The sequence below is a fragment of the Caulobacter sp. 05T431 genome (assembly GCF_056665975.1).
The window spans coordinates 273,553-386,554 of the sequence record NZ_JBFTKU010000002.1; the positions used below are offsets into that span (position 1 = coordinate 273,553).

A 113,002-nucleotide genomic window follows, 5' to 3' on the forward strand; every position below is an offset into this window, starting at 1 on the left:
TGTTAAGTGCGTTGGCTCCGGCTTTGCTACTCGTGCGTTGAACCCTTGCCGGACGTCCCGGTGTGGGACGTTCCGTGTGCGGAGTGCGCAGCGATGTTTGATTTCGGTCGTGATCTGAAGAAGCTCTTTGGAGTCGACGCCGGGGCGCCCGCCAGGGCGGCGGCGCATCGCGACGGACTGACGGGCGGCGACACCTCGCTGCTGGAGCTGCTGGACCTGCGGCTACTGGTCAACGAGGCCCGCTCGGCCGACGTGGCCGCCGGCCGGATCGGCGCCAAGGATCGCGGCCACCGCCTGCTGGAAGCCGCTGTGGTCTGGCGCGAACTGGCCCGCCGCTCGGGCGACGCCGCCGCCCTGCGCAAGGGCGCGGCCCAGGCCGAGGCCGCCGCCAAGATCTTCGAAGCCGAGCACAAGACCGACAGCCTGGCCGCCGCCCGCTGCGAGCAGGCGACCCTGGCGGTGCTGGGCGCCGACCTGTTCGGCGACGAGGGGCTGCACGCCGCCGCCGGCGCCACCCTGACCCTGGCCAAGACCGCGCCGGGCCACCGCTGCGCCATGGCCGAGGCCCTGCTGGCCGGGCTGGAGGGCCGCGTGGCCCTGGGCGAGAACGACATCGACCGCGCCCTGGCCGCCGCCGAGGCCTTCGAGGCGCCGCTGCGGGGCCTGTCGGCCGCGCGCCGGGTCAAGGGCGGCGCCTCGCGTCTGCTGCTGGCCGACCAGCGCGCCGCCCGCGTCGAACTGCTGCTGGCCTGCGCCGCCCGCCTGAAGGACCGCGCCCTCACCGAGGTGGCGCTGAATGAGGCCAAGGAGGCGGAGGCCGGCCTGGATTCTGATTTCGAACCTTTGGCCTGGTCGCGTCTGGAGTCCCTGCGCGGGGCGGCCCTGGTGCAGCTGGGCGAGCTGGACGGCGAGATCAATCATATCGCCGACGGCGTCGAGGCCCTGGCCGCGGCGCTGGAGCCGGTCACCGCCGACCACAGCCCGATGGACTGGGCGCGCGGCCAGGCCGCCCTGGGCGCCGGCCTGCAGGCGATGGGCGAGGCCACCACCTCGGACCGCTGCTTCGAACGGGCCGTCACCTGCTACGACCGCGCCTCGCACATCCTCAAGACCCAGCCGGCCCTGGCCCTGCGCGCCGTGGTCGCCAACAACCGCGCCCTCAGCCTGGCCCGCTGCGCCGAGCTGACCGCCGACCTGGCCGTGCTGGACGCCGCCGAGATGGCCTTCAAGGCCGAGTTGGCCTCGACCCCGGGCGCCCGCGACCCGGCCGCCTGGGCCGTGACCCAGATGAACCTGGCCCGCCTCTACGAGGCCCGGGTCGAGATCACCGGCCGCGACGACGGCCGCTTGGACCGGGCCGCCATGGCCCTGGCCAGCGCCTTCGACATCTTCGCCGAGCTGGGCCTGCGGTCTCTGACCGACCTGGCGGCTCAGGGGTTGCAGAGGGTGAAGCAGGCGCACGCCGCCTGACCCAAAATGAAACCGGACGGCCTCGAACGGGCCGGACCCAAAGACCAGTAGGGAAGACCCAGTGATCGCTTCGTTGCTCGCCGCCGCCGCTGTCTCGATCGTTCCGACCCCCATCGCCGACCAACCGGCCGTGACCCAGGTCAAGGACGTCCAGCCCCAGATCGCCGAAGCCATGCTCAGCTGCATGGTCAAGCGCGACGGCGGCCTGACGGCCTGCTCGGTGCAGAGCGAATTCCCCGCCGACATGGGCGTGGGCAAGGCCGCGGTGTCGATGGCCTCGCAGTTCCAGGTCGACCTGATGGGTCCCGACGGCAAGAGCCGCGCCGGCTCGTTCATCGACGTCCCGGTCCGCATCCGCATCCGCTAAGGCGCCTTCCCTCGGCTCGACCCGAAGCGCGACACGGCCTAGCTTGGCGGCGTAGCGTTTCGGGGGGACGACATGCACGAGGCTTTCAGGGACGTGGATGTCTCGCGGGCGATCTATCTCGTCCTCTATCTCTTCATCGTCATCGTGGGCATGCGCGGGATGTCGCCCCGGGTGCGCCGCCGCGCCGAGCCGCCGCGCTGCCAGGCGTGCGACAAGCCGCTGGGTCCCGACGCCGCGCCGCAAGGGCCCTGGGGCGGTTGGATTTGCGGGTCGTGCGGCGGTCCCGTCGAGCCGGCCGTCGAGCCGCCGCCTCGGACCGGCCTTCGTGGCTGGATGGACCAGTATCCCTGGGCGATCTACGGCGCCGTCTGGGGCCTGGTCGGCTGGGGCCTGCTGGCCGGTCGTGACCTTTGGATCCACGAGCCCACGCCCGATATCCTGACCTTGCCGCTGACGGTCATGGGCGGCCTGGGCGTCGGCTGGCTGCTGACCCTGATGCACGCGCGGCGGGGCTAGGCCTCACCAGTCCGGCGGCGGTCGGTCGTCCGCCCGGGGCGGCGGCGCATAGCGGTCCTCGTCGCGCCGATCATCCTCCCAGCGTTCCCGATCCCGTTGGGCCTGCTCCCAGGCGGCGCGCGCTTCGCGATCGCGGCGCGCCCAGCGCTGCTCCTCCTCCCAGCGCCGGCGTTGGGCTTCCTCGTAGCGATCCCGCCGCCAGGCGTCGCGTTCCCAGCGGTCGTCGACCGGCTGGGGCGGCGGCGCGAGGTCTTCGTCCTCATCGTCGACCTGCGCGACCTGGATCGGCATGGGCCGGGCGGGCTTCGGCTCAGGACGCACGGGCGGCGTCCTGACGAACAACGCCTCGCGGCCCTTGGCCATGGCCTGGGCGACTTCCGAGAGGCCGACGTCGAGCGGTCCCGCCGAAGAGCCGGCGCTCGCGACCAGTGCTTTCGGCGGCTGGACCAGGCGGATGCGCAGGCCGTCGTCGCCGCTGGCCTCGGCGGGCGGATCGGGCCGTGTCAGGGCGGGCCAGACGGCCATCGCCACGGCGGCGGTCGTCACGGCCGCGGCCACGGCGACGCCGGCGACCAGGGCCGTCTTCTGTTTGGGTTCCACTAGGGCGCTCCGGAGACGGAAGGCCCCTCGACGGGAAGGGAAACGGCGGCGGAGGGCGCCAGTTCCGTGCAGACGCCCCTAAGCCGCTGCGACGTCGCCCGTCGTGCGGCGCATGCGCCAGAAGCGGAGGGTGCGCAGGGCCGTGTCGCGGGGCAGGGCGGCGTAGAGCTCGCCATACGCCTTGGCCTTGCCCATGGCGTTGTCGTTCGGGTCCAGGATCAGCAGGGCGAAGGTCAGGAACAGGGCGCGGTCGAAGTCCGCCGCCTTGCAGACCACCGACAGGGCGTCCAGCTCGCGGCGCTCGATGATCTTGCGGGCGGTGTGGAAGTCGATGTCGGCCAGCTCGGCCAGGGCCACCAGGAACTGGCTGGTGCGGTTGGCGCGCAACATGGCGACCAGGGCCTGGGGCGTGATGGCGCCACGGTGCTTGAGGGCGACGATCTCGTCGACCGCCGCCTGGTAGTCGTCGGGCAGAGCGCCGTCGCCGGCGGCGACGCGGTTGCGACCGGCCTTCAGAGCGGCTTCCAGGATGGCCGGATCGACATTGGCGTTGCGCTCCATGATCCGGTCGCGCAGGCGCGCCTCGGCCACGAAGTACATCTCGTTGAGCAGGTCCATCGGCATGGCCTTGCGGTCGATGACCGCCTCGTGCAGCTCGGGATTGGCCGCCGCGCGGTCGACCGCCGCCTCGTGGGCCTCGCGCGACAGCACCGCGCCCTCGTTTCGCAGCAGCACGCCCAGGGTGGTGTCGTCGCCGCGCTCGACGATGGCGTCCGACACCAGGCTGGGCACGACCGGGCGCTGCGAGATGGCCCGCAGGTGGTCCTGGCCCTGGGTGCGGGCCACGTGCAGCAGGTCGGCCTCGCTGAGCTGGGGCGCGCCTTCCAGGATAGGGCGGGCGATGGCGATGCTGTCGCTGGCCAGGGCCCGGGTCAGGGACGGCGGCGGGGCGGCGGTCTGGCCCAGGCGCTCGGCCAGCTCGATCCGCACGGCCTCTTCCATCTCGCCGGCCAGCTGGCCCATCACGTCGTCGAACAGGCCCATTTCGACGTCGCCGTGGCTGTCGCCCGTGAAGAACAGGTCGGTGACACCACGCAGCAGTTCGCGGCGGCGCGCGCTGGAGGGCTCGTCGGCCAGGGCGATGAGGTCGTGGAGGCGCGACTGGATCACAGGCCTTCGTTCCGGGTCTTGGCGCGGCGGGCCGCGCTGTCGTCGTCGTTGTCGTCGTCGCCGCGCGCGCCGGCCGCCAGCCAGTCGGCCGAGCCGTGCATCGGCACGGCGTCCTTGGGCTCGGGCGGCGGTTCGGTCGCGGCGACCAGGACGCGGTTGTCGGGGCCCGGGCGCGGCGCGGCGTCGGGCGTCAGGCCGTAGTCGCGGTCCACCGAGTAGAAGCGCGCGCCGGCGGCGCCGCCGGAGGCCGTGGCGACCGGCTGGGGCGGCGGCGGGGCGGGCGCGACGCGGGCGCTGCGATAGGTGGACCAGTCCTTGGTCGGGGCGGGCGCCTGGGCGGGCGCGGCGGCGGCCGGCGCGGGACGGGGCGGGGCGTAGAGGCTGGTCGGCGTCGCCTGGGGCGCGACGGAGGGTGGCATGGACGCGGGTTGCGGCTGGTAACCGGCCCAGGCGGCCACGGGCGCGGGTTGGGCCGGCGCCGAGGTCGCGGGGGCCGGCGCGACGGCCTGGGGCTGGCGCTTGTTGGCCCAGCCCAGCATCGGGCCGTCGTAGCGGGCGGCGGCGGCCGCGGAGGCCTGGCGGGGCGTGGTCGGGCCGTAGCGGCTCTCGCGCGCGCCCTCGGCGTACGCCGGGGCGGCGACACAGAACAGCACGGGCAGGAGCAGGGCGAGACGCATGAACCGGTCCGACAGAGGCGCGGGATCGGCTGGATTGATAGGCGCTCGGGCTTAATCTTGGCCTAACGCGCCCGGATTCCGTGGCCCTTGTGTCACTTATGCGACTCTTGGCGCCTTGTGGCGCGCCGGGGTCAGCGGCCGCGCCACCAGGCCAGCAGCCGTCGTTCGACCAGGCTCAGCACGCCGTGCAGCGCCACGCCCAGCACGGCCAGGACCGCCAGAGCGGCGAACACCCGCGCGGTCTGCAGCCGGTTGGACGCCTCAAGCAGCCGCCAGGCCAGGCCTTGATTACCACCTGAGCCGGCCACGAACTCGGCGACCACGGCCCCGACCACGGCCAGGCCCGCCGCCACCTTGTGGCCCTCCAGCAGGGCGGGCACGGCCGAGGGCAGTCGCAGCCGCCACAGGCGCTGGGTCCGCCGCGCGCCATAGAGGTCGAACAGGCGCGACAGGTCCGGATCGACGGCCTTCAGGCCGGTCAGGGCGCCCGAGAAGATCGGGAAGAAGGCCGCCACCGCCGCCAGGGCGACGACGGCGCGCTGCGGATGCTCGATCCCGGCCCAGATGGTCATCAGCGGTCCGATGGCCACCAGGGGCGTGACCTGCAGGGTGACCGCCACCGGCCGCACGGCGTCCTCGACCGTGGGATTCAGGCTGACCAGCAGGGCCAGGCCGCAGGCCAGCAGGCTGGCCAGGGCCAGGCCGACCAGGGCGGTCGACAGGGTGGTCCAGGCGCTAGCCAGCAGCAGCGGCCAGCCTTCGGCCAGGGCCGTCCCGATCGCCGACGGCGCGGGCAGCAGATAGACCGGCACGCTCAGGACGCGGCAGGCGGCCTCCCAGGCGGCGAGGAGGATGAGGATCAGGATCGCGGGGGCGAGGAGCTTCATGCCGCCGCTCCCACGCCCGTGGCCAGCAGCCGCGACACCGCCTCGGCCGTCTCGCGAAAGGCGGCCGTGGTCCGGAAGCCGGGCGGACGCACCACCGGTCCGTCGACCGCCACCTCGCCGGCGATCCGGCCAGGACCGGCGCTCATGACGACGACGCGCCCCGCCATGTAGACGGCCTCCTCGACATTGTGGGTGACGAAGACCACAGCCGGGGCCAACTCGGCCGCCAGGGCCAGGACGTCGTCGGCCAGCGCCCGGCGGGTGATCTCGTCCAGGGCCGCGAACGGCTCGTCCAGCAGCAGCAGGCGCGGGCGGGTGACCAGGGCGCGGGCCAGGGACGCGCGCATGGCCATGCCGCCCGACAACTGGGCGGGGCGAGCGGCCTCGGCGTCCTTCAGCCCGACCTTGGCCAGGGCCTCGATCGCCTGGGCGCGGGCCTGAGGCTTGGGCGTTCCGGCTAGCTCCAACGGCAGGGCGACATTGGCCGCCGCGCTCATCCACGGGGCCAGGGTGGGGGCCTGGAAGACGACCGAGGTTTCGCCCTTGCCGGCGGCCCGCTTGACGGTCCCGCGCGTGGGCGGCTCCAGCCCGGCCAGCAGCCGCAGGGCCGTGGACTTGCCGCAGCCGGACGGCCCCACCAGGGCGACGATCTCGCCGGCGTTCAGCGTCAGGTCGACGGGCCCCAGGGCGCGGCCGCGTCCGGGATAGTCGACCTCGACGGCGGAGAGGGCGGCGATCACTTCGGGATGAAGTCCAGGCTGTAGGCGCTCTTGTAGTCCATGTCCTTGGGGTAGACGCCCTGCTCGGAGGCGACCTTGAAGAACTCGGCCCAGCGGGCGTCGTCCATCCTGCCCACACCCTGGCGCGGCACGATGCCGTAGCTGCGCATCTTCTCGCGGGCCTGGTCCAGGACGTCCTGGGTCATTTCCGGATTGTCCTTGAGGATCAGGGCGTCGCCCGGCTTGGCGTCGCCGTACAGGTATGACGTCCAGCCGGCCGCGGTGGCCTCGACGAAGGCCTTCACGGCCGCCGGGTTCTTGTCGATCAGGGCGGTCGGGACCAGGGCGAATGAGGCGTAGGCGGGATAGCCGTCGTCGGCCAGCAGGAAGACCTTCGGGGTGATCTTGCCCTCCTTCTGGATCAGGTAGGGCTCGGATGTGGCGTAGCCCTGCTGGACTACGCTCTTGTCGGCCAGGAACGGGGCGGCCGAGTAGTTGTACTTGCGCACCTGGGCGTCGGTGAAGCCGTGCTTGGCCTTCAGCCACACCCAGAAGGCGGTGATCGAGGCGTCCGACAGCAGGATCGGGTGGCCCTTCATGTCGGCGATCGAATTGATGCCCACGCCGTCGTGGGCGATCAGCACCTGCGGGTCCTTGTCCATGAAGGCGGCCACGGCTTTGACCGGCACCTTCTCCTTGGCCAGGTTCAGCACGATGAAGCTGTTGGAGCCGACGCCCACGTCGACCGCGCCGGTGGCCAGCAGCTGGGGCACGTTCACGCCCGGGCCGCCCTGGATCAGGGTCACGTCCAGGCCGCGCTTGGCGTATTCGCCGGTGGCCACGGCTTGGTAGTAGCCGCCCAGCTCGGCCTCGCCTTTCCAGTCGGTGGCCAGCTTCAGCGCCGTGCGGCCGGGGGCCTCTTGGGATGACTGTTGCTTGGCGGGAGAACAGGCCGCCAGGGCGGCGCAGACGGCCAGCACGGCCAGGCGCAGGATCTTCATCGTCGTGTCCCCGAATAGAGCGGGGAGGTTAGTGGGGCGGGGCGGTGGAGGGAAGAACCTACTTCCTGGCCAGCCAGCGATTCACCTTGGCGTACAGGACCTCGCGCTGCACCGGCTTGGCGACGTGGTCGACCATGCCGGCGGCGTAGCAGCGCTCGACCTGCTGGGGCAGGGCGTCGGCGCTCATGGCGATGATCGGGACGTCGCCGGCCCCGCCGTCCAGCGCCTTGATGGCCCGGGTGGCGGCCAGGCCGTCCATCTCGGGCATGTGGATGTCCATCAGGATGATGTCGAAGCCGCCGCGCGCGGCCTTGGCCACGGCCTGCTCGCCGTTGTCGGCCGTCTCGACCTCGCACCCGACCAGGGTCAGCAGGGCCGCGCCGATCTCGCGGTTCATCGGGTGGTCGTCGACCAGCAGGATACGGGCCGCGCCGGGAGCGGCGGCGGGCTCGGGCTGGCCGGCGTCGTAGGCCTCGACCTGGGGCGCCTGGAGTTCCACCCAGAAGGCCGAGCCGTGGCCCAGGGCGCTGTCGACGCCGATCCGGCCGCCCATCAGCTCGACCAGCGCCTTGCTGATCGCCAGCCCCAGGCCCGCGCCGCCGTAGGGGCGGCTGGCCGAGCTGTCGACCTGGCTGAAGCGCTGGAACAGCCGGCCCTGATGTTCGATGGGGATGCCGACACCGGTGTCGATGACCTCGAACTTCAGCCGGTCCTCCAGCTCGCCGGGCTCCACCGTCAGGCAGGCGCGGATGCGCCCGGCCTCGGTGAACTTCACGGCGTTGTTCAGCAGGTTCAGCAGCACCTGGCGCAGGCGCAGGCCGTCCAGGTCGTGCAGGCCGCCCACCGGGTCGTTGACCTCGACCTCCAGGGTCAGCCGCTTGTTCTCGGCCTCGGGACGGATGATGCCGACCGCGTCGTGCAGCACCGCCGCCGCCGAGGTCGGCTGGAACAGCAACTCCACCTGGCCCGCCTCGACCCGCGAGAAGTCGAGGATGTCGTTGACGACGGTCAGCAGGGCGGTGCCGGCGCTGTCGATCAGGCCCAGCTGGCGGCGGACGTCGGGCGGCAGGTCCTGGCGTTCGACCAGCAGCTGCGAGAAGCCCAGCATGCTGTTCAGCGGCGTGCGGATCTCGTGGCTCATGGTGGCCAGGAACTCGGTCTTGGCCTCGTTGGCGGCCAGGGCCCGGGCGCGGGCGGCGCGGGTCAGCTGCTCGCGGCGCACCAGCAGGCGGCGCAGGCGCTCCTGCTGGGCCAGGGCCAGGCCGGTGGCCAGGCTGGTGACGAACAGCACGCCGACGAAGATCTGCACCAGGCGGTTCTGGTGGGCCTGGGACCAGTCGGTCGAGATCTGCGAGCTCCACAGGCCGTGGACCGTCAGAGGGATGGCGACGCAGGCGACGATCAGCGAGGCCTGGGCGGCGCCGCGCGGACCCAGGCGGAACGCGGTCAGCAGGGCGACGGGGAACAGCAGGAACGGCGCGGGGATCCCCCGGGCGTGGAAGACGACCGCGGTCAGGCCGGCCATCAGCAGGCCCAGGCCCCACGGTTCCAGCGGCGCGCGCTGGAAGGTGCGGCGGTGCTCGCTGTCCAGCAGGACCAGCACGGCCGGCAGCACGATCGACATGCCCAGCACCCCGCACAGGAACCAGTCAGTCAGGACGGACACGAACGGCATGCCGTAGCCCAGGGCCAGCACGGCGGCGGCGACCACGGCCATCAGCAGGGTCACGGGCGCGGTCAGGGTGGTCAGCAGGGCTAGCTGCCGCATGGTCCGCACGCGCGGCGGGCCGCCGAAGAAGCGCCGGGTCACGCGCCAGACCAGCACGGCCTCGCCGACGTCGACCACGGTGGAGAGGATCGAGCGGCCCAGGCCGTCGCCGACCAGCAGGTCGATGATCATGTGGCCGACCACGGCGATGACCGTCAGGAGGGTGCGCCGTCGCGGATTCAGCACCAGCAGGCCGCCGGCCAGCAGGGCGTTGGTCGGCCAGAGGGTGGCGATGCCGAGCGCGTTGCGGGTCAGGAAGTCGCTGAAGGCCTGGCTGGCCAGCAACGCCACGGCCAGGACGAACAGGATCCGGTCCTGCCGCCGCTGTTCCTGATGGGCGACGTTAGCCTGCATGGTTTTCCCGTTCCCCGGACGGGAGGAATACGCGAACAGGGCCTTTGCGTTTCCTCGATACGGGGCGCTGTGACGCTTTGCCGCATCCTAAGGTGAAGTTCAATCACGCTCAGGTTGCGGGTCGTCCTGATGCAAGACTTCGCGCCGCCGCCAGGCGTCGATCCGGGTCATCAGCGGGGTGGCCGTGACGCCGTGGACCAGGATCGAACACAGCACCACGAAGCCGGTGATCGCCCAGAGCCGGTCCCAGCCGTGGAAGTCGCCGTGGTTGAGGCCGTAGGCCAGGTAGTAGAACGATCCGATCCCCCGGATGCCGAAGAAGGCCACGACCGCGCGCTCGCGCATCGAGTGGGGCGCGCCGATCAGGCCGATCCAGCCGGCCAGCGGCCGGACCACGAACACCAGCGCCAGGCCGAAGGCCGCCTCCTTCCAGGTCAGGGAGTCCAGCAGGCCGCCCGCCACCGCCCCGCCCAACAGCACCAGGACCAGCATCATCAAGAGGCGCTCCACCTGCTCGGCGAAGTCGTGCATGGCCTCGTGGAATTGGTGGTCGCGCTCGGTCGCCCGCAGGGCCAGGGCGGCGACGAACACGGCCAGGAAGCCGTAGCCGTGGGCGGCCTCGGCGACGCCATAGGCCACCAGGGTCGCGCCCAGGGCCACCAGCCCGTCGCCGGTGCCGGAGATCCGGGCGTGCGGGGCCTTGAAGGTGGCCCAGCCCAGGACCTTGCCGACCGCCCAGCCGACGCCGGCGCCGGCGACCACGCGCCACAGCACGTCGACCGCCAGCCAGTGGGTCAGCAGGGAGCCGCCGACCGCGCCGCCGGCCCCTCCTCCTTGAGCAAGGGCGAGGGCCACGGCCAGGTGCACGAATGGGAAAGCGAAGCCGTCGTTGAGGCCGGCTTCCGAGGTCAGGGCGAAGCGGGCCTCGCCGTCCTCGCCCGAGCGCGGCGGCCCCACCTGGACGTCGGAGGCCAGCACCGGATCGGTGGGCGCAAGGGCCCCGCCCAGCAGCAGGGCCGAGGCCAGACCGAGGCCCAGGCCGTGCACGCCCATCAGGGTCACCGCCACGATGCTGAGCGGCATGGTGATGGCGATCAGCCGCCAGGACGAGCCCCAGCGCCGCCAGCCGATCCGCCGGTCGATCTTCAGCCCCGCGCCCATCAGCGAGACGATGACCACCACCTCGGTCAGCCGCTGGGTCAGGGTCGAGAAGCGCACGGGATCGGAGCGGAAGGGCAGGACGCCGCCGTGGAACACCGCCACCCCGATCAGCACGCAGAGGATGGCCAGGGACAGCGGCAGGCGGCTCAGGGCCATCGGGAGCCAGGCGACCAGCAGGATGACGACGCCCAGGCCCAGCAGGAACAGCAGATACGGATCGAACATCCGTTCCTAACGCGCGGGGCCGGGAACCGGGGCCGCCGCCGCCGTCCGAACCCGGCGGCGCCGTCGGGCGTTATGACCCCGGGCCTTCAGGTCCGAGGGCTGGAAACGTCATGGACAAGCTGTTCGCCAAATTCGCCAACGCCACCGCGCGGGTCACCGGCAGCCCGCCGGCCTTCATCGTCTGCGTGCTGCTGGTCGTCGTCTGGGCCGCCAGCGGACCGATCTTCAAGTTCTCCGAGACCTGGCAGCTGGTGATCAACACCGGCACCACGATCATCACCTTCCTGATGGTGTTCCTGATCCAGAACACCCAGAACCGCGACGGCGCGGCCGTTCAGACCAAACTGGACGAGCTGATCCTGACCTCGGCCGCCGAGAACGACTTCATGGGCATCGAGAAGCTGACCGAGAAGGAGCTGGCGGCCATGCACGCCCGCTGCACCGAGCACGCCCAGATCGCCCAGGACCGGCTGGACAAGATCGAAGCCGAACGCGAGGCCCGCAAGGGCGCCAAGGCCTCGCCCAAGGGCAAGCGCGCCCGGACCCGACGCCCGCCCGCCAAGAACGCCCCGGCGCGGCGGGTGAAGGCTTAAGCCTCAAACCGCTCATCCCGGCGAATGCCGGGACCCAGATGGAATGGCTCTGAGGGTGACGCCAAAAGCGCTGAGCCTATCCCGCCAGCCTCTCAGCCTTAGGATCTGGGTCCCGGCATTCGCCGGGATGAGCGGGTGTTGGGGATTACTTCTTCTCCAGCAGCAGCTGGCCCTGCTTCTTCACCTGACCGGTGATCTTGCCGGCGATCATGCCCAGCAGGCCGGGCAGGACGATCTCCATCCGCACCGAGTCGGCGAACACCGTCAGCACGCCCGAGATCGGCTGGCCCATGGCCTGGGCCGAGAAGGTCAGGGCGTCGCCGGCCCAGCTCTTGTTGACGTCCTTGACCATGCCGCCGGTCTGGCTGAGCAACTGGCCGAACCCTTCGTCGATCCGGCGGCGCGCCTCGGCGACGCCCAGCTGGTGGGGCAGGGTGATGGTGACCGGCTTGCTCATGCGCGGGACGCTCCTTGGCTACGGGTCTAACGCCCGTCGGCGACATATGGTGGCGAGCGGCCTTGGATCATACGTCCGGATTTGACGCATCGCCCGGCGAAGGTCTCCTCATCCAAGGAGGACGCCATGACCGACATCGCCATGCCCAGCCTGTTCCTGCCTCAGCCGCGCTCGGTCCGTTACACGCGTCCGGGCCGTCCCGGCGGCGTCATCGGCGCGCTGAACTACGCCGGCGTGCTGCTGGTGTGGGCGGCCTTGTTCGTGTGGGACCCGCGGCTGGCCATGCAGGTGCTCCGCGAGCGCCGCGCCGACTCCCCGATCCGTCGTCGCGACTAGAGCCTTCGGCTCTAGATCAAAGACTTGGAGCGTGGCGGGCGCCGAAACCGGCATCCACTTTCGGCCCCCACGCTCTGGCCAAATCCCCTGATCGGTGGGATGGCAGGGACATGCAGCGCACCGTCTCGATCGCCCATGTCAGCCACCGCCTGAAGGCCCCGTTCCGCATCTCGCGCGGGGTCAAGACCGCCGCCGAGGTGGTGGTGGTCGAGGTCGTCGAGGGCGAACTGATCGGGCGGGGCGAGAGCGTGCCCTACGCCCGCTACGACGAGACGGTCGACAGCGTGATCGCTCAGCTCCAGCCCGCCGTCCAGGCCCTGCGCGACGGCGCTCGGCCGCACGACGCCCTGGCGCTGCTGACGCCCGGCGCGGCCCGCAACGCCCTGGACTGCGCCCTGTGGGACCTGCGGGCCAAGCGCGAGGGGCTCAGCGTCGAGGCCCTGACCGCCCTGCGCGTCCCCGACAGCCTGGTCACCGCCGTCACCGTCAGCCTGGACAGCCCCGAGGCCATGGGCCTGGCCGCCCAAGCCGTGGCCACCGCCCCCCTGATCAAGGTCAAGCTGTCGGCCGACGACCCCGCCGCCCGCCTGCTGGCCGTGGCCAAGGCCGCGCCTCGCGCTCGCCTGATCGTCGACCCCAACGAGGGCTGGGACTTCGCCATCCTCGATGGCCTGAAGCCGATCCTGTCGGACCTCAACATCGCCCTGGTCGAGCAGCCCCTGCCGGCGGGCGCGGACCACGCGTTGGAGGGCTACGATCCGCCGTATCCGATCTGCGCCGACGAGTCGGTGCATACGGCGCAGGACCTGGCCGGGCTGAAGGGCCGCTACCGCGCCGTGAACCTCAAGCTCGACAAGGCCGGCGGCCTGTCCGAGGCCCTGCTGATGCTGGAGGAGGCCCGCAACCACGGCTTTACGCTGATGGTCGGCTGCATGGTCGCCTCGTCCCTGGCCATCGCCCCGGCCCTGCACCTGGCGGGCTCGTGCGCCTTCGCCGACCTGGACGGGCCGTGGTGGCTGGCTCAGGACCATCCCGGCGGCTGCCGGGTGGCGGATGGGCGGATGACGCGTCCGGCCGAGGGGTTCTGGGGCGACGGCGTGACGGCGACGGGCCTGTGGCTCTAGGCGGGAAGCCGCGTCGACTTCACGTCCACGGCCCCGTGGCACGCCCCGCAGCGCACCTTCGTCTCCAGCACCGACCCGCACGGCTTGTGGATCAGCACCTCCGGCGGCCCGGCCTGGCCTGACAGCCAGCGGTCGCCCCAGGTCATCAGGGCCGCGATCAGCGGGAAGAGGTCGCGGGCCTCGTCGGTCAGCCGGTATTCCCAGCGCTCGGGCCGCGCCTGGTAGAGCCGCTTCTCCAGCATGCCCAGGGCCGTCAGCCGCGCCAGCCGGTCGGCCAGGATGTTGGTCGCGGCGCCCAACTCGGCCTGCAGGTCGTTGAACCGTCGCCGGCCGTAGAAGCACGCCGCCAGCAGGTGGGCCGTCCAGCGATCGCCCAGCACGGCGATCGAGCGCTCCAGCATCGGCGTCAGCGGCTGGGCGGTCTCGGCGGTGGAACGGCGCTGCAGGCGGGCGCGGGGCGCGGGCTCCAGCCCGGCGCCCGGACCCGGGACCAGCTCGACGTCGCGCGCCTCGACCGGCCGCTCGCAGGCCTTGCAGACCAGTTCGGCGACCAACGGCTTGCCGCAGGTGGCGTGTTCGATGCGATGCGAGGGGCTGGTCTCGTCGTAATGCCAGCGGGTCTCCCAGCGCAGGATCATCAGGGCCGCGTCGTAGAGGTCCTTGCCCATGGCCGTCAGATGGTAGCCGTGGCGGACGGGGCGGTCCTGGTAGGGCCGCTTCTCCAGCACCCCCGCCGCCTCCAGCCGACCCAGCCGGTCGACCAGCAGCGAGCGGGCCATGCCGGTCAGCTTCACGAAGCCGTCGAACCGGGTCTGGCCCATGAAGGCGGCGTAGAGGGTCAGCAGGGTCCAGCGGTCGCCGATCAGGTTCAGGGCCCGCGCGGCCGAGCTGGCGCGGACCATCTGGGTCGCGGCGGCGGCTTGGTCGGGAGCCTCTGGGATCATGACCTCTGGTTCGGATGTTTCGCGGCGGGCTGTCAACGCGGAGCATTGCCTCGCGACCAGTCACTTGTATAGTCGGACTGACTAAGCCGGGGCACATCGGCGCGTGAGCGAGTGGGAGGGAAAGGCCATGGTCTACATCCTGGGCGGCTGGCAGAGCGACTATTCGGCCAACTGGGCGCGGCAGGGCATGGACCTGGCGGACGCCTTCGCCGAGGCGGTGGGCCAGGGCCTGGCCGCCGTCGACCTGGACCCCGCGGACATCGAGACCGGCCATGTCGGCAATTTCGCCGGCGAGCTGTTCGCCGGGCAGGGCCTCTTGGGCGGCTTCTTCGGCCAGGTGCATCCGGCCCTGGACGGCCTGCCGACCGCGCGACACGAGGCGGCCTGCGCCTCGGGCAGCGTGGCGATCCTGGCGGCGACCGCCGAGATCGAGGCCGGCCGCTACGACCTGGCCTGCGTGGTCGGGATCGAGCAGATGCGCAACGTCGCCGGCCAGGTCGCCGCCGAGAACCTGGGCTCGGCCGCGTGGGTCGGCCACGAGTTCCAGGACGCTCGCTTCCTGTGGCCGCGCGCCTTCTCCGACCTGGCCGACGAGTACGACCGCCGCCACGGCCTGAAGTACGAGCACCTGATGGCGATCGCCGAGAACAACTTCACCAATGCTCGCCGCAACCCCGACGCCCAGACCCGCGACTGGCGGTTCGGGCCCGGGGCCTTCACCGCCGACGACGTGGCCAATCCCGTGGTCGAGGGCCGCACGCGCAAGCAGGACTGCGGCCAGGTCACCGACGGCACGGCGGTGGTGTTCCTGGCCTCGGAGCGCCGGGCCAAGGCCTACGCCTTCCTGCGCGGCGTGCCGCTGGAGAGCCTGCCGCGCATCAAGGGCTGGGGCCATCGCTCGGCCCCGATCAGTTACGCGCGCAAGGTCGAGGCCAGCCGCGACCAGCCCTACGTCTTCCCGCAGGTGCGCCGCGCGATCGAGGACGCCCGGGCGCGAGCCGGAATCACCGACGTCGCCCAGATCGACGCCGCCGAGGTCCACGACTGCTTCACCGCCACCGAATACATGGCCATTGACCATCTGGGCCTGACCGCGCCGGGCGAGAGCTGGAAGGCGGTCGAGGACGGCTCGATCGCGATCGGCGGCCGCCTGCCGGTCAACCCCTCCGGCGGCCTGATCGGCGCCGGCCATCCGGTGGGCGCCACCGGCGTGCGCATGGCCCTGGACGCCTTCAAGCAGGTGACCGGCGCGGCCGGCGACTGCCAGGTCGAGGGGGCCAGGACGGTGCAGACCCTGAACATCGGCGGCTCGACCACCACGACGGTGAGCCTGGTGGTGGGTCTTTGATGCCCCTCGTGACGCTGCTCCTGGTCAACGCCGCCGTTTCCGCCGTCGCTTTCGTCGCCCTGTGGCTGATCGGGCTTCGCCTGAAGGACGTCAGCTTCGTCGACGCCTGGTGGGGCGTGGGCATGGCGCTGATCGCCTGGACGACGCTGGCCCAGTCCGGGCCCACGCCGCACGGCGTGCTGCTGACCGCCCTCTGCACCGTCTGGGCCGCGCGGCTGGGCGGCTACCTGCTGTGGCGCTGGCGCCGGCAGGGTCCGGACCGGCGCTATGTCACGATGATGCACTACGCCGAGACCCAGCGCGGCTGGGGCTTCGCCAAGGCCTCGGCCCTGCTGGTGTTCGCCCTGCAATACGCGCTGCAGTTCGTGGTGGCCCTGCCGGTGCAGCTGGGCCAGCCGATCGCCGCGCCGCTGGGCGGGCTGGCGATCGCCGGGACGGTGCTGGCCCTGGTCGGGATCGGCTTCGAAACCGTGGGCGACTGGCAGCTGGTCCGCTTCAAGGCCGACCCCGCCAACGCCGGCAAGGTGCTGGACACGGGCCTGTGGCGCTACACCCGCCATCCGAACTATTTCGGCGACGCCTGCGTCTGGTGGGGTCTCTACCTGATCGCCGCCGAGACGGGCCTGGGCGCCTGGGCCCTGCCGGGGCCGGTGCTGATCACCGTGCTGCTGACCCGCTGGAGCGGCGTGCCGACGGTGGAGGGGCGCATGCGCCGCAAGCGGCCGGACTACGAGGCCTATGTCGCCCGCACCTCGGGCTTCGTCCCGTGGTTCCCTAAGGCCTGAACCGCCGCTGTACTTTGGCGCGCGTCCGCGTAACCTTCGATTGAAAAATCAGGGAGATCGCGTCATGCGTAAGCGTCCAGTCGTCTTGGCGGTCGTCGCCGCGTCGATCCTGTTCGCGCCCCAGGCGCTGGTCCCCCAGGCCCAGGCCTTCGGCACCATCCGCGCCTTCGGCCAGAACGCCGAGCACGAGCGGATCACCCGCAGCGGCCTGGGCGGTTTCGGCTTCGGTCCGGACTCGATGAGCGAGATCGCCGGCAAGAACGGCACCTGGGGCGCGGTCGGGGCGCCCGACAATCCGACGCGAGGCCTGGGCGGCAGCAAGGCCGCCCACTGCGACGGCGGCGACTTCTTCAGCCCCGGTTCCTACGCCCAGAGCGCGGCCACGGCGCGCGGCATCCTCACCTCGTGCCGGACCTACATCTACAACAACATCGAGGCCGCGGTGGCCGACGCCGCCGGCCTGGTGAAGCCGAACCTGGCGCTGGACAGCACCAGCATCTCCGGCGGCTGCAACTACAACGGCGTCAAGGGCCGGGCCAAGTGCAACGTGTTCGAGGACCTGGGCATGGCTTTCCACGCCGGCCAGGACTTCTATTCGCACACCAACTGGATCGACGCGCCGCGCGCCACGCCCACGATCGCCAACCCCCAGGGGCTGAACAACACCGCGCCCGCGCCCTGGCTGTCGCCGGGCGGGGCCGCGTTCCCGGCCGGCCTGATCAGCGGCTGCTACGACGGCTTCCCGGAGTGGCTGCACTGCGGCGGGCGCATCAAGCACGCGGTGCTGAACAAGGACACCGCCGGCGCCGAGCGCGGCGCGGGCGGCGCCTACACCCGCGCCATGAACGTCGCCGCCCAGGACACGCGGAACAAGTGGGCCTATTTCGAAAGCCGCCTGATCGCGGTTTACGGCGCCCCGCGCGGGAACAAGATGATCTGCGTGCTGAAGCGGGACAATCCGGGAAGCTGCTAGCGGCCCAGGGCGGCGCGCCCCGCCCAGACCGCGTGCGTGCCGCTGCTGATCTTGTGGGGCAGGGCGATGCGGCAGGTCGGCTGCATGGTCTTGGCGTCGACCACCAGGCACTCCGAGGTCCCGCGGTTCTCGTCGATGATGAAGCTGACCAGGTAGCCGTCGTCTTCGTCGACCGCGCCCACGCGCGGCGCGAACGGGGCCTCGCTGGCGTAGCGGCCGGGCTCCAGCGGCAGGGTCCAGCTGACGCCGGTCTCCAGGTCGTGCTTGACGAAGCCGTTGAACAGGAACCAGCCCGGCTTGGCGGTGGTGGAATAGGCGTAGCGATAGGGCCGCCCGGCATAGGCCTGGTTGAACATGCCGAACTCCAGGACGCGGTCGTCCAGCCGCTGCTCGACGGTCTCGCCGGTGACCAGGTTGAAGCGCCAGCGGTGCAGCTTGGGCCGGAAGCTGTGCTCGTCCAGATAGGCCATCAGGTGGCCGTGGCCCTCGGGCGCGTCCTCCAGCGGGCGCGGGGTGGGGTTCTCCTGGAAGTAGCCGTCCAGCACGATCTCGTCGCCGTCCTCGTAGGCGTTGAGCCAGTGCAGGACGTAGGTCGGCGCGGCCTCGAACCAGCGGACCTCGCCGCCGTGGCGCGGCACGATGCCGAACCGCGACGGCACGCCCTTGTGCAGGCGCACGGCGTGGATGTCGCGCTCCAGCAGGGCCTGGTCCCAGAACACCGGCAGGTCGTTGAGGATCGAATAGTTCGCCGTGAACGCCATGTCGTGCGGCAGGCGCGGGCCGGGCAGATCGATGGCCTGGTAGACCGTGCGCCGGCCCGAGGCGTCGACCACGCCGTAGTGCATGTAGGGCGCGTGCTTGGAGTAGTTGAAGAACATCAGCTCGCCGGTCGCCTCGTCCACCTTGGGGTGGGCCGAGACGCCGTCCAGCGGCGCCCAGGCGGCCACGCCCAGGTTCTCCAGGGTCAGGGGATCCAGGCGATAGGCCTCGCCGCACTGGTAGAAGGTGGCGATCGCCTCGCCGCGATGGACCAGGATGTCGGTGCTGGCGGTGTCCTTCAGGCTTCCGTGTGCGCCGAAGCCGGGGCGCTTGGACGTGCCGGGGCCGTCGGCGAGACCGCCCCACAGGCTCTCCCCCGCCTCCTGCTCAGCCTCGAAGCCGCGGGTGCGGATGAAGCGGTTGCGGTAGCTGGCGGTCCCGTCCTTGAACTCAATCTGGTGCACCATGCCGTCGCCGTCGAACGGGTGGTAGCGGCCCAGCGGCTGGTGGACGGGGTTCTCGGTGTTGCGCAGATAGACACCGTCCAGGTCGGTCGGGATCGCGCCCTCCAGCACCTCCAGGTCGACCGCGTCGACCTCTTCGTGCAGCGGCGTCCAGGCCCCGGTCATGTAGGGGTGGTTGGTCGGCTGGAGCGAGGTGCGGACCGGCGGCAGGCGATCAATCTTCATGGCGGGCTCTCGGCCTTCCCTGGGGGCGTCTGGGCGCGAGCTTAGGAATGTAAGTCTCGTTGTGCAAGCGACTGAAAAGGGATTGCGCCGACGCGAGGCGCCGTTCTTTCGTCACGCCGGCGGTCCAGCTGATACAAGACGCCGCCGAGTGAGATTGACCATGCCCCTGGACGCCCCGCCCGCCGCCGAAGCGCCTTACGTCGAACAGGTGATCGTCACCGCCGCCCGCTTGCCGCCGGCCGCCGCCGAGGCGGCCTTCTCATCGGTGCATCTTTCGGAGCGCGACCTGGCCCGGACCCAGCGGGTGGACGAGGCGGTCATGCAGACGCCCGGCGTCTCGCTGTTCCGCCGCACCTCCAGCCTGTCGGCTAATCCGACCACCCAGGGGATCAGCCTGCGGGCCATCGCCCCGTCGGGCGCGGGACGGGCCCTGGTCACCCTGGACGGCGTGCCGCTGAACGACCCGTTCGGCGGCTGGGTGATCTGGTCGCAGCTGGCGCCGGAGTCGCTGGGCGGCGTGGACATCGTGCGCGGGGCCGGGGCAGGGCCCTACGGGGCCGGCGCCCTGACCGGCGTCATCGACCTGAAGGAGCGCGACGCGGGCATCGCCGGCGACGTCTCGATCGGCGAGCTGGGCAGCCAGCGCGCCTCGGCCGCCGCCACCTCGACCTTCGGGCGGTTCGAGTTCACGGGCGCGGCGCTCTACGACAAGTCCGACGGCTACGTGCCGGCGCGCGGACCCCAGGGGGGCGCGGCCGACACCAAGGCCGACCTGGAGGCCAAGAGCATCGCCGGCCGCATCGACATGGCCACGGGCCTGGGCCTGCTGTCGCTGCGCGGCGGCTTCTTCGAGGAGGACCGTGGGGCGGGCCTGGCCGGAGCGCGGGCCAACGCCTCGGGCAACGTGTTCAGCGCCACCCTGGTGAGGGCCCCGCGCGGCGAGGCCTTGGGCTGGAAGCTGCAGGCCTGGCGGCGGACCAGCGACCTGTTCAACAGCTCGGTGTCGGTGGCCGCCGACCGCTCGTCCACCACGCCCGCCAACAGCCAGGACAAGACCCCGGCCACCGGCTGGGGCCTGAACGGCGCCCTGCGCAAGAAGGTCGGCGGGCTTGAATGGGAGCTGGGCGCCGACGCCCGCCTGAACGACGGCGAGGAGCGCGAGCGCTACAGCTATTCAGGCGGGACCTACACCCGCAGCCGCGTGGCGGGCGGCAAGACCTCGGTGGTCGGGGCCTATGCCGACGGCTCGTGGACGACCGGTCCGTGGCTGGTGGCCGGCGGCCTGCGGCTGGACCACTGGGAGACCACCGACGGCTTCCGCGTCGAGCGCAACGCCCTGACCGGGGCGGTGCTGCTGGATCAGCGTCCAGCCGACCGCGACGGCGAGGTGGTCAGCGGCCGCCTGGGCGTGACGCGCGACCTGGGCCACGACGTGACGGCGCGCGTGGCCGGCTACACCGGCTTCCGCCCGGCCAGCCTGAACGAGCTCTATCGCCCGTTCCGGGTGGGCAACGACGTCACCGAGGCCAATGCGGGCCTCAAGCCCGAGCGGCTGGAGGGCCTGGAGGCCGGCCTCTCGCGCAAGGGCGCCAAGAGCCTGATCGAGGCCACGGCCTTCTGGAACCGGATCGACGACCCGATCGTCAACGTCACCCTGGGCGTGGGGCCGGGGACCTTCCCGATCGGCGGCTTCATCCCGGCCGGCGGCGTGCTGCGCCAGCGCCAGAACGCCGGGACCATCGACGCCTTCGGACTGGAGGGGCGGGCCCAGCGCAAGGTCGGTGTCGTGACCCTGAGCTCGGCCCTGTCGGTCACCGACGCGCGGCTGGACGGCGGCTCGGCGGCGCCTCAGCTGACCGGCAAGCGCCCGGCCCAGGCCCCGATCTGGAGCGCCACGGCGGGCCTGTCGGCCGACCTGACCGAGACCCTGGTCCTGGCCACGGACCTGACCTGGGAGGGCAAGCGGTTCGAGGATGACCTTAACAGCCGCGTGCTCGATCCGGCCTGGCGCCTGGACGCGCGGCTGGACTGGCGGGTGAAGCCGCTGGTGACGGCGTATGTGGCGGGCGACAATCTGCTGGACGCGGATATCCAGACGTCGCGGACGGCCGATGGGGTGCCGGGTTATGCGGCGCCGAGGATTGTTCGCGTGGGGTTGAGGGTGGCGATCTGACTTGGGGAAACCTTCTCCCATAGGGAGAAGGAGGGGCCCGCGCCGCAGGCGTGGGAGGATGAGGGGTTACACCCTCGACCGGCGTGCCGGCACGCCGTCAGCCGTCCCTAACCCCTCACCCTCCCACCGCTTCGCGACGGGCCCCTCCCTCTCCCTCTGGGAGAGGGTTCAAATCACCGCACCGGCTTGCCGTGGAACGTCACCTTCGCCCCCTTCTGCACCGCCGCCCCCAACTCCGCAGCGTCCCAGTTGGTCAGCCGCACGCAGCCGTGCGACGCCCGCTTGTTGACCAGGCGGGGATCGGGCGTGCCGTGGATGCCGTAGGTGTCCTTCGTCAGGTCGATCCAGGTGGAGCCCACCGGATTGTTCGGCCCGGCCTTGATGGTCAGCTTGCCCGTCGGCTTGCCGAAGGTCAGGCGGGTGGGGTCGTAGGTGTAGGTCGGGCGCGGGGCCACGGTGTTGACCGCCCATTCGCCGACCGGGGCCGGGCGCTCGGTGCTGCCCACCGTGGCCGGATAGACCGCCAGCAGCCTGTCGCCGTCGGCATAGGCCTTCAGCGTGCCCTTGGCGTTGTCGATCTCGATGCGGGTGACCTTGCCGTCCAGACCGTCGGGACCCAGGGCGGCGACGACGATCGTGGTCCCGGCCTTGGTGAAGTCGACGCCCGGATTGAGGGCCTGCAGCAGCGGCTCGTCCATGTGGAACTTTTCGGCCAGCAGCTCCAGCGGCGAGCCGTAGCCGAGGGCCGGCAGCTTGGCCATCGCCTCGTAGTCGTCCTTGGGGATGTCGGTCGTGAACGGGCCGGCCACGTCCTCGGCGGTGATCACATAGTCGGTCAGGGCGGGGTTGGCGTCGGCGACCAGGGCGTCCCAGACCGCCGGGCTCAGCTTGCCGTCGACAGTCAGGCGATGGGCCTCCTGGAAGGCGCTGAGGGCGAGGGTCAGGTTGCCGCCTTCCTGCCCGTCGATGACGCCGGGCGAGAAGTGGGCGCGGTCCAGCAGCACCTGGGCGCGGGTCAGATAGGCCTTCTTGGCCTCCGGCGTCGTGGCGGCGGGATCGAAGGCGGCGGCGTTCACGGCCTGGGCCAGGGGCGAGGGGGCGGCCGGGGCCGGGGCGGGCGGGGCGGCGACCAGCGGCGGCGGGGTCTGCGGCGCGGGCGCGGGTGCGGCGGGCTTCGACGCGGCCGGCTTCTGCTGTTGCGGCGCGGGATCGGAACAGGCGGTGGTGGCCGCCAGGCAGCCGAGCAACAGGACGACGGGACGCAGGGTCGAGGGCATGCAAAAACTCCGAGGCGGGAACGCCTTGCCCCTCTCAAGCCTTGAGCCATGGCGAAGTTCCACTGCGGCCCCGTTGGGGGCGGGAGCCCCGATTGAAGATTCTGCGTCGGCTGATCTGGGTGTTGGGCGGACTGGCCGTGCTGGTCGCGCTCTTCGTCGCGTGGGTGATGTGGCCCAGCCATCGTCCGGCGCCGGCCATGCCGCCGCCGTCGGTCTCGGCCGCGCGCGAGCCCCTGCAATACGAGCCGCCGACCTACCTGCCGTCCAACGATCCGCCCGCCGGCCCGAGCTTCGCGCCGATCGGCGGGACGCCCGAGGCCTGCGACGTCGGCGGCGTCTCGGCCAGCGCCGCCCCGGTCAACGCCGCCTCGCTGACCACCCTGACCTGGACGCCGTTCGGCCGTCCCGAGACCGGCTGGGAGATCTACGCCCCGCGCGTCGCCCACGAAATCCAGACGACCTGCGCGCCCGGTTCGCCCCGCTTCGCCGACGCCCTGGCGCGCTGGCAGGGCGGCCATGGCCTGAAGTCGACCGGGACCTTCGATCCGGAGACCTTCCAGGCGATGCTGGTGCGCTGGCACCGGGCCCGGCCGTTCGTGAAGGTCAACGGCGAGGGGATCTGCCCCGGCGCGCCGGCCGTGAGCCTGCTGTCCACGGCCAGCCCTCAGGAAAGCTACGGCGGCAAGACCGTCCAGCTGCGGCCGGGCGCCCTGGACGCCTATCGCCGGATGGTGGCCGAGGCCAAGGCGGCGGGCGTGGCCCGCGACCCGCGCGCCCTGACTATCTTCTCCGGCTTCCGCGATCCGCTGGCCGACGCCGCCCGCTGCGCCCGCGACAACAACTGCCAGGGCGTGTCGCGCACCATCTGCTCGGCCCACCGGACGGGCCTGGCCCTGGACATGTTCATCGCCGCCGCGCCGGGCTTCGGGCCGGACTCCAGCGCCGACGCCAACCGCCTGGCGATGGCCCGGTCGGACCTCTATCGCTGGCTGGTGGCCAACGCCGCGCGGTTCGGCTTCGTCAACTACGCCTTCGAGCCCTGGCACTGGGAGTGGACGGGCGAGCCGATGCTGCCGGGCGTGCCGATCAACAGCCTGCCGCTGGCGGGCTCGGGCCGTCCAGGCGACCCGCTGCTGACGCCGCCTCCCGCGCCGGCCCCGCCGGCCCCCGCGGCCGCGGCGCCCAAGCCGCCGCCGAAAGCGCCTTCGCCGTCCAAGACCCCCAAACAGGGCGCGGCGAAACCCCGGTCATGAAACCTCCCGAATTCGTGGACATTGTCTGGACGACAGCCAGCGTACACAGGGAGTCATGAGCTTCACCGCACCGCGTTTGCCCGATCGCCGCGCGTTCCTGGCCGGCCTGCTGCTGGCTGGCCCGGCCGTCGCCGCGCCCCGGACCCAGCTCAGGCCGCCGCCCAGGCCGCCCGTCGTGACGGTGCTGGGCGACTCCATCACCTCGGGATTGGGCGTTCCGGCCCAGGCCGCCATGCCGGCCCAACTGCAGGCGGCCCTGACCCGCATGGGCGTGGTCGCCCAGGTGCGGGCCGCGGGCGTGGCGGGCGACACCAGCGGCGGCGGCCTGGCGCGGGTCAACCGCAGCGTCCCGTCGGACACCGCCCTGTGCGTCGTGGCCCTGGGCGGCAACGACCTGCTGCAGGGGATCGAGCCCCGGGTGACCAAGGCCAATCTGCGCGCCATCCTGCAGAGCCTGCGGGATCGGCGGATCGGGGTGGTGCTGGTCGGGGTCGGCGCCCCGACCCTGTTCGGCCAGGCCTATGCGCGCGAGTTCAACGCCGTCTATCCGGCCCTGGCGCGGGAGTTCTCGGCGCCGCTCTATCCCAACATCCTGGCCGGGGTGGGCGGCTCGCGGCAGCTGATGCAGGGCGACGGCATCCATCCCAACGCGGCGGGGGCGCGGGTCATCGGCGACAAGCTGGCGGTGGTGGTGGCCCAGGCGCTGTGGTCCATGCGGACGCAGACCGTGGCTAGGTGAAGAACTCCACCGCCACCAGCACCACGCCGGCGATCCACACCGTCTCGAACACCATCAGGGCCACGGGCCGCCAGCCGGCGGTCATCAGGTCCTTGAACGAGGTCTTCATGCCCAGGCCCGCGATGGCCGTGACCAGGCACCAGCGCGAGACCTCGTTGGCCGCGTCGGTGACGGGCTTGGCCAGCCAGCCCAGGCTGTTGATGACCACCAGGGCCGCGAAGCCGATCAGGAACAGCGGCACGGTCGGCTTGGCGCCGCCGGCCGCGCCTGGACCCATGCGCGAAACCACGAACGCGATGGTGAAGACCACCGGCAGCAGCATGGTCACCCGCAAGAGCTTCACATAGGTGGCCACGTCGCCGGTGTGGGGCGAGATCATGTAGCCGGCCCCGACCACCTGGGCGACGTCGTGGATCGTGCCGCCCAGGAAAACGCCCGCCCGGGTGTGGTCCAGGTGCAGGGCCGCCGTCAGCAGCGGGTAGGTGATCATCGCGATGGTCGACAGGGCCGTGACCGTGACGACCGCCAGGATGGTGTCGCGCTCGGCGTCCTTGCCGCGCGGCAGGACCGAGGCGATCGCCAGGGCCGCCGAGGCGCCGCAGATGCCGACCGCCCCGCCCGACAGCACGCCGAAGCTGGAACGCAGGCCCATGCGCTTGGCCAGGAAGGCGCCCAGGGCGATGGTCGAGCCGATGCCGACGATGACCATGACGATCGGGGTCAGGCCCAGGCCCAGGATCTGGCTGGCGGTGATCCGCGCGCCCAGCAGGGCGACGCCGAAACGCAGGACGGCCTTGGACGAGAACTCGATGCCGGGGATGCAGCGGCCTTCCTGGTGCAGGAAGTGGAAGGTCATGCCGAACAGCAGGGCGAACAGCATGACCGGCGCGCCGTAGTGCTGGGCCAGCCATTGCGAGGCCAGGGCGATGGTCACCGCCACCAGCACGCCGGGATAGAGTTTCAGCAGGGCCGCCTGGCCGGGGAAGCCGGCTTTGGCCTTCGCCGCGACGGTCGGTTCGTGGCCGGTCAGGCCCTCCATGCCCTCGAGCGACTGGAAGAGCGCGTGGGCGGCGGCCGTGTCGGTTTCGAGATCGGAATTCATCGTCTGGCCCTGGGCCGGTGAGTCGCGCCGGCTGCCTGGATCGAGACCCGATGGGGGCGGTGCTGGCAAGAAAAAACCCCCTCGCCACGAACGACGAGGGGGTTGGTTTCAGCGCGGCCGCGCCGGCGGGGTCTAAAGTTCCCGCCCGCCGCCGCCGAAGACCGGGTCCTGGTGGGCCGAAGGCTGGCCGGCGTGGTCGGGCGCCCGCTTCTGGTGCCGGAACAGGTGACCGGTGACGCCGCTCGCCCAGTTCTTGATCTTGTCCATGAAGATGAAGACCACGGGGATGTAGAGCAGCGACAGGAAGGTCGAGGTGATCAGGCCGCCGATCACGGCGATCGCCATCGGGGCTCGGAACTCCACGTCGGCCCCGAACCCCACGGCCACGGGCATCATGCCCGCGCCCATCGCGACCGTGGTCATGATGATCGGCCGGGCCCGCTTGTGGGCCGCGTCCAGCAGGGCCTCGCGCCGGCTCATGCCGCCCTTGATCGCCATGATCGCGTACTCGACCAGCAGGATCGAGTTCTTCGCGGCGATGCCCATCAGCATCAGGATGCCGATCAGGGTCGACAGCGAGAAGCTGGAATGGACCAGCAGCAGCAGGGCGAAGGCGCCGCCGATGGCCAGGGGCAGAGCGGCCATGATGGTCACCGGGTGGGCGAAGCTGCGGAACAGCAGCACCAGCACCACGTACATCAGCAGGATGCCGGTCACGAGGGCGGCGACGAAGCCGGCGACCATCTCCTGGATGAACTCGATGTCGCCGGCCGGAGCTTCGCCGACGCCGGTGGGCAGGTTCTTGACCGACGGCAGGGCGTGCACCCGCTTGGCGGCCTCGCCCACGACGATGCCGTTCAGCTCGGCGGTGATGGTGGCGATGCGCGAGCGGTCCTGGCGATCGATCTGCGAGGGGCCGGCGCCGTAGCGGATGTCGGCCACCGCGTTCAGGGGCACGGCCGTGCCGCCGGCGGTCGGCACCTTCAGCGTCTCCAGCACCGCCTGGTCCTCACGGGCGTCCTGCGCCAGGCGCAGTCGGATCGGCACCTGGCGGTCGCCCAGATTGTACTTGGGCAGGGACTGGTCGATGTCGCCGATGGTGGCCACGCGCACGGCCTGGGAGATCGCCCCGGCCGAGACGCCGGCGCGGGCGGCCTGGTCGGGCTTGGGCGTCACCACGATCTCCGGGCGGGCGATCGAGGCGGTGTTGACGACGTGGGACAGGCCCGGGACGCCGCGCATCTCGGCCTCGACCTTGCGGGCGGCGGCCTCGAGCAGGGGACCGTTGTCGCTGATCAGGCTGAGCGAATAGACGCCGCCGGCGCTGGGGCCGTTGTTGTTCGATCCGGCCCCGATCCGCGCGCCGGGGATGGCGGCGAACTGATCGACCATCTGCCGGCTGAAATCCTTCTGGCTGATGCGCTTGTGCTTGTCGATCAGGTTGGCGGTGATGCTGGCCTTGTTGACGCCGCCGTCGCCGCCGGTGTCGGCGTAGACGCTGGTGACCTCGGGTCGGGCCAGTAGTTCGCGCGTGACCTGCTGGGCCACCGCGTCGGTGTCGTCCAGCGTCGAGCCGGGCGGCAGCTCGATGGAGAAGGGCGCGCGGCCCTGATCCATCTGAGGCTGGAACTCGAGCGGCAGCTTGGTGGCCAGGAAGATCGAGACCGCGAACACCGGGATGCCCATCAGCAGCACCAGCCACTTGTGGTTCAGCGCCCAGTTCAGGCTCTTCAGATAGGGACCCATCCACGGCGGATCCTGGTCGGGCTTGTGGTGCGCCTTGAGCAGGTAGGCGCCCATCAGCGGCGTCAGCATCCGCGCCACCAGCAGCGAGAACAGCACCGAGACGCAGGCGGCCAGGGCGAAGGCCTTGAAGAACTGGCCGATGATGCCGGGCATGAAGCCCACGGGCGCGAACACCGCCACGATGGTGAAGGTGGTGGCCACCACGGCCAGGCCGATCTCGTCGGCGGCTTCTATGGCCGCGTCGTAGGGGGATTTCCCGCCGCGCATGTGGCGGACGATATTCTCGATCTCGACGATGGCGTCGTCGACCAGGATGCCGACGGTCAGCGACAGGGCCAGCAGGGTGATGCCGTTCAGCGACTCGCCCATCGGCGCCAGCAGCGCGAAGGTCGGCAGCAGCGACAGCGGGATGGCGATGGCCGCCAGCAGGGTGGCGCGCAGGTCGCGCAGGAACAGCAGCACCACCAGCACCGCCAGCACCGCGCCCACGATCAGCGCTTCCATCGAGGCCACGTAGCTGTGCTCGATGTAGCGGACGTTCGAGGTGATCTCCTCGATCTGGACGTCCGGATGGGCCTTCTGCAGGGTGGCGATGGCCTTGCGGACCTTTTCGGCGGTCTGCACCTCGCTGGCGCCGCGCGAACGGACCATGCCGAAGGTCACGACCTCCTGGTCGTTGAAGCGGGCGCGGGTGCGCGGTTCGTCCCAGTGGTCCTCGACCGTGCCCAGGTCGCCCAGCCGCACCGTGCCGCCGCTCGACAGCGGGATGCGGGTCTCGCGCAGCTTGTCCAGGCTGTCGGCGGCGCCCAGGGTGCGTATGGCGCGTTCGGAGCCGCCCAGGGTGACGCGGCCGCCGGGTAGGTCGGCGTTGACCCCCACCAGCGACTGGCTCACCTGAGCGGCGGTGACGCCGCGAGCCGCCAGTCGATCGGGGTCGAGGGCGACCTGGATTTCGCGGCTGACCCCGCCGCTGCGATTGACCTTGCCCACGCCCTTGATGGCCAGCAGGGCGCGCGCGACATCGTTGTCGACGAACCAGCTCAGCTCCTCGGGCGTCTTGGTCGCGCCGCGCACGACGTAGGTGATCAGCGAGCCGCCGGACACGTCGATGCGGGTGACGATCGGCTCCTGCATGTCCTGCGGCAGGGCCGAACGGAGGTTGGACATGGCGTTGCGGACGTCGTTGGTGACCCGCTCGTGGTCGACCCCCAGCTCGAACTCGATGAAGGTGGTCGAGGCGCCGTCGACGACGGTCGAGTTGATGTGGCGCACGCTGCCCAGGCCCGCGATCTGGTCCTCGATCAGGCGCGTGACCTGGGTCTCGAGCTCGCTGGGCGCGGCGCCGGGGCGCACGGCCGTGACCACCACGAAGGGCAGGTCGACGTCCGGGTTGTTGTTGATCCGCATGTTCTTGAAACCGATGACCCCGAACAGGGTCAGCAGCAGGAACAGCAGGATGACGGGGATCGGGTTCTTGATCGCCCAGCGTGAGATGTTGTTCATCGCGGCACCCTAGCGCTTGGCCGGGGCGGCGACACGGACGCGGTCGCCTTCGCCCAGGAAGCCGGCGCCCTGCACGACCACGCGCTCGCCCTCGGCCAGGCCGGTGGTGGCCGTGCTGCCGGCGGTGCGGGCCACGATCTGGACGCGGCGGAAGTGGGCGCGGTTCTGGGCGTCGACCACGAACACGCCGGCGTTGTTCTCGCGATACAGCAGGGCGGCGGTCGGCACGGTCGCCGCCGGCTGGGCGCCGGCGTTGATCTGCGTGCGGGCGAACATGCCGGGGCGGAACCCGCCCATCGACGACAGGGCCACCCGGGCCACGCCCAGGCGGCTGGCCGGATCGACCTCGGAATTGACCAGTCGCACGCTGCCGCTGACCGTGCCCACCTGTTCGGAGGTGATCTGGGCGGGCATGCCCGCGCGGACCAGGGCCAGGTCGGTCTCGGGGATCTCGGCGTTCAGCTCCAGGCGGCCGTCCCGGACGATGCGGAACAGCTCGCTGCCCATCGAGACGATCTGGCCCTTGGTGACGCTGCGCTTGCTGATCAGGCCCGAGACCGGGGCGCGGATCGAGGCCTGGGCGACGCGGGCGGCGATCTCGCCGCGGGCGGCGACGGCCGACGACACCTGAGCGGCGGCCGTCTGCTGGCGGGCCGTGGCGGTGTCCAGGGCGGAGGCGGAGAGGTAGCCCTTCTGCTGCAGCTCGCGCGAGCGGCGCAGGGCGGCCTCGGCCTCAGCCAGGGTGGCTTTGGCGCTGGTGACCGAGGCTTCGGCCTGACCCAGCTGGGCGCGCAGGACTGTGTCGTTCAGCTGGACCAGGACCTGGCCCTGCCGGACCATCTGGCCTTCCTCGACATTGACGGCCACGGCGGTGAGGCCGCCGGTCTCGGCGCCGACGGGCACCTCTTCCCAGGCCGACACGGTGCCCGAGGCGTTGATCGTGCGCGGCAGGGCCTGGGTGACGACCGGGGCGACGCCGACGGTCTGGCTGGCCGCCTGGGAGGGCTTGGACGTCGTCTTGGCCTTGGCCTTGTCGCCATGGTCGCACGCGGACAGCCCCAGGGCGCCGATGCAGAGCACCACGGGTAACGCAGTCGAACGCAGGCCGCGTTGTTTGATCCGTTGATGCACGACCACCTCAGCTCCGATTGTTTGAACAGCCAGGAGCCTTCTAACCGAGAAACGCCGTTCACCGGATTAAATGATCGTAAGGCGACGCCTGGAGGTCAGGCCAGGCCGTCCGGGCGCGGCTTTTCCCGTCGGCCGGCGTTCCAGGCGCCGACGAGAAGGGCGCCCATCACCAGATAACTGAGCAGGCTGCCGGCCACGTAGTAGGCGCGGGGGATGATCTGCTTGTCGATCGCGGCGGCCAGATGGACCAGGGCGGCGACGCCCTGGAAGGCCGCGGCGGCCATGGTCCACCAGCGGTCGGCGGTGAGGGCCAGGTACAGCAGGACCAGCAGCAGCAGGACGTCGACCGCCAGCACGCCGCCCTGGGCGCCGAGGGTCTGGGTGTCGTCCTGGACGAGGGGGCTGGCGAACCAGGCGGCGGCCATCGCCGCGGCGGCGACCCGCTCGACCCAGCGTCCGCGCCAGACGGCGAGCCCGCAACAGGTCAGCAGCACGGCGAGGCTGAACAGCTGGTCGAGGGTCTGGACGTACATCTGGGGCGTTTCTTGGCGAGGTCCGGCGGCGCGTCGGACCGCCAGCTTAACCTGATCCGGGATCGAAGCCGATCCGGCTAGAACGATCCCGCAGTTCGCGGGCCCGATCACATGTGGGGGTGCATGATCGGGCCCGCGGCGCGAGGCCTGAGGGGGGAGGGTTCAGGCGACTTCGCGCGCGGTCGGCACCGCCCGCAGGCTGCCGATCAGGCTGGGGGGCGGCTTCTTGCCGCCGCCGCCGAAGGAAACGGCCGAGAGGCCGATGTCGTGCTGGGCCTTGCTGAGGCCCTGGTGGGTTTCGAGGATGTTCTGGCGGGCCACGCCCAGGGCGCGCATCGTCTCGATCGCGCTGATCAGGGCGTCCTGGCCGACCATCACCGACAGGTTCGCGGCTTCCCGCGAGGCCGGCATCAGGGTGGTCAGGGCGGCGGTGCTGGCGATGGCCGCGTCGATCGCCTTCTCGGCGGCGAACAGGGCTTCGGCCACGGCTTCGGCGGCGTGACGGCGTTCCTTGAGCATGACGGTTCTCCTCGCGCCGCCGCAGGACGGCGCGTCATCTGGGGTGGAGGTGTGGAGAGCGCTCGGGAGCGGAGGGCTAGAACAGACCCCGAAGGGCGTGCAGGCCAGCCAGCAGGGAACCGAACGCGAAGGCGGTCGCGAGCATCATGGCGGCGATCAGGGCCAGCCGTTGGCCGATGGTCAGGTCATTGGGGCCTCCCCAATTTCCGAACGGCCGAAGCTCTCGTCCATCAGGGCGCCGGCCACGCAGAGGATCTCCCTCAGCACCATTTCCGGCGGCTTGAAATTGGCCTGCTTCCGCGTCGCGCTGACCAGGTCCGACGCCATCAGGGCGCTCTGGGCGGTCGCCGCCAGGCTGGCGAGCTGACGTTCCAGCTCGGACCAGGTGAAGGCCGGCACCCGCTCGTCCTGCGAGTTCAGGGTCGGCCACGCCTTGTGGAAGTTCAGGGCGTCGCGGCGCAGGCTCAGCGCCTGGTCGATCGCGTCCTTCTGGGAGTCCGTGAGTGGCGGCACGTGCTGTTCCTTCCTCGGTGTCGCGGTCCGCGGCGGGGAGCCGCGCGGCCTCGACGGGAGATGTGTAGGAAGGATGAGCAGGGGGCGGGGGAGGGGCTAGTCCCGTCGCGTCGGACCCCGACGCGATCGGAGGGGGGGCGGCCCCCGCCGAAGCCTGGTTCCGGGGCGAGAGCAGCCGCGCCGCCTCGTAGCGGTCGGCGGCGCCCAGGCGGCGGCGCGCCTTGTCCAGGTGCCAGTCGACGGTGTGCTTGGACAGGCCGAGACGACGGGCGATCTCCTTGGAGCTGAGATGCTCGTCCACGAGGCGCAGGCAATCGCGCTCACGCGGCGTCAGTCGGTCCATACCGCTCACTGTCCGGTCCAAGCCGTCGGCCCCCGAGTTCATGGGCTGATTGTATTCCGAAACCACTCTACCGCAAGGTGCGGTCAGCCCTTGGGCAGGTCCGCGGCCGCGAGGTTAGACGAAATCTTCCACAGATCGATGGCGCCCTCGGTGGCGTGGCGGTCGATTTCCGCCAGCTCCTCGGCCGTGAAGCCCAGGGTGTCCAGCGCGGCCAGCGAGTCCTCCAGCTGGGCCACGGTGCGTGCGCCGATCAGGGCCGAGGTGACGCGCGGGTCGCGCAGCACCCAGGCCAGGGCCATCTGGGCCAGGCTCTGGCCGCGGGCCTTGGCGATCTCGTTCAGGGCCTGGATGCGGGCGATGTTGTCGTCGCTCAGCAGATGGCCGCCCAGCGAGCCGGCCTTGGCCGCGCGGGAGTCTTGCGGCACGCCGCCCAGGTACTTGTTGGTCAGCATGCCCTGGGCCAGGGGCGAGAAGGCGATGCAGCCCACGCCCAGGTCCTCCAGGGTGTCCAGCAGGCTGTCCTCGATCCAGCGGTTCAGCATCGAATAGGACGGCTGGTGGATCAGCAGGGGCACGCCCTCGCTCTTGAGGATGGCGTGGGCCTGGCGGGTCAGCTCGGGCGAGTAGGACGAGATCCCGACGTACAGCGCCTTGCCCTGCCGGTGCAGGTGGGCCAGGGCGCCCATGGTCTCCTCCAGCGGCGTCGTGGGGTCGACCCGGTGCGAGTAGAAGATGTCGACATAGTCCAGGCCCATGCGCTTGAGGCTCTGGTCGCAGCTGGCGATCAGGTACTTGCGCGAGCCGCCGATCCCGCCGTACGGCCCCGGCCACATGTCCCAGCCGGCCTTGGTCGAGATCACCAGCTCGTCGCGGTGGGCGGCGAAGTCGGTCGCCATGACCTTGCCGAAGTTCTCCTCGGCCGAGCCGTAGGGCGGGCCGTAGTTGTTGGCCAGGTCGAAGTGGGTGACGCCCAGGTCGAAGGCGCGGCGCAGGATGGCGCGGCCGGTCTCGAACACGTCGGCGCCGCCGAAGTTCTGCCACAGCCCCAGCGAGATCGCCGGCAGGTCCAGGCCGCTGCGGCCGGTGCGGCGATAGGGCATGGCGTCATAGCGGGTGTCGGCGGCGACGTAGGGCTTCTGCACGGGGAGGGTCCTGGGGAGGGGATACGGAAGCGGGATGGATGGCGCGAAACGGGGTTCTTGTCATCCGTCACGACCGTTGTCGCGCCCCGCGCTTTCCGGGATGACAACGTTAGTGGTTATTTCGGAACCAGCGCGTCGTGGATCGGCGCCACCCAGGCGTCGGCCTTGATGTCGTAGGCGATGAAGTCGCTGTCGAACTGCCAGTAGGCCCAGGCCCAGCCGCGCGCTTCGGCCTCGCGGGCGGCGGCGGCGGTGTAGGCGGCGCGCGAGGCCATGTCGCCCTTGTCGTAGGCGCCGAACTCGCCCATCAGCATCGGTCGGCGGTTGGCCTTGGCCCAGGCCTGGACGCCGTCGAAGTCGGCCTTCATCCGCGCGCGCTCTGCCGGCGTCCCCCAGGTGACGCCGGTCTTGGGCGTGTCGGGATTCCACGACGCGCCCTGGTGGGTGAACTCCATGGGCAGGTAGTAGTGGACGGTGGCGATCAGGTGCCGGTCGCCCTCCGGCAGCTTCAGCTGGGGCAGGTGGCTGATGTTGTTCCAGAAGGCCGGGCCGACGATCACGTTGCGGGTCGGGTTGGAGGCGCGGACCACCGGCAGCAGCTCGGCGATCCAGCTGTTCCAGAGGTCGTCGGTCAGGCCCTTGTTCGGCTCGTTCAGCAGCTCGAACACCACCTTGTCGGGCGCGTCCTTGTAGCGTTCGCCGACCTGTTTCCAGAAGGCGATCAGCTTGGGCTTGCAGGTGGCCGGATCATTGCCGCAGTCGCCGAAATTGTGCTCGTCCAGGATGACGGTCAGCTTCTGGTCCAGGGCGGCCTTGACCGCCTGGTCCAGGGTGGCCAGCCAGGCCGGGTCCAGCCGGTTGTCGGCGTCCATGTGCGAGAAGGCGTGCAGGTTCAGCCGCACCGCGTCGAAGCCGCCGTCCTTGATGACCTTGAAGTGGCGCATCTGGAAGCGGGCCTTGGCCGGGTCCTTCCAGATCGGGTCGTAGCCCAGGACGTTGATCCCGCGAGTCATCGCCTTGACCTGGTCCTGGGCCGAGATCTCGCGCGCATTGGCCGGCGTCGCGGCCAGGGCGGACAGGAGGGCGCAGGCGGTCAGGGCGCCCACGGTCAGGGCTTGGGCTCGGGCCTTGAGGGACTTGGACATGACGTTTCCTCGAGCCTCTGCGGGCTTTCACGTGACAACGCTGTCAGCATTGCCCGGAAACGGCCGGCGCGCAACGCCCCATCAGGCGTCGCGGCGGGCTTCCACCGACTCGGTGTCCGGCGAGGCGGCGCGGATCAGCTCCAGCACGTCGACGATGATCACCTGCATGGCCTTCTGGGCCGCCACGGCGTCGCGGGCCATGATCGCGTCGGCCACGTCCTCGTGCGATGGGATCGAGGCGGTGCGGCCCTTGATGCGGTTGGTGAAGCGGATCGAGATCCGCAGGGCGGTGTTCACCAGCTCGTGCAGGTCGCGATAGAACGGGTTCTTGGTGGCGTTGAGGATGGCCACGTGGAAGGCGATGTCGGCCGACAGCGGGTCGTCCTCGCCCCCGGCGGCGGCCTTCATGCGGTTCAGCGCCTTGCGGATGCCTTCCAGCCCGGTCTCGTCGGCGTTGCGGGCGGCCAGGGCGGCGGCGGCGGGCTCGATCCCCAAGCGCATCTCGGTGAACTCGGCCAGCAGGCGCAGGCTGAACTTGCGCTCCAGCATCCAGCGCAGGACGTCGGGGTCCAGCAGGTTCCACTCGTTCTCGGGCTCGACCACGGTGCCGTGGCGGGGGCGGGCGCTGAGCAGGCCCTTGGCCGTCAGCATCTTGACCGCTTCGCGCGTGACGGTGCGGCTGGCGCCGAACTGCTTGGACAGTTCGCCTTCGGTGGGGAAGCCGACCGCGGCGTATTCGCCGGTGACGATGGCCTGGCCCAGGGACTCGACGAGTCCATAGGTCAGACTGAGGCCCGGCTGCGTACGGATCACCAAGTTGTCGCCCCCAAAACGCTTCTTGAAATCGGTCGTCGTCTAAATAGGTCTGACCTTGTGTAGCGTGCTTCGTTCACGCCCGGAACAATCATGTCAAAGACGAAAGCCCCGCCACACTCGCGTGACGGGGCTTTGCGCTTCAGACATGCGTGGACACCGGTGGACACGCCGTCCGCGACGTCACCACCAGGTGGCGTAGAGCGCGATCAGGATCAGGATCACGCCCAGGCCGGCGATGTTGAAGCCGGTGGTGGTCTTGTAGCTGACCCCCTCCAGCGACACGACGTTGACCTCCTTCTTCTGGGGCGCGACCAGCGAGACCAGGACGGCGGCGACCAGCGAGGCGAGGAACACCACGCCGACCCGGTTCATGAAGGGCATGGTGTAGATGCCCAGGTCCTGGAGCTTCCAGAACACCGCCGACAGTACGGCCGAGCCGACGGCGGCGGTCAGGGCGCCGGCGGTGGAGGCGCGCTTCCAGAACAGGCCCAGGATGAAGATCACCACGATGCCCGGAGTGAAGAAGCCCGTGAACTCCTGGATGAACTGGAAGGCCTGCTCGGCGCCGCCCAGCAGCGGCCGGGCGGTGAGGATGCCGATGACCACCGCCACGACGGCGGTGACGCGGCCCACGGTGACCAGATGGCGCTCGGTCGAGTCCTTCTTGACCTTGGCGTAGACGTCCAGGGTGAAGATGGTGGCGATCGAGTTGATCTTGGCGGCCAGCGACGCGACGATCGCGGCCACCAGGGCGGCGAACACCAGGCCCAGCACGCCGGGCGGCAGCAGCTTCATCATCTCCGGATAGGCCTGGTCGGGCTTGGCCAGGCCCGGGACCAGCACCAGGGCGGCGATGCCCGGCAGCACCACGATCACCGGCATCAGCAGCTTCAGATAGGCGGCCAGGGCGATGCCCTTCTGGGCTTCGGCGATGTCCTTGGCGCCCAGGGCGCGCTGGATGATGTACTGGTTGAAGCCCCAGTAGCTGACGTTCATGACCCACAGGCCGCCGAACAGGACGCTGAGGCCAGGCAAGTCCTTGTAGTGCGGGTTGTCCTTCGAGAGGATCATGTCGAACTTCTCGGGGAACTGGGTCGTCAGGTGGTTGAAGCCGGCCAGGACGTCGCCGTGGCCGATCTTGGTCAGCGACAGGTAGACGATGATCAGGCCGCCGGTGATCAGCAGGGCCACCTGGACGATGTCGGTCAGGGCCACGGCCTTCAGGCCGCCCCACATCTGATAGGCCAGGGCGAAGACCCCGATGATGATCAGGGCGGTCATCTGGTCGACGCCCGTCACCGTGTGCACGGCGATCGAGCCCAGCCACAGGATCGAGGTCAGGTTCACGAACACGTAGAGGCCCAGCCAGAACCAGGCCATCAGGTTGCGCACGCTGGGTCCGTACCGCTGCTCCAGGAACTGCGGCATGGTCGAGATGTTGTTCTTCAGGAAGATCGGCAGGAAGAACTTCCCGACGATCAGCAGGGTCAGGGCCGCCATCCATTCGTAGGAGGCGATGGCCAGGCCCAGGGCGTAGCCCGAGCCGCTCATGCCGATGATCTGCTCGGCCGAGATGTTGGCGGCGATCAGCGAGGCGCCGATCGCCCACCAGGGCAGGGCCTTGCCGGCCAGGAAGTAGTCGGTGGAGTCCTTCTGGTGGCCGCCCTTGTCGCGGCTGACCCACTGGGCCAGTCCGAAGATGGCGACGGCGTAGATCGCCAGGATGACGAAATCGATGGTTCTCACTGGGGTCCCCCCTTTGGGCCGTGTTCTTGTTCCGACGCGGACGCTTGTTACTGGGTGGTCTGTTCGGCCCAGGCCGCCACCAGGGCCTTGGCCCGGGCGCCGACCTCGTCGGCCGTGTAGCCCGGACGATAGAGCTCGCCGCCCACGCCGATGCCGGCGACCCCGGCCTTGATCCAGGGCTCCAGATTGGCCGCGCCGACGCCGCCCACGGCGTAGACGCTGACGTCCTTGGGCAGCACGTCGCGCACGGCCTTGATGTGGCCGGGGCCGAAGGTGCCGGCCGGGAACAGCTTCAGCGAGCGGGCGCCGGCCTTGACGGCGGCGAAGGCCTCGCTGGGCGTGGCGAAACCGGGCATGACGGTCAGGCCCAGGCCCACGGCGTGGCGGATGACGTCGGTGTCGATGTTGGGCGTGACGATCAGCTTGCCGCCGACGCCGGCCACCTGGTCGACCACCTCGGGCGACAGCACCGTGCCGGCCCCGCACAGGGCCTTGTCGCCGAACGCGGCGCACAGCTTGCCGATGCTGACCAGCGGCTCGGGCGAGTTCATCGGCACCTCGATGGCCTCGATCCCGGCTTCGACCAGGGCGGCGGCGATGTCGAGGACCTCGTCGGGCTTCACGCCGCGCAGGATGGCGACGATGGGGGGCGTGTTAGGCAACGACGTGAACTCCACTAGTGGTCGGCGACAGGACCGAAAGGCCGGCCAGGACGGCGGAATCGCCGTCGACCGCCACGCTGGTCCCGCCGAAGGCGGTGATGGCCTGGGCGTAGAGGGCGCTCAGCGTCGGGGCCCCGATCAGCGAGACCTGGCCCAGCGCGCCGAACCAGTCGACCGTGGCCGCCACGTCGGCGGCCAGCAGCAGGCCCGACAGGAAGCCCATGGCGTCGGCCTTGGGCAGGCCGTCGATCAGCTGGCGGCTGCGGGTCTCGAAGATCAGGTGCGGCAGGCGCGCGGCGCCCTGCTCGGCGATGCGGGCCACGCCCAGGGCGAAGCCTTCGGCGGACTCCGGATCATCACCGGGCGCGGCCTTGGCCAGGATCGAGTGCTCGCGCAGCAGGGCGTAGAGCTCGCCGACCGGGGCGGTGACGAAACCGGCGATGCGGCCGTCCTCGACCGCGACCCACTTGGTGTGGGTGCCGGGCAGGGCCAGCAGGTGGCGACCGCGCTTGAGGGCGGGGTCCAGTTCGAGGGCGCCCAGGATCTGGGTCTCCTCGCCGCGCATCACGTCCGGACCGCCCAAGGCGTTGCGGCATGACAGGCCCGGCACGATGGCCACCGGCAGGCCGTCGGCGTCGATGTGCAGCAGGCGCTCGCGGATGTCGCCGGCGCCGGCCGGGCAGGGCGCGTAGGCCGCCTCTTGCCAGCCGTTGCGCGAGCCGACCATACCGCACAGCAGGACCAGCGATGGACCGGCTTCACGCCAGTCGCCGACCAGGTCCAGGAACGCCTCGCGCGGCGAAGCGCCGTTCAGCGCCCCGATGCCCGGTCCGTCGCGGCGGTCCAGCACGCTCTTGCCCTGGCGCAGATAGAGTCGCAGGCGCGAGGTGCCCCAGTCGCCGAAGATCGTGACCGAGGAATCCATCGGGTTCATCTAGTGCGACTCGCGCGTCACGACCGAGCCGCTGGCGCCGACCAGGAAGTCCAGGTCCGCGCCCTTGTCGGCCCCCAGCACGTGGTCGATGTACAGCTTGGCGTAGCCGCGCGTCGCCTTGGGCGCGGGCGGATTGGCCTTCCACGCGGCCAGGCGGCCGGCCAGTTCCTCGTCGGAGATCAGCAGGTTCAGCGAGCGGGCAGGGCCGTTCAGCTCGATCTCGTCGCCGCTGCGGACCACGGCCAGCGGTCCGCCGGCGTCGGACTCGGGCGAGACGTGCAGGATCACCGTGCCGAAGGCCGTGCCGCTCATCCGGGCGTCGCTGATACGGACCATGTCCTTGACGCCCTTCTCCAGCAGCTTGGTCGGCAGGGGCATGTTGCCCACTTCCGGCATGCCGGGATAGCCCTTGGGACCACAGCCCTTGAGCACCAGGATCGAGGTCTCGTCGACCTCCAGCTCGGGCGAGTCGATGCGGGCCTTGAAGTCCTCGATGGTCTCGAACACCACGGCCTTGCCCTTGTGGCTCAAGAGTTCCGGGCTGGCCGCGCTGGGCTTCATCACCGCGCCGCCGGGGGCGAGGTTGCCGCGCAGCACCCAGATGCCGCTGTCGGGCTTCACCGGGGCTTCCAGGCTGCGGATGACCTCGGCGTTGAACACCTCGGCCTTCTCGTACTGCTCGCCGATCCGCTGGCCCGAGATGGTCAGGGCCTCGGGGTTCAGGAACGGCGACATCTGCTTCATCACCGCTGGCAGGCCGCCGGCGTAGTGCAGGTCTTCCATCAGGAAGCGGCCCGACGGCTGCAGGTCGACCAGCAGGGGCACGTCGCGCGACAGGTTGTCGAAATCCTCGAGCGCCAGCTCGACGCCCAGGCGGCCGGCCAGGGCCAGCAGGTGGACCACCGCGTTGGTCGAGCCGCCGATCGCGGCGTGGACGCGCAGGGCGTTCTCGAAGGCGGCGCGGGTGGCCACCTGCGACATGGTCAGGCCGTCATGCACCATGCGCACGATGGTCCGGCCGGTGTGGTGGGCCATGGCCGCGCGGCGGGCGTCCACGGCGGGAATCGAGGCGTTGTAGGGCAGGCTCATGCCCATGGCCTCGACGATGGCGGCCATGGTCGAGGCGGTGCCCATGGTCATGCAGGTGCCGGGCGAGCGGCTCATGCCGCTCTCGGCCGACATGAATTCCGGCAGGGTCATCTCGCCGGCCCGCACGGCCTCGGAGAACTTCCACACGTCGGTGCCCGAGCCGATGTCCTTGCCGCGGAACTTGCCGTTCAGCATGGGGCCGGTGGAGACGACGATGGTGGGCAGGTCGACGCTGGCCGCGCCCATCATCTGGCCCGGCGTGGTCTTGTCGCAGCCGCCCAGCAGCACGACGCCGTCGATCGGGTTGCCGCGGATCGATTCCTCGACGTCCATGGCCAGCAGGTTGCGGAACAGCATGGCGGTGGGCCGCATCTGGGTCTCGCCCAGCGACATGGCGGGGAATTCCAGGGGCAGGCCGCCGGCCTCCCACACGCCGCGCTTCACGTGCTCGGCGATGTCGCGCAGGCCCGCGTTGCAGGGGGTGATCTCCGACCACGTGTTGCAGATGCCGATCACCGGCCGCCCGTCGAACACGTCGTCCGGCAGGCCCTGGCTCTTCATCCAGCTGCGATGGATAAAGCCGTCACGATCCAGCTTCCCGTAGCTGTGACCGCTGCGGAACCTGCCGCCCCCGTTTCCCTGACCCATGTTCTTCCCTGACGCCACGGACAGCGCAACTCGCGTCCGATGGGGCTTCATTTATAGTATAATAATGATGGTTGCAAACGTCGTGGATTCACAGGGGTTTGGGTCCGGCGTGGCCCAAAAGTCGCGCCCGGCCCGTCAAATTGATAGCGCTATCAATTTGGTCTTGTAAGTAGCACTTATATGACTAAAGGTCCCCTCAGATCGTGTGACCGCCGTGCGCGGCGCACGTCACCGGCGCCCTTAGAGCGCTGGGACGGATCTCATCTGGGGGAAGGAAACCGGAATGCCGCTTTGTAATTCTCGTCGCAACGTCATGTTCATGGGCGCCTCGGCGCTTGTCCTCTGCGGCGCCTTGCCCGCGGTCGCCTTCGCCCAGGCGGCTCCCGCCCCGGCGGCCGACACGGTCGAGGAAGTGGTCGTCACCGGCCAGCGCGCCGCCCTGCAATCGGCCCAGAAGCTGAAGCAGAACGCCGAGCAGCTGGTCGACTCGATCACCGCCACCGACATCGGCGCCCTCCCGGACCGTTCGGTCACCGAAGCCCTGCAGCGTGTCTCGGGCGTCACCATCGGCCGCACCGCCGACGGTCGCGACGCCGACCGCATCTCGGTCGAAGGCAGCGGCGTGCAGGTTCGCGGCCTGAGCTGGGTCCGCGGCGAACTGAACGGCCGCGACAGCTTCTCGGCAAAGGCCGGCCGCACCCTGAGCTTCGAGGACGTGCCGCCCGAACTGATGTCCGGCGTCGACGTCTACAAGAACCCCTCGGCCGACATCATCGAAGGCGGCGTCGGCGGCACCGTCAACCTGCGCACCCGCCTGCCGTTCGACAGCGGCAAGCGCATCCTGGCCTATTCGCTCGACAGCAGCTGGGGCGACCTGTCCAAGAAGTGGGAGCCCAGCGGCTCGGTCCTGTACAGCGATCGTTGGGACACCAGCATCGGCGAGGTCGGCTTCCTGGTCGACCTGTCCGACTCCAAGCTGTCCAGCCGCACCGACACCATCTCGGTCGACCCGTACTTCGCCCGCACCAACCTGGTGGCCGGCAAGACGGTCTACGTCCCCGGCGGCTTCGGCTACCGCACCCTGGACTACGAGCGCGAGCGCAAGGGCATCGCGGCCGCCCTGCAATGGCGCCCGAACGACCAGTGGGACGCCAGCCTGCAGTTCCTGCGCTCGTCGGCCTCGCAAGCTTCGACCGAGCACGCGGTCGGCTTCAACCCCGGCTCGTCCAACGGCGAAGCCCTGGGCACCGACTTCACCTACGACTCCAACGGCCACTTCCTGAAGGGTACCCTGGCCTCCAGCCAGGATGGCACCAGCCTGGGGTCGTCGACCATCGACACCCGCTACGCCGACCGCAGCTCGGTCACGTCCGACTACGCCTTGAACGTGAAGTTCACGCCCAACGACAAGTGGACGTTCAGCGGCGACATCCAGTACGTCTACGCCAAGACCAAGACCGTCGATAACACCGCGTTCAACGCGCTGAGCGGCGACGCCGCCCCGGCCAGCCTGGATGTCACCGGCAAGCTGCCGGTGATCACCATGAACAACGACAAGGCCTACACGTCCAACCCGGCCAGCTACTACCTGATCGCGGCGATGGACCACCACGACCGCAACGAGGCGGCCGAGTGGGCCGAGCGTTTCGACGGCGACTACCGCTTCGACGACGGCGGCTGGCTGAAGTCGTTCCGCTTCGGCGTGCGCCACACCTTCCGTCAGGCCACCACCCGCGAAACCTCGTATCGCTGGGACACCGTGGCTCCCAGCTGGTCGGCCCCGTCGATCGACAAGCTGGACGGCTATCAGGCCTATTACGGCCTCTATCCGTTCGACAACTACTTCCGCGGCAAGGCCCACCTGCCGGCGACGTTCGTCATGCCGAGCGCGGCCTTCGTGAACAACTACGGCGACACCTCCAAGCTGCTGTACCGGATCGCCCAGGCGAACGGCGGCAGCTGGTGCCCCTTCAACGGCGACTTCGAGGACCAGAGCTCGTGCGGCGGCAAGGGCAGCACCAACCACCAGAAGGAAGAGACCCTGGCGGGCTTCGGCCTGCTGCGGTTCGGCCATGACGTCACGCTGTGGGGCGACCAGCGCGAGATCGACGGCAACTTCGGCATCCGCATCGTCAAGACCGAGAGCGCCAGCCAGGGCCTGCAGGTCTTCACGGCCAACAACGCCTCCAGCAGCGCCAGCAACGCCAACATCCCGGCCGCCGACCAGGCGTTCGCGAACGGCGCCAAGAGCCCGAACAAGGGCGGCCAGGACTATGTGAACGTCCTGCCCAGCCTGAACGTGCGCCTGAAGATCACGCCGGACATGTTCGTCCGCTTCGCGGCGGCCAAGGCCATCGTCCGTCCGGACTTCCAGCAGCTGCAGCCGAACTACACGATCTCGGCCACCAACGGCTTCGTGACCGGCGGGACCTGCTCGACCACCATCCCGACGGGCCAACTGGCGAACTGCGTCTACCAGTACGCGGCCAACGCCGGTAACCCGGACCTGAAGCCCACCCGCTCGACCCAGTTCGACCTGTCGTACGAGTGGTACTTCAACTCGACCGGCAGCCTGACGGCGACGCTGTTCTACAAGGACATCTACAACTTCATCACCAACGGCTCGACCGTCATCAACTTCACCAACAACGGGGTGACCCGTCCGGTGCAGGTGATCCAGCCGTACAACGCCGGCCACGGCACCATCAAAGGCTTCGAAGTCGCCTACCAGCAGTACTTCGACTTCCTGCCGGGCGCCCTGCGCGGCCTGGGCGTGCAGGCCAACTACACCCACGTCGACAGCAAGGGCACGCGCAACGCGGCGTCCAACCCGTACGACACCAACCAGACCGGCAACATCTCGGCGCACGACGACGAGCTGCCGCTCGAGGGGCTGTCGCCGAACAGCTACAACGTCGCCGGCCTGTACGACCTGGGCAAGGTTTCGGCCCGCCTGGCCTACAACTGGCGTGAACGCTACCTGCTGACGACCACGGCCGCGAACATCAACATCCCGGCCTGGTACGACGACTACGGCCAGCTGGACGGCTCGGTCTTCTACACCGTCAACGACGCGCTGAAGATCGGCTTCCAGGCGGCCAACCTGACGAACTCCGAGACCCGGATCCTGGTCAGCTATCCCGGCCGTCCCGAGGAAGGCCTGACCAAGCACAACTGGGTCGTCGCCGATCGTCGCTACTCGATCGTCCTGCGCGGCACCTTCTAAGGTCCCGATCGCGAGACCCTAAGCGGCCCCCGTTCCGGCCCGGTCATCCGGGACGGGGCGGGGGCCTTTTTATACGTCGCGCCGGCTGCGGAACCCGCTAGCCTGGGCGAGCACGCAACGACGGAAAATCCGCGCCATGACCGAGCAGCCGTTCAAGTTCGTCATCGTCGGGGGAGGCACGGCCGGCTGGATGGCGGCCGCCGCCCTGGCCCACGCCCTCAAGGGGCGGGTGGGCGAGATCGAGCTGGTCGAGTCCGACGAGATCGGCACGGTCGGCGTCGGCGAGGCCACCATCCCGCCGATCCAGTTCCTCAACAGCCTGCTGGGCATCGACGAGATCGACTTCGTCAAGAAGACCCAGGCCACCTTCAAGCTGGGCATCGAGTTCCGCGACTGGAAGCGGCTTGGGCACAGCTACATCCACCCGTTCGGCCCCATCGGCATGGCGATCGAGGGCGTGGGCTTCCATCACTACTGGGGGCGGCTGCGCCGCCACGGCGACACCAGCGACATCTGCGACTACGCCATGTCGGCGGTCGCGGCGCGCAAGGGCAAGTTCGTCATCGCGCCCAGCGAGCTGCCGCCGGGCGTGCCGCCGCTGGCCTACGCCTATCATTTCGACGCCGGCCTCTACGCCCGCTTCCTGCGCGACTACGCCGAGAAGCGCGGCGTCCGGCGGACCGAGGGCAAGATCGTCGAGGTCAAGCAGCGCCAGTCCGACGGCTTCATCGAGGCGGTAGAGCTGGAGGGCGGCAAGCGGATCGAGGGCGACTTCTTCATCGACTGCTCGGGCTTCCGCGGGCTGCTGATCGAGCAGACGCTGAAGACCGGCTACGAGGACTGGACGCACTGGCTGCCCTGCGACCGCGCCCTGGCCGTGCCTTGCGACAGCGTCACGCCGCTGACGCCCTACACGCGCTCGACCGCTCGGACGGCCGGCTGGCAGTGGCGCATCCCGCTGCAGCACCGCACCGGCAACGGCTACGTCTATTCCAGCCCATTCATCAGCGACGACGAGGCCGCCGCCACCCTGATGGCCAACCTCGACGGCGCGCCGCGCGCCGAGCCCCGGCTGCTGCGCTTCGTCACCGGCCGGCGCAAGCAGGCCTGGAACCGGAACGTAGTGGCCCTGGGCCTGGCCAGCGGCTTCATGGAGCCGTTGGAGTCGACCAGCATCCACCTGATCCAGACGGGCGTGATGCGGCTGATCTCGCTGCTGCCCACCCGCACCTACGACGCGGCGGCGGTGGACGAGTACAATCGCCTGTCGAAGATCGAATACGAGCAGATCCGCGACTTCATCGTCCTGCACTACCGGGCCACGGAGCGGGACGACACCGAGCTGTGGCGCTACTGCCGGCGGATGGCGCTGCCCGACAGTCTGACCCACAAGATCGAGCTGTTCCGCGAGCGCGGCAAGGTGGCCCGCTTCGACGACCAGCTGTTCGCCGAGCCCAGCTGGGTGGCGGTGTTCCTGGGGCAGGGCGTCGAACCCCGCGACTACGACCGCCTGGCCGACGTGCCGCCGCTGGCCGACGTCCAGCGGGCCCTGGCCAATGTGCGGGACAAGATGAACCACATCGCCGACCGGCTGCTGACCCACGACGAGTTCATCGCCCGGCACTGCAAGGCCGATCCGATCTAGGCAGGCCTGGGAGGCTTGCCAGTCAATTATCATACTTATACTTCTGATAACGGTAACAGCGCTGTCACGCCGAGGTTCGCCCGGCGCAAGACGGCCCAGAGGGAGGCGACACTTGCGGATCCAGCATCGAGTCCGGACCGGGCGCACCCGCCCTCGGCCTTTCCTGTCGGCCCTGGTCGCGGCCACGGCCCTGTGCGGCGTCCTGGCCGCCACGCCGGGCGCCGCCGCCGACCTGCCCAAGCTGGTCGCCAAGGACGGCCGCCACGCCCTGATGGTGGACGGCGCGCCGTTCCTGATGCTGGGCGTCCAGGCCAACAACGCGGCCAACTACCCATCGCAGCTGCCCAAGGTGTGGCCGGCGGTGAAGGCGATGCACGCCAACACCCTGGAGATCCCGGTCGCCTGGGAGCAGATCGAACCGGTCGAGGGCCAGTTCGACTTCTCGTATGTCGACGAACTGCTGAAGCAGGCCCGTGAGAACGACACCAAGCTGGTGATCCTGTGGTTCGCCACCTGGAAGAACAACGGCCCGCAGTACGCGCCCGAATGGGTCAAGCTGGACAACAAGCGCTTCCCGCGGGTGATCACCGCCAAGGGCGAGACGCGCAACTCGCTGTCGCCGCACTTCCCCGCCACGCTGGAAGCCGACAAGAAGGCCTTCGTGGCCCTGATGCGCCACCTGAAGACGGCCGATCCTGACCACACCGTGATCATGGTCCAGCCCGAGAACGAGACCGGCACCTACAGCGCCGTCCGCGACTATTCGCCGACCGCCCAGAAGCTGTTCGAAGGCCCCGTGCCGGCGACGCTGGTGAAGGCGATGGGCAAGAAGCCGGGGACCTGGAGCCAGGTGTTCGGCAAGGACGCCGACGAGTTCTTCCACGCCTGGTCGATCGGCCGGTTCGTCGACGAGGTGGCCGCCGCCGGCAAGCGCGAACTGCCGCTGCCGATGTACGTCAACGCCGCCCTGCGCGACCCCTTCAATTACCAGGATCCCTACACCTACTCGTCGGGCGGCCCGACCTGGAACGTGCTGGACGTCTGGAAGGCCGCCGCGCCCTCGATCGACGCCATCGCGCCCGACATCTACCAGCGCGAAAGCGCCAATGTCCGCAAGACGCTGGAGCAGTACGGCCGCCCCGACAACGCCCTGTTCGTGCCCGAGATCGGCAGCGACAAGGGCTTCGCCCGCCACGTCTACGACGTGCTGGGCCGCCATGGGATCGGCTTCTCGCCGTTCGGCCTGGATTACACCGGCTATTCCAACTATCCGCTGGGCGCCAAGCAGGTCGACGCCGAGGCGCTGGAGAACTTCGGCGTCCACTACCGTCTGCTGGCCCCGATGGCCCGCGAGTGGGCCAAGCTGTCGTTCACCGGTGACGTCTGGGGCGCGGGCGAGGCGGACGACCGCAAGGCCGAGACCCTGAAGCTGGGCGACCGCTGGACCGCCACCGTCTCGTACGGCGAATGGCAGTTCGGCTCGATCGAGGCCCCCTGGATGTCCAAGGCCGAGAAGCAGCCCAACCGCGCGGTCCCCGACGGCGGCGCCCTGATCGCCCGGCTGTCGGCGAACGAGTTCCTGGTCACCGGCTATCGCGCCCGCGTCACCTTCGGCTCGGCCAAGGGCGAGCGCTTCATGATGTCCCGGGTCGAGGAAGGCCACTTCGACGAGAAGGGCCAGTGGGTGTTCGACCGCCTGTGGAACGGCGACCAGGTCGACTACGGCCTGAACCTGACCACCCTGCCGCAGGTGCTCAAAGTGAAACTCGCAACCTACTGAACCGACCCTTTCAACCGCTCATCCCGGCGAATGCCGGGACCCAGATGGAATGGCTGTGGGCCCGACGCCAAAAGCTCTGAGCTCTTCCAACCCGACACACCGCCATGGGATCTGGGTCCCGGCATTCGCCGGGATGAGCGGAAACAAAAATAGAAATCATAGGGAAGACCTGATGCGCATCCTGTCGAAGACCTTCGCCGCCGGCTTCGCCCTGGCCCTGCTGGCCTCGACCAGCGCGTTCGCCCTGGACGGCGCCTTCGAGAAGACCGCCGACGGGGTGATCGTCACCCCGGCCTCGGGCCCGGCCATGAAGGTGCGGCTGCAGGTGATGGGCCAGCGCGTGATCCATGTCACCGCCACCCCGACCGACAGCCTGGACGTCCCGGCCAGCCTGATGGTCACCGCCAAGCCCACCGGCGCCTTCACCGTCGAGGAAGCAGCCGGCAAGGTCGTGGTCAAGGCCGGCAAGGCGAGCGCGGAAGTGTCGCTGGCCAGCGGCGCGGTCAGCTTCCGTGACGAGACCGGCAAGCTGGTGCTCGCCGAGAACGGCCGCCGTCCGTTCAAGACCGAGACCATCGACGGCAAGACCTTCTACGGCGTCAGCCAGCAGTTCAATCCAGGCACGGACGAGGCCTTCTACGGCCTGGGCCAGCACCAGAACGGCCAGATGAACTACAATGGCCAGGACGTCGAACTGGCCCAGTACAACCGCGACATCGCCATCCCGTTCGTGCTGTCCACCCGCAACTACGGCCTGCTGTGGGAGAACAACGGCATCACCCGCTTCGGCGACCCCACGCCCTACGACCTGGCCTCGCGCGACCTGAAGATCTTCGACGCGGCCGGCAAGCCGGGCGGCTTCACGGCCAGGTACTATGTTGGGAACGAGCTGAAGTTCACCCGCACCGAAGCCGACATCAACTACCGCTACCTGAAGGACCTGCCCAACTGGCCGGCCGAGCTGACTGGTCCGGACAAGAAGCCGCTCAAGGGCGCGCGCGTGGTTTGGGAGGGCTCGGTCGAGGCCTCGGTCGCCGGCGTCCAGAAGTTCAAGCTGTATTCCAGCAGCTACGCCAAGCTCTCCGTCGACGGCAAGCTGGCGATCGACCGCTGGCGGCAGAACTGGAACCCGTGGTTCCACAACTTCACCGCCCCGATGAAGCCGGGGACCCGCCACAAGATCCGCGTCGAGTGGGAGCCCAACGACGGCTACATCGCCCTGCTGCACAACAATCCGATCCCGGCGGCGGACCAGCATTCGCTGACCTTCACCTCCGAGGTCGCCCACGCCGTCGACTACTACTACGTGGGCGGCGCGAACCTGGACCAGGTGGTGGCCGGCTATCGCGACCTGACGGGTGACGCGGTGCTGATGCCGCGCTGGGCCTACGGCCTGTGGCAGAGCCGCCAGCGCTACGAGACCGCCGACCAACTGCTGGACGTGGTCAAGCAGTACCGGGCCCGCAAGCTTCCGCTCGATAACATCGTCGAGGACTGGCGCTACTGGAAGGACGACAGCTGGGGCAGCCACAAGTTCGACGAGACGCGCTTCCCCGACCCCAAGGGCATGATCGACCAGGTCCACGACCTGAACGCCCACTTCATGATCTCGATCTGGCCGAAGTTCTATCCGACCACGGAGCACTTCAAGGAGCTGGACGCCAAGGGCCACATGTATCACCGCAACCTAGAGCAGGGCGCGGTGGACTGGGTGGGACCGGGCTACGCCAACTCGTTCTACGACCCCTATTCCAAGGAGGCCCGCGACATCTACTGGCGCCAGGTCAAGGACAGCCTGAAGGGCTTCGGCGTCGACGCCTGGTGGATGGACAGCGACGAGCCGGACATGCACTCCAACCTCGACATCCCCGAGCGCACGCTACGCATGGGACCGACGGCGATCGGGCCGGGCGCGGAGTTCTTCAACTCCTACCCGCTGATCCACACCACCGGCGTGTTCGAGGGCGAGCGCGCGCTGAACCCCGACAAGCGCAGCTTCATCCTGTCGCGCTCGGGCTTCGGCGGCATCCAGCGCAACGGCGTGGCCCTGTGGAGCGGCGACGTGGTGGCCCGCTGGGACGACCTGAAGGACCAGATCTCGGCCGGGGTGAACCTGTCGATGTCGGGCGTGCCCAACTGGACCACCGACATCGGCGGCTTCTCGGTGGAGGACCGCTACACCAACAAGGACCCGGCCCACTGGGCCGAGTGGCAGGAGCTGAACCTGCGCTGGTTCCAGTTCGGCGCCTTCAGCCCGCTGTTCCGCAGCCACGGCGAGTTCCCGTACCGCGAGATCTACAACCTCGCCGACGAGGGGACCGAGGTCTACAAGGCCCTGGCCTGGTACGACGAGCTCCGCTACCGGCTGATGCCCTACGTCTACACCCTGGCCGCCGACACCTATCAGCGCGACGGCAGCATCATGCGCGGCCTGGTCATGGACTTCCCGTCCGACCTGAAGGCGCGCGACGTCAACGACGAGTACCTGTTCGGCAAGGCGTTCCTGGTCGCGCCGGTGACCGAGTTCAAGGCGCGCTCGCGGCAGGTCTACCTACCGGCCGGCGCGTCCTGGTACGACTTCGAGACCGGCAAGGCCTTCAAGGGCGGCCAGACGATCAATGCCGACGCGCCCCTGGCGCGCATGCCGCTGTTCGTGCGGGCCGGCTCGATCGTGCCGACCACCGTGGTCCAGCAGTATGTGGGCGAGAAGCCCGACGCCCCGATCACCGTGGTGGTCTACACGGGCGCGGACGGGACGTTCGAGCTCTACGAGGACGACGGGCTCAGCAACGGCTACGCCCGCGGGGCGTGGAGCCGGATTCCGATGAGCTTCGACAACGCCTCGGGAAGGCTGACGATCGGCGCGCGGTCGGGGAGCTTCAAGGGGATGGTCGAGAACCGGACGATCAAGGTGCGGTTCATCGGGGGCGGGGCCAAGCCGGTGGACTTCGAGGCGGTGGATCAGACGGTGGCGTACTCGGGGCAGCCGGTGGTGGTCGTGAGGAAGTAGGGGGGCTCACTGACTTGCCCCCACCTGACGGCTACGCCGTCTGTCCGCCCCCATAGGGGGCGGAGGTTCGCGCGGCGCGGCGGCAGGCCTCTTCCCCCTCTGGGGGAAGACGACCGCGAAGCGGTCCGTAGGGGGCAAGTGTTAGCCGCCGAGACCTAAGCCTGAACCACCAGCTTGCGGGTGATCAACTCCGCCGCATTCACCCGCTCGCCGCCCGGCTCCATCACTTCCAGGTGCACGTGGTTGGTGATGCCCGGATAGTGCTTCTGCAGGCTCTGGTCGGTGCCGATCACCTCGCCCAGGCGGACGGCCTGGCCGACCTCGACGCCGGGGGTCACGTAGAAGGCGCGGGCGACATAGCCGAGGGCCGGGTTGCTGATCTCGACGAACTTCAGGTCGCTGGAGCCGGCGTAGGCGTAGCCGATCTTGGTCACGTAGCCCGAGATCGGGGCCAGAACGTCCTGGCCGGCCTTGGCCACGTAGTCGACACCCTCGTGGTCGCGCGAGCCGCCGTCGCGGCGGGCGCCGAACCGGCCGTCACCGAACTCGTCGTGGCCGCGCGGGGCGCCGCCGGTCGGGTTGGCGAAGTCGGGCGCGCCGTCGCCGTCGATGTCGGACCCGCTCCAGACCAGTTCCTTGCGGACCGGCTTCTGCGGCTTGGCGGCCATGTCGGCCAGCAGGCGCTGCACGGCCGGCGTGGCGTGCGGGGCGTTGTGCGGATTCTCCATCGCCGCCACCACCATCGGAGCGAAGACCAGGGCCAGACCCAGCGCGCCGCGCGCCAGAGGGGCGAGTTTCTTCGCTGTCGATGCGTGCATGAAATCTTCCTGGATTTGTTTCGGGGATCGTTTCGGAGCGTTGAGCGTTGGCTCGGTTAACGATCAGATAAGGCAAAGACGTGGCGAACTCAGTGCGGCGCGAGGTCGCGCGCGCATTCGCCTATGCCGAGATCTATTCAAAGCTTTACTGTGGGATGTGCTCGGGATCGGCCGTGATCTCGCAGATCAATGTTCGGCCTCGACCTTCCAGGCTCAGGCGCGAGTGGCCGTGCTCGAGTATGACCGCATCCAGTGGGGCCAGGTCGATCGCGCCGCCGGGCCGCACGATGCGCAGCGGGTCCAGGGCCAGGACCAGGGTCACCCGGGCCTTGGCCGCCACGTCGCTGGCGCCGGTCACGGTCAGCCGACGGGTCCGCGCCCGCCAGGCGCCTCGCCGGACCATCACGTTCAGGTCGCTGATCGGGCCGTGGGTCAGGCGGGCGGCGACCCGCGCCTCGCCGGGGAAGTCCAGGGGCGGGGAGGCGGCGTCCAGGGCCAGCATGCGGTCGTCGACCGTCAGCAGCAGGCCCTCGCCCTGGATCACCGTCAGCACCCGGTCCACGCCCGGGAAGATCGAGAACGGTCCGTCGGCGGCGATCTCGGCCAGGCTGATCCGCCAGTCGAAGGCGTCCAAGTCGGCGCCCGGCGGCCAGGCGGTCACCTCGCGCGTGACGCCGCCGCCGTTCTTCCACGGCGTGGCGACACGGTCGGCGGCTCTCAGGACGCGCATCTATCTAGCCCGCTCATCCCGGCGAATGCCGGGACCCAGATGGAATGGCTTTGAGGCTGACGCCATGGACGCAGAGCACCTCCAATCAGCGCTCCGCCATGGGATCTGGGTCCCGGCGTTCGCCGGGATGAGCGGAGGAAGGGGGAGTATGGCTTACAAAATCCCCGGCAGGTCCAGCCCGTGCTCCCGCGCGCAGTCCTTGGCGATCTCGTAGCCCGCGTCGGCGTGGCGCATGACGCCGCTGGCCGGGTCGTTCCACAGCACCCGCTCGATCCGCCTGGCCGCCGCCTCGGTGCCGTCGCAGACGATGACCATGCCCGCGTGCTGCGAGAAGCCCATGCCCACCCCGCCGCCGTGGTGCAGCGACACCCAGGTGGCGCCCGAGGCGGTGTTGAGCAGGGCGTTCAGCAGCGGCCAGTCCGACACCGCGTCCGAGCCGTCGATCATCCCCTCGGTCTCGCGGTTGGGCGAGGCGACCGAGCCGCTGTCCAGGTGGTCGCGGCCGATCACGACGGGGGCCTTCAGCTCGCCCGAGGCGACCATCTCATTGAAGGCCAGGCCCAGGCGGTGACGGTCGCCCAGGCCCACCCAGCAGATGCGCGCCGGCAGGCCCTGGAACTTGATCTTCTCGGCGGCCATGTCCAGCCAGTGGTGCAGGTGGGGATTATCGGGGATCAGTTCCTTGACCTTGGCGTCGGTCTTCCTGATGTCCTCCGGATCGCCCGACAGCGCCGCCCAGCGGAACGGTCCGATCCCCCGGCAGAACAGCGGGCGGATGTAGGCGGGCACGAAGCCGGGAAAGTCGAAGGCGTTGGCCACGCCTTCCTCCAGCGCCATCTGGCGGATGTTGTTGCCGTAGTCGACCGTGGGCACGCCGGCGGCCTGAAAGTCGAGCATGGCCTTCACATGCACCGCCATCGAGGCGCGGGCGGCCTTGTTGACCGAGGCCGGGTCGCGTTCCTTGGCGGTCGCCCACTGCTCCAGCGTCCAGCCGGCGGGCATGTAGCCGTTGATCGGGTCGTGGGCGCTGGTCTGGTCGGTCAGCAGGTCGGGGCGGACGCCGCGCTTGAACAGCTGCGGCAGCAACTCGGCGGCGTTGCCCAGCAGGCCGACCGAGATCGGGGTCTTGGCGGCGCAGGACTCCGCGATCCAGGCCAGGGCCTCGTCAACGCTGTCGGTGGACTTGTCGAGGTAGCCGGTGCGCAGGCGCATCTCGATCCGCGAAGGCTGGCACTCGATGGCCAGGCACGAGGCCCCGGCCATCACCGCCGCCAGCGGCTGGGCCCCGCCCATGCCGCCCAGGCCGGCGGTCAGCAGCCACTTGCCCGACAGGTCGCCCGCATAGTGCTGGCGGCCCATCTCGACGAAGGTCTCGTAGGTGCCCTGCACGATGCCCTGGGCCCCGATATAGATCCACGAGCCGGCGGTCATCTGGCCGTACATGGCCAGGCCCTTGCGATCGAGCTCGTTGAAGTGCTCCCAGTTGGCCCAGCGCGGAACGAGATTGGAGTTGGCGATCAGCACCCGGGGCGCGTCGGGGTGGGTGCGGAACACGCCCACCGGCTTGCCGGATTGAACCAAGAGCGTCTGGTCGTCGTCCAGGCGACGCAGGGTCTCGACGATCTTGTCGTAGCTCTCCCAGTCGCGGGCGGCGCGGCCGATGCCGCCGTAGACCACCAGCTCCTCGGGCCGCTCGGCGACATCGGGGTGCAGGTTGTTCATCAGCATCCGCAGCGGGGCTTCGGTCAGCCAGGACTTGGCGGAAAGCTCGGTCCCGGTGGCGGGGCGGATGACGCGGGTGTTGTCGAGACGGGTCATGCGGGGGCTCAGGCTTGGGCGAAGGCGAAGCAGGCCTTCAGCACGTCGGTGAGGGCGGCGCGCAGCGAGGCGGCGCGGGCAGGGGCGTAGGGCGTGGGCCAGGCGTCGGGCGTCAGGACCGCCGGCTCGTCGATGTAGCCGCGGCAGGCCAGCTCCATCTGGACGGCGTGGACGCCCTGGTCCGGCTGTCCGTAACGGCGGGTGATCCAGCCGCCCTTGAAGCGGCCGTTGGTCACGCGGGGCAGGTCGGTGGCGTCGCAGGCGGCCTCCACCCGAGCGGTCAGGCCAGGATCGCAGGCCGCGCCGCTGTTGGTGCCGATGTTGAACTGCGGCAGCTCGCCGTCGAACAGCCGGGGCGCGCGCGAGCGGATCGAGTGGGCGTCGTACAGCACCACCTTGCCGTGGCGCGCGAGCAGACGGTCCAGCTCGGCCTCCAGCGCGTCGTGATAGGGATCGAAGAAGGTCACGCGCCGCCGGGCGATCTCGGCCGCGTCGGGCTCCTGGCCGGACTGGTACAGGGGTTCGCCGTCGAAAGTGTCGACCGGGCAGAGGCTGGTGCTCGCCTGGCCGGGATATAGCGACACGCCCGACGGGTCGCGGTTGACGTCGATCACCGTGCGCGAGACGCCGGTGCGCACCACCGTGGCGTCCAGCCCGTCGGCGAAGCCGTAGAGCTCGCCCAGCCACCAGTCGGCGTCCTTGCGCGCCAGCCAGGGCGAGACGAGGCGGGCCTCGATGTCGGACGGGATGATCGTCCCGGCGTGCGGGATGCTGACCACCAACGGGGCGTCGCCGCGGGTGACGTGCAGCCAGTCCTTCTGGCTCATGCCTCCACCCCCGGCAGGGCGACGCCCGACGCCGCCGCGACCAGGGCCCCCGAGCGCACCAGGGCGTTGGCGGCCTCCATGTCCGGATGGAGGTGGCGGTCGTCGCTCAGGTGCGGAACCTGGTCGCGCAGGACCTTGCGGGCGGCTTCCAGCGACGGGCTGGACGTGAGGGGCGCGTGGAAGTCGCAACCCTGCACTGCCGCCAGCAGCTCGATGCCGATCACCGCCTCGGCCGCCTCGACCATGGCCAGCAGGCGTCGCGCGCCGTGGGCGGCCATCGAGACGTGGTCCTCCTGGTTGGCCGAGGTCGGGATGGAGTCGACACTGGCCGGATAGGCCTTCTGCTTGTTCTCCGACACCAGGGCGGCGGCGGTGACCTGTGGGATCATGAAGCCCGAGTTCAGGCCCGGCTTCGGCGTCAGGAAGGCCGGCAGGCCCGAGCAGGCGGGGTCGACCAGCATGGCGATCCGGCGCTCGGCGATCGAGCCGATCTCGCAGACGGCCAGGGCGATCATGTCGGCGGCGAAGGCCACCGGCTCGGCGTGGAAGTTGCCGCCCGACAGGGCCTCGTCGGTCTCGGGGAAGATCAGCGGATTGTCGGAAACGCCGTTGGCCTCGGTCGACAGGGTGACGGCCGCCTGGCGCAGCACGTCCAGGGCCGCGCCCATCACCTGGGGCTGGCAGCGCAGGCAGTAGGGGTCCTGCACCCGGGCGTCGCCCTCGCGGTGGGAGTCGCGGATCGCCGAGTTCGCCATCAGGGCGCGCAAGGCGGCGGCGGTCTCGATCTGGCCGGGCTGACGGCGCAGGACGTGGATGCGCGGATCGAACGGGGTGTCGGACCCCTTGGCCGCCTCGGTCGCCAGGGCGCCGGTGACCAGGGCCGACTGGAACAGCCGCTCGGCGTCGAACAGGGCGGCCAGGGCGTTGGCGGTCGAGAACTGGGTGCCGTTCAGCAGGGCCAGGCCTTCCTTCGGGCCCAGGGTCAGGGGCTTCAGACCCGCTTCCATCAGCGCCTGGACGGCGGGCAGGCGTTGGCCGTCGACGAAGATCTCGCCGACCCCGATCATGGTCGCGGCCATGTGCGACAGCGGGGCGAGATCCCCCGAGGCCCCGACCGAGCCCTGGCAGGGGACGACCGGCGTCAGGCCGTTGACCAGCATGGCCTCCAGCAGGTCGGTCGTCGCCGGCTTCACGCCCGAGGCGCCCTGGGCCAGGCTGGCCAGCTTCAGGGCCATCATCAGCCGGATCACCGGGACCGGCGACGGCGCGCCCGTGCCGGCGGCGTGGGACAGCACGATGTTGCGCTGGAGCGTCTCCAGGTCGGCGTCGCCGATCCGCACGCTGGCCAGCTTCCCGAAGCCGGTGTTGATCCCGTAGACGGGCGCGCCCTTGGCCAGGATGCGCTCGACCGCCGCCGCGCTCTCGGCGATCACCGGGGCGGCGCTTTCGTGCAGCCGCGCCGGCGCGCCGCGATAGACGGCCTTCCAGTCGGCCAGGCTGACTTCACCGGGATTGAGAACGACTTCGGTCACGCGATTTCACCCTTCCAGACGCGCGCGTGGAGCGGGTTCAGCCCCATGCGGTACACAAGTTCGGCGGGACGCTCGATGTCCCAGACGGCCAGGTCGCAGGCCTTGCCGGGTTCCAGCGTGCCGACGCTGGCCAGGCGGCCGATCGCCCGCGCGGCCTCGCGCGTGACGCCGGCCAGGCATTCGTCGACGGTCATGCGGAACAGGGTGGCGGCCATGTTCATCGTCAGCAGCAGGCTGGTCAGGGGCGAGGTGCCGGGGTTGCAGTCGGTGGCCAGGGCCATCGGCACGCCGGCGTCGCGCAGGGCCTGGATCGGCGGCAATTTGGTCTCGCGCACGAAGTAGAAGGCCCCGGGAAGCAGGGTGGCGACCGTCCCGGCCTTGGCCATGGCGGCGATTCCGGCCTCGTCCAGATGCTCAAGGTGATCGGCCGACAGCGCCCCGAATTCGGCGGCCAGGGCCGCGCCGTTCAGGTTCGACAGCTGCTCGGCGTGCAGCTTGACCGGCAGGCCGTGGGCGTGGGCCGCCTCGAACACCCGGCGGGTCTGGGCGGGCGTGAAGCCGATGCCCTCGCAGAAGGCGTCCACCGCGTCGGCCAGGCCCTCGGCGGCGACGGCGGGGATCATCTCGCGGCAGACCAGGTCGACATAGCCGTCGGGATCGCCGGCATATTCCGGCGGCAGGGCGTGGGCGCCCAGGAAGGTGGTGGTCACCGAGACGTTTCGGACGTCGGCCAGGGCGCGGGCGGCGCGCAGGCTTTTGAGCTCATCGTCCAGCGACAGGCCGTAGCCGGACTTGATCTCGATGGTGGTCAGGCCCTCGGCGATCAGGGCGTCCAGGCGGTGCAGGGCGGCGGCCACCAGCTCGGCGCGCGAGGCGACGCGGGTGGCCTTCATGGTCGAGACGATGCCGCCACCCGCCCGGGCGATCTCCTCGTACGACGCGCCGGCCAGCCGCAGCTCGAATTCGTGGGCGCGGTCGCCGCCGAACACCAGATGGGTGTGGGGGTCGATCAGGCCGGGCGTGATCCAGCGACCTTCGCAGTCGATGGTCTCGGCGGCCTCGAAGGCGGGCGCGTCGGCGGCGGGGCCGGCGTAGACGATGCGGCCCCGCGAGGCGGCCACGACGCCGTCCTCGACCGCGCCGATTCCGGGGCGATCAGCGGCGAAAGTGGCCAGGCGGGCCTTGCTCCACACCCGATCGCAGCGCATGGCCTGGGATCTCCCGAACGCCGGTCCGGTCTCTTGCCGTCGGCTTCAATATGTATAGACATATTCGCTCGACACGAGGATTGTCCAGTGACCGACGACGCGTTTCCGCCGGAAGCCGACCAGGACGACGACGCTCCCATCTATACGCCACCTAAAGAGGTGGCGGCGGCGCCTGAGCCTGAGCCTGCGCCTGAGCCGACGCCCGAGCGCCCGCCCCAGGCGGCGCCGCCCGCTGGTCCCCAGACCCTATGGTTCGAGCAGGCCCTGCTGGCCGACGGCTGGGCCAGGGACGTGCGGTTCACGATCGCCGAGGGCATGATCAGCCGGGTCGACACCGACGTGGCCCGCCAGTCCGGCGAGACCGCCCACGGCCCGTGCCTGCCCGGCCTGCCCAACCTGCACAGCCACGCTTTCCAGCGCGCCATGGCTGGTCTCACCGAAACCCGAGGCCCGACCGGTGACAGCTTCTGGACCTGGCGCGAGCTGATGTACCGCTTCGTCGACCGGCTGGGTCCCGACGAGGTCCAGGCGATCGCCGCCCTGGCCTATCTGGAGATGCTGGAGACCGGCTCGACCCGGGTGGGCGAGTTCCACTACCTGCACCACGACAAGGACGGCGGCGCCTACGCCGACCCCGCCGAGATGGCGGCGCGGATCGCGGCGGCGGCCGACGAGACGGGCATCGGCCTGACCCTGCTGCCGGTGTTCTACGCCCATGCCGGCTTCGGCGGCGTGGCGCCGGGCCAGGGCCAGCGGCGGTTCATCCACGACGTCGACGGCTACGGCCGGCTGATCGAGGCCAGCCGCGCGGCCGTGGCCGGCCTGCCCGACGCGGTGGTCGGGATCGCCCCGCACAGCCTGCGGGCGGTGACCGGCCAGGAGTTGACGGCGATCCTGCCCCTGGCGGGCGCCAACCCGATCCACATCCACATCGCCGAACAGACCCAGGAGGTGGACGACTGCCTCGCGGCCACCGGCGCGCGGCCGGTGCGCTGGCTGATGAACAACGCGCCCGTCGACAAGCGCTGGTGCCTGGTCCACGCCACCCACCTGAACGCCATGGAGACCGAGCGCCTGGCCAAGAGCGGCGCGGTGGCCGGCCTGTGCCCGATCACCGAGGCCAATCTTGGCGACGGCGTCTTCCCGGCCCACGACTACCTGGCGGCCGGCGGGGCGTTCGGGATCGGCTCGGACAGCAACGTGCTGATCGACGCGGCCGAGGAGCTGCGCACCCTGGAATACGCCCAGCGCCTTACACGTCGCGCTCGCAACGTGCTGGCCAAGGCGCCGGGGAGCTCGACCGGCGGCGAGCTGTTCCGCGCGGCGGTGAGCGGCGGGGCCCAGGCCCTGGGCGTGGTCGGCGGCCTGCGGCGCGGGCGGCCGGCCGACTTCGTGACCCTGGACCGCGCCCATCCGGCCATGGTCGGCCGCGACGGCGACGCCCTGCTGGACAGCTGGGTGTTCGCCGGGCGACACGGGACCATCGACGGCGTCTGGCGCGGCGGCTGGCAGGTCGTCAGCGGCGGCCGCCACCACGCGCGCGAGGCGATCCTGGCGCGCTACGCGACGGCGTTGAGGAGCGTGCTGGCTTGAGTGATCCGGGCGTGGAAGGGGGGACGCTGTATCGGCGCATCCGGGGCGAGATCGAGGATCTGATCCGCTCGGGCGCCTGGGCGCCGGGCCGCAAGATCCCCTCCGAGATCGAGCTGATGAGCCAGTTCGGCTGTTCGCGGATGACGGTCAACAAGGCGATGTCGGCCCTGGCCAAGGAGGGGCTGATCGTCCGCCGCCGCCGCGCCGGCTCGTTCGTGGCCCGGCCGCGCGTGCATTCCACCGTGCTGGACATCCCCGACATCCAGGCCGAGATCGTGGCGCGGGGCGAGACCTATCGCTTCGACCTGCTGGAGCGGAAGCGGCGCAAGCCCCGGGCGGGCGACGTCGAGGAGGTGGCCCTGGCGGCGGGCGGCGAGTTGCTGGTCCTGCGCGGCCTGCACGTGGCCGGCGACCGTCCCTTCGCCCTGGAGGACCGGCTGATCAGCCTGGTCGCCGTGCCCGAGGCGGCCGACCAGGACTTCGCCGAGGAGGCGCCCGGGGCCTGGCTGCTGCACCACGTGCCGTGGACCGAGGCCGAGAACCGCATCAGCGCCGTCGGCGCCGAGCCGGCGGACGCCGACCTGCTGGCCCTGGACGCCGGCGCGGCCCTGCTGGCGGTCGAGCGCCGTACCTGGCGGGCCGGCGAGCCGGTGACCTGGGTGCGCCAGCTGTTCCCCGGCGAGGCGTACGACCTGGTGGCGCGGTTCGGGCCGGCGCGGAGCTGAACGCCGCTCATCCCGGCGAATGCCGGGACCCAGATCCCAAAGCGGTGTGGATGACTGGATGAACTCTGAGTTCTTGGCATCAGCCTCAAGGCCATTCCATCTGGGTCCCGGCATTCGCCGGGATGAGCGGTGTTTATAACGACTGCCCGTCGTCCACCGTGAACACCGACCCCGTCACCGCCCGGGCCTCGTCGGAGCTCAGGTACAGCGCCATCGCCTCCAGGTCGCGGGTCTCCATCAGCCGCTTCCTCGGGAAGCCCGCCACCAGCTTGGCACCGCCTTCGCTGTCGAACCAGTCGTCGTTGATCTCGGTTCGGATGTAGCCGGGGCACAGGACGTTGACGTTGATCCCCTTGCGGGCCCATTCGCGGGCCAGGCTCTTGCCCATGTGGGCGGTGGCGGCCTTGGAGGCGACATAGGCGGTCAGGCCGGGCAGCACCTTGTGGGCGCCGATCGAGGCCACCAGCACGATGCGGCCGCGCTCGCTGGCCGGGCTGCCGGCCTTGATCATCCGCCGCGCGCCTTCGCGGGCGGTCAGGAAGACGCCGCGGGTGTTGACCGCCATCACCTTGTCGAAGTCCTCGATGGCGATGTCGAGCGCCGGGCCTTCCATGTTGATCCCGGCGTTGGCGATCACCGAGTCCGGCGGGCCGAACGCGGCCTCGACGGCGTCGTATCCGGCGATGACCGAGGCTTCGTCCTCGACGTCCATGGCGAAGGCCTGGGCCGTTCCGCCAGCGGTCGTGATCTCCGCGACCAGGGCCTGGAGCTTGTCGGCGCGGCGGGCGGCGGCGGCCACCCTGGCCCCGGCCTGGGCGGCGGCGCGGGCCAGGGCGGCGCCGATGCCCGAGGAGGCGCCGGTGATCAGGACGGTGCGGCCGGCGAGGTTGGTCATGGACGGCTCCCTTTTCCAGTAGTCTGGGAGGCTGCCGTAGAGGCCGTCAATGCGTCGGTGGCTCACCCACTTGCCCCCACCTGACCGCTTCGCGGTCTGTCCGCCCCCGTAGGGGGCGGAGGACGTTGTGGCCGGCGCTCGCTCGGAAACCTCCGCCCCCTATGGGGGCGGACAGGCGACGTAGTCGCCAGGTGGGGGCAAGTGCGCGCGCCTGGGCGCCTAGACCAACCCAGGCCCCGAGATCTTCACCACCGGCGTAAACGCCGGCCGCGTTCCGGGCAGGGTCACCCGCAGCCCCTTCGCATCCCGCTTGAACGCCAAGGGCTCGGGCGAGCCCAGCAGCTCCACCCGCCGCACCTCGCCCGCGCTGGTCGGGCCGCTCGTCGCAAGACTCTCGACCACCAGCTCGCCCGACGGCCACGCCATCGGCAGGGCGAACAAATCCCCGCCCTTGGTGGTGAACCGGATGTCGGCCGCCTCGAACGGCTTGGCGGCCTCCTCGTTCTGCATGCCTTCGACCAGCCTGGTCGGACCCTCGCCGAACACGCGCCACGGCCGCGAGCCGTAGATCGCTTCGCCGTTGACGGCGATCCAGCCGGCCATGCCGTCCAGCACCTTCTCCTCCTTGTCGTCGATCGAGCCGTCGCCGCGCTGGGGGATGGACAGCAGCAGGCAGCCGTTCTTGCTGACCACGTCGATCAGCCGCTGGATCACGTCCCGGGCGCTCTTGTAGCCGTCGCGCTCGTACAGCGGCCGGTCGTAGTGCCAGCTGCCGATGCAGGTGTCGGTCTGCCAGGGTTCGGGCCGCAGGCGGTCGGAGAAGCCGCGCTCGACGTCCTCGACGATGCCCCGGCGTTGCAGGGGGCTGAGCTTCTTGCCGGTCACCACCACGTCGGACGCGCCGCGCCAGGCGCGGGCCTGGTTGTAGTAGTGGGCGGTGGCCGACAGGCCCGCCTGGCCCAGCGGCAGGCCGTAATTGTCGAAATAGACCAGGTCGGGCCGGTAGCGGTCGACCAGGTCGTTCTGGCGCGCGAGCCAGTTCGCCGTGAACGCCGGGTTGTTCGGCGGCGGGGTCTCCACCCACTCGCCGTCGTGGGCGTCGTGCCAGGCGTTGGCGGCCTTGATGCTGTCGATCCCGTCGGGGATGACCATGTTGCGGCCGGTGTAGAGCTCTTGCGGGTCCAGGCCTTGCCACCACTTGCCCTTGCCGTCGGCCTTGGTCAGCTGGAAGGCGTCGTAGCGACGGCCTTTCAGCGGGCCCTCGGCGTCGTAGCCGTAGGCGGTCTGCCACCAGTGCCAGGCGTGGGCCGAGTGGTTGGAGACGCCGAAGCGCATCCCATGCTTGCGGGCCACCTTCTCCCACGTCCCGACGATGTCGCGCCCAGGACCCACGCGCAGGGTGTTCCAGGCGTGGTGGCGGCTGTCGAACATGTCCAGGTTGTCGTGGTGGTTGGCCATCGACATGAAGTACTTGGCGCCGGCGGCCTTGTACTTGCGCATCAGGCCTTCGGGGTCCCACCGGTCGGCCTTCCAGCGCGGGATGAACTCCATGAAGCCGAACTTCGTCGGGTGGCCGTAGGTCTTGACGTGGTGCTCGTAGAACGGGTTGCCCTGCTGGTACATCTGGCGGCCGTACCAGTCGCCGAATTCGGGCACGCATTGGGGGCCCCAGTGGGACCAGATGCCCAGCTTGGCGTCACGGAACCAGTCGGGGGTCTTGTAGCCGCCGGCCAGGGACTCCCAGCTGGGCTGGAAGCCGCCTTTCGACGCGGCGAAGGCGGGCCCCCCGAGCGTGGATTGGGCCGAGGCGGCGGCCAGGCCGGCGCCGAGGTTCAGCAGGTCGCGGCGATTGAGGCTCATGCCTGTCCCTAGTTCTTGGTGGGCGACGGATCGCCGTAGAGGATGCCCCGGCCGTGGACGCCCAGATAGACGCGGCCGTAGCGGTTCGGATCGCCGCTCAGGGCGCGCAGTTCGGCGAAGCCCCAACGGCTGTCGTGCAGCTTGACCCAGGTCCTGCCGACGTCGTCCGAGCGGAACACGCCCTCGACCCCGCCGACCTTGCCCCAGACGAACACCGTCGGATGGGTCTGGCCCGGGGCGGCCTTGCCGAAGCCGACCAGACCGGCGTCGTCGACGCCCGCCACGGCCTTGAAGCTTTCGCCGCCGTTCGTCGAGCGCATCAGGCCCTGGGACGTGGGCAGCCACAGCTCGCCCTCGATACCGGGGACGGCCCTCAGCGGCCCGCCGCCGGCCAGGCCGCGCGCGGTGACCCTGAAGGTCTCGCCGCCGTCGGCGCTGGCCAGCACCGCGCCCTGGGCGGCGTCATAGACGTAGAAGCGCAGCGGGTTCACGCGGTCCGAGGCCGGGGTGAAGTCGGGGCGGTCGCCTCTCGTCACGCCCTGCACCGGACGCCAGGTCCTGCCGTCGTCGCTGGAGACGTAGGGGGCGGCGTTGCGCATGGCCCAGACCATCCGCGCGCCGTCGGCCGACAGGGCGATGCGGCCGGTGTGGATGTGGGCGTCGCGGGGCGGGGAGGCGGCGAACGGCGTCCACGTCTTGCCGCCGTCGGTCGATCGGAAGCCGGCGGTGGGCGTCGGGTCGCTTGTTCGAACAAGGATGGTGGGCTGTAGTTCGGCGTAGTCGAGGCCGCGATTGGTGCCGCCGTGCGGGTCGAAATAGCGGCTGGCCGCCGCGTGATCGAGGTCGTCGTGGCGGAAGCCGCCGATGTCGCCGATCGTGCTGATCAGCGGCTCGCCCGGAGGCGCGACAAGCTCCAGGGCCACGGTCTCCTCCAGGCCCTCGTCGTCGAACCGCCAGTGGGTGGCGCCCGAGCGGTCGGCTTCGGTCAGGTCCTTCGTCCGCCACAGGCCGTAGCCGGTGACATAGATCGCCTCGTCAGGATTGGTCGGGTCGATGTCGATGTCGCCGATCCAGTGGCCCATCCGGCGGCCGGGCTTGCTCTCCAGGCTGTGGATCCAGGGCGCGCCGCCCACGTCGTGCTCGGACTTGTCGCGCAGGGCCTTCCAGCTCTTGCCGCCGTCGGTACTGCGGAAGACGTCGTCGCCCGCCGCCCAGCGGTCGAGGGTGGAGACCACCATCGTCCCCGGATGGGCCGGATCGAGGCTGAGGCCGCCATAGCCGAAGACGTCCGTCCCGCCGGGTTTGACCGGGGTGATGTCGGTCCAGGCGCCGGTGTCGGGGTCCAGTTTCCAGACCGCGCCGTCGGTGACGTCGTTGGGACCCAGGCCGTTGCCATAGGCGATGTAGACGACGCCCTTGGCGTCTATGGCCAGGTGATGCGGGACCAGGCCTTTCGGCTGGCCGGTGACCAGACCCCACGTCGCGCCGCCATCGGTGCTGACCAGCAGGCCGCCGCCCCGCTCTCCCGCCACGCCGGCATAGAGGATCGCCGTCTCGCCGGTCCTGGTCTTCATCACCGGATCGAAGGCCACCAGGGTGACGTGCAGGCGGGGGAAGGCCTCGACCCGCGACCAGGTCGCCCCGTGGTCGGCGCTGCGGTAGAGGCCCTCCTTGGTCCCCAGGAACAGCACCGCGCCCTGGGCCGGATCGACCATCAGCCGCTCGCCGGTGTTGCGGCCGTCCTCGTTGCCGCCGATCCCGACGGGCAGCTCGGTCTTGGTCCAGGTTGTCCCGCGATCGGTGGAGCGCAGCACCGCGCCGCCGCGCGCTCCGGGACGGGTGTATTCGCCGGCCGCCATGTAGAGCCGGTCCGGATCGTGCGGATCGACCGCCAGGCTCAGGGCCCCGGCCAGCTGGCCGTCGGCGCGGGGCAGGGCGTCGTTCAGGGCGACCCAGCGGTTCGTCGTCCGGTCCAGGCGATAAGCCCCGCCGATGTCGGTGCGGGCATAGACCAGCCCCTTCTGCGTCGGGTGATAGACCACGCCGCTGACGAAGCCGCCGCCCAGCACCTCGACGGTGTTCCAGCTGTAGGGCTGGACCTGGGGCGGGGCGGCGGGGGCGGTCCCGGCGAAGGCCAGGACGCCCGCCGCGGCCGCCAGGGCCAGGATGCGCTTCAGGCCGGGCACTAGCGGGCCGGCGTCAGGCGGACGGCCGAGCCGCCGCTGGGCGCCAGCTTCAGGGTGAGGACGTCGCCGGCCTTCACCGTCCGCGTGGAGGCCACGAGATCGGCCGGCGCCGCGCCGTCCTGGCGGATGTCGGCGGTGAAGGCGCCCGCGCCCAGGAAGCCCAGCGGGACCTTCACGGTCCGTCCGGCCTCGTTGGTCATGGCCCCGATCCACCAGTCCGCGCCCTTGCGGCGGGCCAGCACGACCGACTGGCCGATCTCGCCCGTCACGAACCGCGTCTCGTCCCAGGTGGTGGGGGCGGCGGCGACGAAGTCCAGGCCCGCGGGGCTGTCCTTGTAGGTGTCGGGACTATCGGCGACGATGCCGAACGGGCTGTCATAGACCACGTACATGGCCAGGGCCTGGCCGCGCGTGGTCTGGACGAAAGGCAGGTCGTTGCGCGGGGCGAACGTCGCCGGGGCCACGTTGCGGAAGCCGCCGGGCGTGTAGTCCATCGGCCCCAGCAGCATGCGGGTGTAGGGCAGGGTGACGTTGTGGGTGGCGGTCACCCGCCGGCTCCACTTGTTGTACTCCGCGCCCATGACGCCTTCCTGGGTCAGGTAGTGCGGATAGGTGCGGATCAGGCCGGTCGGATGCTCGGCGCCGTGCAGGTCGACCATCAGGTGGTGCTGGCCGGCCTTGGTCAGCAGGCGGTGGTAGTAGTCGACCATGGCCTGGTCGTCGCGGTCCATGAAGTCGACCTTGATCCCCTTGATCCCCCACTGCTCGTACAGCGGGATGGCCTCGTCCATCTGGGCGTCCAGAGCCTTCCAGTTCAGCCACAGCCACAGACCGACCTTGCGGTCCTTGGCGTAGGCGATCAGGCCGGGCAGGTCGAGTTCGGGGATCGGGCGGGTGACGTCGACGCCCGGCCGGACCGCGCCGCCGCCGCCGGCGCCCGCGTGCCAGCCCTCGTCGATCAGCATGTAGTCCAGGCCGTTGGCGGCCGCGAAGTCGATGTAGCGCTTGATGGTCTCGGCGTTCATGCCGGGCTTGGCGACGCCGCTGATCGAGGGGCCGTTCCACCAGTCCCAGGCGGCCTTGCCCGGCTTGATCCACGAGGTGTCGGCCACCTTCGAGGGCGCGCTCAGCGTCGTGACCAACGTGTTCTCGATCAGCTGGCCGGCCTTGGGGGCCACCATCACGATCCGCCAGGGCGAGACCACGTCGGCGCCGATCCGGGTGCGGACGGCCACGGTCGGGTCGTCCAGGCGCGGCGACAGCTTGGCCTGCACGCCCAGCCCGCCGTCGCCGCGGCCGGTCAGGTAGAGGCCGGCATAGTCCTTCAGGTCGGCCTCGGCGATGGCGAAGGCGGCGTTCCCGCCCTCGCAGACCAGGGGTGCGTCGTAGAGATTGTGCTCGCGCAGCTTCGAGGCCTGGACCGGATCGAACTCGCCCTCGTGGCTGGTGCCGAACTTGCCCAGGTTCAGACCCCAGCAGCGGTAGTCGGCCGGGAAGTCGAAGCGGGTCTCCTCGTTGCGGATGTTGACCGCGTCCAGGCCGGCCTGCTGCGGCAGCACGTAGCGGAAGGCGACCCCGTCGTCATAGGCCCGCACGACCACCCGCAACCGACGCTTGCCGCCCTCGGGCTCCTGGAAGTCGACGTCGAGCTGGTTGAAGTGGTCGCGGACCGTCCGGGTCTTGCCGGCCACCAGGTCGTAGGTCGCGTCGCCGCTCGAGGGCGTCGCGCCGGCGATCTTCAGCCCGTGGCTCAGCGAGCCGCCGGCGCTGAGCACCAGGCCTAGCGGGGAGGGGGAGAGCAGGGCTTGGCCCTTGTAGGCCACGGCGTAGCGCGCCTGGCCGTCGCTGTCGGAGATCGTGACCTGCAGGGCGCCGTCGGGCGAGGTCAGCCGCTGTTCGGCGGCGAAGGCGGGAGAGGCGGCGACGATCGCCATGGCCGCACCGGCCATCAGGCCCGCTGCATGAGTCCGCATCTGGTCGTTTCCCCGCTGTCGCTTGATGGGCGTTTCTATTTGTCACACAAATTAGACCGTGTATGGATCGCCGTCGAGCTTTTAGATACCGGTACCAGTCAAGGCGTGCAGATTGCTCCGGCGGCGTCGGTGTGCGACTGACAACGTTGTCGGAAACGAACGATAAAATGTGGGGAGTTATGAACACCAAGGCCTTCTGCGCCGCGTTGCTGGCGACCACCCTCCTGACGGGCCCATTCTTGACCGGCGAGGCGTCCGCCGCTGAGACCAAGAGCACCGCCCATCCCGCCCTGTGGCCCGCCGCCAAGAGCCAGGGCCTGGTGGACCCCCAGACCGAAGCGTTCGTCGACGCCCTGCTGGCCAAGCTGACCCTCGAGGAGAAGGTCGGCCAGATGATCCAGGCGGACACGGCCTCGATCAAGCCGGAGGACCTGAAGACCTATCCGCTGGGCTCGATCCTGGCGGGCGGCAGCTCGCCGCCGCTGGGCGCGCCCGACCGCTCGCCGATCGGCCCGTGGGTCGAGACGGTGAAGGCCTTCCGCGCCGGCGCCGACCAGCGCCAGGGCGGCACGCACATCCCGCTGATGTTCGGCATCGATTCGGTGCACGGCCACGGCAACGCCGTCGGCGCCACCCTCTTCCCGCACAACAGCGCGCTGGGCGCCACCAGGGACCCCGAGCTGATCCGCAAGATCGGCGCGGCCACGGCGCAGGAAACCGCCGCCAGCGGCTTCGACTGGGCGTTCGGTCCGACCCTGACCGTGCCGCGCGACGACCGCTGGGGCCGGGCCTACGAGGGCTATTCGGAAGACCCCGAGATCGTCCGCAGCTACGCCGGCCAGATGATCCTGGGCCTGCAGGGCGCCGTCAGCCAGGGCGGGGTGATCCAGCAGGGCCACGTGGCGGCCAGCGCCAAGCACTTCCTGGGCGACGGCGGCACCCACAACGGCAAGGACCAGGGCGACACCCAGGTCTCGGAAGCCGACCTGATCCGCCTCCACGCCCAGGGCTATGTGCCGGCCATCAACGCCGGGACCCTGACCGTCATGGCGTCGTTCTCCAGCTGGAACGGCGAGAAGATGCACGGCAACAAGAGCCTGCTGACCGACGTGCTGAAGGGCAAGATGGGCTTCGACGGCTTCATCGTCGGCGACTGGAACGGCCACGGCCAGGTGACCGGCTGTACGCCCCGCAACTGTCCGCAGGCCGCCAATGCGGGCCTGGACATGTACATGGCGCCCGACAGCTGGAAGGAGCTCTACGCCAACACCCTGGCCCAGGCGAAGTCGGGCGAGATCCCGATGGCCCGCATCGACGACGCCGTGCGCCGCATCCTGCGCGTGAAGGCCAAGATGGGCCTGTTCCAGCAGGCGCGTCCGCTGGAGGGCCGAGAGTCCGTCATGGCCTCGCCCGAGCACAAGGCCATCGCCCGCCAGGCGGTGCGCGAGTCCCTCGTGCTGCTGAAAAACAACGGCGTCCTGCCGGTGAAGGGCTCGGCCAACATCCTGGTCGCCGGTTCGGGCGCCGACGACATCGGCCAGCAGGCCGGCGGCTGGACCCTGTCGTGGCAGGGCACCGGCAACACCAAGGCCGACTTCCCCAACGCCCAGTCGATCTATTCGGGCCTGAAGGAGACGGTCGAGGCCTCGGGCGGCAGCGCCACGCTCAGCGTCGACGGTTCGTTCGACAAGAAGCCTGACGTCGCCATCGTGGTGTTCGGCGAGACGCCCTACGCCGAGGGCGTGGGCGATATCAAGACGCTGGAATTCCAGCCGGGCAAGAAGACCGACCTGGCCCTGCTCAAGAAGCTGAAGGCCGCCGGCGTGCCGGTGGTGGCCGTGTTCCTGTCGGGCCGCCCGCTGTGGGTGAACCCCGAGATCAACGCCTCGGACGCGTTCGTGGCCGCCTGGCTGCCGGGCTCGGAAGGCGGCGGGATCGCCGACGTGTTGATCGGCGACAAGGCCGGCAAGCCGCGCACCGACTTCCACGGCAAGCTGGCGTTCAGCTGGCCCAAGACCGCCGGCCAGTTCACCCTGAACCGCGGCGACAAGGGCTATGACCCGCAGTTCGCCTATGGCTACGGCCTGACCTACGCCTCCAAGGTCCGGGTCGGGACCCTGTCGGAGAAGCCGGGCTTCACGGTCGCCACCGAGAACGTCAGCGACTACTTCGTGGCCGGCAAGACGCCCGCGCCGTTCGAGTTCAAGGCGACGCCCACCACGGCCGTGCAGGTCCGCCCCGTCGACGCCGGCAACGTGCAGGAGGCAGGTCGCCAGCTGATCTTCTCGGGCGACAAGCCGGCCACGGTGGCCCTGGCCGCCGACCAGGCCTTCGACCTGTCGTTCCAGACCAACGCCGAGATGAACCTGCTGGTCGAGTACCGCCTGGACGCCAAGCCGACCGGCCCGGTCACCCTGGCCAACGGCTGGGGCAAGCTGGACGTGACGCCGGTGCTGAACGCCGCGCCGACGGGCGAGTGGAAGAGCCTGAAGGTGCCGCTCAAGTGCTTCCAGGCGGCCGGGACCGACGTCACCAAGGTCACCACGCCGTTCGCCCTGTCGACCCCGGGGGCGCTCACGGTGTCGCTGCAGACCGTCAAGCTGACCACCGAACCGGCGGGCGCGGTCTGCCCGGCGAAGACTCAGGACTGATTTTTATCCCGCTCATCCCGGCGAACGCCGGGACCCAGATCCTATGGCGGTGTGGATGATTGGAAGGGCTCAGCGCCTTTGGCGTCAGCCTCAAAGCCATTCCATCTGGGTCCCGGCGTTCGCCGGGATGAGCGGATTTTGGGAGTAGGCTCATGCGCTCGAAGTTCCTTGGCCTCATGGCCGCAACGGCTCTGACCGCGCTGAGCCCGGCCCTTGCCCAGGCCGCTCCGCTGCTGGCCCCGGTCTTCACCGACCGCGCCGTGCTGCAGCGCGGCCAGCCGATCCGGGTGTGGGGCGCGGCCCGGCCGGGCGAGGCGGTCGAGCTGTCGCTGGGCGAGGCCAAGACGACCGCGACGGCGGACGCTCAGGGCCGCTGGTCGACGACCTTCCCGGCCCGCGAGCCGGGCGCGGCCCTGACCCTGACGGCCAAGACGAGCGGCGAGCGCCAGACGATCTCGGATCTGCTGGTCGGAGACGTCTGGCTGTGCTCGGGGCAGTCGAACATGGAATATCCGCTGCGCCGGTCGCTGGGCGGCGAGGCCGAGGCGGCCAACTCGGCCGATCCGAACATCCGCCTGCTGCAGACCGGCCGCACCAGCCTGCCCGAGCCGACGACGGCCCTGCCCAAGGAGGCCGCCTGGCGCGCGGCGACCCCGGAGTCGGCCAACAACTTCAGCGCCGCCTGCTTCTTCATGGGCCGCGAGATCAAGAAGACCACCGGGGTTCCGATCGGTTTGATCGACGCCACCTGGGGCGGCTCGGTGATCCAGGACTGGATCAGCCGCGAGGGCCTGCACGCCCTGGGCAGCTATGACGAGGGCCTGGCCGTGCTGGCCGACTATGCCAGGTCGCCGGACCTGGGCATGGCCAACTGGAGCGCCATGCTGGGCCGCTGGGCCGCCAAGGCCGAGCCCCAGGCCGCGACCTGGAGCCGCCCCGACTTCGACGACCGCGACTGGAAGACCATGCCGGCCGAACAGTTCTGGGAGACCAATCCGGGACTTGAGACCTTCGATGGTGTGATCTGGCTGCGGGCGACGATCACCCTGACCGCCAAGCAGGCCAGGCAGGGCGCGACCCTGGCGCTGGGCCCGATCGACGACCTGGACACCACCTTCGTCAACGGCCGCGAGATCGGCTCGTCCCAGGGCTGGGACAAGCCTCGGAACTACAAGATCGCGCCCGGCGTGCTGAAGGCCGGACCGAACGTGATCGCCGTGCGGGCCATCGACACCAGCGGCGGCGGCGGGGCCTGGGGGCCGGCGGTCCAGAAGGGACTGACGTTCGACGACGGTTCGTTCGCCCCGCTGGGCGCGAGCTGGCGCTACAAGGTCTCGGCCGCGATCGCGCAATCGGGGCTGCCGCCCACCGCGCCATGGGTGGGCACCAGCGGGCTGTCGACCCTGCGCAACGGCATGATCGCGCCGCTGATCCCCTACGGCGTCAAGGGCTTCGCCTGGTACCAGGGCGAGGCCAATGTCGCCGAGCCGCAGAACTATCAGCGTCTCTTGACGGCCCTGGTCGCCGACTGGCGCCGGTCGTTTGAGGGAGCGAACCTGCCGTTCCTCGTGGTGCAGCTGGCCGACTTCGGGCCGCGCCAGACGGCGCCGGCCGAGTCCGGCTGGGCGGGCGTGCGCGACGCCGAACGCCGCGTGGCCGCCGCCGATCCCAAGGTGGGCCTCGCCTCGGCCGTCGACATCGGCGACATCTACGACATCCACCCGGCCAACAAGCAGCAGGTCGGTCACCGCCTGGCCCTGCAGGCCCGCAAGCTGGCCTATGGCGAGACGGCCCTGGTCGCCGCCGGCCCGGCCCCGCTGTCGGCGAATCTGTCCGGCGGCGCGGTGGTCGTGCGGCTGGACCAGCCGGCGGTGGTGCAGGCCGACGTCCGGCCCGTCGGGTTCGAGCTGTGCGACGCGGCCGGCGCCTGCCGTTTCGCCGAGGCCGCCCTGGCCGGCGACCAGGTGCAGCTGGCGGTCCCGGCCGGCTTCGCGCCGGTCAAGGTCCGCTTCGCCTGGGCCGACAGCCCGATCCTCAACCTCTACGGAGTCACTGGATTACCGGCGACGCCGTTCGAAATGGCGGTGGCGCCCTAGACCCGTCTGGGCCGCGACAAGGCGGATTCCGAGGGTTTCGCTCGATTTCCAGCCGCCTTCGGCCGCGCCTACGCTGGTGGTCTGGCTTGTGCTGGGGCGCAACCGAACCCGGGTTTGGACGCGGCCTGGCGCGGGCAGGGGGCGGACGGCGCGCGCTGAACCGCGCGCGCCGTTAACCAGCAACGCATTGACCGCAAAGGCATTTGTCTCTCGTGAGGAGAGCGTAGCGTGCCCGATACCGTGTACCAGGAACTGGCGGAACTGTGGGAGGCCGTGTTCGGCGAGCAGCCTTCCGTCGTCGCCGAGCCGGGCCTGACCGCCCAGATACTGGTCGACTGCCTGCCGCCGGCCGAGCCGTACAGCTTCAAGACCGAGGACGAGGAAGAGTAGGGCGCTAGGCGGCCTTGGCGCCCGCCGCCGCGACCAGGGCGCTGAGCGCCTCCATCGCGGTCATGCCGCCCAGCAGCTGACGCACGATGGTCAGGGTGTCGGAATAGATCCGCTCGCAGACCAGGGTCTCGCCGTCGAACAGGAAGAAGGCGGTCATCTGGCACTGGAACGGGCGGCCGGTTGCGGGCAGCGGGCCCAGCGGGCCCGACTGGGTGCCTTCAAGAATGAACTCCACAACGATCCCGTCATCAACATGGCGCAGCGACAGCAGGGTGTTGCGCTGGTCGGGGAAGGTCTGGCGCGAGGTGGTGTAGTAGCGCTCGACGTCGGGGCGGCCGTCGTGGACCGCGCCGGTGGCGATGATCTCGTAGTGGGGATGGGGGAAGGTGGCCAGCACCTTGTCCCAGGCGTGGTCGATCTCGTCGGCCATGTGCTCGCGCACGATCTTTTCGCGGCGGGCGCGCAGGGCTTCGTCGGTCATGGTCCGTCCTCCCGGCCGCTCTTCGGCGGCGTCGGGGGATCATAGGATCGCCGAACGGGCGTTTGGAAGGGCTAAGCCGCCCACGCTGCCGCGAAGCGCTTCAGCTGCGAGCGGGCCGCGCTCTCGGCCCCGTCGCCCAGGGCCTCCAGGCGCAGGAAGAGGTCGCCGGCCCGATGTGGACCGCGGGCGGGCAGCCCCTGGCCCGGCAGGCGCACCAGGCCGCGCGCGGCGGCCTTGGTCGAGATCCAGACGAGGCGCGGACCCAGGGCCGTGGTCACCTCGATGCGGCCGCCCTCGGCCAGGGCGCGGGCGTCCAGCCGCGCGGTCAGCCACAGGTCGCCGCCGCGCACCAGGGCGTCGGGGTCGTGCTCGAGCGTCACGCGGAAGGTCACGTTCTCGACCCGCACCTTGTCGTCCTCGCGCAGGCCGGCGGGCAGGGTCAGGCGCAGCTTGCGGGCGTCCAGCGCCAGGTCGAGGGTCCCGCCGGCGAAGGCCAGGGCGGCGTCGATGCGCAGGACGGCCTGTTCGACCCGGGCCGGTTCGGCCACGGCGGGCGGGAAATGGATTTGGCGCGTCGGAGCGTCCTGTAGCAGGCGGTAGGCGGCCAGCACGTCGCGGAACAGGGCCGCGTCGCCGCCGGGACGGTCGGGGTGGGCGCGCTTGGCGGCTTCGCGATAGGCGGCCCGCAGCTCGCGCTCGTCGGCGCCCGGCGCGACGCCGAGGATGGCGCGGGCGGCCTGGAGGCTGAGGACGGGGGACGAGCCGGCGGTCATGCCGCCGACCCTGCCGCCCTTTGGTCAACGGGGCGTTAAGTTAACTTCTAGCGTTTTCGAGCGAAGTGGATACCGGTTCGCGTGAAGAAAACGCGCCAAACAAAAAACTAGCGAATCTGACCGCTTAGCAGCCAGACCAGGCCGAAGATCCCGAACACCCCCGCCACGAAGGCGATCACCGCCCACGAGCCGCTGCGCTTGTGCCAGGTGACCGGCACGTCGAGGTCGGGGCCTTCGACCCGGGCCCGCTCGGCCGCCTTGGCGCGCAGCCGCCAGAAGTTCCAGGCCCCGCCCGCGAACAGGAACAGGCCGCCGGCCGCCAGGATGATCCAGTCCTGGACGTCGTCGCCCTTCCACTTGATCGCCTCGACATAGCCGATCCACAGGCCGGCCGCGCACCACAGCGCCAGGGGGATCCAGGCCAGTCGCGCCCGCGTGCCGAGTTTCATAGGGTGTCCTTCATGTCGCGCGGCAGATGCGCGCGACCGGCCATCCTCGTCAAGCGTGACCCGCCGCTCTATATCCAGACCATGACCGACGCGCCCCTGATCCCCGCCTCGCCGTCCGAGGACGACTATGTCCGCCAGGTGACCGAGGCGACGCCCCCGCCGCTGCTGCCGGAGGGCGACCCGATCCACCTGTTCGAGGCGTGGCTGGCCGAGGCCGGCAAGGGCGAGCCGAACGACCCCAACGCCGTGGCCCTGTCGACGGTCGACGCCGAGGGCCTGCCGGACTCGCGCATGGTGCTGCTCAAGAGCGTCGATGCGCGCGGCTTCGTCTTCTACACCAACACCCAGAGCGCCAAGGGCATGGAGCTGGCCGGCCAGCCCAAAGCGGCCCTGCTGTTCCACTGGAAGTCGCTACGCCGCCAGGTGCGGGTGCGCGGCGTGGTCGAGCCGGTGACCGAAGCCGAGGCCGACGTCTATTTCGCCAGCCGCGCCCGCCACAGCCAGCTGGGCGCCTGGGCCAGCGACCAGTCACGCCCGCTGCCCGATCGCCTGGCCCTGGAGCGCCGAGTGGCCGAGATGGCCCTGAAGTTCGGCCTGGGCAAGGTGCCGCGCCCGCCGCACTGGTCGGGCTATCGCGTCGTCCCCCAAGTCATCGAGTTCTGGCGCGACCGCCCGTTCCGCCTGCACGAGCGGCTGGTCTACGACCGCGCCGGCGAGGGGTGGGAGACGAAGCGGCTGTTCCCCTGAGAAGACACCCTCTCCCATTGGGAGAGGGAGGGACCCGCCGCGAAGCGGTGGGAGGGTGAGGGGTTACACCCTTGCCGATTTCACGCGAACGCCCTGCCGGCTCGCCGGTTGACGCCTTAACCCCTCACCCTCCCACGCTTTCAGCGCGGGCCCCTCCCTCTCCCTTTGGGAGAGGGGTTTTGGTCCCGTACCGCGCCAGGAAGGTCTCCACCGCGTCCGCGCAGATGTCCGCCAGCGGGCGCGTCGGCTGGGCTTCGTCGCCGGCGGTCAGGCCCAGGACCAGGGTGGCGTCGTCCAGCATGCCCAGCAGCTGGCCGCCCGCCCAGGCCGGTTGGTCGATCGTCAGCTCACCGGTCTCGACCAGGTCCTCGATGACCTGGATCGCCGCGCGCCTCAGGTCCTGGTGGGCGTTGTGCAGGACGGGGTCGGTCACGGCCCCGAAGCGTGGCCGCTCGCCGGCCACCATCCGGAACATCGCCCGGGTGGCGGGGCGCGACATGACGCCGGCATAGGCCAGGGCCAGGCCCGTCAGGCGGGCGCGGGCGTCGCCCCGGACCTCGACGCTGGCGCGCACCGGCTCGGCCATGCGCGCCACGGCCTCGTGGACCACGACCTCGAACAGCTTGGCCTTGCTGGGGAAGTGCGCGTACAGGGTGGCGGTGGACACGCCGGCCATCCGGGCGACGGCCTCCATGCCGGCGGCCGTATAGCCCTCCCGCAGGAAGACGCCGCGCGCGGCGGTGAGGATCTCGGACTTCTTGCGTTCCGAGCGGGTGAGGACAGCGCCTGCGAGCATTGGGATTGTGACTCGATCTATGGTTCACGGACCATATGCATGCAACTTAAGCGTAAGCAAGCGCGCCGGGCGCGACGACGCGCGAACTTTCCGCTATGGGGACGCCTTCGCCCGGATCAGGGGCGGTGATCCCGGTGTTTTGACAGAGGCTTGGGCGTGATCAAGGACGCGGAGACGGTTCGCGAGCAGGAAGTGGCCGCCTGGATGGGCGAGCGGGCCGATCGGGTGATCGAGACCTCGTGCGCCCGGGTGTTCCTGGTCGGGGAGGCGGCCTGGAAGGTCAAGCGCCCGGTCAATTTCGGCTTTCTGGACTACTCCACCCTGGAGCTGCGCCGCTGGTCGCTGGAGCGCGAGCTTTCCTTCAACCGCGCCGCCGCGCCCGACATCTACCGCGCCGTGCGCCGCCTGACGCGGACCGACGGCGGCGGGGTCGAGATGGACGGGCCCGGCGAGGTCGTCGAGTACCTGCTGGAGATGCGCCGCTTCGACGAGCAGGGCGTTCTGGCCCAGCAGCCCTGGGCCATCGACGACGCCCTGGAGGAGTCGCTGGGCCGGACCATCGCCCAGTTCCACGCCGGCGCGCCGCTGCGTCCGCAGGGCGGCGGGGTGGGGGCCCTGGGCTACACCATCGCCTCGAACGCCAACCTGCTGCGCGGCCTGGCCCCGCGCCTGGGCGCCCAGGCGGTGGAGCGGCTGATCGCCGAGACCGACCTGGCCCTGGAGCGCCTGGGTCCGCTGCTGAACGCGCGGGCCGGCCAGGGCTTCGCTCGCCATTGCCACGGCGACTTGCACCTGGGCAACATCCTGGTCGAGGACAACAAGCCGATCCTGTTCGACTGCATCGAGTTCAACGACTCGCTGTCGGACATCGACATCCAGTACGACCTGGCCTTCCTGCTGATGGACCTGGACTTCCGCCGTCGCCGCGACGCCGCGGGCCGGGTGCTGAACGCCTATCTGGACGAGGCCGCCCGCACCTTTGGCGAGGGGCTGTGGACCGGCCTCGCGACCCTGCCGCTGATGCTGAGCGTCCGCGCCGCCGTGCGCACCCACGTCTGGGCCTACAGCAACGACGACGAGGCCGCACGCGCCTACCTGGCCACGGCCCTGGAGCACCTGGCGCCCAAGCCGGTCAGCCTAGTGGCCACCGGCGGCTTCTCGGGCTCGGGCAAGTCGACCTTCGCCCGCGTCTGCGCGCCGGGCCTGGGCGCGGCGCCGGGCGCGGTGGTCCTGCGCACCGACGAGATCCGCAAGCGCCTGTGCGGCGTGCCCTCGCTGCAGCGCCTGCCGAAAGAGGCCTACACGGCCGAGATGAGCGACAAGGTCTATGACGAGCTGTTCCGTGACGCCCGCCTGACCCTGGCCGCCGGCCGCTCGGTGGTGGTCGACGCGGTGTTCCTCAAGCCCGAGCAGCGCGCCCGCGCCGAGGCCCTGGCGAAAGAGGTCGACGTAGCCTTCCAGGGCGTCTGGCTGGAGGCCCCGCCCGAGGTGCTGCGCGCCCGCGTCGCCGCCCGCGTCAACGACGCCTCCGACGCCGACGTGGCGGTACTGGAAAGCCAGCTGACCCGCGACACTGGCGAGATCGCCTGGCGCAGGGTCGACACCGTCAGCGCGTTCGAGGACGAGGCCCGGGCCCTGGCGGAGTCGATGGGCTAGGGCTGCTGGGGCTAGGGCGTCGTGCCCTGGACGGGGCCCGGCGAAGCAACGAGCTTGCAGGAGAAGATGTTCGCGGTGGCCGGCCTCGCGGCGGCGTCGCCGACACCCATGCCCAGGACCGCCGGCCGTTGGCTGATCAGTATGGAATAGAGCTGATCGCGATCCCTGCTGCGTGGGCACGGCTCCTTCGCGATCGCCGTGATCGCCGCTCCGGGCGGATCGACGGGCTTCAGCCTCACGGAATAGGCCAGTTCCTCGACTTCGCCCGAGAAGCCGGTGACGGGGGAGGTCGACAGCACGCGCGCCGTGATGGTGGAAAGGGGATCGGCGGCGGTCGCCGGACCCGCGGGGACGCTCCAGACCATCGCCAGGATCGCCAGGACGGAAGCTGAGGCTCGGATCATGGCCCGAGGCTCGGTCGCGCCGGCGCGGAAGTCAATCGGACCTGGGCCCTACGATCCCGTCGCCGCCGCCTCCACGCAGCCCCTGGCCTTGCCCCGCACCGCGCCGCAGATCGACGACAGCAGCTCGACCGGGCGGATCGGCTTGCCCAGGTGGTCGTCGAAGCCCATGGCCAGGAAGCGCTCGCGGTCGCCCGACATGGCCGAGGCGGTCAGGGCGATGACGGGGATCGCCGGGGCGCCCGCCCGGCCGGCGCGGATTTCGCCGAGGGCGGTGATGCCGTCCATCACCGGCATGTTGATGTCCATCAGCACCGCGTCGAACGCGTCGGTCGCCAGGGCGTCCAGCGCCGCCTGGCCGTCGCCGACCACGGTCAGGGCCACGCCGGTGGCCTCCAGCATGGTGCGGACCACGACCTGGTTGATGGCGTTGTCCTCGGCCATCAGGATGCGCAGGGCGTCCAGGTCGGGCTCGTCCTGGTCCTCGACTTCGTCGGCCGCCGCCGCCGTCACGGCGGCCGGCGCCGCGATCGGCGTGGCGTTCAGGGTGAAGACGAAGGTCGCCCCGCCGACGCCGCTTTCCAGAACCAGGTCGCCGTCCATCTGGCGGGCCAGGGCGCGCGAGATGGTCAGGCCCAGGCCCGTGCCGCCGTGGCTGCGCGAGACGGCGTTGTCGGCCTGGGTGAAGCTTTCGAAGATGCGGTCGTGGACGTTGGCGTCGACGCCGACGCCGGTGTCGATCACCCGCAGCCGGACCTCGCTGTCGCCCTGGGCCAGGGGGGCGTTGCGCGCCGACAGCTGGATCGTCACGCCGCCGTGGCTGGTGAACTTCAGGCCGTTGGAGATCAGGTTCATCAGCACCTGGCGGATGCGCTGCGGGTCGGCCAGGACCCAGGCGGGCGAGGACGAGGCGATCTCGACCTTCAGCCACAGGCCCTTCTCGGCGGCGGCGTCGCGCCAGGCGTCGCCGGCCGCGCGGACCAGGTCGTGCAGATTGACGGCCACGCGGTCCAGCTCGACCTTGCCGGCCTCGATCTTCGACAGGTCCAGCACGTCGTTGAGCACCTGCATCAGGCTGTCGCCCGACTTGATCATCAGGCGCACGTGGCGGCGCTGGGCCTCGTTGAGGTTGCTGCGGTCCAGGGCGTAGGCCATGCCCAGCAGGCCGTTCATCGGCGTGCGCAGCTCGTGGCTGGTGACGGCCACGAAGGTCGACTTGGCGCGGTTGGCCTCCAGGGCCCGCTCGCGTTCCTCGCGCAGGCCGCGGGTCAGGGCGTCCATCCGCTTGGCGGCGGCGCGGTTGGCCAGCATGACGTTCAGGGTCGTGGCCACCACCATGACCAGGCCCCAGCGGGCGATGTTCGGACCCACGCCCTGGTCGGGGAAGAAGAACAGCGGGAAGACCACCAGGCTGACCATCGGCGCGAAGGCCGACACCGCGATCAGGGCGGCCGGCTGGTGGCGGAAGTTCTGGGTGTAGACCACCTGGCCCACCCAGACGCAGGCGGCGGCCAGCCGCATGTCGTGCAGCGGCGAGAACCACATGGCCGCCGCCAGCCACGACCAGGTCAGGTTGATCGGCAGGGCGCCCAGCAGGAAGACGGCGCGCATGGTCGGCGTGCCGGCGACGCCCGGCTTGAACCGCCCGGTCGCCAGCCGCGCCAGGCCTTCGCTGGCCAGGAACACCGCCAGCCAGCCCAGGCCGAAGGTCCAGCCCAGGGCCATCTGCGTGACGCCGGCCGCCATCACCGCGGGGATCAGGCGGGACAGCAGCAGGCGATGGGTGTCCATCGCCACTTCGTCCAACCGATCGTCGGCCAAGATGGCGTCCACTCGTCTCACTCGAATCCAGTCCGCTAAGTCGTCCAGTCGACCGATTATAGACGATCAGGGCTTCCAGGAGCTGAACAAGGCGTGCGGCGGATCAGCGCGTCGTGGTCCAGATCCGGGCCCGGTTCGCTCCAGGTTCGCCTCGGGCGCGCCGCGCGTTGCGCCGGGGGCCGGGCGCCGCTAGCCTTGCCTGAACAACGATAATGGAACCAGGAGTGCGGGGGCGATGCAGGGCTTGATGCAGCACGGGGCTTTGACGGTCGACAAGATCATCGACCACGCCGCCCTGTGGCATGGCGGGCGCGAAGTCGTCACGCGGTCGGTCGAGGGGCCGATCGTCCGCACCACCTACGGCGCGGTCCACGACCGCGCCAAGCGGGTGTCCAACGCCCTGCTGGGCCTGGGGATCAAGCCGGGCGACCGGGTCGGCACCCTGGCCTGGAACACCGCTCGGCACATGGAGGCCTGGTACGGCATCATGGGCGTGGGGGCCGTCTGCCACACCCTGAACCCGCGCCTGTTCCCCGAGCAGATCGCCTGGATCGCCAACCACGCCGGCGACCGCGCCATCTTCGTGGACCTGACCTTCCTGCCGATCATCGCCGGCGTCCTGCACCACCTGCCCACGGTCGAGCACGTGGTCCTGTTCACCGACCGCGCCCACATGCCCGCCGACTTCAAGCCGGCCGGCGAGGCGCCCAACTTCAAGGGCCTGCTCTGCTACGAGGACCTGGTCGCCGAGCATTCGGCCGACTGCGCCTGGGGCGGGTTCGACGAGGGCACGGCGGCGGGGCTCTGCTACACCTCGGGCACGACGGGCGACCCCAAGGGGGTGCTGTACTCGCACCGCTCCAACTTCCTGCACACCCTGATCACCCTGCAGCCCGACGTGATGGGCCTGTCGCAGAAGGACGTGATCCTGCCGGTGGTGCCGATGTTCCACGCCAACGCCTGGGGCGTGGCGTTCTCGGCCCCGGGGACAGGCGCCAAGATGGTGATGCCCGGCGCCAAGATGGACGGGGCCTCGATCTACGAACTGCTCGACACCGAGGGCGTGACCTTCTCGGCCGCCGTGCCGACGGTGTGGCAGATGCTGCTGCAGCACCTGAAGGAAAGCGGCGGCAAGCTGCCGAACCTGCGCAAGGTGGTGATCGGCGGGGCGGCCTGTCCCGAGGTGATCATCCGCGCCTTCCAGGAGGACTACGACGTCGAGGTGGTCCACGCCTGGGGCATGACCGAGACCTCGCCGGTCGGCACCCTGTCGGTGATGACCGACGAGCTGGAGAAGCTGCCCTACGACCAGCAGATGCCCTACCGCCTCAAGCAGGGCCGGCCGCCGCTGGGCGTGGAGCTGAAGCTGACCGACGACGCGGGCCAGCGCCTGCCGCACGACGGCAAGAGCTTCGGCAACCTGAAGATCCGTGGCCCGATCATCGCCGCCGAATACTTCCGGGGCGCCGGCGGCAGGATCCTGGACGACGAGGGCTTCTTCGACACCGGCGACGTGGCCACGATCGACGACCACGGCTTCATGCAGATCACCGACCGGGCCAAGGACGTGGTCAAGTCGGGCGGCGAGTGGATCAGCTCGATCGACATCGAGAACATCGCCCTGGGCCATCCCAAGGCGGCGATGACGGCGGTGATCGGCGTGCCCCATCCCAAGTGGGACGAGCGGCCGATCCTGCTGGTCAAGCTGAAGGACGGCGAGACCGCCACCAAGGAGGAGTTCCTGGAGTTCCTGCAGGGCAAGATCGCCAAGTGGTGGATGCCCGACGACGTGGTCTTCGTCGACGAGATCCCGCTGGGCGCGACCGGCAAGATCGACAAGAAGCTGATCCGCCAGCGCATGAAGGACTACATCCTGCCGGGCGTGGCGGCCGCGACCGTCGCCCAGGCCGAGGCGGCCGCGCCGCCCGAGGAGGAGCCGCCGCCCGCCGCCCTGGCCGCCGCCGACGGGGCCCAGGCCGCGCGGATCTACGCGCCCGAGCCGGAGGAGCCGCTGTCGGAGCCGCCGCCCATCCCCGAGCCGGTGGTGGTCGAGGCCCTGGCGCATGCCGAGTCCGAGCCCGCGACGCCCGTCGCCGAGCTGCTGGCCGAAGCCGCCGCCGCGGCGGCCGTCAGTCCCGCCGAGACGCCGCGCCCGGCGCCCGCGCCGCACGTCGAGCCGGTGTTCGAGCAACGCGGCCAGGAGGAGCACTTCCCCCTGGGGCCGCTGCCCGCCGCGCCGGCCCTGGCCCCCGTGCCGGAGGAGGCCTTCCACGCCGAGCCGGTCTTCGTCGCCGAGGAGGCGCCGCTGGCTATGCCGGTCATCCCCGCGCGCCGGGGCAAGAAGGGCAGGGCGAAGGCCAAGGGCGCTGACCAGCCGGCCGCCGGCAAGTCCAAGGGCGGCTTCACGTCCGGCCTGCTGGACCTGATCGTGCTGATCGCCCTGGCGCCCGCCCTGCTGGTCGGGGCCGGCGCCCTGGGCGTGAAGGCCGGGGTGATCCCCCTGGCCCTCGGCTACGATCAGATGACCCTGGACTGGGCGCCCAAGGCGGCCATGCTGGGCGTCGCCACGGGCGTGCTGGGCCTGATCTTCGCCCTGTTCGGCGGCTTCTCGCGGCACTGGAAGAAGGCCCTGCTGGCCCTGGCGGTCACCATCGCCACCCTGGGCGTCATGGTCGCGGCCAACGCCATGGGCGGCCGCGCGCCGCCGGTCCACGACGTCTCCACCGACTGGAAGACGCCGCTGATGCTGTCGGACGCCGCCCTGGCGGCGCGGGGCGACCAGGCCCAGACCGTCGAGACCGATCCCAGCCTGCCGGTCGGCTCGCTGGCCTATGCCGGCCGCCGGATCGCCGACGTCAACGCCGAGACCTGCCCGGCCGCCCGGCCGCTGGTCCTGACGCGCTCGCCCGCCGACGCCTACGAGGCCGCCAAGGCCGCCGTCCAGGCCGCGGGCCTCTCGATCGTCACCGACGACCCGATGGACGGCCGCCTCGAGGCCACCGGCCAGAGCTTCTGGTACGGGCTGAAGGACGACCTGGTGGTGCGGGTGCGCCCCGACGCCTCCGGCGCCCGGGTCGACATGCGCGCGGTCGGCCGCGAGGCCGGCGGCGACATGGGCCGCAACTGCCGCCGGGTGGGCGACCTGCTGGCGGTGGTGAAGGGGTAGGGCGCGTTCGGCCGTCGTCGAACGCCATTCAATATCACCCTATCCCTTTTCATTCGTCATTCCGGGCCCTGTGCCCGGAACCCCTGGTTCAGCTTCCACGTGAAGCGCAAGCGGTTCGCCAGCGAACCGCCTCAACTGCACCTGCGGCGGATAGAGGGGTTCCGGGCACAAGGCCCGGAATGACGAATAGATGAGAGGATTGAGGAGGTCGGCCCGAGTGCGCTGAAACTCCGCTTCAGGCGGCCAGCCGGTACACGCTGTCCAACCCCGGCTCTCCCTCGCACGTCACCCGCCCTTCCTTCACCAGCAGCAGCATGTGCGCCAGCACCGACATGGCCGCCGCCGGGTGCAGGCGGGGATCGACGGCGGCGTAGAGGGTGGGGACCATGGCCTTGATCGTGGTCGGGCCCTCGGCCAGCGCCGCCAGCACCTGGGCCTCGCGGGCCCGGCGATGGTCGGCATAGGCCTGGATGAACGGCGCGACCTGGCGCACCGGCGCGCCGTGGGTGGGCCACAGCGTGTCGAACCCCATCGCCGCCACCTTCTCCAGGCTGGCGAAATAGTCGCCCATGTCGCCGTCGGGCGGGGTGATCACCGTGGTCGACCAGCCCATGACGTGGTCGCCGGAGAACAGGGCGTTCTCTTCGTTCAGGGCGAAGCAGACGTGGTTGGACGTGTGGCCCGGCGTGGTCACGGCGCGCAGGGTCCAGCCCGAGCCCGAGAAGACGTCGCCGTCGGCGATCTCGACATCGGGGCGGAAGCCCTCGTCCTCGCCGGCCTCCAGGGCTAGGTCCGGCGCCAGCTCGGCCAGATGCGGCGCGCGGCGGCCGTAAATGGTCGCCCCGGTCGCCTTCTGCAACGGGCGGGCGAGGGGGGAGTGGTCGCTGTGGTGGTGGGTGACCAGGATGTGGCTGACCGTCTCGCCCTGCAGCGCCGCCAGCAGGGCCTGGAGGTGGCCGTCGAGGTCGGGCCCCGGGTCGATCACCGCCACCGTCCCGCGCCCGACGATGTACGTGCCCGTGCCGACATAGGTGAAGGGGCCCGGATTGTCGGCGATCACCCGGCGGATCAGCGGCGAGACCTGGTCGCACCGCCCGTACTCGAACTCGATCTCGCGGACGAAGGGGATCATGTGGATATCGGCCTTTCGAGAGGCGGATCGGCGCCGGTCTTGCGGTGGGCGGCCCGTAGACCTCCAGGAGTACGGATCATGGCCGCCGACGCAGCGATTTTTGTTTCAAAACGGCTCCAGCGCGCGGCCTTCGCCATCCTGTGTCTCATCGTGGCCCAGTTCGTGGTGGCCAGCTGCACGCCCGAACCGGCGGCGATGGCCGCCCGGGTCGCCCTCAGCCACCACTACTAGGCGCTAGACGCCCAGCACGCCCGACAGGTCGTAGCCGGCGTCGGCGCCCAGGCGCACCAGCTCGGCGCGGTCGGCCGCGCCCGAGGCCGCCTGGCCCAGCGACCAGGTGACGATCGAGCGCGTGCCCGAGCGGCAGAAGGCCAGGACCGGCCCTTCCGCGCCCTCGACCGCGCGCCGCACGGCCTCGACCTGGTCGAAGGTCGGCCCGCCCCGCACCGGGATATGCACGTAGTCCAGGCCCGCGGCCCGGGCCGCCGCCTCGACCTGCGCGCTGGACGGCTGGCCGGGCTCCTCGTCGTCGGGACGATTGTTGATCACCAGCACGAAGCCGTCGCCGGCCGCGCGGCCCAGGTCGTCGAGCGCGATCTGGGGGCTGACCGAAAGCGAGTCGGTAACACGTCGGAACACGGTCATGGGCATGTCGCTCGTGGGGCAAATGGAAAGGACGGCGCCGGGGCGGCGTGTCCTCATCATCCCGACACTCGGGCGCCCGTGCAACGGTCGCCGGTGGGCAAATGTGACGGAAATTTGAGCGATACATAGGAAGAATTTCGCGCCGATCGTCAGGGTTCGGCATTTGGTACCGCTAAAGGCGACGTTTCGTGGGGTGATTTCTCGATTGTCAACCCGAGGTCGGCGGTTTTTGACCCTGCGAGGCCCGGCCGTGGGCATGGGGCGCCCCCTGGCGGAGTTCGGGTGGAATTTGCCTGTGAGACCAACGGGATACGGGGGCCGAGACCCATGTTATCCGGAGGTTTGTGGAAAATCTGAGCGGCGTTCGTCAGAAATGAGGCGATCGTGTTGCGATAATGCGACAGCCCCAGGCGATGTGATTACAGACTGGTAATGGGAATTGACCGGCGCGCGGCGCGCCTCCTAACGTCACCCCAACCGGGGAAATGTTTTCCGGGACACCTAAGTTCTCGTGGTGGAGTTGGGGCAAAAATCCGGACAGGCCGAACGTAACGTCCCCGAAAAGGGCGCGTGCGGGCGGTCGGGATGCTTCGCCATGTCAGAGGGGATATTATGAAGATGAATTCCACCAAGGGCGGCGCCCGCGCGCGTCTCTTGACGTCGACGCTGCTGGCCGGTCTGGCCACCGTCGCCGCGCCGTTGGCCGTCACGGCGGTCGCCACGGCGATCCCGACCCTGGCCAGCGCCCAGGACTACAGCTCGGGCTCGCTGCTCGGCACCGTCAAGGACTCGGCCGGCGTCACCGTTCCGGACGCGACCGTCACCGTTAAGTCGCTGGATCAAGGCTTCAGCCGCACCGTCACCACCGACGGCAACGGCCAATTCCGCGTTCCCCTGATCCCGATCGGCGGCTACTCGGTCTCGATCGCCAAGGAAGGCTACCAGCCGACCAGCGACGGCAACGTCCGCGTCGCCCTGGGTGGTTCGACCGCCTACTCGTTCACGCTGACGGAAGTCGGCGGCTCGGTCAGCGAAGTGGTCGTCACCGCCACCGCCAACCCGCAGCTGGACTTCGCCGCGACGACCAAGGGTCTGACCGTCGACATGGAGACCCTGACCAAGCAAGCGCCGATCGGCCGCTCGCTGACGGCGGTCGTCCAGCTGGCTCCGGGCGTCGTCGTCGGCTCGGCCGCGCGCGTGGGCACCGCCCCGAGCGCCGCGAACTTCGGCGGCCAACCCTCGGTCGGCGGCGGCTCGGTCGCTGAAAACACCTTCTACATCAACGGCCTGAACATCACCAACTTCGACACGTACATCGGCGCCGCCGAAGTGCCGTTCGACTTCTACAAGTCGATCGAAGTGAAGACCGGCGGCTATCCCGCCGAATTCGGCCGCGCCACGGGCGGCGTCATCAACGCCGTCACCAAGTCGGGCTCCAACGACTTCAAGTTCGCCGTCCACGGCAACTTCGAACTCGACAGCATGCGCGAAGACTCGCCGGACTCCTACCTGATCGCCAACCACCGCGGCGGCCAGTCGAGCAAGAGCGGCACCTTCGAGGTCAGCGGCCCGATCATCAAGGACCACCTGTTCTTCTACGTGCTGAACCAACAGCGCGAGAACTCGCAGTCGACGGCCTTCAAGACCCTCGGCCAGTACACGGTCGACAAGTCGAACGACCCGTTCTGGGGCGCCAAGATCGACGGCTACATCACCGACCGCCAGCGCGTCGAACTGACCTATTTCGACACCCAGAAGACGATCGACCGCACCGCCTATCTCTATAACGGCACGACCGACGTCATCGGCGCCCAGCTGCCGTCGACGGTCTACCGTCAGGGCGGCGTGAACTACGTCGCGCGCTACACCGGCACGTTCACCGACTGGTTCACCCTGTCGGCCGCCTACGGCCGCAACCGCGACTCCAACAGCGTGCTGCCGACCAACACGGTCGATCCGTTCGTGCAGGAAGACTACTCGACCGGTTCGCTGACCGCGATCAGCAACCAGAAGCAAGGCGCCATCGAAACCCGCAAGACTCTGCGCGAGTTCTACCGCGTCGACGGCGACTTCTACTTCAACCTGATGGGTGATCACCACATCCGTACGGGTTACGACCACGAAAAGACCACGCTGAACCACGCCAACATCGACACGGGCCCCGGCGCCACGGGTATCGCCTACATCTACCACCAAGGTAGCTCGGGCGACTCCCTGGCCGTTCCGACCGGCGTGAACTACGTCGAAATCTCGACGAACCGCTTCGGCGGCGCCCCGGTGCACGGCGTGAACGCGGCCTGGTACATCCAGGACGCCTGGGACATCACCCCGAACCTGAACCTGCAGCTGGGCATCCGCAACGACAAGTTCACCCTGGACAACCTCCTGGGCGAAACGGTGCTGAACCTGAAGAACAACTGGGGCCCGCGCGTCGGCGTGACCTGGGATCCGGTCGGCGAAGGCAAGGACAAGGTCTCGGCCTCGTTCGGCCGCTACTACATCCCGCCGGCGTCGAACCTCAGCTATCGCGGCGCCGACCTGGGCTACAGCACGTTCTTCTACGCGCCGGGCTACGTGGTCGGTTCGGGCAACACCGCCCCGAACTTCACCCTCAACGGCAACAAGACGCCTGCCGCTCTGGGCACCCAGATCACGACGACGACCAACCCGGGCGTCGATGCGGGCTTCCTGGTCCGCTGCCCGAACTCGGTCGTGGCCGGCACTCCGAACGTCGCTGGCTGTAACGTTCCCTTCGGTCTCGGTGTCGCCGAGCCGGCCTATTCCAAGGCCCAGCAAGGCATCAAGGCTTCGCAGGAAGACGAATACACCATCGGCTACGAGCGTCAGTTCAACGACCTGTGGAAGGGCGGGGTCAACCTGACCTACCGCAAGCTGAACCGCATCTCGGAAGACACCACGCTCGACCCGTTCGTCATCAAGTGGTGCGCCGCGCACACCACCGGTGCGACCCTGGCCGCCTGTAACACGATCTGGGGCGCCAACTCCTGGCAGTACATCGTCTTCAATCCGGGCACGGACCTGACGATCAATCTGCGTCAGCCCGACGCCGCCGTCTTCGACGCCGCGACGATCGCCGCCGCCGCCGCCCTGCCGAAGCAACTGACCTTCACCAAGGACGAGCTGGGCTTCCCGAAGCCCAAGCGCGAATACATCGCCCTGGAGTTCACCTTCGAGCGCGCCTTCGACGGCAAGTGGGGCCTGAAGGGCTCGTACACCCTGTCGGAAAGCAAGGGTAACTACGAAGGCACCGTCCTCTCGGACAACGCCCAGGCGGACGCCGGTTCGACCGTGCTGTACGACTTCGTCGGTCTGACCGACAACCAGTACGGCCTGCTGCCGAACCACCACGCCCATCAGTTCAAGGCCTTCGGCAGCTACGCCGTGACCGACAACCTGATGTTCGGCGCCAACGTTCGCGTGATCTCGCCGAAGCACCAAGGCTGCCTTGGCGTGCACCCGACCGATGGTCCGTCGCAGAACTACGCCGCCGCTTCGCGCTGGTGTAAGAACTTCGCGGTCGCCGGCAGCCCGAGCCTCCCGGTTCCGCGTGGTTCGGCCATGGAAACCGACTGGGAAACCAACCTCGACCTGTCGCTCCGCTACACCGTGCCGGAGAAGATCATGGCCCTGGGCGGCAACCTGGTGCTGCGCGCCGACGTGTTCAACGTCTTCAACGCCGACGCGATCACCTCGCGCGAAGAGCGGGGCGAGAGCAACGCCGGCGGCAAGCGGGCCCAGTACGGCTTCCCGATCGCCTACCAGACCCCGCGCTACGTGCGTCTGGGCTTCGATCTGGACTTCTAGGGCTCGACCACAATCGAACCCTGAATGGCGGCGGGCTCCTCGGAGCCCGCCGTTTTTCTTTGGGGCGCCGCCCTCAAGAACCTCCATCCCTCCCGCTTGTGGGGAGGGTGTCGGCGAAGCCGACGGGTGGGGGATCGGTGCAAGGCGTCGGGTCAGCTGACTTGAAGAGCCGGCGGGCCCCACCCGACCCTAGCTCCGCCAGGGCCAGCCTCCCCACGAGGGGGAGGGGGACGGCTTCACGCTCGGCGGATAGCGGGCAAACCTCAGCGAATTCCAACTCATGGCTTTGGCGAGGGATCACATCCCCTTGCCCCCGCCTGACCGCGCCGGCGGCGGCGGCGCATCTTCCCCCTCTGGGGGAAGACGACCGCGAAGCGGTCCGTAGGGGGCAAGTGTTCGCCGCCCTGAGCTCCAGGGCGAGACCCAAGAAAAAGGGCCGCCCGGTCGCCCGGACGGCCCTTCAATCCCCTCAAACGGAGAGGGTCAGTGAACCGGCGTGTCCGCCAGCACCGAGGCCCCGCTCGGCGTCGAGCGCAGGCGGGCCTTGGCCATCTCGTCCAGGATCGACTGCGAGCGCGGGTCGCCCAGCAGCCAGGCCGAGGCGGCCAGGGTGCGCATCGAGGTCTCGCTGACCCCCAGCACCTTCTCCAGGGCCTCGAACGGCGAGTTGGAGCCGCCGATCTTCTTGAGCTTCACCTCGCCCTTGATCCCGGCCAGGCTCTTGGCCTTGTCGACGGCCTCGTAGAAGCCGCCCAGCTCGTCGACCAGGCCCAGCTGCTTGGCCTGGACGCCGGTCCAGACGCGGCCCTTGGCGATCTCGCGCACCCGTTCCTCGGGCAGCTTGCGGCCCTCGGCGACGCGGTGGACGAAGCCGGCGTAGATGCGGTCCATCCAGGCGGAGAACCGGGCCCGCTGGTCGGGGGTGAATTCCTGGCCCGTGCCGAACGCGCCCGAATAGTCGCCGCCGACATGCACCTGCTTCACGTCGACGCCGAACCGCGACAGCGCCTCGCCCAGGGCGAACTTGCCGCCGAACACGCCGATCGAGCCGGTCAGGGTGGTGGGCTCGGCGACGATCGCCGAGGCGCCGGAGCTGATCCAGTAGCCGCCCGAGGCCGCATAGGTGCCCATGCTGACCACCACCGGCTTGTTGGCCTTCTTGGCGGCCTTCACCGCGGCCAGGATCTGCTCCGAGGCGGTGTCGGAGCCGCCCGGCGAGGAGACGCGGAAGACGATCGCCTTGACGTCCTTGTCCTCGATGGCGTCGTACAGGGCCTTGGCCACTTGGTCGGAATAGATCGTCGAGTCGCCGCCGAACGGCGAGCCGCCCTCGCCGCTGCCGGTCATGATCGCGCCCTCGGCCTGGACGACCGCGATGGTCGGGCCGGTCTTGATCGGCGGGCGCTTGGAGCGCGCGACGTAGTCGTCGAAGTCCATCAGCTTGGCGCCTTTGCCGGCGCGGGCCAGCATGGCGTCCTGGGCCTCTTTCACCTGGCCGACGCGGTCGATCAGGCCCTTGGCCTTGGCTTCCTCGGCGCTGTAGGGACCGGCCTCGATGGCCTTGATCAGGGCGGCCGGGGCGATCTTGCGGTCCTGGGCGGCCGTGGTCAGGGCCGTCGTATAGACCGAACCCATCCACGACAGCGTCGATTCCCGGTGGGCCGGCGTGTAGTCGCTATAGAGGTACGGGTTGACCGCGTTCTTGTACTCGTAGCGCTGCTCGTAGTCGGCCTTGACGCCGTACTTGTCGAAGAAGCGCTTGAAGAACATCTCCTCGCTGGACGCGCCCACCGCCTGCAGCGAGCTGTCGGGCTGCATCCAGAACTCGCTGGCCGCCGAGCCTAGCATGTAGGTCGAGGTCACCAGGCCCGAGGGATAGAGCCCCTGGCTGTGGGCGAAGATCGGCTTCTTGCCCACCGCGCGGAAGTGCTTGAAGGCCAGGCGCAGCTCGTCGGCCGAGGCCGGGGCCATGCCGCCCTCGGGCAGGCGCACCAGCACGGCCTCGACCTTGTCGTCGGTCTCGGCCCGGCGCAGCGTCTCGACGATCGACATCACCGACTGGCCGCCGCCGCCGCTGAAGGCCGCGAACGGGTTCTGCGAATCCTGGTCCGGCAGGCCGCCGCGCAGGTCCAGCTGCAGCACGGTGTGGGCGGGGACGGGGGCGGGACGGGCGGCGCTGGCCGCCATCACGATCAGGAGGAAGGGGACGCCGACCAGGAACAACACCAAGCCGACGAAAACGCCGGCCACGGTCATGAGAAACTGCTTCATCGGACGTCCTGCTGCCTATTGTCGCGCTAGCTAGTAGCGCCCCTGGCGTCGCGGTCAAATGAACAGCGCGCAACCTGGGTTCCCGGCGGCGGGAGGGAAGAGGCCGAACGCCCGCGGCGGACAGGCTGAAGGCGCCCCGAAGGGGGCGGCGCCGCCGTACCGTATGTCTTGGAAAATCTCGGGAAAGGAATGGTCGGAGTGGCAGGATTTGAACCTGCGACCCCTGCGTCCCGAACGCAGTGCTCTACCAGACTGAGCCACACTCCGACTTGGAGGGCGGCTTATAGACATGCGTCGGCGGTCTCGCAAGCGACAAAAATCGCTCCACAAAAAGAAAAACGGCGGGAAAAAAGAAGTTCAAAGCAGCGTTGCATCCGTCCGACTCCTGCGCTATCTCCACCGCCTCGCCGGGCCCAGACGGGTCCCGCCGTTCCTGCTGGGGAATGGTGTAATGGTAACACTGCGGTTTTTGGTACCGTCATTCTAGGTTCGAGTCCTAGTTCCCCAGCCACGCTTCTCCCGCGGAATCAGCCTCCGCCGCGACGCTTCCCAAAAACGATTCCAGGACGGCCCCACCGTCGCCTGACCCGGAATCGCAGTTTTCCACAGAAATTAGCCTGGCCGTCTCACGCCGCGAATCCGACTCGGCGGACGGTCGGCTGTCGGGGCCGTTCGCGACCCCCGGCTTGAAGTTATTCTGGCGCGCGGAGGCGGACCTTGGCCGTCGAAATCCAAGACGGCGTCTGTGATCACATATCGTGGGCCAAGTCGGCTGCTCGCCGACAAGTCTTTGTCTTTACAAGGCCAAGGCGCAGCTTCGAGAAGGCGCGTCATGGAAAGAATGCTGATCTTGGTCTGATCTGGGCGGGTCGCGAATCGTTGCGACACTGAAACTTTGGTTCGAGCAACATGGGTCTCGAAGGGCTGGTCAGGGACCGGCTAACCAGGCCTCCAGCGCTTCTCATGGTTTAGAGGCGAGGCGATTTTCTCGTTGCTGTTCTCAAGATTCGCTTTGCTTAAGGGCTTTGCAAGGACGATTACCCGGATTGAGTACTTGTATTTCGACGAGGCGGGTGTATTTCCAAGTCAAATACCCACCGGAGAGACCCTCGTGGAAGACAAGGCTACCCTGATCGAGCTCACCGCCGAGATCGTCGCCAACTATGTGGCCAATAACAGCACGTCGGTTTCCGATCTGCCGGCCCTGATCCGGGCGACTCACGACGCTCTGGCCGGTATTGGCTCTCCGGAAGCGGCCCCCGTCGAAACCGTTACGAAGGCTACCCCGGCTCAGATCCGTCGCAGCATTACGCCGGACGCCCTGATCAGCTTCGAGGACGGCAAGCCCTACAAGACGCTGAAGCGCCACCTGACCACGCACGGCATGACCGTCGCCGAATACAAGGCCAAGTGGGGTCTGCCGAACGACTATCCCACCACCGCCCCGGCCTACAGCGAAGCCCGCTCGGCCATGGCCAAGGCCCTGGGCCTGGGCCAAGGCGGCCGCAAGGCCAAGGCTCCGCGCGGTCGCAAGGGCTGATCCGACCCTCCAGAGGCTCGGAAACGAACAAACCCCCGCCGGCGACGGCGGGGGTTTTTCTTTGGCTGACGCCGGATCAGCGGGCGACCGACCCCCAGGCCGCCAGCACCGCGCCGCCGCCGCCCACCACCGAGACCTTCTCGACCCGGGCCGTGACGAAGCATTGGCGCGCCTTCACCACAAGGTTGACGGTGTCGTCGATATGGGTGTCGGGCGCGGCCAGCTGTCCCCAATAGTCGCCGCAGAACACTTCCGGGGTCTGGCCCAGGGCGGTCAGCCGCCCCTCCAGCACCAGGGTCATGCCGCGGACCAGCCGGTGGTAGGTCTGCTGATCCATCCGCACCTTGTGGACCATGAAAGGCTGGAAGCGGGGCGGCAGGGCCGAGGCTCCGTCGGCATAGGGAATGGCGAGGCCATAGTTCGTGACGTAGCTTTGCTCGGCGACCTCTTCGACCGTCCTGAGCCGGTCGAAGGTCCGGACCGTCGTCTGGCTGCGCACCTCGTCGCCGTCGAAGAACGCCGTCTGCAGCGTGGGCAGGTTCGGCAGGCCCTGGGCCGCGAAGCCGCTGTAGTTCTGGGGGCTGATCTGGCCCAGGCCGATCATCACCGTCAGCTCGCCGCGCGAATAGTCGTAGCGCCAGCGGGCCGGGCTCTGCAGGACCTTCATGGTCCGCTTGCGCTCGTCGACGAAGGGGACGGCGATCTGGAACCGGCGACCGTCCAGCGAGTCGGCGGCCGGAGCCTTGCGGGCGACTTCCATCGCGCCGCGCAGCTTCGCTCCGTCCAGGACATCGCCGGACCCGGCCGCCAGCAGGCCGATCGCCAAGAGACCGCCGATCATCGTCCAGTCCTCCGATGTCTCGCGACAGGAAAACCTTGCGTTGAGCGGCGGTCAAGGCGTCAGCCGATCTTCAGCCGCACGAAGGCCATGCCGCCCGTCGGGTCGTCATAGCCGAGGGCCGACGGCGCATCGAAGGCGCTGGCCAGGCCGCCGAAGCCCAGCTTGACGCTGTCCGACAGCGGCACGTCGTAGATCGCGCCGACCGACAGCTTGCGCACCGTGGCCACCCCGCCGTGGTGGCCGGCCAGTTCGTCCTGCTCCACCTGTTCGGCGCGGGTGAAGACGGTCCAGTGCTCATCCGGCGAGATCGCGCCCTCGAACAACCAGGCCTGCAGGGCGTCGCCGGGGATGCGGTCCTTGCGGGCCCAGGCCAGGGTGGCGCTGACCGAACCGTCTCCACGAGCGCCGAACGGGCGGGAATAGAGCGCGCTGAGCGAGGTGCGGGCCTCGTCGTCGTCCGGCTCCAGGGCCTCGGGGCTGTTGATCCGCGTCCAACTGGCCTGCAGGGCCCAGTTCTGGGTCGGGTTCCATGAGACGCGGGTCGCGACGCTGTCGAGACGGCCGGTCTCGATGTCGTAGCGGTTCTGATCCGGCTCGCGGCCCCGGAAGGCGCTGGCCTCGACCTTCCATCGATCGCGCGACACGCCCGCCGTCACCACGCCGAAGGTGATGTGGGTCGAGTCGAACCAGTGGTGGGTGATCGGGGCCTCGGGGCTGTCCAGGGCTGCCTGGCGGTGCATGAAGGCGGGCGGGCCGAAGGCGGGCTCGCCGGGCAGGCCGGCATAGAGATAGCCGTCGAAGCCGCCGCCCAGGGGCCGGCCGTAGCTGGCCGACAGCTCCATGAAGAGGTCGTGCGGGTGCTGGCGGTCGACCAGGGGATGCTTGCCGTCGGCCGTCTCGCCGGTGGCCAGCAGCAGGGGATAGCCGCTCTTGCCCATGAACGGGTCGGGGCTGAGCATGGCCTTGAAGCCCAGCACGCCGTCGCCGACGTCGCGCTGGGCCATGCCCATCACCATGCCGGCCAGGAAAGCCTTGTCGCCGCCGCGCGGTCCGCCCTGGCTGTCATAGACGCCATTGAACAGGGCGTGGCCCATCAGCATCCAGCCGTTGGAATAGGTCATGAGGCCGGCGTGCGGCGAGGCGTCGGGCTGCCAACTGGTGCCGGAGGCGTCACGGGCCATGCCGTAGCGGCCCAGGGGGCTGTGCATGGGATGGGCGGGCATCAGCTCTTCCAAGGGCTCGAAGGCGGTGTCGCTGTTCGAGGCGGGCGTCGTCGGCATGTCATGGCCGGCGTGGTCATGCTCTTGGGCCAGCGTGGGCGAGGCGAGGCCAAGGCTCGCGGCGAGGGCGGCGCAGGCCAGCAGGCGCGCGCGGAAAGTCTGGGTGGTCATCGGGACCGACCTTTCTGAAGCAAGGGGAGGATGATCCGCGCGGCGGCCGCGCGGAAGGCTTCAGGCGAGGGGTCTTGGAGGCCCGTGGTCGGGCGCGGGGCTCAGGCCGTCGAAGGCCTGGCGGAGCGGCGTGAAGGCGACGCGGACGACGGCGCCGGGCGCGAGCACCGGCGCGGCGTCGCGGACCGAGGCGGGCAGGCAGCCGGCGCAACAGCTCAGCGGCATGGCGTCGGGCCGCGGCTTGTGGGCCGGAGCCTTGTCGTGGGCCATGCCGGCCATGTCCGCCATCTCATGGCAGGGCGGCGGCGCGGTCGGCTCCGCGTGGCACGGCAGGGCGCGCAGCGGCCCGCCGACGACGAAGACCGCCGCGACGAGGATCAGCAGGAGGGTGCGAAGGCCGCGCATGGCGTCAGGGTAGGGAGTTCGGGGTGGGGCGTCCAGGCCCGGCCCACCAAACCCCTCTCTCTTTGAGAGAGGGAGGGGCCCGCCGCCAAAGGCGGTGGGAGGGTGAGTGGTTACAATTTCCCAGAACCAAGTGCTGACGAGGACGGTGTGTTTTGACCGCCGCATCGACGGTGAACGCCTGCCCCTCATTTGAGATGCTCAACAGCCCTGGATTTGCCGGCTGACGGTGAAACCACTCACCCTCCCACCGCTTCGCGGCGGGCCCCTCCCTCTCTCAAAGAGAGAGGGGTTCGCTAGTCTAAACCCCGCTCAGCGCCATGCCCGGCGCGTCGGGCTCGCGCGAGCCGCCGCCGTTCAGGGGGCGCTGCATCCAGACCAGGTCCACCCAGCGGCCGAACTTGTAGCCCATGTCGGGGAAGACGCCCTTCTGCTCGAAGCCCAGGGCGGCGTGCAGGCCGATCGAGGCGGCGTTGCCGCTGTCGCCGATCACCGCGCACATCTGGCGCAGGCCCAGGGCCTCGCAGGCCGCGATCAGGGCCGTCAGCAGGGCCTTGCCCACGCCCTTGCCCACGGCGTCGGGGCCGACATAGACGCTGTCCTCGACCGTGTAGCGGTAGGCGGCCCTCAGGCGGAACGGGCCTGCATAGGCGTAACCCAGCACCACGCCGTCCTGTTCGGCGACCAGATAGGGCAGGCCCTTGGCCAGGAACGCCGCGCGGCGGCGGCCCATCTCGGCCTGGTCCGGCGGGACCTCCTCGAAGGTGCCCAGGCCGTTCAGCACGTTCCAGCCGTAGATGGCGGTGATGGCCGCCAGGTCGGCGTCCGTCGAGGGACGAATGTTCACGCTCACGCCTTGGTCCAACCCTTCTCGACCGCCCAGACGGCGAACGCATAGTCCAGGGCGATCTCCTTGAGGAAGTCGAACCGTCCGGAAGCCCCGCCGTGGCCGGCCTCCATGTTGATCTTGAGCAGGATCGGGGCGCCGCTGGTCGTATGTTCGCGCAACTTGGCCGTCCACTTCTCGGGCTCCCAGTAGGTGACCCGCGGATCCGACAGGCCGCCGGTGGCCAGCACGGCCGGATAGGCCTTGGCGGTCACATTGTCATAGGGCGAGTAGCTGGCGATGTAGTCGTAGGCCTCCTGGTCCTCCAGCGGATTGCCCCATTCGGGCCATTCCGGCGGGGTCAGGGGCAGGCTGGTGTCGCTCATGGTGTTGAGCACATCGACGAACGGCACCGCCCCGATGATCCCGCTCCACAGGTCGGGCCGCAGGTTGGTGATCGCCCCCATCAGCATGCCGCCGGCCGAGCCGCCATAGGCCACCGTGCGGCCCTTGGCTCCGTAGCCGGCGCCGTGCAGATGCTCGGCGCAGGCGATGAAGTCGGTGAAGGTGTTCTTCTTCTTGAACTTGCGGCCGTCCAGGAACCAGCCGTAGCCCTTTTCCGAGCCGCCGCGGATGTGGGCCGTGGCCCAGATCCAGCCGCGGTCCACCAGGCTGAGGTTGCGGATCGAGAACGACGGATCCATCGACATGCCGTAGCTGCCGTAGCCGTAAAGCAGCAGGGGCGCGGCGCCGTCCAGCTTGACGTCCTTCTTCATCAGCACGGTGATCGGCACCTCGGCGCCGTCCGGGGCCTTGGCGTAGAGCCGCCTGGTCACGTACTGGGCCGGGTCGTGGCCGGACGGGATCTCCTGGGTCTTGCGCAGGGTCTTGGCGCCCGTCGCCATGTCGTAGTCGAACCACTGCCGGGGCGTGGTCGGCGACTGGTAGACATAGCGCATCACCGGCGTGTCGAACTCGTAGCCGCCCTCCAGGCTGAGGACATAGGCCTCCTCGTCGATGACGATCGGCTTCTCGGCCTTGGTCGCGCGGTCGGTGATGACGATGCGGGTGTTGGCGTTGACCCGCTCCACGCGGACCAGGTGGTCCTTGTAGGCGGCCAGGCCCGTGATGAAGTGGCCGGGCTTGTGGGGGACGAAGTCCTTCCAGTGGGCGCGGCCGGGCGTGGCGAGCGGTGCCTCGACCAGCTTGAAGTCGATGGCCTCGTCGGCGTTGGTCAGGATGACGAAGCGGCCGTCCCAGTGCTCGACCGAATAGCGCAGGCCCACGGTGCGGGGTTCGAACACCTTGGGTTCGGCGGTCGGGTCGGCGGCCGGGATCAGCAGGGTCTCGGACGTCTCGTGGTCGCCGGCGCTGATGGTGATGAAGGCGTCCGAGCTGGTCGTGCCCACGCTGACGAAGAAGCCGTCGTCGGGCTCGTCATAGACCAGCACGTCGTCCTTCAGCCCGCCGCGGGCGGGGCGGCGGTAGATCTTGTCGGAGCGGCCATTGTCGTCGCGGTGGGTCCAGAACAGCCACTTCGAGTCGGGCGACCAGGCGAAGTCGCCGGTGCTGCTCTCGACGGGCTCCTTCAGGACCTCGCCCGTGGCCAGGTCCTTCACATAGATGTGGTGCACCTCCGAGCCCTGGGCGTCCTCGGCATAGGCGAACAGCTTGTGGTCGGGGCTGTGGTCGGCGGCGCTGACCTGGCTGTAGGCCTTGCCCTTGGCCAGGGCGTCGCAGTCCAGCAGGATCTCCTCGCCCTCGGTCTTCTCGCCCCCTTGGCCCTTCGGCCGACGGGCGAAGATCGGGTGCTGGCCGCCGATGTTGAAGCGGGAATAGTACTCCCAGGGACCGTCGGGGGCGGGGACGCTGGCGTCGTCCTCCTTGATGCGGCCCTTCATCTCCTCGAACATCGTCGCCTGCAGCGCCTCGGTCGAGGCCAGCATGGCCTTCACATAGGCGTTCTCGGCGGTCAGGTGGTCCTTGACCTCGGCCTTGATCAGGGTCGGGTCGCGCAGGACCTTCTGCCAGTTGTCGTCCTTCATCCAGGCGTAGTCGTCGACCCGGACGCGGCCAAGCTGCTCCGTGCGCTTGGGAATCTTCTGGGCGACAGGTGGGACGGGCTGGGGCGACTCAGGCATCATGCTCTCGGATAGGGCGTTCTCGGGGCGGATTGCCGACACCGACGTAATGACCGCCGCCGCGCTCGTCATCATTTTGCGCCGGTTCATGGTCAGATTTTCCCCCGAGATGCGTCAGAACGCCAACTTGTGCGCCTAGAGGGCGCTGGTCAAACTGACCCGCGTGTAGAGTGAATCCGGGGGCGTGAGGGCTTAGATGGCTTGGGACCTGTCGGTCGATTTGATCCAGGCGACCGTGCAGCTTGAACAGCCGCTCGGAGACGGATCGCGTACGGTCGGCACGGGCTTCCTGATCGAGGACCCGACCCCCGACGGCCGCCCCCGCACCATCCTGGTCACCGCCGGCCACGTGTTCGACAAGATGCCCGGCGTCTCGGCCAAGATCGGCTATCGCATCCAAGGCGCCGACGGCGTCTGGCGCTACGACCCTCACACCCTGAAGATCCGCGACGGCGACCACCCGCTGTGGACCAAGCACCCCACGCGCGACGTGGCGGCGATCGAGGTCGAGGCCCCGCCGGAATTCGCCAAGGCGGCGATCCCCCTGGCGTGGCTGGCGCAAGACGACACCTTCAACAAGTACAGCCTGGGTCCGGGCGACGAGATGATGGCCCTGGGCTTCCCGCGCGGGCTCTCCGCGAATCCGGCCGGCTTCCCGATCCTGCGGTCGGGCCGCGTGGCGTCGTACCCCCTGGCCCCGGCCAGCGTTTTCCCGACCTTCCTGATGGACTTCTCGGTGTTCCCCGGCAATTCGGGCGGACCGGTGTTCATGGCCGAGGGCGCGCGCCGCCGGCCGGGCTCGACCGAAAGCCAGGAGGTGCAGTTCATCGCCGGCATGCTGACCCAGCAGGTCGAGCTGTCGGGCGAGCGCCTGGAGATCGGCATCGTCACCCACGCCAAGTACATCCGCGAGACGGTGGCCATGCTGGACAAGACGGCCGGCGCGCCCCTGATCCAGGCCAAGCCCGCCACGCCGACCGGGGTGTCCACCCAGGCGGCGACCCAGGCCGCCGCGGCGGTGTCGGCCACCGAAATGGCCGTGTCCCGCTAGGCGCTCGGTAGACTAGTCGACACAGGAACCTTCGCGCCCGGCCTCCCGTTTCTAGCGGGAGTTCAAATCCAGCAGGAGCGAAGTCATGAGCACCAATCGAGTTGAAGGCGCCGTCGACAAGGGCGTGGGCGCGGTCAAGGAAGCCGCCGGCAAGCTGACCGACAACGAACGTCTCGAAGCCAAAGGCGCGGCCCAGAAGGCCAAGGGCGACGTCCAGAACAAGGTCGGCCAGGCCCAGGACAAGATCGGCGACGCGATCAAGCACTAGGCTTGGTCCCATCGACCCAACTGAAGAGGCCGCGGGAGCGATCCCGCGGCCTTCTTCGTTTCAGGCCTTGTCCGCACTGGACCGAGCGATCAGACGCTGGCGCCCCAGAGCGCCATCCACCCCACGGCGGCGCACACGGCCAGGACTGAACCCAGGGCCATCGCGGGCGGGACGAGGCGGCGGGGTGCGGCGCCCAGGCCGACGGTCAGGATCATCATCGCCGCGGGGATGATCACCAGGGCCAGTCGGTCGCCATCAAGTCCATAGGTTCGCGCGCGACCGGCGCCACCGATCAGCGGGAGCAGCCAGAACAGAACGCCCAGCGTCGTCAGCACGAGTCTCCAGATCATGAGGTCTGCTAGCAGGCGGCCCTCCGGTCAGTCGACCTCTTCGTAGGTCGCCGCGTAGTCGACCGGGAAGTTCACCGAACGGGCGATGAAGCAGACCTTGTGGATCTCGTGGTGCACCGCGTCGGCCTTGGCCAGGTCGGCGCCGCGTTCGACCAGGATGTGCGGCTTCAGCGTCGCCCGCAGGAACCGCCCCGCGCCGTCGGGCGTGCTCTCGCCCACGCCGATCGGCTGGTCCTTGTAGCCCTTCACCACGATCCCGGCGTTCGAGGCCAGGTGCAGGTACCACAGCATGTGGCAGGCGCTCAGCGACGACAGCAGCAGGTCCTCGGGATTGTGCAGCGTCGGGTCGCCGCCCAGCAGAGGGTCGTTGCTGCAGGGGACCAGCGGCTTGCCGGGCGTGGCGATGTTCCAGGTGCGGTCATAGCCGCGATAGGTGCGCGTGCCGTCGCCCCGGTCGCCGGTCCACTCGATCAGGCAGGTGTAGTCGTGCTGCTTGGCCATGGGCTGTGCTCCTTCTGCTAGCGATCCTGGGGCGGGACGTCGTGGAGCCGCGCGGTCATGGCGGCGACCTCGTCGCGGCTCCAGCGGCTGTGTTTGCGCGACTGGCCGGCCGGGTGGAAGCCCAGACCGAGTGAAATATGCGGATCGCGATAGGCCCGCCGGGGCCGGATCGGCCGCGCCGTCAGGTCGCCGCCGCAGGTGGGGCAGACATTGCGCACGACCTGGTCCGCGCAGTCGGCGCAATAGGTGCATTCGTAGCTGCAGATCCGCGCGTCCGGCGCGTCGGGCGGCAGGTCGCGGTCGCACAGTTCGCAGTTGGGTCGAAGCTCGAGCATGCAAATCCCCTGGCGGTGGTTCCGCCCGCTATCGCGAACGGCCGCCAGGGGAAATGACGAAGAAGCCTCGTTTTCGGCCGAACGGCCGTGTCAGGCCCCGTAGAGGATCGAGATCGTCTCGGCCACGCAGGCGGGACGCTCCTCGCCCTCGATCTCGATGGTGCATTCGTTCTTCAGCTGCAGGCCGCCGGCCTTGGGCTCGACCGCCATCAGCTTCTGGCGCATGCGCACCTTCTTGCCGACGCGCACCATGCCGGTGAACCGCACCTTGTCGCAGCCGTAGTTGATGCCGCGCGTCACGCCGGTCACCCGCAGGATGTCGGCGCCCAGCATCGGGATCAGCGACAGCGTCAGGTAGCCGTGGGCGATCGGCCCGCCGATCTCCTTGTTCGCGCGCTCGACGTCGACGTGGATCCACTGGTGGTCGCCGGTGGCCTCGGCGAACTGGTTGACCCGCTCCTGGCTGATCTCGACCCAGTCGGAGACCCCGATCTCCTGGCCGACCAGGCTGGCGAGGTCGGCATAGGCGACTTGCTTCATGGCGTTTTGCTCCCGAGCGTTCTTGTAAACAGTTGTTTGGTTGGTCGCACGGGAGCGCGCGTCGGGCAAGCCGTCCGCTACGTCCGGCGCGTCTCCGGCCTCAGAACAGCCGCGCCTGAAGCCACAGGATCGCGGGATAGACCGCCAGCCAGGTCCAGAAGAAGCGGTTCAGGCCGAACAGGCAGGCGTTGGCCAGGTGGAAGGCCGCCGCGACCGCCAGGCCGGCGATCAGCGTCGGGCGCGACAGCAGGGTCAGCGGGAAGACCAGCTCGAACAGGATCACCGCCCAGGACATGACGCGCAGCACGCGCGGGCGGTCGGCCCAGCCGCGCAGGGCCTCGCTGACCGGATAGGCCGAGAACTGGAACACGTCGCGCAGGGCCCGGCCGCTGCGCCAGTCGGGGTTCACGATCTTCACCCCGCCGGAGACGACGTAGGACAGCACCAGCTGGACGCCGAGATAGCCGAAGGCCAGCTCCTTCCACTGCGGGACGGGCGCGAGGCGCGACAGGGTCAGGCACCACAGCGCCAGCAGGCCCATGCGGTCGCTGCCGCCGTTGTAGGGCCCCTGGAACCGGTGGAGGATCAGCAGCGACAGGCCCGCCAGCCCGACCATCGGCCAGGGCGAGGCGACGCCGAGGACCAGCAGGACGCACAGGACGGTCCGCGCCCCGAACAGCAGGCGCTCGTCGCGGAAGCCGCGCAGGTGTTCCAGGCCCTGCTGGATCAAGGCCAGGGCCAGCAGGATCTCAGTCAGGCGGGCGGCGGTCTCCAGGGTCATCGGATGTCCTGGAGCCGTCGCGGCGCGGACTGGTACAGCACCTCGCTTTCGATCGCCTCGCCCGCGCGGCTGAGGAACACCAGCCGGAACGACAGCCAGGGGGCGGCGTCCGCGTCGGGAGACAGATCGGCGGCGATGCGCCGGAAGATCTCGTCCTGGCTATGGTCGGTGGGATCGTCGACCAGCCGCTCGGCGCAGCTGACCACGAACAGGGTCTGGTTCCAGCGCGGGTTCCAGATGAGGCGGGTTAGCATCGTCGGGACCGACACGCGCTCGGGGCGCGGCCGGAATTCGCGCCAGTCGGCGGGCGCCTCGTCCTTGGCCGATGTCAGGGCGTACTCGACGCGCGGCGACGGCGCGATCACGTCGAAGAAGTTCCAGGACGGGATCAGGGCCGGCAGCAGGAGGCGGAGTGGTTGGAGCATGGTCCCGCCGCGGTGGGAGCGGATCGAATCGACGAACAGGTCGACAGCCTACGCGATTTCCGTTGCCGACTCGGCGTTCGCGCCCCGTGATGCGGACAACCCGCATGCCTGGACCCCCGATGCTCGCCTTCGCCCTCGCCGCCGCTCTCGCCACGTCCCCGACCGCCGCCGCGCCCGCCGAGTGCCTGCGGCCCGATCCGGCCGAGACGATGGTCGATCAGCAGGTGTTGGATCGGGGCAAGGCGCCGGCGCTACAGGCCTACGCGGTCTCGCGTCGCGACGCGGAGAGCCCCTGGGGCTATGGCGCGTCCCGCGTGGTGATCTACGGAGCCGACTGCGCCGTCGTCTACGCCCAGCGGTTCGACGACGGCCTGGAGACCCATTTTGCGTCGGCCAAGCTCGGTGGGCGGCCGATCCTGGAGATCACCACCTTGATCCCGGGCGGATCGGGCTTCGGTCTCGAGCAGGTCCTTCTCGGCTATGACGAGGACGGCGTCTTCCATCTCGCCCCGCAGCGCCTCCGATACGGCAACATGGACGGTTTCCACCTCGGCGACCTCGGCGAGGGGCGCGGCGAGGGCCTCATGCTCTGGGAGGCGCACTGGGACGGCGCGCACTACGACCCGCACCGCTACACCGTGACGACCTGGCGTTGGCGCAAGGACCATTTCGTCGGGCCCGAGGTCTGGACCACGCGCAAGCACTACGACCCCGATCCGGAAACCGTGGCCAAGGCCCTGGGCCTGCCGGCCGACCAGACCGAAATCCAGCGCTTCAAGCTGTACTTCGGCAAGTGATCCGCCCTAGACGATCCGGCTCTCGCCCTTGCCCCAGTAGGCGTCGCGGATCAGGCGCTTGTAGAGCTTGCCGGTCGGGTGCCTGGGCAGCTCGGCCATGAAGTCGATGCGCTTGGGCGACTTGACGTGGCTGAGGTTGGCGCGGGCGAAGGCCATCAGCTCCTCGGCCAGGGCGGCCTGATCGACGCCCGCGTCCAGGGGCTGGATCACCGCCACCACCTGCTCGCCCATCTCCTCGTGCGGCGCGCCCACCACGGCGGCGTCGGCGACCTTGGGGTGGGTGATCAGCAGGTTCTCGATCTCCTGCGGATAGATGTTCACCCCGCCCGAGATGATCATGAAGCTCTTGCGGTCGGTCAGGTAGAGATAGCCCTCCTCGTCGACCCAGCCCACGTCGCCCAGGGTGGTCCAGCCGTGCTGGTTGTAGCTCTCGGCGGTCTTGTCCGGGGCGTTGTGGTAGTTCACCGCCGGGCCGTTGGCGAAATAGACCGCCCCTTCGGTCCGCGGCGGCACCTGCTCGCCGGCTTCGTCGCAGATGCGCAGCTCGCCCAGCACCGCCTGGCCGACGCTGCCCTTGTGGGCCAGCCAGTTGTCGGAATTGATCCAGCAGAAGCCGTTGCCCTCGGTGCCGGCGTAGTATTCGAAGATCACCGGCCCCCACCAGCCGATCATCTGCTCCTTGACCGGCACGGGGCAGGGGGCGGCGGCGTGCACGGCCGAGGCGATCGACGAGACGTCGTACCTGGCGCGGACCTCCGGCGGCAGCTTCAACATCCGCACGAAGTGGGTGGGCACGAACTGGCCGCAGGTGACCTTGTGCTTCTCGATCAGCGCCAGGGCGGCCTCGGGATCGAACTTCTCCATCACGATCACCGTGCCGCCCAGCTTGTGCACGGTCATGCACCAGCGCAGCGGGGCGGCGTGGTAGAGCGGGGCGGGCGAGAGGTAGACGCTGTCGCCCGAGAAGCCGAACAGGCCCATGGCCATCATCTGCAGGGCGTGCGGCGCGTCGATCGGGCCGCCGGTCAGGGCGGGCTTCACCCCCTTGGGCCGTCCGGTGGTGCCCGAGGAATAAAGCATGTCGCTGCCCGAGGTCTCGTCGGCGATCGGCGTCGCCGGCATGACCGCGCGGGCCGCTTCGAAGTCCTCGTAGGGGGCCTTGCCGCCGCCGACGCGGAACAGGCGCACGCCCGGGACCAGCGGGGCCAGGGCCTCGGCCACGGCGTCCAGGCCCGGGCTGACCAGCAGGACCTTGGCCTCGCAATCCTTGACGATGTACTCGGCCTCGGCCGCCGTCAGCTTGGTCGAGATGCAGGTGAAGTAGAGCCCAGCGCGCTGGGCGGCCCAGGCGATCTCGAAGAACCGCGGATGGTTGTCCATCAGGATGGCGATCACGTCGCCGGTCGCCAGCCCCATCGACCGGAACAGCTGCGCCCCCTGGTTCGAGCGCTCGTCCAGCTGCCTGTACGTCACCGTCTCGCCGGATCCGGCCATGATGTAGGCGGGCTTGTCCGGCTGGGATTGGGCGTGATGGAACGGATGCATTCGGGCCCTCGATGACGGAATGGGAAAACGGGTCTAGAATGGCTTTCTAGAAACGGAGCCGGGCATGGCGCTCAGCATCAAGACGGACAAAGCCGACAGGCTAGCGCGCGACCTGGCCAAGCTAACCGGCGAGACTATGACGGAGGCCGTGACCGTAGCGCTGGAGGAGCGCTTGGAACGCGAAAGGGCCGCGCGCGCCGAGACGCCCGAGGCGTTCGTCGAGCGGATTAGGGCGTTCACGGCCAAGATGCGGAAGGGCGTCGATTTCCGTCCGGTCACGCCGGAGGAATGGCTCGACGCCGGCGGCGACGACTTGGATTTAGAGCTGGCGGCGAAGGAAAGAGCGGCGAGGGCCAAGCGCTGATGGTGATCGATACCTCGGCGATCATCGCTATCATCGCCGACGAACCGACCGCGCCGACGTTGGTCGACAGGATCGGCGCGGCGACCGCACGGGAAATGTCGATGGCCAGCTATGTCGAGGCCGCGACGGTGCTTTGGGCGCGAGACATCCCGCCGGAGGAACTCGACGACCTTCTCGGAATGCTCGATGTCTCGCTGGTTCCCGTAGACGAGGCCCAGGGCCGCGAAGCGATCCGCGCCCGCATCGCCTACGGCAAGGGGACGGGCCACCCGGCGCAGCTGAACTTCGGCGACACCTTCGCCTACGCCTTGGCGAAGACGCGGGGTGCGCCGCTGCTGTTCGTCGGCGACGACTTCTCCCACACCGATCTGATCGACGCGCGCGCCTAGCAGCATCAGGCGGCCATCTCCGTCTTGGCGGCTTGGCGGATCATGTCCGAGGCCTTTTCGGCGATCATGATGGTGGGGGCGTTGGTGTTGCCCGAGACCAGGCGGGGCATGACCGAGGCGTCGACCACGCGCAGGCCGGTGAGGCCCCGCACCCGCAGCTGGCTGTCGACCACGGCCATCGGTCCCGCGCCCATCTGGCAGGTGCCGACGGGGTGGTAGATCGTCGAGCCGGTGGCGCGGGCGTAGTCCAGCAGGGCCGCGTCGTCGGCCGCCTCGGCGCCGGGGTTCATCTCGTGGTCGATCAGCGGGGCGATGGCCGGCTGGGCGGCGATCCTGCGCGCCCACTTCAGGCCGGCGACCGTGACCTCCTGGTCCAGCGGATCGGACAGGTAGTTGGCGAAGATCGCCGGATAGGTCGACGGATCGGCCGACTTGATGCGGATATGGCCCCGGCTCTCGGGTCGCAGCTGGCATGGGGCGATGGTCAGGCCCGGCGCGCCCTCCAGCTCCATCTTCTGCTCGTTGAACAGCTTCTCCAGGTCCATGGTGGCCGGCAGGATGTGGAACTGGATGTCGGGGCTGGCCAGGTCCGGGCGCGACTTGCAGAAGGCGGCGATGTGGGCCGCCGACAGGGTCAGCAGGCCCTTGCGCTGGAACAGGTACTTCAGGGCTTCGGCCGCAAGGCGGCCGCCCTTGCTCTGCTCGTTGACCGACACCGTCCCGGCCTTCAGGCGAAAGCGGGCGCCGGTGACGTAGTGGTCCTGCAGGTTCTCGCCGACGCCGGGCAGGTCGTGCACGACGGGGATGCCATGCTCGGCCAGCAGCTGGCCCGGGCCCACGCCCGACAGCTGCAGCAGCTGCGGCGAGTTGATCGCCCCGCCGGCCAGGATCACCTCGGCCCGCGCCTTGGCGGTGCGGACCATGCCGTTCTGGATGAACTCCACGCCCACGGCGCGCTTGCCCTCGAACAGCACCTTGCGGCCCAGGGCGTTGGTTTCGACCTGGAGGTTCGGCCGCCCCATGGCCGGGTGCAGATAGGCCACCGCCGCCGAGCAGCGCTGGCCGTTCTTCACCGTCAGCTGGTAGTAGGCCACGCCCTCCTGCTGGGCGCCGTTGACGTCGGCGTTGCGCGGGATGCCGGCCTCGACGCAGGCCTCGACCACGGCGTCGGAAATCGGGTTGGTCTCGGTGACGTCCGAGACGTTCAGCGGGCCGCCCGTGGCGTGCCAGTCGCCGCAGCCGCCGCGCTCCTGGTGCTGGGCCTTGCGGAAATAGGGATAGACGTCGTCCCAGGCCCAGCCCTCGCAGCCCAGCTGCCGCCAGCCGTCATAGTCGGCCTGCTGGCCGCGGATATAGAGCAGGCCGTTGATCGAGGACGAGCCGCCCAGCACCTTGCCGCGCGGCCAGACGTGCGAGCGCCCGCCGGTGCCGGGGTCCGGCTCGGTGGCGTACAGCCAGTTGACCTTGGGATCCTTCAGGGTCTGGGCGTAGCCGACCGGGATGTGGATCATCAGGTTCGACATGAACTGGGACGGGTTCTTGGTCGGCCGGTCGTCGCCGCCGGCCTCCAGCAGCAGCACCTTGCGCCTGCCGTCCTCCGACAGCCGCGCCGCCAGCACGCATCCGGCCGAACCGGCGCCCACGATGATATAGTCGGCCTCGATGATCGACGTCATCGGATCCTCCCTTCACCGCCCGCGTGTGGTCCGCGTGATCGGTGTTCACCCGAACAATGCGCGGGTCTTCCAGGAACGCCAAGGGTGTCGTTGGGGAAGGGCGCGCAAGCGGTTGCGAGCGGTTCATACGCGTGTTTGAGTGCGGCTGAACTGGAGGAAGAACATCATGGCCGCGCCGACCTTCGAGACCCTGCTCTACGCCGTCGAGGACGGGATCGCGACCATCACCCTGAACCGCCCGGACAAGCTGAACGCCTTCACCGCCCGGATGATGAAGGAGATGATCGAGGTGTTCGACATCACCGACGCCGACGACGCGGTGCGGGCGGTGGTCGTCACCGGGGCGGGCCGGGCCTTCTGCGCCGGGGCCGACCTGTCGGGCGGCGGCTCGACCTTCGACCGCACCGCGCCCCAGGCGCTGGAGCGCGAGGAGGGCAAGGTCGGCGACGTCTATCGCGACGGCGGCGGCCGGGTGACCCTGCGGATGTACGAGAGCCTCAAGCCGATCATCGCCGCCGTGAACGGCCCGGCCGTCGGGGTGGGGGTGACCATGCAGCTGCCGATGGACATCCGCCTGGCCTCGACCGACGCCAAGTTCGGCTTCGTGTTCGCCCGCCGGGGCATCACGCCCGAGGCCGCCTCGTCCTGGTTCCTGCCGCGCCTCGTGGGCCTGCAGACGGCGCTGGAATGGTGCTTCACCGGCCGAGTGTTCGGCGCGCAGGAGGCTCTCGACCGGGGCTTGGTCCGTTCGCTGCACGCGCCCGAGGACTTGCTGCCGGCCGCCCGGGCCCTGGCCCGCGAGATCGCCGACAACACCGCCCCGGTCTCGGTGGCCCTGACCCGCCAGCTGCTGTGGCGCATGGCCGGCGCCGACCATCCGATGGAGGCCCACAAGGCCGACAGCCGCGCCATCCAGTCGCGCGGCGCGGCCGGCGACGCCAAGGAGGGGGTCAGCTCGTTCCTGGAGAAGCGTCCGCCGGTCTATCCGGACAAGGTGTCGTCGGACCTGCCGGACATCTGGCCTGAGTGGGGCGAGCATCCGTTCAGGTAGCGGCCCTCTCGCATCCGGCGGGGAAAGCGCTATATCCCCGCCCATGGCTGAAGCTTTCAACGACAAGACCCTGACCGGGGACAAGGCCGCCCGCTACGCCGAGGTGGCCGACGAGATCGCCTCGGTGCTGGAGGGCGAGACCAACCTGACCGCGCGCATGGCGACCGTGGCCTCGATGCTGGCGTCCAGCTTCGACCACTATTTCTGGACCGGCTTCTATGTGGTCGATCCGCTGAAGGCGCGCGAACTGGTGGTCGGGCCCTACCAGGGCACCCTGGGCTGCCTGCGCATCGCCTTCGGGCGCGGCGTCTGCGGCGCGGCGGCGGCCACGGGCCAGACCCAGCTGGTCGAGGACGTCCACGCCTTTCCGGGACACATCGCCTGCGACAGCCGGTCCCAAAGCGAGATCGTCGTCCCGGTGTTCGACACGGCGGGGACCCTGCTGGCGGTGTTCGACGTCGATTCCGACAAGCCGGCGGCCTTCGACACCGTCGATCAGGCCGGAATCGAGCGGATTCTGCAGGCGACCTTCGCCTGATCGCAATCTGCGCGCGATCTGTCGGCCGCCCGACGAATGTGGCGCCCGTGTTGCAGTCCTGATCGACAGGATTCCCTAACCGGGACCGGATTAGGACACGGCGATGCTGGACGTTGAGACCCTTCACCCGCGGGCGTTGAGCCAGGCCGATCTGGCGACCTGGCGCGCGATGGCGGCTGCCGAGCCGGCCTTCGCAGGTCCGCTGCTGGGTCCCGACTTCGCGCGGGCCGTCGGCGCCGTGCGCGACGACGCCCGGGTGGCGGTGATCCGTCGCGACGGCGAGACCGTGGGCTTCCTGCCGCATCATCGCCGTCCCGGCGCCATGGCCCGGGCCATCGGCTCGCCGCTGTCGGACTATCACGGCCTGGTCTCGCGCGCCGACGCCGGCCTGGACGCCGCCGAGGTGCTGCGCGCCGCCGACCTGACCGCCTATCGCTACACCGGCCTGGTGGACCCGCACGGGGTGTTCGGCCGGTCCGAGCAGAAGACCGCCCACGTCATCGACCTGGGCGCCGCGGGCGGCGACGCGGCCGCCTATCTGGAGGCCGTCCGCGCGGCCAGCCCCAAGAAGATCAAGAACTGGCGCCGTCTGGACAACAAGCTGGAACGCGAGATGGGGACCATCGAACTGGTGGCCCCGGACCGCTCACGCGAGGCCTTCGACCAGCTGATCGCCTGGAAGCGCGAACAGCTGGAGCGCACCGGCGTCCACGACTTCCTGCGTCCCGACTGGGTGCGCGGCCTGCTGACCGACCTGTTCCTGAAGCAGACCGGCCCGTTCCAGGGGCTGATGATCAACCTCTACGCCGGCGGCCAACTGGTGGCCGGGCATTTCGGCGTGCGGCTGGACGGCGTCTACCACCCGTGGATCGCCTCGACCAATCCGGCCTATGGCGAGTGGTCGCCGGGCCAGATCTTCTTCATGCGCGCCATCGCCGCCATGCCGGAGCTGGGTCTGCGCCACTACGATCTGGGCCCCGGTCACGACCACTACAAGGGCGCCTACGCCCTGAGCCAGGTCCGGATCGGCGACGGCACGGCCACGGCCGCGACCATGGCCGGCCGCATGGCCAGCTCGCTGGACGGGGTGCTGGCCCTGGCCGGTTCGCACGGCGCCGGGCCGGTCGGACGGCTGAGCCGGCGGATGGAGGCCATCGCCAGCGTCGAGCTGACCCTGGGCGGCCGGGTGCGCGGCCTGGTCGACGCCTTCGCTAACCAAGCGCAAAGGCGAAACGGCTAGGCTTCGCCAAAGCCTGGAGTCCGCATGCGCGTCACGGTCATGATCCCCACCCAACGACGGCTCGACGGCCTGGCCGTCGCGGTCCGTTCGGTGTGCGCCCAGACCGGTGTCGATTTCGCCGAGCTGGAGCTGGTGGTCGTCGACAACGACCAGGCGCCGTCGGCCCAGGAAACCGTCGCCGCGCTGGCCGCCCGGGCGCCGTTTCCCGTCCACTACGTGCACGAGCCGCGCCCCGGCGTGGCCCACGCCCGCAACGCCGGCATGGCCAAGGCGAGCGGCGACCTGATCGCCTTCCTGGACGACGACGAAGAGGCGCCGGCCGGCTGGCTGGCGGCCCTGCTGGCGGCTCAGGCGCGCCACCAGGCCGACGTCGTGTTCGGTCCGGTCCGGGCCCGCGCCCCGGCCAGCGTCACGGCCCATCGCGACTATCTGGAGCGCTTTTTCTCGCGCGAGGGACCCGCCGAGGCCGGGATCATCGACCACTATTACGGCTGCGGCGACAGCCTGCTGCGCCGCGCGGCCTTGCCTGACCCGGTCGCGCCCTTCGCCGTCGAGCGCAACCACATCGGCGGCGAGGACGACATGCTGTTCGGCCACATGAAGGCCGACGGGGCGCGCTTCGCCTGGGAGCCGGCGGCCTGGGTCTGGGAAGACCCCGTGCCCGACCGCCTCAGCCTGGACTACACGATCCGCCGCGCCTTCGCCTACGGCCAAGGCCCGACCTCGCACTGCGCCGCCGCCGTGCCGCCCGACCGCGTGGGCGTGGCCCGCTGGATGGCCGTCGGCGTCGTGCAGAGCGCGCTGTTCGGCCTGGTGGCCGGCTTCAAGTGGCTGACCCGGGCGGGCGACCGCGCCGAGTGGCTGGACCGCGCCGCCCGCGGCCTGGGCAAGACCCTGTGGTGGGGCCCGTTCAAGATCCACTTCTACGGAAGGACCGCGTCGTGAGCATCATCAGCGACTGGACCGACGACAAGGCCAAGGCGTTCGGCCGCGAGAACCTGGTGTTCCAGCACGGTCTGCACGAACGCCCGATGTTCGACGACGAGGGCCTGGCGCGCCTGCTGGACCAGTATCCGCGCGAGCACCTGGGCGTCTTCACCATGGGCGAGGACCCCAAGGCCTGGACCACCTGGCGCAAGGGCGCGGCGGGGACCCTGACCGGCGACCAGCTGCTGGAGGCCGCCAAGGCCGGCCGCATCTGGCTGAACCTGCGCAAGACCAACGATTACGTCCCCGAATACGCCGCCCTGTGCGACGAGATCTTCGCCGAGAAGGAAGCCCGCGCGCCGGGCCTGAAGACCTTCAAGCGCGACCTCGGCATGCTGATCAGCAGCGCGGACGCCCAGGTCTTCTATCACCTGGACGTGCCGCTGGTGTCGCTGTGGCAAATCCGGGGGCGGAAGAAGGTCTGGGTCTATCCGGTCGCCGATCCCTATGTGGGCGAGCTGGCGCTGGAGAAGATCGTCCTCAAGGAGACGGCGGAACAGTTCGCCTTCGACCCCTCGTGGGACGCGGGCGCCCAGGCCTATGACCTGACCCCGGGGACCATGGTCACCTGGAAGCAGAACGCCCCGCACCGGATCGAGAACGGCCCGATGCTGAACGTCTCGATCTCGATCGAATTCATGACCCCGCCGGCCCTGATGCGGGCCAATGTCATCTACGCCAACGGCGTGCTGCGCCGCCGCGCGGGGATGAGGCCGCGCATCCAGGACGGCTTCGGGCCCACGGCGCTGGGCAAGCTGGCCGTGGCGCGCGGGGCCAAGGCCCTGAACCTGCAGACCCCGCATGTCCGCCACCTGCCGGTGACGTTCGGCCTGGACGCGAACCGGCCTGGGGTGCTGGTCGAGCGGGGGTGAGGGTTCCTTACACCCTCTCTCTTTGAGAAAGGGAGGGACCCGCCGCCGTCAGGCGGTGGGAGGGTGAGTGGTTTCGCCCTTTGCAGGCAAGTCTCGAGCCTTTGGGTCCTCGAAAGCTAGCCTGGGCGATGCAGGGTCGATCCGGTGGCCGACACATATCGTCCTCGTCGAAGCTTCATTCTGAGAGTTTGTAACCACTCACCCTCCCACCGCTTCGCGGCGGGCCCCTCCCTCTCTCAAAGAGAGAGGGGAGTTCTTGGTAACTCTCGCGCTGGACGTGTATCGCGCGCCGTGGTCCGATCCGGAAAACGGAGAGACCCAGATGCGTTTGATCGTGCTGCTCGCGCTGCTGGCCGCTGTGTGTTCCGCATCTTCAGCCTACGCGGCCCCGTCCAAACCCGCCAAGCCCCCGCCCAAGCCGGCCGATGAGGCCCTGCCCACCGGTCCCAAGGCCTATGTGGGCGCCTGGAGCGTCGGCAAGGACGGGGAGGGGGCCGACGTCTGCACCGTCAGGTTCAACGCGGCCGGGGTGATCGGCGGCTTCCAGCTGGTGGCGCCCAAGGCCTGCAAGAACGCGGTTCCCCGCTGGGAGGACCTCTACGCCTGGCGGCTGGGCCAGAACGGCGACATCGTCATGGCCGACGCCACGCGGCGCGGCGTCTATGTCTTTCACAAGCTGGACGACGACGTCTGGGCGACCGAGGGCGGCGACTGGGAGCGGTTGCTGCTGCAGAAGGCGACGAAGGTGGGGACTAGCCGTTAGGGCCGCGCGAGGCGGAGGCGCCGTTCGTCGTCATCCCGACCGCGGCGAAGCCGACGCCTGGAAGCCAGGAGTGGCGGCGATGCGTCGGCTCCGGCGGATCCAGTCTCCCCGAGGCGTCCGCGACGGCGACCGTCGGTGTCGGCGGCAGGGCGTCCGCCACCACGCCCCATCCGCCCCGCGACAGCCTCATCGCGCTCGCCCCCGCACGGCCAGCCAGCCGCCGACCCAGCACAGCGGCAGGCCGGTGACGGCCAGCAGGATCGGATACCAGTGCGGTCCCAGGCCCAGGTTCCAGGTGGCGACCACCCCCGCCGTGCCCGCGATCAGGCCCAGCACGCCCAGGATGAAGGCGTGGCGCAGCGGGGTGTTCGGGGCCAGCCTGGCCGTGATCCAGCCGCCCGCCAGGGTGAAGACGCTGCGATAGGTCAGGGCCAGCAGGTTCAGCAGCGGGTCGTGCATCCCCTGTTCCGGCGGCGGATAGACCTTGGCGGCATGCAGCACCGCGTCGGTGGCGGTGGACAGCACGACCACGGCCAGGAAGCCGGCGATCACGGCCAAGATGCTACGGCCGAGGCTCAGGGGCGAGGTACGCAGGGCAAGCTCACTCATCGACGGTCTCCTTGGGAGCTGTTGAAGGAAAGACGTTTGGGTAGGGCCCGGCGCGACATCGCCGGGGCGGATTTTCTTCGAAGCGCCGTGGGGCGGCTGCGAACGGCCGGATCAGGACCGCGCCGCCGCCTTCTCCAGCGCCCGCACGGCGTCCTTGCCGATCCACCGCGCCGAGGCCTCGGGCGAGGCGGCCAGGCGGCGGGCGGTCTCGAGCGCGGCGGCCTTGAGGACGGGGCTCTGGCGCAGCCCGATCGCCCGCACCGCCCAGTTCACCGCCTTCTTGACGAAGTTCCGGTCGTCTCCCGCCGCCCGTTCGATCAGCGCCAGGCCGTCCAGGAACGGCTGGTCGCCGCCCCCCTTGGCGTGCAGGGCCAGGCAGGCCAACAGGGCGAAGGCGGCCCGTCGGCCGAATTCGTCGTTCAACGGGGCCCAGGCCGCGATCTTGGCCCAGGCGTGGGGCGAGCGGTCGAACAGCTTGAAGCAGGCGGTGTCGACGATCGCCCAGTTGTCGAACTCGCCCCGCCAGGCGTCCATCTGCTCCGGCGTTACCAGCGCGACGTCGTCGACCAGGCAAGCCAGCATCCGCGCCTCGTAGACGTCGGTCGCCCACAGCGCGGCGGCCAGGTCATGGTCGCGGCCCAGGCGCTTGGCGATCTTCTGGAGATTGGCCATCGACACGCCCAGGGCGGTGGGCGCGACGATGCCGAAGCGCTCCAGATTGGCCAGGTCGTGGGCGGTGGCCGCCGACCGGAGGGCGGCCATGGCGTCGGCGAGGCGCTGATCCATGGCCTGTCCCCTGTCCCTGGGCGTCGCCGTCAGACGGTTTCGAGCAGGGAGTCGAGCTTGGCGTAGCTCATCTCCATGCCGTCGGTCATGCCGGTCTTCAGGGCGGCGTCGCGGGCGGCGGTCGAGCTGTAGACCACGGTGGTGGTCAGGGTGGTGCGGCCGTCGCGCTCGGCCAGGGTCTGGGTGGCGACGGTCTCGCCGCCGGTCCAGTCCTCGTCGAACAGCTCGTTGCTGACGAGGCGTTCGGGCGCGGCGATCTCGCGATAGACGCCGCCCATGCCCATGTCGTGGCCCTCGGTGTTGCGCCAGACGTAGCGGTACTTGCCGCCCACGCGCAGGTCGATCTCGCAGACCGGCATGGTCCAGCCGGGCGGGCCGGTCATCCAGCGCTTCACCAGGTCGGGCTTGGTCAGGCAGTCGAACACCAGGTCGCGGGATGCGTCGAAGGCGCGGGTGATCACGATCTTCAGGTCGTCGGGCGTGTCGACGGTCAGCTTGCTGGGCATGGGTCGTCTCCTTCTGGAAGGGGGAAGGGCGCTTCAGCGCCCCTGGGTGGTCTTCAGTTCGTCGAGCAGGGCGTCCAGGCGCTGGAAGTTGGCCTCCAGCGTCTTGCGATAGGTCTCCAGCCAGGCGGTGGCCTCGGCCAGGGGCTTCTCCTCGACCCGCACCGGACGGCGCTGGGCGTCGCGGCCCCGCGAGACCAGCCCGGCCTTCTCCAGCACCTTCAGATGCTTGGAGATCGCCGGCTGGCTCATCGAGAACGGCGCGGCCAGTTCGCCCACCGAGGCCTCGCCGTCGGCCAGCCGCGCCAGGATGGCGCGCCGGGTCGGATCAGCCAGGGCGGCGAAGGTGGCGTCCAGGGTCGCCGGGCTTCCATAACTCATCAGTTCCATAACCAGATGGTTATATTCAATCGAAGCGGCCGTCAAT

At 69.9% G+C, this 113,002-nt stretch carries 98 protein-coding genes, 2 tRNA genes and 2 pseudogenes; 39 read left to right on the forward strand and 63 right to left on the reverse strand.

The window, feature by feature from the left end:
* Window positions 1-93 precede the first annotated feature (93 nt).
* The 3 genes from AC1U89_RS03050 to AC1U89_RS03060 all read left to right on the forward strand — a co-directional run bounded on the left by AC1U89_RS03050 (window position 94) and on the right by AC1U89_RS03060 (window position 2,353).
* Entirely contained in the window at window positions 94-1,470 is a 1,377-nt protein-coding gene (locus tag AC1U89_RS03050; RefSeq protein ID WP_479898197.1) for a hypothetical protein, read from the forward strand.
* A gap of 61 nt (window positions 1,471-1,531) precedes the next feature.
* A complete protein-coding gene (locus AC1U89_RS03055) occupies window positions 1,532-1,837 on the forward strand; it encodes a hypothetical protein (RefSeq protein WP_479898198.1) in 306 nt (101 codons plus the stop codon).
* Window positions 1,838-1,909: 72 nt separating this feature from the next.
* On the forward strand, window positions 1,910-2,353 hold the full coding sequence (locus AC1U89_RS03060; RefSeq protein ID WP_479898199.1) for a hypothetical protein: 444 nt from the start codon (window positions 1,910-1,912) through the stop codon (window positions 2,351-2,353).
* Between the two features lie 3 nt (window positions 2,354-2,356).
* Here AC1U89_RS03060 and AC1U89_RS03065 read toward each other — a convergent pair whose 3' ends face one another.
* The 8 genes from AC1U89_RS03065 to AC1U89_RS03100 all read right to left on the reverse strand — a co-directional run bounded on the left by AC1U89_RS03065 (window position 2,357) and on the right by AC1U89_RS03100 (window position 10,915).
* Entirely contained in the window at window positions 2,357-2,953 is a 597-nt protein-coding gene (locus AC1U89_RS03065; RefSeq protein ID WP_479898200.1) for a hypothetical protein, read from the reverse strand.
* 78 nt (window positions 2,954-3,031) lie between these two features.
* Window positions 3,032-4,123 carry a DUF2336 domain-containing protein gene (locus tag AC1U89_RS03070; protein WP_479898201.1) on the reverse strand — a complete coding sequence of 364 codons (1,092 nt, stop codon included), beginning with the start codon at window positions 4,121-4,123 and terminating at the stop codon, window positions 3,032-3,034.
* Complete coding sequence (locus AC1U89_RS03075) at window positions 4,120-4,800, reverse strand: hypothetical protein (protein WP_479898202.1); 681 nt, start codon at window positions 4,798-4,800, stop codon at window positions 4,120-4,122. The genes AC1U89_RS03070 and AC1U89_RS03075 overlap by 4 nt, the downstream gene beginning before the upstream one ends.
* A gap of 131 nt (window positions 4,801-4,931) precedes the next feature.
* Window positions 4,932-5,687, reverse strand: coding sequence for an ABC transporter permease (locus AC1U89_RS03080; RefSeq protein WP_479898203.1), 756 nt, complete (start codon window positions 5,685-5,687; stop codon window positions 4,932-4,934).
* Window positions 5,684-6,427 carry an ABC transporter ATP-binding protein gene (locus AC1U89_RS03085; RefSeq protein ID WP_479898204.1) on the reverse strand — a complete coding sequence of 248 codons (744 nt, stop codon included), beginning with the start codon at window positions 6,425-6,427 and terminating at the stop codon, window positions 5,684-5,686. Before AC1U89_RS03085 ends, AC1U89_RS03080 begins: the two co-directional genes overlap by 4 nt.
* Window positions 6,424-7,407, reverse strand: coding sequence for an ABC transporter substrate-binding protein (locus AC1U89_RS03090; RefSeq protein WP_479898205.1), 984 nt, complete (start codon window positions 7,405-7,407; stop codon window positions 6,424-6,426). Before AC1U89_RS03090 ends, AC1U89_RS03085 begins: the two co-directional genes overlap by 4 nt.
* Before the next feature lie 58 nt (window positions 7,408-7,465).
* Window positions 7,466-9,529 carry an ATP-binding protein gene (locus tag AC1U89_RS03095; RefSeq protein WP_479898206.1) on the reverse strand — a complete coding sequence of 688 codons (2,064 nt, stop codon included), beginning with the start codon at window positions 9,527-9,529 and terminating at the stop codon, window positions 7,466-7,468.
* 99 nt (window positions 9,530-9,628) lie between these two features.
* Window positions 9,629-10,915: a cation:proton antiporter gene (locus AC1U89_RS03100; protein WP_479898207.1), complete on the reverse strand. Its 1,287-nt coding sequence runs from the start codon at window positions 10,913-10,915 to the stop codon at window positions 9,629-9,631.
* 110 nt (window positions 10,916-11,025) lie between these two features.
* Between AC1U89_RS03100 and AC1U89_RS03105 the strand changes: the two genes are divergently transcribed.
* The gene (locus AC1U89_RS03105) at window positions 11,026-11,508 is read left to right on the forward strand and encodes a low affinity iron permease family protein (RefSeq protein ID WP_479898209.1); all 483 of its coding nucleotides are present in this window, start codon (window positions 11,026-11,028) and stop codon (window positions 11,506-11,508) included.
* A gap of 145 nt (window positions 11,509-11,653) precedes the next feature.
* On the opposite strand, the gene AC1U89_RS03110 is transcribed toward AC1U89_RS03105, so the two are convergent.
* Window positions 11,654-11,965 carry a polyhydroxyalkanoic acid system family protein gene (locus tag AC1U89_RS03110; RefSeq protein ID WP_479898211.1) on the reverse strand — a complete coding sequence of 104 codons (312 nt, stop codon included), beginning with the start codon at window positions 11,963-11,965 and terminating at the stop codon, window positions 11,654-11,656.
* Window positions 11,966-12,091: 126 nt separating this feature from the next.
* Here AC1U89_RS03110 and didA point away from each other — a divergent pair, with 126 nt between their 5' ends.
* Window positions 12,092-12,301 carry a DNA damage-induced SOS-independent cell division inhibitor A gene (didA, locus tag AC1U89_RS03115; RefSeq protein WP_479898212.1) on the forward strand — a complete coding sequence of 70 codons (210 nt, stop codon included), beginning with the start codon at window positions 12,092-12,094 and terminating at the stop codon, window positions 12,299-12,301.
* Window positions 12,302-12,411: 110 nt separating this feature from the next.
* Window positions 12,412-13,425: an N-acetyl-D-Glu racemase DgcA gene (gene dgcA, locus AC1U89_RS03120; RefSeq protein ID WP_479898213.1), complete on the forward strand. Its 1,014-nt coding sequence runs from the start codon at window positions 12,412-12,414 to the stop codon at window positions 13,423-13,425.
* Here the strand turns inward: dgcA and AC1U89_RS03125 are convergent.
* On the reverse strand, window positions 13,422-14,369 hold the full coding sequence (locus tag AC1U89_RS03125) for a winged helix-turn-helix transcriptional regulator (protein ID WP_479898214.1): 948 nt from the start codon (window positions 14,367-14,369) through the stop codon (window positions 13,422-13,424). The genes dgcA and AC1U89_RS03125 overlap by 4 nt on opposite strands.
* A gap of 127 nt (window positions 14,370-14,496) precedes the next feature.
* On the opposite strand from AC1U89_RS03125, the gene AC1U89_RS03130 reads away from it, so the two are divergent.
* The 3 genes from AC1U89_RS03130 (at window position 14,497) to AC1U89_RS03140 (ending at window position 17,475) form a co-directional block, all read left to right on the forward strand.
* Entirely contained in the window at window positions 14,497-15,717 is a 1,221-nt protein-coding gene (locus AC1U89_RS03130) for an acetyl-CoA acetyltransferase (RefSeq protein WP_479898215.1), read from the forward strand.
* On the forward strand, window positions 15,717-16,502 hold the full coding sequence (locus AC1U89_RS03135) for a DUF1295 domain-containing protein (protein ID WP_479898216.1): 786 nt from the start codon (window positions 15,717-15,719) through the stop codon (window positions 16,500-16,502). The genes AC1U89_RS03130 and AC1U89_RS03135 overlap by 1 nt, the downstream gene beginning before the upstream one ends.
* A gap of 64 nt (window positions 16,503-16,566) precedes the next feature.
* Window positions 16,567-17,475, forward strand: coding sequence for a hypothetical protein (locus tag AC1U89_RS03140; protein ID WP_479898217.1), 909 nt, complete (start codon window positions 16,567-16,569; stop codon window positions 17,473-17,475).
* On the opposite strand, the gene AC1U89_RS03145 is transcribed toward AC1U89_RS03140, so the two are convergent.
* On the reverse strand, window positions 17,472-18,923 hold the full coding sequence (locus AC1U89_RS03145) for a carotenoid oxygenase family protein (RefSeq protein WP_479898218.1): 1,452 nt from the start codon (window positions 18,921-18,923) through the stop codon (window positions 17,472-17,474). The two genes, AC1U89_RS03140 and AC1U89_RS03145, sit on opposite strands and share 4 nt — an antisense overlap.
* A gap of 160 nt (window positions 18,924-19,083) precedes the next feature.
* Between AC1U89_RS03145 and AC1U89_RS03150 the strand changes: the two genes are divergently transcribed.
* Window positions 19,084-21,096 carry a TonB-dependent receptor gene (locus AC1U89_RS03150; RefSeq protein ID WP_479898219.1) on the forward strand — a complete coding sequence of 671 codons (2,013 nt, stop codon included), beginning with the start codon at window positions 19,084-19,086 and terminating at the stop codon, window positions 21,094-21,096.
* Between the two features lie 173 nt (window positions 21,097-21,269).
* Here AC1U89_RS03150 and AC1U89_RS03155 read toward each other — a convergent pair whose 3' ends face one another.
* On the reverse strand, window positions 21,270-22,373 hold the full coding sequence (locus tag AC1U89_RS03155) for a L,D-transpeptidase family protein (protein WP_479898220.1): 1,104 nt from the start codon (window positions 22,371-22,373) through the stop codon (window positions 21,270-21,272).
* Window positions 22,374-22,465: 92 nt separating this feature from the next.
* Between AC1U89_RS03155 and AC1U89_RS03160 the strand changes: the two genes are divergently transcribed.
* The gene (locus tag AC1U89_RS03160; RefSeq protein WP_479898221.1) at window positions 22,466-23,626 is read left to right on the forward strand and encodes a M15 family metallopeptidase; all 1,161 of its coding nucleotides are present in this window, start codon (window positions 22,466-22,468) and stop codon (window positions 23,624-23,626) included.
* Between the two features lie 55 nt (window positions 23,627-23,681).
* On the forward strand, window positions 23,682-24,365 hold the full coding sequence (locus tag AC1U89_RS03165) for an arylesterase (protein WP_479898222.1): 684 nt from the start codon (window positions 23,682-23,684) through the stop codon (window positions 24,363-24,365).
* On the opposite strand, the gene AC1U89_RS03170 is transcribed toward AC1U89_RS03165, so the two are convergent.
* The 14 genes and pseudogenes from AC1U89_RS03170 to AC1U89_RS03235 all read right to left on the reverse strand — a co-directional run bounded on the left by AC1U89_RS03170 (window position 24,358) and on the right by AC1U89_RS03235 (window position 39,937).
* Window positions 24,358-25,467: a YeiH family protein gene (locus tag AC1U89_RS03170; RefSeq protein WP_479898224.1), complete on the reverse strand. Its 1,110-nt coding sequence runs from the start codon at window positions 25,465-25,467 to the stop codon at window positions 24,358-24,360. The genes AC1U89_RS03165 and AC1U89_RS03170 overlap by 8 nt on opposite strands.
* A 132-nt stretch (window positions 25,468-25,599) precedes the next feature.
* The gene (locus AC1U89_RS03175) at window positions 25,600-28,716 is read right to left on the reverse strand and encodes an efflux RND transporter permease subunit (RefSeq protein ID WP_479898225.1); all 3,117 of its coding nucleotides are present in this window, start codon (window positions 28,714-28,716) and stop codon (window positions 25,600-25,602) included.
* Between the two features lie 9 nt (window positions 28,717-28,725).
* Entirely contained in the window at window positions 28,726-29,799 is a 1,074-nt protein-coding gene (locus AC1U89_RS03180) for an efflux RND transporter periplasmic adaptor subunit (protein ID WP_479898226.1), read from the reverse strand.
* A gap of 143 nt (window positions 29,800-29,942) precedes the next feature.
* The gene (locus AC1U89_RS03185; protein ID WP_479898227.1) at window positions 29,943-30,380 is read right to left on the reverse strand and encodes a hypothetical protein; all 438 of its coding nucleotides are present in this window, start codon (window positions 30,378-30,380) and stop codon (window positions 29,943-29,945) included.
* Window positions 30,381-30,542: 162 nt separating this feature from the next.
* Window positions 30,543-30,899, reverse strand: coding sequence for a hypothetical protein (locus AC1U89_RS03190; protein WP_029913614.1), 357 nt, complete (start codon window positions 30,897-30,899; stop codon window positions 30,543-30,545).
* A gap of 180 nt (window positions 30,900-31,079) precedes the next feature.
* Window positions 31,080-31,412, reverse strand: a complete 333-nt coding sequence (locus AC1U89_RS03195; RefSeq protein ID WP_479898229.1) for a hypothetical protein — start codon at window positions 31,410-31,412, stop codon at window positions 31,080-31,082.
* Between the two features lie 184 nt (window positions 31,413-31,596).
* A pseudogene (locus tag AC1U89_RS03200) lies at window positions 31,597-31,797 on the reverse strand (helix-turn-helix domain-containing protein); the annotation flags it as partial.
* 41 nt (window positions 31,798-31,838) lie between these two features.
* Window positions 31,839-32,855 carry an L-glyceraldehyde 3-phosphate reductase gene (gene mgrA, locus AC1U89_RS03205; RefSeq protein WP_479898356.1) on the reverse strand — a complete coding sequence of 339 codons (1,017 nt, stop codon included), beginning with the start codon at window positions 32,853-32,855 and terminating at the stop codon, window positions 31,839-31,841.
* A 158-nt stretch (window positions 32,856-33,013) separates the two neighbouring features.
* A complete protein-coding gene (locus AC1U89_RS03210; protein ID WP_479898230.1) occupies window positions 33,014-34,042 on the reverse strand; it encodes a glycoside hydrolase family 5 protein in 1,029 nt (342 codons plus the stop codon).
* An 81-nt stretch (window positions 34,043-34,123) separates the two neighbouring features.
* Window positions 34,124-34,852 (reverse strand): FadR/GntR family transcriptional regulator, encoded by a 729-nt coding sequence (locus tag AC1U89_RS03215; protein WP_479898357.1) that lies wholly within the window; start codon window positions 34,850-34,852, stop codon window positions 34,124-34,126.
* 186 nt (window positions 34,853-35,038) lie between these two features.
* A complete protein-coding gene (locus tag AC1U89_RS03220) occupies window positions 35,039-36,604 on the reverse strand; it encodes a sodium/sugar symporter (protein ID WP_479898231.1) in 1,566 nt (521 codons plus the stop codon).
* A gap of 47 nt (window positions 36,605-36,651) precedes the next feature.
* On the reverse strand, window positions 36,652-37,266 hold the full coding sequence (locus tag AC1U89_RS03225; protein WP_479898232.1) for a 2-dehydro-3-deoxy-6-phosphogalactonate aldolase: 615 nt from the start codon (window positions 37,264-37,266) through the stop codon (window positions 36,652-36,654).
* Complete coding sequence (locus tag AC1U89_RS03230) at window positions 37,259-38,191, reverse strand: 2-dehydro-3-deoxygalactonokinase (RefSeq protein ID WP_479898233.1); 933 nt, start codon at window positions 38,189-38,191, stop codon at window positions 37,259-37,261. Before AC1U89_RS03230 ends, AC1U89_RS03225 begins: the two co-directional genes overlap by 8 nt.
* A 9-nt stretch (window positions 38,192-38,200) precedes the next feature.
* Window positions 38,201-39,937: an IlvD/Edd family dehydratase gene (locus AC1U89_RS03235; protein ID WP_479898234.1), complete on the reverse strand. Its 1,737-nt coding sequence runs from the start codon at window positions 39,935-39,937 to the stop codon at window positions 38,201-38,203.
* A 283-nt stretch (window positions 39,938-40,220) separates the two neighbouring features.
* Here AC1U89_RS03235 and AC1U89_RS03240 point away from each other — a divergent pair, with 283 nt between their 5' ends.
* From AC1U89_RS03240 to AC1U89_RS03255, 4 genes are all read left to right on the forward strand, one after another.
* Window positions 40,221-43,163, forward strand: coding sequence for a TonB-dependent receptor (locus tag AC1U89_RS03240; protein WP_479898236.1), 2,943 nt, complete (start codon window positions 40,221-40,223; stop codon window positions 43,161-43,163).
* A 136-nt stretch (window positions 43,164-43,299) separates the two neighbouring features.
* Window positions 43,300-44,808 (forward strand): tryptophan halogenase family protein, encoded by a 1,509-nt coding sequence (locus tag AC1U89_RS03245; protein ID WP_479898237.1) that lies wholly within the window; start codon window positions 43,300-43,302, stop codon window positions 44,806-44,808.
* Window positions 44,809-44,920: 112 nt separating this feature from the next.
* Window positions 44,921-46,588: a DUF5597 domain-containing protein gene (locus AC1U89_RS03250; protein ID WP_479898238.1), complete on the forward strand. Its 1,668-nt coding sequence runs from the start codon at window positions 44,921-44,923 to the stop codon at window positions 46,586-46,588.
* A gap of 133 nt (window positions 46,589-46,721) precedes the next feature.
* Entirely contained in the window at window positions 46,722-49,598 is a 2,877-nt protein-coding gene (locus AC1U89_RS03255) for a TIM-barrel domain-containing protein (protein ID WP_479898239.1), read from the forward strand.
* A gap of 155 nt (window positions 49,599-49,753) precedes the next feature.
* On the opposite strand, the gene AC1U89_RS03260 is transcribed toward AC1U89_RS03255, so the two are convergent.
* From AC1U89_RS03260 to hutI, 6 genes are all read right to left on the reverse strand, one after another.
* A complete protein-coding gene (locus AC1U89_RS03260; RefSeq protein ID WP_479898241.1) occupies window positions 49,754-50,416 on the reverse strand; it encodes a M23 family metallopeptidase in 663 nt (220 codons plus the stop codon).
* Between the two features lie 145 nt (window positions 50,417-50,561).
* Window positions 50,562-51,146: a HutD/Ves family protein gene (locus tag AC1U89_RS03265; RefSeq protein WP_479898243.1), complete on the reverse strand. Its 585-nt coding sequence runs from the start codon at window positions 51,144-51,146 to the stop codon at window positions 50,562-50,564.
* A 153-nt stretch (window positions 51,147-51,299) separates the two neighbouring features.
* Window positions 51,300-52,964, reverse strand: coding sequence for a urocanate hydratase (gene hutU / locus AC1U89_RS03270; RefSeq protein ID WP_479898245.1), 1,665 nt, complete (start codon window positions 52,962-52,964; stop codon window positions 51,300-51,302).
* A gap of 8 nt (window positions 52,965-52,972) precedes the next feature.
* Window positions 52,973-53,791, reverse strand: a complete 819-nt coding sequence (hutG, locus tag AC1U89_RS03275) for an N-formylglutamate deformylase (RefSeq protein ID WP_479898247.1) — start codon at window positions 53,789-53,791, stop codon at window positions 52,973-52,975.
* The gene (gene hutH, locus AC1U89_RS03280; RefSeq protein WP_479898249.1) at window positions 53,788-55,323 is read right to left on the reverse strand and encodes a histidine ammonia-lyase; all 1,536 of its coding nucleotides are present in this window, start codon (window positions 55,321-55,323) and stop codon (window positions 53,788-53,790) included. Before hutH ends, hutG begins: the two co-directional genes overlap by 4 nt.
* Window positions 55,320-56,531, reverse strand: a complete 1,212-nt coding sequence (hutI, locus tag AC1U89_RS03285) for an imidazolonepropionase (RefSeq protein ID WP_479898251.1) — start codon at window positions 56,529-56,531, stop codon at window positions 55,320-55,322. The genes hutH and hutI overlap by 4 nt, the downstream gene beginning before the upstream one ends.
* A gap of 87 nt (window positions 56,532-56,618) precedes the next feature.
* Between hutI and AC1U89_RS03290 the strand changes: the two genes are divergently transcribed.
* Window positions 56,619-58,124 carry a formimidoylglutamate deiminase gene (locus tag AC1U89_RS03290; RefSeq protein WP_479898253.1) on the forward strand — a complete coding sequence of 502 codons (1,506 nt, stop codon included), beginning with the start codon at window positions 56,619-56,621 and terminating at the stop codon, window positions 58,122-58,124.
* Window positions 58,121-58,849: a histidine utilization repressor gene (hutC, locus tag AC1U89_RS03295; protein WP_479898254.1), complete on the forward strand. Its 729-nt coding sequence runs from the start codon at window positions 58,121-58,123 to the stop codon at window positions 58,847-58,849. Before AC1U89_RS03290 ends, hutC begins: the two co-directional genes overlap by 4 nt.
* A gap of 133 nt (window positions 58,850-58,982) precedes the next feature.
* Here hutC and AC1U89_RS03300 read toward each other — a convergent pair whose 3' ends face one another.
* The 4 genes from AC1U89_RS03300 to AC1U89_RS03315 all read right to left on the reverse strand — a co-directional run bounded on the left by AC1U89_RS03300 (window position 58,983) and on the right by AC1U89_RS03315 (window position 65,763).
* Window positions 58,983-59,744, reverse strand: a complete 762-nt coding sequence (locus AC1U89_RS03300) for an SDR family NAD(P)-dependent oxidoreductase (protein WP_479898256.1) — start codon at window positions 59,742-59,744, stop codon at window positions 58,983-58,985.
* Window positions 59,745-59,963: 219 nt separating this feature from the next.
* The gene (locus AC1U89_RS03305; RefSeq protein WP_479898257.1) at window positions 59,964-61,604 is read right to left on the reverse strand and encodes an alpha-L-fucosidase; all 1,641 of its coding nucleotides are present in this window, start codon (window positions 61,602-61,604) and stop codon (window positions 59,964-59,966) included.
* An 8-nt stretch (window positions 61,605-61,612) separates the two neighbouring features.
* Window positions 61,613-63,790: a WD40/YVTN/BNR-like repeat-containing protein gene (locus AC1U89_RS03310; protein ID WP_479898259.1), complete on the reverse strand. Its 2,178-nt coding sequence runs from the start codon at window positions 63,788-63,790 to the stop codon at window positions 61,613-61,615.
* Window positions 63,790-65,763, reverse strand: coding sequence for a glycoside hydrolase family 97 protein (locus tag AC1U89_RS03315; protein WP_479898260.1), 1,974 nt, complete (start codon window positions 65,761-65,763; stop codon window positions 63,790-63,792). The genes AC1U89_RS03310 and AC1U89_RS03315 overlap by 1 nt, the downstream gene beginning before the upstream one ends.
* Window positions 65,764-65,930: 167 nt before the next feature.
* Between AC1U89_RS03315 and AC1U89_RS03320 the strand changes: the two genes are divergently transcribed.
* From AC1U89_RS03320 to AC1U89_RS03330, 3 genes are all read left to right on the forward strand, one after another.
* Entirely contained in the window at window positions 65,931-68,414 is a 2,484-nt protein-coding gene (locus tag AC1U89_RS03320; protein WP_479898262.1) for a glycoside hydrolase family 3 protein, read from the forward strand.
* 176 nt (window positions 68,415-68,590) lie between these two features.
* Window positions 68,591-70,510: a sialate O-acetylesterase gene (locus AC1U89_RS03325; protein WP_479898263.1), complete on the forward strand. Its 1,920-nt coding sequence runs from the start codon at window positions 68,591-68,593 to the stop codon at window positions 70,508-70,510.
* Between the two features lie 228 nt (window positions 70,511-70,738).
* Window positions 70,739-70,900 (forward strand): hypothetical protein, encoded by a 162-nt coding sequence (locus tag AC1U89_RS03330; RefSeq protein WP_479898264.1) that lies wholly within the window; start codon window positions 70,739-70,741, stop codon window positions 70,898-70,900.
* A 4-nt stretch (window positions 70,901-70,904) separates the two neighbouring features.
* On the opposite strand, the gene AC1U89_RS03335 is transcribed toward AC1U89_RS03330, so the two are convergent.
* The 3 genes from AC1U89_RS03335 to AC1U89_RS03345 all read right to left on the reverse strand — a co-directional run bounded on the left by AC1U89_RS03335 (window position 70,905) and on the right by AC1U89_RS03345 (window position 72,603).
* Window positions 70,905-71,381: an ester cyclase gene (locus tag AC1U89_RS03335; RefSeq protein ID WP_479898265.1), complete on the reverse strand. Its 477-nt coding sequence runs from the start codon at window positions 71,379-71,381 to the stop codon at window positions 70,905-70,907.
* A 71-nt stretch (window positions 71,382-71,452) separates the two neighbouring features.
* A complete protein-coding gene (locus tag AC1U89_RS03340; RefSeq protein WP_479898266.1) occupies window positions 71,453-72,154 on the reverse strand; it encodes a DnaJ domain-containing protein in 702 nt (233 codons plus the stop codon).
* 107 nt (window positions 72,155-72,261) lie between these two features.
* Entirely contained in the window at window positions 72,262-72,603 is a 342-nt protein-coding gene (locus AC1U89_RS03345; RefSeq protein ID WP_479898267.1) for a hypothetical protein, read from the reverse strand.
* Between the two features lie 81 nt (window positions 72,604-72,684).
* Here AC1U89_RS03345 and pdxH point away from each other — a divergent pair, with 81 nt between their 5' ends.
* A complete protein-coding gene (pdxH, locus tag AC1U89_RS03350; RefSeq protein ID WP_479898358.1) occupies window positions 72,685-73,350 on the forward strand; it encodes a pyridoxamine 5'-phosphate oxidase in 666 nt (221 codons plus the stop codon).
* A gap of 124 nt (window positions 73,351-73,474) precedes the next feature.
* On the opposite strand, the gene AC1U89_RS03355 is transcribed toward pdxH, so the two are convergent.
* Window positions 73,475-74,146, reverse strand: a complete 672-nt coding sequence (locus AC1U89_RS03355; protein WP_479898268.1) for a TetR/AcrR family transcriptional regulator — start codon at window positions 74,144-74,146, stop codon at window positions 73,475-73,477.
* A 156-nt stretch (window positions 74,147-74,302) separates the two neighbouring features.
* Between AC1U89_RS03355 and AC1U89_RS03360 the strand changes: the two genes are divergently transcribed.
* Window positions 74,303-75,802: a bifunctional aminoglycoside phosphotransferase/ATP-binding protein gene (locus AC1U89_RS03360; protein ID WP_479898269.1), complete on the forward strand. Its 1,500-nt coding sequence runs from the start codon at window positions 74,303-74,305 to the stop codon at window positions 75,800-75,802.
* Between the two features lie 11 nt (window positions 75,803-75,813).
* Here AC1U89_RS03360 and AC1U89_RS03365 read toward each other — a convergent pair whose 3' ends face one another.
* Window positions 75,814-76,206, reverse strand: a complete 393-nt coding sequence (locus AC1U89_RS03365) for a hypothetical protein (protein ID WP_479898271.1) — start codon at window positions 76,204-76,206, stop codon at window positions 75,814-75,816.
* A 48-nt stretch (window positions 76,207-76,254) separates the two neighbouring features.
* On the reverse strand, window positions 76,255-78,036 hold the full coding sequence (locus AC1U89_RS03370) for an ATP-binding protein (protein WP_479898272.1): 1,782 nt from the start codon (window positions 78,034-78,036) through the stop codon (window positions 76,255-76,257).
* A 223-nt stretch (window positions 78,037-78,259) separates the two neighbouring features.
* On the opposite strand from AC1U89_RS03370, the gene AC1U89_RS03375 reads away from it, so the two are divergent.
* Window positions 78,260-81,190, forward strand: a complete 2,931-nt coding sequence (locus AC1U89_RS03375) for a long-chain-fatty-acid--CoA ligase (RefSeq protein ID WP_479898273.1) — start codon at window positions 78,260-78,262, stop codon at window positions 81,188-81,190.
* 235 nt (window positions 81,191-81,425) lie between these two features.
* Here AC1U89_RS03375 and AC1U89_RS03380 read toward each other — a convergent pair whose 3' ends face one another.
* Window positions 81,426-82,322 (reverse strand): MBL fold metallo-hydrolase, encoded by an 897-nt coding sequence (locus AC1U89_RS03380; RefSeq protein ID WP_479898274.1) that lies wholly within the window; start codon window positions 82,320-82,322, stop codon window positions 81,426-81,428.
* Window positions 82,323-82,400: 78 nt separating this feature from the next.
* Here AC1U89_RS03380 and AC1U89_RS03385 point away from each other — a divergent pair, with 78 nt between their 5' ends.
* On the forward strand, window positions 82,401-82,553 hold the full coding sequence (locus AC1U89_RS03385) for a hypothetical protein (protein WP_477099599.1): 153 nt from the start codon (window positions 82,401-82,403) through the stop codon (window positions 82,551-82,553).
* 3 nt (window positions 82,554-82,556) lie between these two features.
* Here AC1U89_RS03385 and AC1U89_RS03390 read toward each other — a convergent pair whose 3' ends face one another.
* Window positions 82,557-82,967: a TIGR01244 family sulfur transferase gene (locus tag AC1U89_RS03390; RefSeq protein ID WP_479898275.1), complete on the reverse strand. Its 411-nt coding sequence runs from the start codon at window positions 82,965-82,967 to the stop codon at window positions 82,557-82,559.
* Window positions 82,968-83,585: 618 nt separating this feature from the next.
* Between AC1U89_RS03390 and AC1U89_RS03395 the strand changes: the two genes are divergently transcribed.
* Window positions 83,586-86,792 (forward strand): TonB-dependent receptor, encoded by a 3,207-nt coding sequence (locus tag AC1U89_RS03395; protein ID WP_479898276.1) that lies wholly within the window; start codon window positions 83,586-83,588, stop codon window positions 86,790-86,792.
* 483 nt (window positions 86,793-87,275) lie between these two features.
* On the opposite strand, the gene sppA is transcribed toward AC1U89_RS03395, so the two are convergent.
* The gene (gene sppA, locus AC1U89_RS03400) at window positions 87,276-89,063 is read right to left on the reverse strand and encodes a signal peptide peptidase SppA (RefSeq protein WP_479898277.1); all 1,788 of its coding nucleotides are present in this window, start codon (window positions 89,061-89,063) and stop codon (window positions 87,276-87,278) included.
* 190 nt (window positions 89,064-89,253) lie between these two features.
* Window positions 89,254-89,330 (reverse strand) — tRNA-Pro (locus AC1U89_RS03405).
* 170 nt (window positions 89,331-89,500) lie between these two features.
* Between AC1U89_RS03405 and AC1U89_RS03410 the strand changes: the two genes are divergently transcribed.
* Both AC1U89_RS03410 and AC1U89_RS03415 read left to right on the forward strand, forming a co-directional pair.
* Window positions 89,501-89,574, forward strand: a tRNA-Gln gene (locus AC1U89_RS03410).
* Window positions 89,575-90,174: 600 nt separating this feature from the next.
* The gene (locus tag AC1U89_RS03415) at window positions 90,175-90,603 is read left to right on the forward strand and encodes a Ros/MucR family transcriptional regulator (RefSeq protein ID WP_012285398.1); all 429 of its coding nucleotides are present in this window, start codon (window positions 90,175-90,177) and stop codon (window positions 90,601-90,603) included.
* A 76-nt stretch (window positions 90,604-90,679) separates the two neighbouring features.
* Here the strand turns inward: AC1U89_RS03415 and AC1U89_RS03420 are convergent, their stop codons facing one another.
* The 5 genes from AC1U89_RS03420 to AC1U89_RS03440 form a co-directional block, all read right to left on the reverse strand.
* Window positions 90,680-91,444: a hypothetical protein gene (locus AC1U89_RS03420; RefSeq protein ID WP_479898278.1), complete on the reverse strand. Its 765-nt coding sequence runs from the start codon at window positions 91,442-91,444 to the stop codon at window positions 90,680-90,682.
* A 59-nt stretch (window positions 91,445-91,503) separates the two neighbouring features.
* The gene (locus tag AC1U89_RS03425; RefSeq protein WP_479898280.1) at window positions 91,504-92,835 is read right to left on the reverse strand and encodes a hypothetical protein; all 1,332 of its coding nucleotides are present in this window, start codon (window positions 92,833-92,835) and stop codon (window positions 91,504-91,506) included.
* A gap of 60 nt (window positions 92,836-92,895) precedes the next feature.
* Complete coding sequence (locus AC1U89_RS03430) at window positions 92,896-93,240, reverse strand: hypothetical protein (protein WP_479898281.1); 345 nt, start codon at window positions 93,238-93,240, stop codon at window positions 92,896-92,898.
* Window positions 93,241-93,538: 298 nt separating this feature from the next.
* Window positions 93,539-94,090, reverse strand: a complete 552-nt coding sequence (locus AC1U89_RS03435) for an N-acetyltransferase family protein (RefSeq protein ID WP_479898282.1) — start codon at window positions 94,088-94,090, stop codon at window positions 93,539-93,541.
* Window positions 94,087-96,294 (reverse strand): S9 family peptidase, encoded by a 2,208-nt coding sequence (locus AC1U89_RS03440; protein ID WP_479898284.1) that lies wholly within the window; start codon window positions 96,292-96,294, stop codon window positions 94,087-94,089. Before AC1U89_RS03440 ends, AC1U89_RS03435 begins: the two co-directional genes overlap by 4 nt.
* Before the next feature lie 106 nt (window positions 96,295-96,400).
* Here AC1U89_RS03440 and AC1U89_RS03445 point away from each other — a divergent pair, with 106 nt between their 5' ends.
* Complete coding sequence (locus AC1U89_RS03445; RefSeq protein ID WP_479898285.1) at window positions 96,401-97,255, forward strand: trypsin-like serine peptidase; 855 nt, start codon at window positions 96,401-96,403, stop codon at window positions 97,253-97,255.
* Between the two features lie 85 nt (window positions 97,256-97,340).
* Window positions 97,341-97,522: pseudogene (locus AC1U89_RS03450) on the forward strand (CsbD family protein); the annotation flags it as partial.
* A 90-nt stretch (window positions 97,523-97,612) separates the two neighbouring features.
* Here AC1U89_RS03450 and AC1U89_RS03455 read toward each other — a convergent pair.
* The 6 genes from AC1U89_RS03455 to AC1U89_RS03480 form a co-directional block, all read right to left on the reverse strand.
* On the reverse strand, window positions 97,613-97,873 hold the full coding sequence (locus tag AC1U89_RS03455) for a hypothetical protein (protein WP_479898286.1): 261 nt from the start codon (window positions 97,871-97,873) through the stop codon (window positions 97,613-97,615).
* Window positions 97,874-97,900: 27 nt separating this feature from the next.
* On the reverse strand, window positions 97,901-98,374 hold the full coding sequence (locus AC1U89_RS03460; RefSeq protein ID WP_479898287.1) for an OsmC family protein: 474 nt from the start codon (window positions 98,372-98,374) through the stop codon (window positions 97,901-97,903).
* A gap of 17 nt (window positions 98,375-98,391) precedes the next feature.
* Complete coding sequence (locus tag AC1U89_RS03465; RefSeq protein WP_479898288.1) at window positions 98,392-98,709, reverse strand: DUF1272 domain-containing protein; 318 nt, start codon at window positions 98,707-98,709, stop codon at window positions 98,392-98,394.
* Window positions 98,710-98,799: 90 nt separating this feature from the next.
* Complete coding sequence (locus tag AC1U89_RS03470) at window positions 98,800-99,249, reverse strand: MaoC family dehydratase (protein WP_479898289.1); 450 nt, start codon at window positions 99,247-99,249, stop codon at window positions 98,800-98,802.
* Between the two features lie 100 nt (window positions 99,250-99,349).
* On the reverse strand, window positions 99,350-100,030 hold the full coding sequence (locus AC1U89_RS03475) for an HTTM domain-containing protein (RefSeq protein WP_479898290.1): 681 nt from the start codon (window positions 100,028-100,030) through the stop codon (window positions 99,350-99,352).
* Complete coding sequence (locus AC1U89_RS03480; RefSeq protein WP_479898291.1) at window positions 100,027-100,455, reverse strand: hypothetical protein; 429 nt, start codon at window positions 100,453-100,455, stop codon at window positions 100,027-100,029. The genes AC1U89_RS03475 and AC1U89_RS03480 overlap by 4 nt, the downstream gene beginning before the upstream one ends.
* A gap of 104 nt (window positions 100,456-100,559) precedes the next feature.
* Here AC1U89_RS03480 and AC1U89_RS03485 point away from each other — a divergent pair, with 104 nt between their 5' ends.
* On the forward strand, window positions 100,560-101,252 hold the full coding sequence (locus AC1U89_RS03485; protein ID WP_479898292.1) for a hypothetical protein: 693 nt from the start codon (window positions 100,560-100,562) through the stop codon (window positions 101,250-101,252).
* Between the two features lie 6 nt (window positions 101,253-101,258).
* Here the strand turns inward: AC1U89_RS03485 and AC1U89_RS03490 are convergent, their stop codons facing one another.
* Window positions 101,259-102,797, reverse strand: a complete 1,539-nt coding sequence (locus AC1U89_RS03490; RefSeq protein WP_479898293.1) for an acyl-CoA synthetase — start codon at window positions 102,795-102,797, stop codon at window positions 101,259-101,261.
* Window positions 102,798-102,861: 64 nt separating this feature from the next.
* Here AC1U89_RS03490 and AC1U89_RS03495 point away from each other — a divergent pair, with 64 nt between their 5' ends.
* Window positions 102,862-103,161, forward strand: coding sequence for a type II toxin-antitoxin system VapB family antitoxin (locus tag AC1U89_RS03495; protein ID WP_479898294.1), 300 nt, complete (start codon window positions 102,862-102,864; stop codon window positions 103,159-103,161).
* Entirely contained in the window at window positions 103,161-103,550 is a 390-nt protein-coding gene (locus AC1U89_RS03500; RefSeq protein WP_479898295.1) for a type II toxin-antitoxin system VapC family toxin, read from the forward strand. The genes AC1U89_RS03495 and AC1U89_RS03500 overlap by 1 nt, the downstream gene beginning before the upstream one ends.
* Before the next feature lie 5 nt (window positions 103,551-103,555).
* Here the strand turns inward: AC1U89_RS03500 and AC1U89_RS03505 are convergent, their stop codons facing one another.
* Window positions 103,556-105,226, reverse strand: coding sequence for a GMC family oxidoreductase (locus AC1U89_RS03505; protein WP_479898296.1), 1,671 nt, complete (start codon window positions 105,224-105,226; stop codon window positions 103,556-103,558).
* Between the two features lie 166 nt (window positions 105,227-105,392).
* On the opposite strand from AC1U89_RS03505, the gene AC1U89_RS03510 reads away from it, so the two are divergent.
* The 6 genes from AC1U89_RS03510 (at window position 105,393) to AC1U89_RS03535 (ending at window position 110,677) form a co-directional block, all read left to right on the forward strand.
* Window positions 105,393-106,277 carry a crotonase/enoyl-CoA hydratase family protein gene (locus tag AC1U89_RS03510; RefSeq protein WP_479898297.1) on the forward strand — a complete coding sequence of 295 codons (885 nt, stop codon included), beginning with the start codon at window positions 105,393-105,395 and terminating at the stop codon, window positions 106,275-106,277.
* Between the two features lie 43 nt (window positions 106,278-106,320).
* Complete coding sequence (locus AC1U89_RS03515) at window positions 106,321-106,815, forward strand: GAF domain-containing protein (protein ID WP_479898298.1); 495 nt, start codon at window positions 106,321-106,323, stop codon at window positions 106,813-106,815.
* 103 nt (window positions 106,816-106,918) lie between these two features.
* The gene (locus AC1U89_RS03520; RefSeq protein ID WP_479898299.1) at window positions 106,919-108,055 is read left to right on the forward strand and encodes a GNAT family N-acetyltransferase; all 1,137 of its coding nucleotides are present in this window, start codon (window positions 106,919-106,921) and stop codon (window positions 108,053-108,055) included.
* Window positions 108,056-108,079: 24 nt separating this feature from the next.
* The gene (locus AC1U89_RS03525) at window positions 108,080-109,000 is read left to right on the forward strand and encodes a glycosyltransferase family 2 protein (RefSeq protein WP_479898300.1); all 921 of its coding nucleotides are present in this window, start codon (window positions 108,080-108,082) and stop codon (window positions 108,998-109,000) included.
* On the forward strand, window positions 108,883-109,914 hold the full coding sequence (locus AC1U89_RS03530) for a hypothetical protein (protein WP_479898301.1): 1,032 nt from the start codon (window positions 108,883-108,885) through the stop codon (window positions 109,912-109,914). Before AC1U89_RS03525 ends, AC1U89_RS03530 begins: the two co-directional genes overlap by 118 nt.
* Window positions 109,915-110,236: 322 nt before the next feature.
* The gene (locus AC1U89_RS03535) at window positions 110,237-110,677 is read left to right on the forward strand and encodes an AprI/Inh family metalloprotease inhibitor (RefSeq protein WP_479898302.1); all 441 of its coding nucleotides are present in this window, start codon (window positions 110,237-110,239) and stop codon (window positions 110,675-110,677) included.
* Between the two features lie 186 nt (window positions 110,678-110,863).
* Here the strand turns inward: AC1U89_RS03535 and AC1U89_RS03540 are convergent, their stop codons facing one another.
* The 4 genes from AC1U89_RS03540 to AC1U89_RS03555 form a co-directional block, all read right to left on the reverse strand.
* Window positions 110,864-111,286 (reverse strand): hypothetical protein, encoded by a 423-nt coding sequence (locus AC1U89_RS03540; protein WP_479898303.1) that lies wholly within the window; start codon window positions 111,284-111,286, stop codon window positions 110,864-110,866.
* Between the two features lie 111 nt (window positions 111,287-111,397).
* Window positions 111,398-112,072, reverse strand: coding sequence for a DNA alkylation repair protein (locus AC1U89_RS03545; RefSeq protein ID WP_479898305.1), 675 nt, complete (start codon window positions 112,070-112,072; stop codon window positions 111,398-111,400).
* A gap of 29 nt (window positions 112,073-112,101) precedes the next feature.
* Window positions 112,102-112,578, reverse strand: coding sequence for an SRPBCC family protein (locus AC1U89_RS03550; RefSeq protein WP_479898306.1), 477 nt, complete (start codon window positions 112,576-112,578; stop codon window positions 112,102-112,104).
* A gap of 33 nt (window positions 112,579-112,611) precedes the next feature.
* The gene (locus tag AC1U89_RS03555; protein WP_479898307.1) at window positions 112,612-112,956 is read right to left on the reverse strand and encodes an ArsR/SmtB family transcription factor; all 345 of its coding nucleotides are present in this window, start codon (window positions 112,954-112,956) and stop codon (window positions 112,612-112,614) included.
* Window positions 112,957-113,002: the final 46 nt, after the last annotated feature.

Bases quoted from the DNA above. Each gene is read 5' to 3' on its own strand.
- AC1U89_RS03105 (WP_479898209.1), top strand. From the start codon at position 11,026: ATGGACAAGCTGTTCGCCAAATTCGCCAACGCCACCGCGCGGGTCACC.
- AC1U89_RS03135 (WP_479898216.1), top strand. From the start codon at position 15,717: ATGCCCCTCGTGACGCTGCTCCTGGTCAACGCCGCCGTTTCCGCCGTC.
- AC1U89_RS03525 (WP_479898300.1), top strand. From the start codon at position 108,080: ATGCGCGTCACGGTCATGATCCCCACCCAACGACGGCTCGACGGCCTG.
- AC1U89_RS03145 (WP_479898218.1), bottom strand. From the start codon at position 18,923: ATGAAGATTGATCGCCTGCCGCCGGTCCGCACCTCGCTCCAGCCGACC.
- AC1U89_RS03175 (WP_479898225.1), bottom strand. From the start codon at position 28,716: ATGAACAACATCTCACGCTGGGCGATCAAGAACCCGATCCCCGTCATC.
- AC1U89_RS03230 (WP_479898233.1), bottom strand. From the start codon at position 38,191: ATGGATTCCTCGGTCACGATCTTCGGCGACTGGGGCACCTCGCGCCTG.
- dgcA (WP_479898213.1), top strand. From the start codon at position 12,412: ATGCAGCGCACCGTCTCGATCGCCCATGTCAGCCACCGCCTGAAGGCC.
- AC1U89_RS03390 (WP_479898275.1), bottom strand. From the start codon at position 82,967: ATGACCGTGTTCCGACGTGTTACCGACTCGCTTTCGGTCAGCCCCCAG.
- hutU (WP_479898245.1), bottom strand. From the start codon at position 52,964: ATGACCCGTCTCGACAACACCCGCGTCATCCGCCCCGCCACCGGGACC.
- AC1U89_RS03475 (WP_479898290.1), bottom strand. From the start codon at position 100,030: ATGACCCTGGAGACCGCCGCCCGCCTGACTGAGATCCTGCTGGCCCTG.
- AC1U89_RS03430 (WP_479898281.1), bottom strand. From the start codon at position 93,240: ATGCGCGGCCTTCGCACCCTCCTGCTGATCCTCGTCGCGGCGGTCTTC.
- AC1U89_RS03505 (WP_479898296.1), bottom strand. From the start codon at position 105,226: ATGACGTCGATCATCGAGGCCGACTATATCATCGTGGGCGCCGGTTCG.
- AC1U89_RS03380 (WP_479898274.1), bottom strand. From the start codon at position 82,322: ATGATCCCCTTCGTCCGCGAGATCGAGTTCGAGTACGGGCGGTGCGAC.
- AC1U89_RS03090 (WP_479898205.1), bottom strand. From the start codon at position 7,407: ATGAAGATCCTGCGCCTGGCCGTGCTGGCCGTCTGCGCCGCCCTGGCG.
- AC1U89_RS03385 (WP_477099599.1), top strand. From the start codon at position 82,401: ATGGCCGCCGACGCAGCGATTTTTGTTTCAAAACGGCTCCAGCGCGCG.
- AC1U89_RS03485 (WP_479898292.1), top strand. From the start codon at position 100,560: ATGCCTGGACCCCCGATGCTCGCCTTCGCCCTCGCCGCCGCTCTCGCC.
- AC1U89_RS03170 (WP_479898224.1), bottom strand. From the start codon at position 25,467: ATGAATTCCGATCTCGAAACCGACACGGCCGCCGCCCACGCGCTCTTC.
- AC1U89_RS03495 (WP_479898294.1), top strand. From the start codon at position 102,862: ATGGCGCTCAGCATCAAGACGGACAAAGCCGACAGGCTAGCGCGCGAC.
- AC1U89_RS03545 (WP_479898305.1), bottom strand. From the start codon at position 112,072: ATGGATCAGCGCCTCGCCGACGCCATGGCCGCCCTCCGGTCGGCGGCC.
- AC1U89_RS03340 (WP_479898266.1), bottom strand. From the start codon at position 72,154: ATGACCGCCGGCTCGTCCCCCGTCCTCAGCCTCCAGGCCGCCCGCGCC.
- AC1U89_RS03080 (WP_479898203.1), bottom strand. From the start codon at position 5,687: ATGAAGCTCCTCGCCCCCGCGATCCTGATCCTCATCCTCCTCGCCGCC.
- AC1U89_RS03535 (WP_479898302.1), top strand. From the start codon at position 110,237: ATGCGTTTGATCGTGCTGCTCGCGCTGCTGGCCGCTGTGTGTTCCGCA.
- sppA (WP_479898277.1), bottom strand. From the start codon at position 89,063: ATGAAGCAGTTTCTCATGACCGTGGCCGGCGTTTTCGTCGGCTTGGTG.
- AC1U89_RS03305 (WP_479898257.1), bottom strand. From the start codon at position 61,604: ATGAGCCTCAATCGCCGCGACCTGCTGAACCTCGGCGCCGGCCTGGCC.
- AC1U89_RS03555 (WP_479898307.1), bottom strand. From the start codon at position 112,956: ATGAGTTATGGAAGCCCGGCGACCCTGGACGCCACCTTCGCCGCCCTG.
- AC1U89_RS03550 (WP_479898306.1), bottom strand. From the start codon at position 112,578: ATGCCCAGCAAGCTGACCGTCGACACGCCCGACGACCTGAAGATCGTG.
- AC1U89_RS03315 (WP_479898260.1), bottom strand. From the start codon at position 65,763: ATGCGGACTCATGCAGCGGGCCTGATGGCCGGTGCGGCCATGGCGATC.
- AC1U89_RS03320 (WP_479898262.1), top strand. From the start codon at position 65,931: ATGTGGGGAGTTATGAACACCAAGGCCTTCTGCGCCGCGTTGCTGGCG.
- AC1U89_RS03510 (WP_479898297.1), top strand. From the start codon at position 105,393: ATGGCCGCGCCGACCTTCGAGACCCTGCTCTACGCCGTCGAGGACGGG.
- AC1U89_RS03460 (WP_479898287.1), bottom strand. From the start codon at position 98,374: ATGGCCAAGCAGCACGACTACACCTGCCTGATCGAGTGGACCGGCGAC.
- AC1U89_RS03130 (WP_479898215.1), top strand. From the start codon at position 14,497: ATGGTCTACATCCTGGGCGGCTGGCAGAGCGACTATTCGGCCAACTGG.
- AC1U89_RS03050 (WP_479898197.1), top strand. From the start codon at position 94: ATGTTTGATTTCGGTCGTGATCTGAAGAAGCTCTTTGGAGTCGACGCC.
- AC1U89_RS03095 (WP_479898206.1), bottom strand. From the start codon at position 9,529: ATGCAGGCTAACGTCGCCCATCAGGAACAGCGGCGGCAGGACCGGATC.
- pdxH (WP_479898358.1), top strand. From the start codon at position 72,685: ATGACCGACGCGCCCCTGATCCCCGCCTCGCCGTCCGAGGACGACTAT.
- AC1U89_RS03255 (WP_479898239.1), top strand. From the start codon at position 46,722: ATGAGCGGAAACAAAAATAGAAATCATAGGGAAGACCTGATGCGCATC.
- AC1U89_RS03165 (WP_479898222.1), top strand. From the start codon at position 23,682: ATGAGCTTCACCGCACCGCGTTTGCCCGATCGCCGCGCGTTCCTGGCC.
- AC1U89_RS03355 (WP_479898268.1), bottom strand. From the start codon at position 74,146: ATGCTCGCAGGCGCTGTCCTCACCCGCTCGGAACGCAAGAAGTCCGAG.
- AC1U89_RS03155 (WP_479898220.1), bottom strand. From the start codon at position 22,373: ATGCCCTCGACCCTGCGTCCCGTCGTCCTGTTGCTCGGCTGCCTGGCG.
- AC1U89_RS03540 (WP_479898303.1), bottom strand. From the start codon at position 111,286: ATGAGTGAGCTTGCCCTGCGTACCTCGCCCCTGAGCCTCGGCCGTAGC.
- AC1U89_RS03425 (WP_479898280.1), bottom strand. From the start codon at position 92,835: ATGACCACCCAGACTTTCCGCGCGCGCCTGCTGGCCTGCGCCGCCCTC.
- AC1U89_RS03240 (WP_479898236.1), top strand. From the start codon at position 40,221: ATGCCGCTTTGTAATTCTCGTCGCAACGTCATGTTCATGGGCGCCTCG.
- AC1U89_RS03100 (WP_479898207.1), bottom strand. From the start codon at position 10,915: ATGTTCGATCCGTATCTGCTGTTCCTGCTGGGCCTGGGCGTCGTCATC.
- AC1U89_RS03480 (WP_479898291.1), bottom strand. From the start codon at position 100,455: ATGCTCCAACCACTCCGCCTCCTGCTGCCGGCCCTGATCCCGTCCTGG.
- AC1U89_RS03345 (WP_479898267.1), bottom strand. From the start codon at position 72,603: ATGAAACTCGGCACGCGGGCGCGACTGGCCTGGATCCCCCTGGCGCTG.
- AC1U89_RS03375 (WP_479898273.1), top strand. From the start codon at position 78,260: ATGCAGGGCTTGATGCAGCACGGGGCTTTGACGGTCGACAAGATCATC.
- hutI (WP_479898251.1), bottom strand. From the start codon at position 56,531: ATGCGCTGCGATCGGGTGTGGAGCAAGGCCCGCCTGGCCACTTTCGCC.
- AC1U89_RS03500 (WP_479898295.1), top strand. From the start codon at position 103,161: ATGGTGATCGATACCTCGGCGATCATCGCTATCATCGCCGACGAACCG.
- AC1U89_RS03060 (WP_479898199.1), top strand. From the start codon at position 1,910: ATGCACGAGGCTTTCAGGGACGTGGATGTCTCGCGGGCGATCTATCTC.
- AC1U89_RS03335 (WP_479898265.1), bottom strand. From the start codon at position 71,381: ATGACCGACGAAGCCCTGCGCGCCCGCCGCGAAAAGATCGTGCGCGAG.
- AC1U89_RS03190 (WP_029913614.1), bottom strand. From the start codon at position 30,899: ATGCTCAAGGAACGCCGTCACGCCGCCGAAGCCGTGGCCGAAGCCCTG.
- AC1U89_RS03455 (WP_479898286.1), bottom strand. From the start codon at position 97,873: ATGATCTGGAGACTCGTGCTGACGACGCTGGGCGTTCTGTTCTGGCTG.
- AC1U89_RS03150 (WP_479898219.1), top strand. From the start codon at position 19,084: ATGCCCCTGGACGCCCCGCCCGCCGCCGAAGCGCCTTACGTCGAACAG.
- AC1U89_RS03520 (WP_479898299.1), top strand. From the start codon at position 106,919: ATGCTGGACGTTGAGACCCTTCACCCGCGGGCGTTGAGCCAGGCCGAT.
- AC1U89_RS03210 (WP_479898230.1), bottom strand. From the start codon at position 34,042: ATGTCCAAGTCCCTCAAGGCCCGAGCCCAAGCCCTGACCGTGGGCGCC.
- AC1U89_RS03140 (WP_479898217.1), top strand. From the start codon at position 16,567: ATGCGTAAGCGTCCAGTCGTCTTGGCGGTCGTCGCCGCGTCGATCCTG.
- AC1U89_RS03395 (WP_479898276.1), top strand. From the start codon at position 83,586: ATGAATTCCACCAAGGGCGGCGCCCGCGCGCGTCTCTTGACGTCGACG.
- AC1U89_RS03300 (WP_479898256.1), bottom strand. From the start codon at position 59,744: ATGACCAACCTCGCCGGCCGCACCGTCCTGATCACCGGCGCCTCCTCG.
- AC1U89_RS03420 (WP_479898278.1), bottom strand. From the start codon at position 91,444: ATGATCGGCGGTCTCTTGGCGATCGGCCTGCTGGCGGCCGGGTCCGGC.
- mgrA (WP_479898356.1), bottom strand. From the start codon at position 32,855: ATGCCCTATCGCCGCACCGGCCGCAGCGGCCTGGACCTGCCGGCGATC.
- AC1U89_RS03465 (WP_479898288.1), bottom strand. From the start codon at position 98,709: ATGCTCGAGCTTCGACCCAACTGCGAACTGTGCGACCGCGACCTGCCG.
- hutG (WP_479898247.1), bottom strand. From the start codon at position 53,791: ATGAGCCAGAAGGACTGGCTGCACGTCACCCGCGGCGACGCCCCGTTG.
- AC1U89_RS03125 (WP_479898214.1), bottom strand. From the start codon at position 14,369: ATGATCCCAGAGGCTCCCGACCAAGCCGCCGCCGCGACCCAGATGGTC.
- didA (WP_479898212.1), top strand. From the start codon at position 12,092: ATGACCGACATCGCCATGCCCAGCCTGTTCCTGCCTCAGCCGCGCTCG.
- AC1U89_RS03490 (WP_479898293.1), bottom strand. From the start codon at position 102,797: ATGCATCCGTTCCATCACGCCCAATCCCAGCCGGACAAGCCCGCCTAC.
- AC1U89_RS03110 (WP_479898211.1), bottom strand. From the start codon at position 11,965: ATGAGCAAGCCGGTCACCATCACCCTGCCCCACCAGCTGGGCGTCGCC.
- AC1U89_RS03075 (WP_479898202.1), bottom strand. From the start codon at position 4,800: ATGCGTCTCGCCCTGCTCCTGCCCGTGCTGTTCTGTGTCGCCGCCCCG.
- AC1U89_RS03235 (WP_479898234.1), bottom strand. From the start codon at position 39,937: ATGGGTCAGGGAAACGGGGGCGGCAGGTTCCGCAGCGGTCACAGCTAC.
- AC1U89_RS03515 (WP_479898298.1), top strand. From the start codon at position 106,321: ATGGCTGAAGCTTTCAACGACAAGACCCTGACCGGGGACAAGGCCGCC.
- AC1U89_RS03185 (WP_479898227.1), bottom strand. From the start codon at position 30,380: ATGTACGTCCAGACCCTCGACCAGCTGTTCAGCCTCGCCGTGCTGCTG.
- AC1U89_RS03325 (WP_479898263.1), top strand. From the start codon at position 68,591: ATGGCCGCAACGGCTCTGACCGCGCTGAGCCCGGCCCTTGCCCAGGCC.
- AC1U89_RS03470 (WP_479898289.1), bottom strand. From the start codon at position 99,249: ATGAAGCAAGTCGCCTATGCCGACCTCGCCAGCCTGGTCGGCCAGGAG.
- AC1U89_RS03365 (WP_479898271.1), bottom strand. From the start codon at position 76,206: ATGATCCGAGCCTCAGCTTCCGTCCTGGCGATCCTGGCGATGGTCTGG.
- AC1U89_RS03245 (WP_479898237.1), top strand. From the start codon at position 43,300: ATGACCGAGCAGCCGTTCAAGTTCGTCATCGTCGGGGGAGGCACGGCC.
- AC1U89_RS03260 (WP_479898241.1), bottom strand. From the start codon at position 50,416: ATGCACGCATCGACAGCGAAGAAACTCGCCCCTCTGGCGCGCGGCGCG.
- AC1U89_RS03445 (WP_479898285.1), top strand. From the start codon at position 96,401: ATGGCTTGGGACCTGTCGGTCGATTTGATCCAGGCGACCGTGCAGCTT.
- AC1U89_RS03265 (WP_479898243.1), bottom strand. From the start codon at position 51,146: ATGCGCGTCCTGAGAGCCGCCGACCGTGTCGCCACGCCGTGGAAGAAC.
- AC1U89_RS03440 (WP_479898284.1), bottom strand. From the start codon at position 96,294: ATGAACCGGCGCAAAATGATGACGAGCGCGGCGGCGGTCATTACGTCG.